General features: G+C 64.6%; 103 protein-coding genes, 13 pseudogenes and 1 riboswitch (1 of these 117 running past the window's edge). Of the genes and pseudogenes, 55 read left to right on the top strand and 61 right to left on the bottom strand.

Annotated elements, in window-relative coordinates; all coding sequences use genetic code 11:
• Positions 1 to 245: 245 nt before the first annotated feature.
• The 6 genes from ACXAD2_RS02515 to ACXAD2_RS02490 are packed head-to-tail and all read left to right on the top strand — an operon-like array spanning position 246 to position 7370.
• Entirely contained in the window at positions 246 to 1157 is a 912-nt protein-coding gene (locus ACXAD2_RS02515; protein WP_475166452.1) for an N-formylglutamate amidohydrolase, read from the top strand.
• 21 nt (positions 1158 to 1178) lie between these two features.
• On the top strand, positions 1179 to 2774 hold the full coding sequence (locus ACXAD2_RS02510) for an ABC transporter substrate-binding protein (protein WP_475166447.1): 1596 nt from the start codon (positions 1179 to 1181) through the stop codon (positions 2772 to 2774).
• Between the two features lie 54 nt (positions 2775 to 2828).
• Positions 2829 to 3794 carry an ABC transporter permease gene (locus ACXAD2_RS02505; protein WP_475166443.1) on the top strand — a complete coding sequence of 322 codons (966 nt, stop codon included), beginning with the start codon at positions 2829 to 2831 and terminating at the stop codon, positions 3792 to 3794.
• A gap of 16 nt (positions 3795 to 3810) precedes the next feature.
• The gene (locus ACXAD2_RS02500; RefSeq protein ID WP_475166440.1) at positions 3811 to 4692 is read left to right on the top strand and encodes an ABC transporter permease; all 882 of its coding nucleotides are present in this window, start codon (positions 3811 to 3813) and stop codon (positions 4690 to 4692) included.
• Between the two features lie 4 nt (positions 4693 to 4696).
• Positions 4697 to 6391, top strand: a complete 1695-nt coding sequence (locus ACXAD2_RS02495) for a dipeptide ABC transporter ATP-binding protein (protein ID WP_475166435.1) — start codon at positions 4697 to 4699, stop codon at positions 6389 to 6391.
• Positions 6392 to 6425: 34 nt separating this feature from the next.
• Positions 6426 to 7370: a LysR family transcriptional regulator gene (locus ACXAD2_RS02490; RefSeq protein WP_475166430.1), complete on the top strand. Its 945-nt coding sequence runs from the start codon at positions 6426 to 6428 to the stop codon at positions 7368 to 7370.
• Between the two features lie 166 nt (positions 7371 to 7536).
• Here ACXAD2_RS02490 and ACXAD2_RS02485 read toward each other — a convergent pair.
• The 8 genes and pseudogenes from ACXAD2_RS02485 to ACXAD2_RS02450 form a co-directional block, all read right to left on the bottom strand.
• Positions 7537 to 7662, bottom strand: a pseudogene (locus ACXAD2_RS02485) (integrase); the annotation flags it as partial.
• A 100-nt stretch (positions 7663 to 7762) separates the two neighbouring features.
• A pseudogene (locus ACXAD2_RS02480) lies at positions 7763 to 8266 on the bottom strand (ParB/RepB/Spo0J family partition protein); the annotation flags it as partial.
• 369 nt (positions 8267 to 8635) lie between these two features.
• Positions 8636 to 9085: a DUF3768 domain-containing protein gene (locus tag ACXAD2_RS02475; protein ID WP_475166426.1), complete on the bottom strand. Its 450-nt coding sequence runs from the start codon at positions 9083 to 9085 to the stop codon at positions 8636 to 8638.
• 2135 nt (positions 9086 to 11220) lie between these two features.
• Complete coding sequence (gene repC, locus ACXAD2_RS02470) at positions 11221 to 12267, bottom strand: plasmid replication protein RepC (protein ID WP_475166422.1); 1047 nt, start codon at positions 12265 to 12267, stop codon at positions 11221 to 11223.
• Positions 12268 to 12512: 245 nt separating this feature from the next.
• Complete coding sequence (gene repB, locus ACXAD2_RS02465; protein WP_475166418.1) at positions 12513 to 13493, bottom strand: plasmid partitioning protein RepB; 981 nt, start codon at positions 13491 to 13493, stop codon at positions 12513 to 12515.
• The gene (gene repA, locus ACXAD2_RS02460) at positions 13493 to 14695 is read right to left on the bottom strand and encodes a plasmid partitioning protein RepA (protein ID WP_475166415.1); all 1203 of its coding nucleotides are present in this window, start codon (positions 14693 to 14695) and stop codon (positions 13493 to 13495) included. Before repA ends, repB begins: the two co-directional genes overlap by 1 nt.
• A 327-nt stretch (positions 14696 to 15022) precedes the next feature.
• Positions 15023 to 15271, bottom strand: coding sequence for an aldehyde dehydrogenase family protein (locus ACXAD2_RS02455; protein WP_475166412.1), 249 nt, complete (start codon positions 15269 to 15271; stop codon positions 15023 to 15025).
• 35 nt (positions 15272 to 15306) lie between these two features.
• The gene (locus tag ACXAD2_RS02450; protein ID WP_475166408.1) at positions 15307 to 15405 is read right to left on the bottom strand and encodes a heme-binding protein; all 99 of its coding nucleotides are present in this window, start codon (positions 15403 to 15405) and stop codon (positions 15307 to 15309) included.
• Positions 15406 to 15528: 123 nt separating this feature from the next.
• Between ACXAD2_RS02450 and ACXAD2_RS02445 the strand changes: the two genes are divergently transcribed.
• Complete coding sequence (locus ACXAD2_RS02445; protein ID WP_475166405.1) at positions 15529 to 15786, top strand: hypothetical protein; 258 nt, start codon at positions 15529 to 15531, stop codon at positions 15784 to 15786.
• Between the two features lie 24 nt (positions 15787 to 15810).
• On the opposite strand, the gene ACXAD2_RS02440 is transcribed toward ACXAD2_RS02445, so the two are convergent.
• On the bottom strand, positions 15811 to 16515 hold the full coding sequence (locus ACXAD2_RS02440) for a GntR family transcriptional regulator (protein WP_475166404.1): 705 nt from the start codon (positions 16513 to 16515) through the stop codon (positions 15811 to 15813).
• Between the two features lie 169 nt (positions 16516 to 16684).
• Here ACXAD2_RS02440 and ACXAD2_RS02435 point away from each other — a divergent pair, with 169 nt between their 5' ends.
• The 14 genes and pseudogenes from ACXAD2_RS02435 to ACXAD2_RS02370 all read left to right on the top strand — a co-directional run bounded on the left by ACXAD2_RS02435 (position 16685) and on the right by ACXAD2_RS02370 (position 29350).
• On the top strand, positions 16685 to 17530 hold the full coding sequence (locus tag ACXAD2_RS02435; protein ID WP_475166402.1) for a fumarylacetoacetate hydrolase family protein: 846 nt from the start codon (positions 16685 to 16687) through the stop codon (positions 17528 to 17530).
• A gap of 21 nt (positions 17531 to 17551) precedes the next feature.
• A pseudogene (locus ACXAD2_RS02430) lies at positions 17552 to 17737 on the top strand (glutathione S-transferase family protein); the annotation flags it as partial.
• A 103-nt stretch (positions 17738 to 17840) separates the two neighbouring features.
• On the top strand, positions 17841 to 18350 hold the full coding sequence (locus ACXAD2_RS02425; protein WP_475166489.1) for a glutathione S-transferase family protein: 510 nt from the start codon (positions 17841 to 17843) through the stop codon (positions 18348 to 18350).
• Positions 18351 to 18403: 53 nt separating this feature from the next.
• Positions 18404 to 19396: a TRAP transporter substrate-binding protein gene (locus ACXAD2_RS02420; RefSeq protein WP_475166487.1), complete on the top strand. Its 993-nt coding sequence runs from the start codon at positions 18404 to 18406 to the stop codon at positions 19394 to 19396.
• Positions 19397 to 19465: 69 nt separating this feature from the next.
• Positions 19466 to 19963, top strand: coding sequence for a TRAP transporter small permease (locus ACXAD2_RS02415; RefSeq protein WP_475166400.1), 498 nt, complete (start codon positions 19466 to 19468; stop codon positions 19961 to 19963).
• The gene (locus tag ACXAD2_RS02410; RefSeq protein WP_475166397.1) at positions 19960 to 21258 is read left to right on the top strand and encodes a TRAP transporter large permease; all 1299 of its coding nucleotides are present in this window, start codon (positions 19960 to 19962) and stop codon (positions 21256 to 21258) included. The genes ACXAD2_RS02415 and ACXAD2_RS02410 overlap by 4 nt, the downstream gene beginning before the upstream one ends.
• 71 nt (positions 21259 to 21329) lie before the next feature.
• Positions 21330 to 22883, top strand: a complete 1554-nt coding sequence (locus tag ACXAD2_RS02405; protein ID WP_475166395.1) for a bifunctional 3-(3-hydroxy-phenyl)propionate/3-hydroxycinnamic acid hydroxylase — start codon at positions 21330 to 21332, stop codon at positions 22881 to 22883.
• A gap of 27 nt (positions 22884 to 22910) precedes the next feature.
• Entirely contained in the window at positions 22911 to 23744 is an 834-nt protein-coding gene (locus ACXAD2_RS02400; RefSeq protein ID WP_475166391.1) for a fumarylacetoacetate hydrolase family protein, read from the top strand.
• Between the two features lies 1 nt (position 23745).
• On the top strand, positions 23746 to 24642 hold the full coding sequence (locus ACXAD2_RS02395) for a VOC family protein (RefSeq protein WP_475166388.1): 897 nt from the start codon (positions 23746 to 23748) through the stop codon (positions 24640 to 24642).
• Positions 24643 to 25219: 577 nt separating this feature from the next.
• Positions 25220 to 25672, top strand: a complete 453-nt coding sequence (locus ACXAD2_RS02390; protein WP_475166385.1) for a hypothetical protein — start codon at positions 25220 to 25222, stop codon at positions 25670 to 25672.
• An 11-nt stretch (positions 25673 to 25683) separates the two neighbouring features.
• Entirely contained in the window at positions 25684 to 26796 is a 1113-nt protein-coding gene (locus ACXAD2_RS02385) for a patatin-like phospholipase family protein (RefSeq protein ID WP_475166383.1), read from the top strand.
• A gap of 529 nt (positions 26797 to 27325) precedes the next feature.
• On the top strand, positions 27326 to 28144 hold the full coding sequence (locus tag ACXAD2_RS02380; RefSeq protein ID WP_475166380.1) for an Ldh family oxidoreductase: 819 nt from the start codon (positions 27326 to 27328) through the stop codon (positions 28142 to 28144).
• Between the two features lie 154 nt (positions 28145 to 28298).
• Positions 28299 to 29087 (top strand): Gfo/Idh/MocA family protein, encoded by a 789-nt coding sequence (locus tag ACXAD2_RS02375; protein WP_475166379.1) that lies wholly within the window; start codon positions 28299 to 28301, stop codon positions 29085 to 29087.
• The gene (locus ACXAD2_RS02370; protein ID WP_475166376.1) at positions 29033 to 29350 is read left to right on the top strand and encodes a hypothetical protein; all 318 of its coding nucleotides are present in this window, start codon (positions 29033 to 29035) and stop codon (positions 29348 to 29350) included. The genes ACXAD2_RS02375 and ACXAD2_RS02370 overlap by 55 nt, the downstream gene beginning before the upstream one ends.
• A 39-nt stretch (positions 29351 to 29389) precedes the next feature.
• On the opposite strand, the gene ACXAD2_RS02365 is transcribed toward ACXAD2_RS02370, so the two are convergent.
• From ACXAD2_RS02365 to ACXAD2_RS02335, 7 genes are read right to left on the bottom strand one after another with little or no spacing between them, the layout of a single operon-like run.
• Positions 29390 to 29875 carry a GlcG/HbpS family heme-binding protein gene (locus tag ACXAD2_RS02365; protein WP_475166374.1) on the bottom strand — a complete coding sequence of 162 codons (486 nt, stop codon included), beginning with the start codon at positions 29873 to 29875 and terminating at the stop codon, positions 29390 to 29392.
• A gap of 11 nt (positions 29876 to 29886) precedes the next feature.
• Positions 29887 to 31215 (bottom strand): TRAP transporter large permease, encoded by a 1329-nt coding sequence (locus ACXAD2_RS02360; RefSeq protein ID WP_475166372.1) that lies wholly within the window; start codon positions 31213 to 31215, stop codon positions 29887 to 29889.
• Position 31216: 1 nt separating this feature from the next.
• Complete coding sequence (locus tag ACXAD2_RS02355) at positions 31217 to 31819, bottom strand: TRAP transporter small permease subunit (protein ID WP_475166369.1); 603 nt, start codon at positions 31817 to 31819, stop codon at positions 31217 to 31219.
• A 42-nt stretch (positions 31820 to 31861) separates the two neighbouring features.
• Entirely contained in the window at positions 31862 to 32893 is a 1032-nt protein-coding gene (locus ACXAD2_RS02350; protein WP_475166367.1) for a type 2 periplasmic-binding domain-containing protein, read from the bottom strand.
• A 51-nt stretch (positions 32894 to 32944) separates the two neighbouring features.
• Positions 32945 to 34453 carry a malonate--CoA ligase gene (locus tag ACXAD2_RS02345; protein WP_475166364.1) on the bottom strand — a complete coding sequence of 503 codons (1509 nt, stop codon included), beginning with the start codon at positions 34451 to 34453 and terminating at the stop codon, positions 32945 to 32947.
• Positions 34454 to 34462: 9 nt separating this feature from the next.
• Positions 34463 to 35755 (bottom strand): malonyl-CoA decarboxylase, encoded by a 1293-nt coding sequence (locus tag ACXAD2_RS02340; RefSeq protein ID WP_475166359.1) that lies wholly within the window; start codon positions 35753 to 35755, stop codon positions 34463 to 34465.
• Positions 35756 to 35810: 55 nt separating this feature from the next.
• Entirely contained in the window at positions 35811 to 36197 is a 387-nt protein-coding gene (locus ACXAD2_RS02335; RefSeq protein ID WP_475166357.1) for a YciI family protein, read from the bottom strand.
• An 83-nt stretch (positions 36198 to 36280) separates the two neighbouring features.
• On the opposite strand from ACXAD2_RS02335, the gene ACXAD2_RS02330 reads away from it, so the two are divergent.
• The 6 genes from ACXAD2_RS02330 (at position 36281) to ACXAD2_RS02305 (ending at position 41701) form a co-directional block, all read left to right on the top strand.
• Positions 36281 to 37153: a fumarylacetoacetate hydrolase family protein gene (locus tag ACXAD2_RS02330; RefSeq protein ID WP_475166353.1), complete on the top strand. Its 873-nt coding sequence runs from the start codon at positions 36281 to 36283 to the stop codon at positions 37151 to 37153.
• Entirely contained in the window at positions 37150 to 37800 is a 651-nt protein-coding gene (locus tag ACXAD2_RS02325) for a malonic semialdehyde reductase (protein WP_475166350.1), read from the top strand. Before ACXAD2_RS02330 ends, ACXAD2_RS02325 begins: the two co-directional genes overlap by 4 nt.
• Positions 37801 to 37899: 99 nt before the next feature.
• A complete protein-coding gene (locus ACXAD2_RS02320; RefSeq protein WP_475166347.1) occupies positions 37900 to 38967 on the top strand; it encodes a C4-dicarboxylate TRAP transporter substrate-binding protein in 1068 nt (355 codons plus the stop codon).
• Positions 38964 to 39524: a TRAP transporter small permease subunit gene (locus ACXAD2_RS02315; protein ID WP_475166342.1), complete on the top strand. Its 561-nt coding sequence runs from the start codon at positions 38964 to 38966 to the stop codon at positions 39522 to 39524. The genes ACXAD2_RS02320 and ACXAD2_RS02315 overlap by 4 nt, the downstream gene beginning before the upstream one ends.
• Complete coding sequence (locus ACXAD2_RS02310; RefSeq protein WP_475166339.1) at positions 39521 to 40825, top strand: TRAP transporter large permease; 1305 nt, start codon at positions 39521 to 39523, stop codon at positions 40823 to 40825. The genes ACXAD2_RS02315 and ACXAD2_RS02310 overlap by 4 nt, the downstream gene beginning before the upstream one ends.
• A 9-nt stretch (positions 40826 to 40834) precedes the next feature.
• Complete coding sequence (locus ACXAD2_RS02305) at positions 40835 to 41701, top strand: dioxygenase family protein (RefSeq protein WP_475166337.1); 867 nt, start codon at positions 40835 to 40837, stop codon at positions 41699 to 41701.
• A gap of 74 nt (positions 41702 to 41775) precedes the next feature.
• Here ACXAD2_RS02305 and ACXAD2_RS02300 read toward each other — a convergent pair whose 3' ends face one another.
• From ACXAD2_RS02300 to ACXAD2_RS02275, 6 genes are all read right to left on the bottom strand, one after another.
• Positions 41776 to 42471, bottom strand: a complete 696-nt coding sequence (locus ACXAD2_RS02300) for a GntR family transcriptional regulator (RefSeq protein WP_475166333.1) — start codon at positions 42469 to 42471, stop codon at positions 41776 to 41778.
• Positions 42472 to 42509: 38 nt separating this feature from the next.
• On the bottom strand, positions 42510 to 43109 hold the full coding sequence (locus ACXAD2_RS02295) for a cupin domain-containing protein (RefSeq protein WP_475166331.1): 600 nt from the start codon (positions 43107 to 43109) through the stop codon (positions 42510 to 42512).
• Positions 43110 to 43121: 12 nt separating this feature from the next.
• On the bottom strand, positions 43122 to 45005 hold the full coding sequence (locus tag ACXAD2_RS02290; protein ID WP_475166329.1) for a TRAP transporter permease: 1884 nt from the start codon (positions 45003 to 45005) through the stop codon (positions 43122 to 43124).
• A 63-nt stretch (positions 45006 to 45068) separates the two neighbouring features.
• On the bottom strand, positions 45069 to 45995 hold the full coding sequence (locus ACXAD2_RS02285) for a TAXI family TRAP transporter solute-binding subunit (RefSeq protein WP_475166323.1): 927 nt from the start codon (positions 45993 to 45995) through the stop codon (positions 45069 to 45071).
• Between the two features lie 703 nt (positions 45996 to 46698).
• Complete coding sequence (locus tag ACXAD2_RS02280; protein ID WP_475166321.1) at positions 46699 to 47445, bottom strand: class II aldolase/adducin family protein; 747 nt, start codon at positions 47443 to 47445, stop codon at positions 46699 to 46701.
• Positions 47442 to 48590: a TauD/TfdA family dioxygenase gene (locus ACXAD2_RS02275; protein WP_475166320.1), complete on the bottom strand. Its 1149-nt coding sequence runs from the start codon at positions 48588 to 48590 to the stop codon at positions 47442 to 47444. The genes ACXAD2_RS02280 and ACXAD2_RS02275 overlap by 4 nt, the downstream gene beginning before the upstream one ends.
• A gap of 119 nt (positions 48591 to 48709) precedes the next feature.
• Between ACXAD2_RS02275 and ACXAD2_RS02270 the strand changes: the two genes are divergently transcribed.
• Positions 48710 to 49609, top strand: coding sequence for a LysR family transcriptional regulator (locus tag ACXAD2_RS02270; RefSeq protein WP_475166316.1), 900 nt, complete (start codon positions 48710 to 48712; stop codon positions 49607 to 49609).
• Between the two features lie 356 nt (positions 49610 to 49965).
• On the opposite strand, the gene ACXAD2_RS02265 is transcribed toward ACXAD2_RS02270, so the two are convergent.
• Positions 49966 to 50847 (bottom strand): LysR substrate-binding domain-containing protein, encoded by an 882-nt coding sequence (locus tag ACXAD2_RS02265; protein ID WP_475166312.1) that lies wholly within the window; start codon positions 50845 to 50847, stop codon positions 49966 to 49968.
• 169 nt (positions 50848 to 51016) lie between these two features.
• Between ACXAD2_RS02265 and ACXAD2_RS02260 the strand changes: the two genes are divergently transcribed.
• Genes ACXAD2_RS02260 through ACXAD2_RS02250 form a run of 3 tightly spaced genes read left to right on the top strand, consistent with a single transcriptional unit; the run spans position 51017 to position 55307 of the window.
• Entirely contained in the window at positions 51017 to 52627 is a 1611-nt protein-coding gene (locus tag ACXAD2_RS02260) for a GMC family oxidoreductase (protein ID WP_475166309.1), read from the top strand.
• Positions 52628 to 52643: 16 nt separating this feature from the next.
• Entirely contained in the window at positions 52644 to 53852 is a 1209-nt protein-coding gene (locus tag ACXAD2_RS02255; RefSeq protein WP_475166307.1) for a mandelate racemase/muconate lactonizing enzyme family protein, read from the top strand.
• A 12-nt stretch (positions 53853 to 53864) separates the two neighbouring features.
• Positions 53865 to 55307 carry an aldehyde dehydrogenase family protein gene (locus ACXAD2_RS02250; protein WP_475166304.1) on the top strand — a complete coding sequence of 481 codons (1443 nt, stop codon included), beginning with the start codon at positions 53865 to 53867 and terminating at the stop codon, positions 55305 to 55307.
• Positions 55308 to 55388: 81 nt separating this feature from the next.
• Here the strand turns inward: ACXAD2_RS02250 and ACXAD2_RS02245 are convergent, their stop codons facing one another.
• The 5 genes from ACXAD2_RS02245 to ACXAD2_RS02225 all read right to left on the bottom strand — a co-directional run bounded on the left by ACXAD2_RS02245 (position 55389) and on the right by ACXAD2_RS02225 (position 61495).
• The gene (locus ACXAD2_RS02245) at positions 55389 to 56384 is read right to left on the bottom strand and encodes an NAD(P)-dependent oxidoreductase (protein ID WP_475166303.1); all 996 of its coding nucleotides are present in this window, start codon (positions 56382 to 56384) and stop codon (positions 55389 to 55391) included.
• Between the two features lie 154 nt (positions 56385 to 56538).
• Positions 56539 to 58176 carry an ABC transporter ATP-binding protein gene (locus ACXAD2_RS02240; RefSeq protein WP_475166301.1) on the bottom strand — a complete coding sequence of 546 codons (1638 nt, stop codon included), beginning with the start codon at positions 58174 to 58176 and terminating at the stop codon, positions 56539 to 56541.
• Positions 58166 to 58987 carry an ABC transporter permease gene (locus ACXAD2_RS02235; RefSeq protein WP_475166298.1) on the bottom strand — a complete coding sequence of 274 codons (822 nt, stop codon included), beginning with the start codon at positions 58985 to 58987 and terminating at the stop codon, positions 58166 to 58168. Before ACXAD2_RS02235 ends, ACXAD2_RS02240 begins: the two co-directional genes overlap by 11 nt.
• A complete protein-coding gene (locus ACXAD2_RS02230) occupies positions 58984 to 59943 on the bottom strand; it encodes an ABC transporter permease (RefSeq protein ID WP_475166297.1) in 960 nt (319 codons plus the stop codon). The genes ACXAD2_RS02235 and ACXAD2_RS02230 overlap by 4 nt, the downstream gene beginning before the upstream one ends.
• 4 nt (positions 59944 to 59947) lie before the next feature.
• Positions 59948 to 61495: an ABC transporter substrate-binding protein gene (locus ACXAD2_RS02225; RefSeq protein WP_475166485.1), complete on the bottom strand. Its 1548-nt coding sequence runs from the start codon at positions 61493 to 61495 to the stop codon at positions 59948 to 59950.
• Positions 61496 to 62307: 812 nt separating this feature from the next.
• Here ACXAD2_RS02225 and ACXAD2_RS02220 point away from each other — a divergent pair.
• Entirely contained in the window at positions 62308 to 62991 is a 684-nt protein-coding gene (locus ACXAD2_RS02220) for a haloacid dehalogenase type II (protein ID WP_475166293.1), read from the top strand.
• A 228-nt stretch (positions 62992 to 63219) separates the two neighbouring features.
• Here ACXAD2_RS02220 and ACXAD2_RS02215 read toward each other — a convergent pair whose 3' ends face one another.
• Positions 63220 to 63774, bottom strand: a complete 555-nt coding sequence (locus tag ACXAD2_RS02215; RefSeq protein WP_475166292.1) for a hypothetical protein — start codon at positions 63772 to 63774, stop codon at positions 63220 to 63222.
• Positions 63771 to 64901, bottom strand: a complete 1131-nt coding sequence (locus tag ACXAD2_RS02210) for a DUF3500 domain-containing protein (RefSeq protein ID WP_475166289.1) — start codon at positions 64899 to 64901, stop codon at positions 63771 to 63773. Before ACXAD2_RS02210 ends, ACXAD2_RS02215 begins: the two co-directional genes overlap by 4 nt.
• 310 nt (positions 64902 to 65211) lie before the next feature.
• Between ACXAD2_RS02210 and ACXAD2_RS02205 the strand changes: the two genes are divergently transcribed.
• From ACXAD2_RS02205 to ACXAD2_RS02195, 3 genes are read left to right on the top strand one after another with little or no spacing between them, the layout of a single operon-like run.
• Complete coding sequence (locus ACXAD2_RS02205; protein WP_475166287.1) at positions 65212 to 65565, top strand: transposase; 354 nt, start codon at positions 65212 to 65214, stop codon at positions 65563 to 65565.
• Positions 65514 to 66128: an IS3 family transposase gene (locus tag ACXAD2_RS02200; protein WP_475166483.1), complete on the top strand. Its 615-nt coding sequence runs from the start codon at positions 65514 to 65516 to the stop codon at positions 66126 to 66128. The genes ACXAD2_RS02205 and ACXAD2_RS02200 overlap by 52 nt, the downstream gene beginning before the upstream one ends.
• Before the next feature lie 44 nt (positions 66129 to 66172).
• Complete coding sequence (locus ACXAD2_RS02195; protein ID WP_475166285.1) at positions 66173 to 66313, top strand: hypothetical protein; 141 nt, start codon at positions 66173 to 66175, stop codon at positions 66311 to 66313.
• A gap of 424 nt (positions 66314 to 66737) precedes the next feature.
• Here the strand turns inward: ACXAD2_RS02195 and ACXAD2_RS02190 are convergent, their stop codons facing one another.
• From ACXAD2_RS02190 to ACXAD2_RS02170, 5 genes and pseudogenes are all read right to left on the bottom strand, one after another.
• The gene (locus ACXAD2_RS02190) at positions 66738 to 67856 is read right to left on the bottom strand and encodes a patatin-like phospholipase family protein (protein WP_475166283.1); all 1119 of its coding nucleotides are present in this window, start codon (positions 67854 to 67856) and stop codon (positions 66738 to 66740) included.
• A gap of 551 nt (positions 67857 to 68407) precedes the next feature.
• Positions 68408 to 69115, bottom strand: coding sequence for a winged helix-turn-helix domain-containing protein (locus ACXAD2_RS02185; RefSeq protein WP_475166280.1), 708 nt, complete (start codon positions 69113 to 69115; stop codon positions 68408 to 68410).
• Complete coding sequence (locus tag ACXAD2_RS02180; protein ID WP_475166279.1) at positions 69112 to 70551, bottom strand: ATP-binding protein; 1440 nt, start codon at positions 70549 to 70551, stop codon at positions 69112 to 69114. The genes ACXAD2_RS02185 and ACXAD2_RS02180 overlap by 4 nt, the downstream gene beginning before the upstream one ends.
• Before the next feature lie 178 nt (positions 70552 to 70729).
• Entirely contained in the window at positions 70730 to 71131 is a 402-nt protein-coding gene (locus tag ACXAD2_RS02175; protein WP_475166277.1) for a cupin domain-containing protein, read from the bottom strand.
• A 63-nt stretch (positions 71132 to 71194) separates the two neighbouring features.
• Positions 71195 to 71371 (bottom strand): annotated as a pseudogene (locus ACXAD2_RS02170) (ATP-binding protein); the annotation flags it as partial.
• Between the two features lie 158 nt (positions 71372 to 71529).
• On the opposite strand from ACXAD2_RS02170, the pseudogene ACXAD2_RS02165 reads away from it, so the two are divergent.
• The 5 genes and pseudogenes from ACXAD2_RS02165 to istB form a co-directional block, all read left to right on the top strand.
• A pseudogene (locus tag ACXAD2_RS02165) lies at positions 71530 to 71673 on the top strand (IS3 family transposase); the annotation flags it as partial.
• Between the two features lie 156 nt (positions 71674 to 71829).
• Positions 71830 to 72210, top strand: coding sequence for an IS21 family transposase (locus tag ACXAD2_RS02160; RefSeq protein WP_475166274.1), 381 nt, complete (start codon positions 71830 to 71832; stop codon positions 72208 to 72210).
• 51 nt (positions 72211 to 72261) lie between these two features.
• On the top strand, positions 72262 to 72519 hold the full coding sequence (locus tag ACXAD2_RS02155; protein ID WP_475166273.1) for a hypothetical protein: 258 nt from the start codon (positions 72262 to 72264) through the stop codon (positions 72517 to 72519).
• 15 nt (positions 72520 to 72534) lie between these two features.
• Positions 72535 to 73311: a Mu transposase domain-containing protein gene (locus tag ACXAD2_RS02150; protein ID WP_475166271.1), complete on the top strand. Its 777-nt coding sequence runs from the start codon at positions 72535 to 72537 to the stop codon at positions 73309 to 73311.
• Positions 73308 to 74072 (top strand): IS21-like element helper ATPase IstB, encoded by a 765-nt coding sequence (gene istB, locus ACXAD2_RS02145; protein WP_475166269.1) that lies wholly within the window; start codon positions 73308 to 73310, stop codon positions 74070 to 74072. The genes ACXAD2_RS02150 and istB overlap by 4 nt, the downstream gene beginning before the upstream one ends.
• Here istB and ACXAD2_RS02140 read toward each other — a convergent pair.
• From ACXAD2_RS02140 to ACXAD2_RS02115, 6 genes are all read right to left on the bottom strand, one after another.
• Positions 74055 to 74465 (bottom strand): transposase, encoded by a 411-nt coding sequence (locus ACXAD2_RS02140; RefSeq protein ID WP_475166268.1) that lies wholly within the window; start codon positions 74463 to 74465, stop codon positions 74055 to 74057. The two genes, istB and ACXAD2_RS02140, sit on opposite strands and share 18 nt — an antisense overlap.
• Before the next feature lie 3 nt (positions 74466 to 74468).
• Positions 74469 to 74849: an IS3 family transposase gene (locus ACXAD2_RS02135; protein WP_475166263.1), complete on the bottom strand. Its 381-nt coding sequence runs from the start codon at positions 74847 to 74849 to the stop codon at positions 74469 to 74471.
• A complete protein-coding gene (locus ACXAD2_RS02130; protein WP_475166261.1) occupies positions 74849 to 75202 on the bottom strand; it encodes a transposase in 354 nt (117 codons plus the stop codon). Before ACXAD2_RS02130 ends, ACXAD2_RS02135 begins: the two co-directional genes overlap by 1 nt.
• A gap of 495 nt (positions 75203 to 75697) precedes the next feature.
• Positions 75698 to 76006 (bottom strand): antibiotic biosynthesis monooxygenase, encoded by a 309-nt coding sequence (locus ACXAD2_RS02125; protein WP_475166256.1) that lies wholly within the window; start codon positions 76004 to 76006, stop codon positions 75698 to 75700.
• A 33-nt stretch (positions 76007 to 76039) separates the two neighbouring features.
• Entirely contained in the window at positions 76040 to 77569 is a 1530-nt protein-coding gene (gene lsrK / locus ACXAD2_RS02120) for an autoinducer-2 kinase (RefSeq protein WP_475166253.1), read from the bottom strand.
• A 2-nt stretch (positions 77570 to 77571) separates the two neighbouring features.
• The gene (locus ACXAD2_RS02115) at positions 77572 to 78510 is read right to left on the bottom strand and encodes a sugar-binding transcriptional regulator (RefSeq protein ID WP_475166250.1); all 939 of its coding nucleotides are present in this window, start codon (positions 78508 to 78510) and stop codon (positions 77572 to 77574) included.
• A 220-nt stretch (positions 78511 to 78730) separates the two neighbouring features.
• Between ACXAD2_RS02115 and lsrA the strand changes: the two genes are divergently transcribed.
• The 7 genes and pseudogenes from lsrA to ACXAD2_RS02080 form a co-directional block, all read left to right on the top strand.
• The gene (lsrA, locus tag ACXAD2_RS02110) at positions 78731 to 80206 is read left to right on the top strand and encodes an autoinducer 2 ABC transporter ATP-binding protein LsrA (protein ID WP_475166246.1); all 1476 of its coding nucleotides are present in this window, start codon (positions 78731 to 78733) and stop codon (positions 80204 to 80206) included.
• Entirely contained in the window at positions 80199 to 81209 is a 1011-nt protein-coding gene (locus tag ACXAD2_RS02105) for an ABC transporter permease subunit (protein WP_475166242.1), read from the top strand. The genes lsrA and ACXAD2_RS02105 overlap by 8 nt, the downstream gene beginning before the upstream one ends.
• Positions 81206 to 82189, top strand: a complete 984-nt coding sequence (locus ACXAD2_RS02100; RefSeq protein ID WP_475166240.1) for an ABC transporter permease subunit — start codon at positions 81206 to 81208, stop codon at positions 82187 to 82189. Before ACXAD2_RS02105 ends, ACXAD2_RS02100 begins: the two co-directional genes overlap by 4 nt.
• A 35-nt stretch (positions 82190 to 82224) precedes the next feature.
• Entirely contained in the window at positions 82225 to 83241 is a 1017-nt protein-coding gene (gene lsrB / locus ACXAD2_RS02095; protein WP_475166236.1) for an autoinducer 2 ABC transporter substrate-binding protein LsrB, read from the top strand.
• Between the two features lie 67 nt (positions 83242 to 83308).
• Complete coding sequence (locus ACXAD2_RS02090) at positions 83309 to 84553, top strand: class II aldolase/adducin family protein (protein ID WP_475166232.1); 1245 nt, start codon at positions 83309 to 83311, stop codon at positions 84551 to 84553.
• 291 nt (positions 84554 to 84844) lie between these two features.
• Positions 84845 to 86332, top strand: a pseudogene (istA, locus tag ACXAD2_RS02085) (IS21 family transposase).
• Positions 86329 to 86825 (top strand): annotated as a pseudogene (locus ACXAD2_RS02080) (ATP-binding protein); the annotation flags it as partial. The pseudogenes istA and ACXAD2_RS02080, both read left to right, overlap by 4 nt.
• Before the next feature lie 32 nt (positions 86826 to 86857).
• On the opposite strand, the pseudogene ACXAD2_RS02075 reads toward ACXAD2_RS02080, so the two are convergent.
• Positions 86858 to 87061 (bottom strand): annotated as a pseudogene (locus ACXAD2_RS02075) (transposase); the annotation flags it as partial.
• A 265-nt stretch (positions 87062 to 87326) separates the two neighbouring features.
• Here ACXAD2_RS02075 and ACXAD2_RS02070 point away from each other — a divergent pair.
• Positions 87327 to 88517: pseudogene (locus tag ACXAD2_RS02070) on the top strand (IS110 family RNA-guided transposase); the annotation flags it as partial.
• Positions 88518 to 88644: 127 nt separating this feature from the next.
• On the opposite strand, the pseudogene ACXAD2_RS02065 reads toward ACXAD2_RS02070, so the two are convergent.
• The 6 genes and pseudogenes from ACXAD2_RS02065 to ACXAD2_RS02040 all read right to left on the bottom strand — a co-directional run.
• Positions 88645 to 89676, bottom strand: a pseudogene (locus ACXAD2_RS02065) (IS256 family transposase); the annotation flags it as partial.
• Positions 89677 to 90048: 372 nt separating this feature from the next.
• Positions 90049 to 91305, bottom strand: coding sequence for an FAD-dependent oxidoreductase (locus tag ACXAD2_RS02060; protein ID WP_475166228.1), 1257 nt, complete (start codon positions 91303 to 91305; stop codon positions 90049 to 90051).
• Complete coding sequence (locus ACXAD2_RS02055) at positions 91302 to 92114, bottom strand: ABC transporter permease (protein WP_475166227.1); 813 nt, start codon at positions 92112 to 92114, stop codon at positions 91302 to 91304. The genes ACXAD2_RS02060 and ACXAD2_RS02055 overlap by 4 nt, the downstream gene beginning before the upstream one ends.
• Positions 92107 to 92874, bottom strand: coding sequence for an ABC transporter ATP-binding protein (locus ACXAD2_RS02050; RefSeq protein ID WP_475166222.1), 768 nt, complete (start codon positions 92872 to 92874; stop codon positions 92107 to 92109). Before ACXAD2_RS02050 ends, ACXAD2_RS02055 begins: the two co-directional genes overlap by 8 nt.
• A 59-nt stretch (positions 92875 to 92933) precedes the next feature.
• Positions 92934 to 93950, bottom strand: coding sequence for an ABC transporter substrate-binding protein (locus tag ACXAD2_RS02045; protein WP_475166219.1), 1017 nt, complete (start codon positions 93948 to 93950; stop codon positions 92934 to 92936).
• Between the two features lie 51 nt (positions 93951 to 94001).
• Entirely contained in the window at positions 94002 to 94691 is a 690-nt protein-coding gene (locus tag ACXAD2_RS02040; RefSeq protein WP_475166218.1) for a GntR family transcriptional regulator, read from the bottom strand.
• Positions 94692 to 94798: 107 nt separating this feature from the next.
• Between ACXAD2_RS02040 and ACXAD2_RS02035 the strand changes: the two genes are divergently transcribed.
• On the top strand, positions 94799 to 95593 hold the full coding sequence (locus tag ACXAD2_RS02035) for a shikimate dehydrogenase family protein (protein ID WP_475166215.1): 795 nt from the start codon (positions 94799 to 94801) through the stop codon (positions 95591 to 95593).
• A gap of 65 nt (positions 95594 to 95658) precedes the next feature.
• On the opposite strand, the pseudogene ACXAD2_RS02030 reads toward ACXAD2_RS02035, so the two are convergent.
• The 11 genes and pseudogenes from ACXAD2_RS02030 to thiD form a co-directional block, all read right to left on the bottom strand.
• Positions 95659 to 96626 (bottom strand): annotated as a pseudogene (locus ACXAD2_RS02030) (transposase).
• Positions 96627 to 96746: 120 nt separating this feature from the next.
• On the bottom strand, positions 96747 to 97484 hold the full coding sequence (locus tag ACXAD2_RS02025; protein ID WP_475166214.1) for an ABC transporter permease: 738 nt from the start codon (positions 97482 to 97484) through the stop codon (positions 96747 to 96749).
• Positions 97484 to 98209 carry an ABC transporter ATP-binding protein gene (locus ACXAD2_RS02020; protein ID WP_475166480.1) on the bottom strand — a complete coding sequence of 242 codons (726 nt, stop codon included), beginning with the start codon at positions 98207 to 98209 and terminating at the stop codon, positions 97484 to 97486. Before ACXAD2_RS02020 ends, ACXAD2_RS02025 begins: the two co-directional genes overlap by 1 nt.
• A gap of 6 nt (positions 98210 to 98215) precedes the next feature.
• Positions 98216 to 98884, bottom strand: a pseudogene (tenA, locus tag ACXAD2_RS02015) (thiaminase II); the annotation flags it as partial.
• Positions 98881 to 99816: an ABC transporter substrate-binding protein gene (locus ACXAD2_RS02010; protein ID WP_475166211.1), complete on the bottom strand. Its 936-nt coding sequence runs from the start codon at positions 99814 to 99816 to the stop codon at positions 98881 to 98883. The pseudogene tenA and the gene ACXAD2_RS02010, both read right to left, overlap by 4 nt.
• A 20-nt stretch (positions 99817 to 99836) precedes the next feature.
• Positions 99837 to 100793, bottom strand: a complete 957-nt coding sequence (locus ACXAD2_RS02005) for a HesA/MoeB/ThiF family protein (protein WP_475166207.1) — start codon at positions 100791 to 100793, stop codon at positions 99837 to 99839.
• Positions 100790 to 101386 carry a thiamine phosphate synthase gene (locus ACXAD2_RS02000; protein WP_475166204.1) on the bottom strand — a complete coding sequence of 199 codons (597 nt, stop codon included), beginning with the start codon at positions 101384 to 101386 and terminating at the stop codon, positions 100790 to 100792. Before ACXAD2_RS02000 ends, ACXAD2_RS02005 begins: the two co-directional genes overlap by 4 nt.
• Positions 101383 to 102153 carry a thiazole synthase gene (locus tag ACXAD2_RS01995; RefSeq protein ID WP_475166203.1) on the bottom strand — a complete coding sequence of 257 codons (771 nt, stop codon included), beginning with the start codon at positions 102151 to 102153 and terminating at the stop codon, positions 101383 to 101385. The genes ACXAD2_RS02000 and ACXAD2_RS01995 overlap by 4 nt, the downstream gene beginning before the upstream one ends.
• A gap of 2 nt (positions 102154 to 102155) precedes the next feature.
• Positions 102156 to 102350 (bottom strand): sulfur carrier protein ThiS, encoded by a 195-nt coding sequence (thiS, locus tag ACXAD2_RS01990; protein WP_475166201.1) that lies wholly within the window; start codon positions 102348 to 102350, stop codon positions 102156 to 102158.
• A 13-nt stretch (positions 102351 to 102363) separates the two neighbouring features.
• Positions 102364 to 103308, bottom strand: a complete 945-nt coding sequence (locus ACXAD2_RS01985) for an FAD-dependent oxidoreductase (RefSeq protein WP_475166478.1) — start codon at positions 103306 to 103308, stop codon at positions 102364 to 102366.
• On the bottom strand, positions 103308 to 104108 hold the full coding sequence (gene thiD, locus ACXAD2_RS01980) for a bifunctional hydroxymethylpyrimidine kinase/phosphomethylpyrimidine kinase (protein WP_475166199.1): 801 nt from the start codon (positions 104106 to 104108) through the stop codon (positions 103308 to 103310). Before thiD ends, ACXAD2_RS01985 begins: the two co-directional genes overlap by 1 nt.
• Positions 104109 to 104152: 44 nt before the next feature.
• A riboswitch (TPP riboswitch) is annotated at positions 104153 to 104256 on the bottom strand.
• Between the two features lie 252 nt (positions 104257 to 104508).
• On the opposite strand from thiD, the gene ACXAD2_RS01975 reads away from it, so the two are divergent.
• The 4 genes and pseudogenes from ACXAD2_RS01975 to ACXAD2_RS01960 all read left to right on the top strand — a co-directional run.
• A complete protein-coding gene (locus ACXAD2_RS01975; protein WP_475166197.1) occupies positions 104509 to 105861 on the top strand; it encodes an ISNCY family transposase in 1353 nt (450 codons plus the stop codon).
• A 61-nt stretch (positions 105862 to 105922) separates the two neighbouring features.
• Positions 105923 to 106195, top strand: a complete 273-nt coding sequence (locus tag ACXAD2_RS01970; RefSeq protein WP_206895879.1) for a hypothetical protein — start codon at positions 105923 to 105925, stop codon at positions 106193 to 106195.
• A gap of 197 nt (positions 106196 to 106392) precedes the next feature.
• The gene (locus ACXAD2_RS01965; protein ID WP_475166475.1) at positions 106393 to 107385 is read left to right on the top strand and encodes an IS30 family transposase; all 993 of its coding nucleotides are present in this window, start codon (positions 106393 to 106395) and stop codon (positions 107383 to 107385) included.
• Between the two features lie 108 nt (positions 107386 to 107493).
• A pseudogene (locus ACXAD2_RS01960) lies at positions 107494 to 108174 on the top strand (ISNCY family transposase); the annotation flags it as partial.
• 16 nt (positions 108175 to 108190) lie between these two features.
• Here the strand turns inward: ACXAD2_RS01960 and ACXAD2_RS01955 are convergent.
• Both ACXAD2_RS01955 and ACXAD2_RS01950 read right to left on the bottom strand, forming a co-directional pair.
• On the bottom strand, positions 108191 to 108655 hold the full coding sequence (locus tag ACXAD2_RS01955) for a nucleoside deaminase (protein WP_475166195.1): 465 nt from the start codon (positions 108653 to 108655) through the stop codon (positions 108191 to 108193).
• 245 nt (positions 108656 to 108900) lie between these two features.
• On the bottom strand, positions 108901 to 109299 hold the full coding sequence (locus tag ACXAD2_RS01950; RefSeq protein ID WP_475166191.1) for a hypothetical protein: 399 nt from the start codon (positions 109297 to 109299) through the stop codon (positions 108901 to 108903).
• A 1236-nt stretch (positions 109300 to 110535) separates the two neighbouring features.
• Here ACXAD2_RS01950 and ACXAD2_RS01945 point away from each other — a divergent pair.
• On the top strand, positions 110536 to 111609 hold the full coding sequence (locus ACXAD2_RS01945) for an acyl-CoA dehydrogenase (protein WP_475166188.1): 1074 nt from the start codon (positions 110536 to 110538) through the stop codon (positions 111607 to 111609).
• Positions 111596 to 111938: the 5' portion of a PIG-L deacetylase family protein gene (locus ACXAD2_RS01940; RefSeq protein ID WP_475166187.1), read on the top strand. 386 nt of this gene lie beyond the right edge of the window; only the first 343 of its 729 coding nucleotides appear in the window; the start codon lies at positions 111596 to 111598; its stop codon lies off the right edge, out of view. The genes ACXAD2_RS01945 and ACXAD2_RS01940 overlap by 14 nt, the downstream gene beginning before the upstream one ends.

The following is a 111938-nucleotide window of genomic DNA, read 5'->3' as shown; positions in this document are numbered from 1 at the left end:
ATGTTCCGCTCGTCAAAACCGGCTCAAACCGGCGGCGACACCCTTACTGACGCTTTCAGCGCAGGCGGAGCGGGTCAGAAATTCTCGAGCGGTGATCTCGCAGGGCGCAGGAGAGAGCAATCATATTGAAGAAACTTATGGATCTAACCGGTTCCTCAATAAGGTTTTCGCCTTCCCTGCCCGCCGCTAGAGCAAGAACACGCCGGCGGCAACGCCCCCGGTCGCAGACGACCAAGGAGAGACCCGTGCGCGCTGACCCCCGTTTCCAAGCTGAGACCACCTGGTCTCCCGTCACGGTGACTTCCCCTGACCCGCCCCGGGTGCCGCTGATCGTCTCCTTCCCGCATAGCGGCGAAACCTACCCGTCCGACTTTGGCTTCCGGGCCGAGCTGACAAGGGACCAGATCGACTACCCCACGGACAAATACGTTGACGAGCTGTTCTCGGCCGCCCGGGACCTCGGCCTGGCAACAGTGAAGGCCAACTTTCCCCGCACCTATGTCGACGTGAACCGGCACCAGCACGACATCAGCGGCGCCATGCTGGAAGATCCCGAGAGCTGGTATGGCCGACTGCAACCCACTGCCGAGGCCTCCGGCTCGACCCTGTTCTGGGCGTTGGCCAACGATGTGCCGATCTACGACCGCAAGCTGACCCAGGCCGAGGCGAAGCGGCGCATCGCGCGCTATTTCGTTCCCTATCACCAGGCCCTGACCCGGCTGATCGAACAGACCCGGCAGACCTTCGGCGCGGTCTACCTGCTGGACTGCCATTCGATGATGCGCCGCGACAGTGCCGCCCGGGGCGGCGCCGAGCGGCCCCAGGTGGACATCGGCACCCGCCATGGCCAGTCCTGCGTCCCGGAGATCGCCGAGGCCCTCGCCAGCAGCTTCCGCGCCCATGGCTACGATGTGGGCGCCAACCGCCGCTTTGCCGGCGGCGAGATCACCCTGCGCTACGGCTGGCCCGAACTGAACCAGCACGCCGTCCAGGTCGAACTGCGCCGCGATCTCTACATGAACGAGACGACGCGAGAGCGGTCCAACCGCTTCGCTAAGATGCAGTTGCACTGCACAGAGGCCCTCAAGAGCCTAATCGACGCCGTGGCAAGCCGAGAAGGCATTGACTTCGACGCTCAAACCCTCCCTTCCCACTGACATCCAACACGGAAGACACAGATGAAGACACGCCACCTTGTCCCCCTGCTGCTGACCACCGCACTAGCCGCAACCCCGGCCATGGCCGAGACACTGCGCCTGGGCTATGCCACCGCTCCGGTCAGTGCCGACCCCTTCCCCTTCAGTGACACCCAGAGCGCCAGCCTGGCCGAACATGTCTTCGAGATGCTCGTCGATCTGGACACGCAGCCGATGCTGGCCACCGAATGGGAGTGGGAAAGCCCCACCACCTTCGTGATGAAGCTGCGCGAGGGCGTGACATTCTCCAACGGCACGCCCTTCGTTGCCCGTGACGTGGTCTTCAGCACCTGCCGGATGATGTACCGCGTCGACGGCCGCCCGAACGTGCTGACCTCTTCGCTGGGCCCGATCACAAATGTCGAGCCGATCGACGACCTGACCGTGCGCTTCACCACCACCGCGCCCTATCCGATCCTGATCCAGAAGCTGAAGTTCCTGAAGATCCTGTCGGCGGAAACCTACGGCATCACCGATCCGATCGCCTACACCCGCGACGGCGATTGCGGCATTGCCGACCAGTACCCGACCCAGGCCGACTTCGAGCAGGGCGAGGCTGCCATCGGCACCGGGCCCTACATCTACGAGAGCTTCCAGCCCAGCGGAGATGCCGATCTAGTCGCAAACCCCAATTACTGGGGCACCGCACCGGAATGGGACCGGGTCGAGGTGCGCTCAGTGCCGAACTCGGGCGCGCGGACCGCGGGTCTGCTGGCCGGCGACTACGACGTGATCGACAAGCCCTCGGCCGAGGATCAGGGCGTCATCGCCGCCGACGAAGGCTATGCCGTCACCTCGACCCCCGGCCTGCAGACGATCTTCCTCGTGCTCGACACCAATGCCGAGGGCGCCGTCGGTGTAACCGCGTCGGACGGGTCCGCGCCGCTGTCGGATGCGCGCGTACGCCGGGCGCTGTCGATGGCCATCGATCGCTCGGCCATCGTGGACCGCCTGTTCCAGGGCAATGCCACCGCCGCCAACCAGTTCGCCCCCAGCTACCTGGAAGGCGCGGCCCCCGACATGCCCGACTTGGCGTTCGACCTCGACGCGGCCAAGGCGCTGCTGGCCGAGGCGGGCTATGCCGACGGCTTCGCGATCGAACTGTCGGCCCCCAATGCGCGCTATGACAACGGCACGACCGTGGCCCAGGCGATCAGTCAATACTGGACGCGGCTTGGCCTCGACGTGACGCTGACGACCGAACCCTGGTCGGTCTTCCGCACCCGCCGTTCGGAAAACCAGCTGGGCGCCTTCATGTACGGCTGGGGACACCCGCAGGGACCGGGTCAGCTGATCTCGGGCGCCTTTGCGCAACGGGACGCGGACCTGGGCCTCGGCTCGGCCAACTTCTCGTCTTATGACGATCCGACCTTCGAGGAGCCGATCCGGGCCTGGGCTGTCGAAACCGACACGGCCGCCGCAGACGCCCTGCTGGCGCAGGCGATGCAGGTCGCCTTGGACCAGATGCCGGGCATTCCGCTCTACTATAACCACGAGACCTGGGCGCATCGCGCCGACCTCAAGGTGACCAACGGCACCACCGGCCGCACCCTGGCCACCATGGTCCGTCCGAAGTAACCAGTTCCGCCCCCGCCCGGCACCGGCGCGGGGGCGGTCACCACGGAGCCCCCCATGTTGAATTACATCGCCAGGCGGATCGGTCAGAGTGCTGTGCTCCTGTTGATCATGTCGGTCCTCGTCTTTGCCGGCATGTATGTCGTGGGCGATCCGGTCGAGGTGCTGGCTTCGGACGATTTCAATCAGACCGACCGCGAGGCCCTAGCCCAGGCGCTTGGTCTCGACCGGCCGCTACCGCTGCAATACCTGGCCTTCCTCGGCAATGTCGCCCAGGGCGATTTCGGCCAGTCCTTCGTCTACAATCGTCCCGTGCTGGACCTGATCCTGGAACGGCTGCCCGCCACGATCGAGGTGGTGGTGCTGGCCATGACCATGGGACTGGTCGTTGGCTTGCCACTGGGCATCTACGCGGGCCTGCGCCACCGTAGCCCCGCCACGAAGGCCATCAGCCTTGGCACCACGGTGGGCTATTCCATTCCGAATTTCTGGCAAGCGTTGCTGTTCATCCTGATCTTCGCGGTCTGGCTGCGCTGGCTCCCGGCCTCGGGGCGCGGCGACACGGTCTCCCTGCTCGGGATCGACTGGTCGCTCTTCACCCGCGACGGCCTCAGCCACCTGTTCCTGCCGGCGCTGAACCTGTCGATCGCCATCATCTGCATGCAGACGCGGCTGACCCGCTCGGGCACGCAGGAGGTGATGCACCAGGACTTCATGATGTATGCCCGCGCCAAGGGCATCCCGCGCCGCCGCCTGATCGGGCGCCACCTGATGCGCAACATCCTGATCCCCATCGTCACCATCACCGGGTTGGAGTTCGGCACTCTCATCGCCTTCTCGACCGTGACCGAGACGATTTTCTCCTGGCCGGGCATCGGCAAGCTGCTGCTCAATTCCATCTACAACGCCGACCGGCCCGTGGTCGTGGCCTACATGATCCTGATCACGCTGATGTTCGTGCTGATCAACCTGGCCGTGGACATCCTCTACGCCGCGCTCGACCCGCGCATCCGACATGCTTGAGGCCCCAATGAACGACATGTTCCGACAGGTCCTGCGGGGCGCCCGCAAGACCTTCCGCCACCGCTACTTGGCCCAGGCCGGTCTGCTCGGCATCCTGATCATCCTGGCGCTGGCGCTGCTGGCCCCGGTCATCGCGCCGCAGGATCCCTACGACCAGATGCAGCTGGACATCATGAACGGGCTGATGCCGCCGGGATCTGAGATGATGGATGGCAGCATCGCCTACCTGGGCACCGACTCGCTCGGGCGCGACATCCTCTCGGCCGTGCTCTACGGCAGCCGCACCTCACTGATGGTGGCGGTGATCGCGGTGGCGATCGGCACCTCGGCGGGCGTCCTGCTGGGCCTGTTGTCGGCGCTGCGCGGAGGCTGGACCGACACGTTTATCATGCGCGCCGTCGACCTGACGGTCAGCTTTCCCGGCGTGCTGCTGGCGATCATGCTGCTGGCAATCTTTGGGGCTGGCGTGGACAAGGTGATCCTGGCGCTGTCCATCGGGATCTGGGCTCAGGCCGCCCGTTTGGTGCGGGCCGTTGGCCAGTCCGAGATGAAGCGCGACTACATCGCAGCCGCCCGCCTGGGCGGGGTGGCCGAGTGGCGGATCCTGCTGCACTTCCTTCTGCCCAACTCCATCGCGCCGGTGCTGGTGCTGCTGCCCATGGCGTTTTCCGGCGCCGTGATCGCGGAATCCACCCTGTCCTTTCTAGGCGTCGGCGTGCCGATCACCCAGCCGTCCCTGGGGCTGCTGATTTCCAACGGCAACGACTACCTGCTGTCGGGTAAGTGGTGGATCTCGATCCTGCCCGGCCTTGCCCTGCTGGCCATGGTGCTCTGCATCAACGTCGTCTCGGACCGCATCCGCGAACAGGCCAACCCCTATCTGCAAGGGAAGGATTGATCCCATGAGCGCCCTTCTGGACATCGAAGGCCTGACGATCCGCTACCAACTCGCCGATGGCGAAAGCTTCACCGCCCTGTCCTCGCTCAACCTGACGCTGGCGCGGGGGGAGATCCTGGGCGTTGTGGGCCAGAGCGGCGCGGGCAAATCCACCGTCGGCAAGGCCATCCTGGGCCTGCTGGAAGACAACGCCCGCATCGCCTCGGGCCGCATCCTGCTGGAAGGGCGCGACCTGCGCTCCCTCTCCCGGCGGGAGAGGGAGGCGCTGCGCGGCGGTCGGATCGGCTATATCTACCAGAACCCGATGACGGCGCTGAACCCGGTGCTGACCATTGGCGAACAGCTTCTGGAATCGATCGAGGCTCATACCGGCAAGCGCGGAGCGGCGGCCCGCGCCCATGCCATCGACCTGCTGACCCAGGCCGAGGTGCCCGCACCCGAAAGCCGGCTGTCGAAATATCCGCACCAGCTTTCAGGCGGGCTTTGCCAGCGGATCGTCTTTGCAATCGCCATCTGTGCCCGCCCTGACCTGCTGATCGCGGACGAGCCGACGACGGCGCTGGACGTGACAGTACAGAAGGCGGTGCTGGGCACTCTGGAGAAGTTGGCACGCAGTGAGGGCATCTCGATCCTGCTGATTACCCATGACATGGGCGTTGTGGGACAGATGTGCGACCGAGTGCAGGTGCTGCGGCACGGAAAGCTGGTCGAGGAAGGTCCAACGCGACAGATCCTGACCTCGCCCACCCAGCCCTACACGCAACAGTTGATCGCCGCGATCCCACCGATGGACCGGCGGATCGAGCGGTTCGACGTGCTTGAAGAGCGCAACGAGACCGAGGGACGAGCCCGTGGCATCGCCTATCTGCGCGCCGGCATCGCCGAGGCGCCCGCGAACGGCGACGACGGCCCGCTGCTCTCGGTCGCGGGCCTGTCCAAGACCTATGCCCCCGACCGCAGCGCCCCGGGCAGCACGCCCTTCCGCGCCCTTGCCGATGTCAGCTTCGAGGTCCGCGCGGGCGAGGTTCTGGGCATCGTCGGGGAAAGCGGTTCGGGAAAGACGACCATCGGGCGCTGCATCCTGCGCCTGCAGCAGACCGACGCCGGTGCCCGCATCGCCTTTGCCGGCCGCGACATCGCCAGCTACCAGGGCCGCGCGGGCCAGCGGGCGCTCACCGGAGCGCTTCAGTGCATCTTCCAAGATCCCTACTCATCGCTGAACCCGCGGATGTCAGCGGGCCGCAACATCACATATGCGCTGACCGCGCGCGGAGATCTGGACCGCACCTCGGCCCGGCAGCTGGCCGACGACCTGATGGAGGTGGTCCGCTTGCCCCGCGCCGCCGCCGAAAAGATGCCGCACGCCTTTTCCGGCGGTGAACGCCAGCGCATCGGCATCGCCCGCGCCCTGGCCATGCGACCCCGGCTGATCTTCTGCGATGAGCCGACCTCGGCGCTGGACGTCACGGTGCAGGCGGAAGTGCTGAACCTTCTGAAGGACCTGCGCGAAACGCTGGGTCTGACCATGGTTTTCGTCAGCCACGATCTGGCGGTGGTGCGGCAGATGTGCGACCGTGTGCTGGTAATGAGGTCCGGTCAGGTGGTCGAGCAGGGACCGGTTGAGGAAGTTCTGGTAGCCCCCGCGCAGGACTATACGCGCGCGCTGCTGGCCTCGATCCCGCGCCTGCGGTCCCCCTGATCGCCCTCGCCCCAAAGCAAACGAACCGCGCCCAGTGCAACCTTTCGTACAGTCCCGCAAGATCCGCCGCCTGAAATACATCGAGGCCTTCACCGCGGTGATGCACAGTGGCTCGATCTCGGCTGCCGCGCGCCAGATGGGCATGTCCCAACCCGCCGTCAGCCAGCTGATCGCCAATTTCGAAGAGGCGATTGGAGCGCCCCTCTTTGTGCGCCGCAACGGGGCGATCTACCCCACCAGCCGGGCCGAGAGCCTGCTGGATGACGCCCTAGACCTGCTCAGCCTGATCGACCGCATGGAAATGCGCATGGCGCTCAAGACCGACCGCCCCCTGTCGCACCTTCGTATTTCGGCAACGCTGTCTTTCATCAGCGAGGTGTTGCCCCTGGTCATCGCCGAGTTGCGCGCCGCCGAACCCGACCTCAGTTGCTCCGTCGCCTCACACGCGGTGGACGAGATGACCCAGGCCGTGGCCGAGGGGCAGATCGACTTTGCCTTCCACACCCGGCCTCTGGACCACCCGGGCATCATCAACATCCGACAAAGCGACCAGCCTCAGGTCTGCATCCTTCGCGCCGATCATCCCCTAGCCGCCAAGCCCAGGCTGCAGGTCGCTGACCTGGGCGGCAATGCCTTCATCATGCCCTCCAGGCGCGATCCCTATTACGGCTACTATCGCGATCTGTTCGCGCGCCACCGGGTCAACTACTCCGTCGCGCTGCAGGCGCCTTTCGCCAGCTTCGCCATCGAGATGGCCGGCGTCCTGAACGCACTGTCCTTCAACAGCGCCCTGATGGCGGCCCTGGCCTGCGACAGGAACCCCGAGCTGACCTGGCGCCCGGTCGATGGCCTAGACGCCCACACCAGCTACTACCTTTCCTTTTCCTCGCTAATGAACGGAACACCGTCCCAAGTCCAGCTTCAGAAGTGCTTTGGAGGTGTCCTGGACCGCGTCGGCCCCGTAGCGACCAATCCCTAGCCCCTCGACATCATTCGAAGGTGGGCTTTTTTCTCCAATTTGCCGAGCACGAAAACGGCGGTCCCCTCACCGGTCAGGAGCTTTCTGCCCTGGTTTTCAGGTACCCCCCGGGGGTGCGGGTCTGGCACCAGTTAATGCCCATAGCTGCCGTTCGCGCCTGTGCGCGCTACTTGAAGCGCGACTCCCATGACCTTCGACGGTAGGGGCGTCGGCCGATTTCCTCCAGCATCTTTTCGCGGAAGACCTCGGCCGGGGTCCGCCATCCAAGGCATTTGCGAGGCGTGTTGTTGAGCTGGTCGCAGAGTGGACCTGTATTTCACCGCATCGGGCTTCAACGTCTTCTTGACCTGGTGGTCGGACCAGTTCTCACCCCGGCACTGCTCCAGCACCTCGAGGCTGCGGGCCGCGTCGGCGCTGATGGTGAAGCAGGCGGCGGCGTTGAGCGTGATCTCGTTCGCGGCCAGCGCGTCGATCACAGCCTCGGGCAGACCGGCCAGCGCAAGACGGCGGCAGACGCTCTTTTCCGTCACGGCGAAGGCGCGGGCGATTTCGGCAGGCGTCGCCCCGCTGCGCTCCATCTTTCCATAGGCGCGGATTTCATCAGCGGGGTGCAGATCGCGGCGCGCAGCGTTCTCGGCCACTGCCCAGGCCTGCGCAGTAGACAGATCGGGCGCGATGCGCACCGGCGGGTTCGCCAGCTCCGGGCGTTCCTGCGCAAGGTCTGGGTGCCGCTCGGCGAGCAAGTGAAGGGCGCGAAGGCGGCGGCCACCCGCAACGATTTCCGCACCCCCTGCCCCGTCGATGATCCCGGCAAGGTTTTGGATCAGCCCGGCAGTCCAGATGCTTTCCGCCAGTTCTTCAACCTCGGCAATGGGCACGTTCTGGCGCGGGTTCATCTCGGACAGCGTCAGCTTGGAGAGCGGGAAGCGGGCGTCATCCGCGGTAATGGAGCTCTGCTTGGTCATTGGGACATTCCTTGTGGTGATTGAGAATTTTGTGGTATGGGTGCCCCAGCCCTGATGGGCTGAGGCGAGAGGGCTAGACGGCCCCGTGCTGGATCAGGAAGCGGCGTCCTATGCCAAAGTGATCGCCCTTCCTGAGAAGCGCCCATGCCTCGGCAATGCGGCGCTTCATGGTTTCATCGCTGATTGATCTCACCTCCTTCCCGCTCTCTGGGGATTGGAGCCGGCATTTGCCTGCCCCCTGCCCCGACCAGTGGGACGGGCTGGCGCAAGCGCGGGGCACGGTGTGCCCCGCTGCCGGTGTCAGTATTCGCTGGGGAACAGCAGGGTCAGGACGCGGCGGGTCCGGGCGTCGTCGAGCGGGTCATCGGTGCCGAACGAATAGCTCTCGTCGTAGAGATCGATTTTGAACCAGACGCTTTTGTCCGCGACGGTGACGGCCCCGAAGGTGTGATCGCCGTAGGGGTCGTTGTCCTCAGTGAACTCCGAAAACGCCGCGACCGCGATCTGTGCTCGAATAATGAAATCCGATCCTTCGGCGGCAACACCTTGGGTACAAACAGCGCGGCCCAGATAGACCGGATGTCCACCGCTGAGGATGGCGGCGCGAAACGCATCGTTCGCCTTGGCGACCTGCGCCGCCTGGGCCTCGAGATTAACAACGCTGGTCGCGCCGCAGGATGCACAGGCTTCGAGCGTATCGAGATCGTGGTCCTCGACCTCTCCGCAACTGGTGCAATGAAACTGAGCCATTGTGGCCTCCTTCGTGGTGAAGACGGTGGGGGCTTGGTGCCCGCCTTCCGCCGATGGGCTGCGCCTCGGCCAATCTGTCTGACCGGAAACGCATGTTTTCGGCGGAACAGAGTGGGAGAGGGCGAAGCCCGACCCACGGGCCGGACACGGACAGTCAAAGGATCGGAGACGGGGGTGGTGCGGCCCGCAGCGCGCAGCGCGAGGACACGGCCCCGGCGGAGACGACGCCAAGGGCGGCGCTTGTCTTTTGACTTTCCGGGGCCGGTCTGTTGGGCGGACAAACAATCAGGATCATGTCAGGGCGGGGGTGAGCGGGCACAGCCCGCCGAGCCCCTGCCCTGCCCTTCGGCCCCATGCGAGACGCGCGCCCCGCGCGGCTCTCTCCCGAGAATTCAACTGCCGGCACCAGAAGCTGCGAGGCCGGTAAACGTAAGGACGCAGCCCAGATATCCACCGCGGGAATATTCGCGAGGCCGGGGCTCGGGGCGATTCCGGCAACACATGGCACCCGCACAAGCCGGAGGCGAAGCCGCAGGGAACGGCCGTCACCCGAAGGGCCGAGACGTCCCTCTCGTTCGACCATGGGGCCGCGGCGTAGGCTGGCTCGAAGGAGACGGCGTGCGCCGCACTTGGGCCGCAGGGAGAGCGAGGGGGTTAGGCTCGGGTCGTAGGCGGGCGCAGCCCGCCGGAGACTAGGACGCGGTCCTGAACGGGCGCGATCTCGAGCTTGGCTCGGGAGCGTGCACGGGCAGGATGGGCCCCCAACTTTCCAAGCTCGATTGCCCACTACGAACATGCATCTGCAGCACGGAGGACGCGCCAGAAGGGCAGGACGAAATGGCTTCTTAAGTGTTACCTTCCGTTCTGGCCGACCCGGGCTGATGATGTGCCACCCGACGCGGGCGCGGTCGTCCTTAGAGTTTCCGCGCTTGTTCATCGCAGGATGGAGTAGACCTTTCGCGCGGCCACACCGCCACGCTCATCTGTGTTCCAACTTTACCCGCAAAGGAACTGACGATGAGCAGACGAGCGCGTTCCGCATTGCTTGAAATTCTACCGCCCTTAAAAACTTGATGGATGCGCCATAGCTCCGTTCCCCTGTTCCAAACAAAAAGCGACGGACACGATCTCCCTCCTTACGCCATGCTTTGTTGTCACTCGCCATTTTGGAAGCAGCACCGGCCCATCTGCCCGTTTCGTTTGGCCTCACCTGCATCCAGTCTCTTTGCCCGATTGAAGCTGCGGCTCGGCCTTCTGTTACCTACGCTCTGGAGCCGGCGCTGCAACGTGGGGAGGCGTTTGATGTGTTTGCGTTCTGGAGCCACCACCAAATGCAACAGACTTGCTCGCCCGACTTGGGTGCAAAGGCAGGTTCGGAGCGGCGTGACATGGCTAGAGCGTCCCTTTCGTCGTCGTGTCCACCGCGGTGGACACGACGACATGAGCAAGACTGCCCGTGACCTAAGTCTCTTACTTCTGATCAGCCGCCGGGGAGTATGTTGCAGGGCAGGGGCAGGCAACACTTGTGTGTGGCGTATCGCATATGCATTTCGAAAACATGGGCGGTTATCTCCGTTTGCTGCTTCAATGTACGAGCACATTGTGTCAAGTCGCAGTCTTCGGTTTGACACAGGTTGCGAGGATGGAGCATGTGGCAGTCAAGGCGGTTGCGAAATTGCGCTGCTTCTTGTGATCGCGAGCCGGATGCCAGCAGGCGAAGCTGAGTTCCTTGACTTATGCGCTCTGAAAATCTGCGGTGACGTTGGACGGGCAATATAGCAGCTGACCTCAAAGAAGTTCGGTAGAGGAGCCTCGTGCGCGAGCTGGTCTGCCTACTCGCCTCATACATGACCTGTGAGTTCTATCGGCGCTGCAGCACATCGTCGGCTAAGATTGCAGTACTACGTGTGGTGAGTGTGAGGTAAGTCCTTTGTCCACCGCGGTGGACACTGCCAGTTTCGCACTAAGACTAGCTGAGTAGATTTGGGGATGTCCGCTTGCGGTGACATCGCAGATGTGAGGCGCATGCCCAATTCAGTGCTCTCGCCGCCCACTGTCTACCGCGGTGGACAGTGGGCGTGATGGATGTTCTGCTCTGGAAACCAATCTCATAAATTTCGTGGTTGCCCATGTTTTCACACTGCGGCCAAGCGTCTGACCGCGCGTGCGACGTCAAAAGATGCCGCACGATTTCCTAAGGTGACTGACTGGAAATATGCGGGGAGATTGCGCACCCGATGTGCGATTTGGATCAGGTAGAGAACCGTTACTGTTGCTGCTTGAATGCCCTTGGTTTTCGCTGCCTGGATGTATGTTTGTTGGTCGATCCCAAGCATTGGTGCAAGATCGTAGGCATGTCTTTGCAGGTCATCCCAGGTTCGGATTGGAGATGTTGCAAAAGCCATTGCTTCTTTGCAGGTCTCAATGACCTCGGGAACCTTGAGATTTTTGGCGTGGTCAGATTCCAGTCTTTCTTTTTCTGACCTCTGATAGTGCCGGTCATTTTGCCCGTCATTGGCGGGCATTTTTGCGGAATTTGCGAGGCTCGTTTCCTCGACACAAGGAGTATCAGAGACTTCGGGGCAGGGGAGTTCCGCGAGAATTTGATGATACTCCGCGGTGGACAGGCTCCGGCGCAATTCGCGACGCAGAGATGTTGTCACCTCTGTTGGGCCTTCGGCAGCAGCCTCGATGTTGGCAAGGGAAACAAGCACCCGTTTGCGTAGGTAACGGATTTCGCGCTTTTCGATCTCAAGGTCTTCGGCAAGCCGATGCAGACGCTCAGATGCGGCAAAGAATGGCTCCAGAGACAAGCCGAAGCTCAAGGACATTCCCTGGCTAGATGTTACGCGGTACCTCTTCCCGTTAGGACTGTCTTGGCGTTCGAGCAGCCCGGTTTCCTGCAGTCGGGTAATGTGCCTGCGCAGAGTGCGCTCGTCGATGTTGCCGGCGCGGCGCGAGAGTTCTGCATTCGAGGCAAAAACAACGTTGCCCTGTCCAGGTCGAAGGAAACTCAGCAAGGCCTGTAGCGTCTGGATGTGGGCCGCTCGCAGGCCAAGGGTGCGCCGAGTGTCTCGGACTGCCCGAAGGATGTCCCAGGTGCCAGCCCTTGGGTCGCGATTTTCCGAAGAACCACCATCGCGGGCCGGTGACGGCCGCGGAGTCATTTGATCGAATGCCATGTGTTACGTCACGCGACGCCGCAGAGCATGAGCCCGATGCCTTTCCTTGCGATAGGATCACAAGGATTAGGCAACAGATTAGATGTCCACCGAGTTGTGGAGTATCTTGACTGTATGTATGGAGGCTGATACATCAAAGGTGCGAAGAATGATGAAGGGCTCTCCAACTTGGTTTGGGGGGCTCTTTGCTTTTTGGGTGTCTGATCGTGCTCCTGTGCTGCTCGGTTTGGTCTCAGGCCGTTTGATTATTGCTTTCGGCCGGTTTCTTCGTGCCAGCGGTCAAGGAGGGAGCGGACAATATCGTCCGCACGCGCCTCGAGCCACATGCCGAATTCGGGGTGCGCCTTGCGATCGAACTGGAGATTCAGGCGGTCATTTGTGCTCTTCATTGTCGCGAGCGTGCTGCCGTCTTCGGCACGGACCTCAAGATGTCCACCGCGGTGGACATCCGCAGGTGGGAGGGGAGGGGCAGAGCGTGCGAGGCAAGCATTGAGGACTACCTGAAACCGCTTGCTTCCATCAGTGCCAGCTGGGAGGTCTACCACTGCAGCTTGCGCAATTTCGACCGAACTCTCACCTAGGGGAGCACAAGCTTTGGCAAGGTCGGACCACTGCCGCCGCCCGATGCCATGGGCGGGCCCGATGACCGGAACGATCTCTGCAGGGAGCGCGTCAAGCACAACCTTGTGGTTGGACACACCCTGCCGAGATAGGCCTAGCGCATCCTGAATAACCTGCGCGGGATAGCCTGCGACCTGTAATTCCCTGATAAATATTGCCTTCTCTATGAAAGACGGATCCAGCCTCAGGTTGTTTTCCTGGCCTTGGGCAATCACCGACGCTTCGTCGTCCAGAGTTCGAACGATTGCTTTCGCCGGAATTCCGAGCTTCCGGATCGCAGCCAGACGCCGCCGTCCGTATACAATCTTGTACCGATCAGGAGTGGATGATTGCCGCACCAAGATCGGCACCTGCTGACCATGTGCGCGGATGCTCTCAGCAAGCTCGTCGATCTCGGGGCCATCGATGTTAAGACGATCCCGAAGACCGTCTTGTTCAATCAGCGCGGGGTCGATGTCTCGGATCGAATTGGCCGTTATCTCGCGGAGGCTTTCACGCAGACCGCCAACTGATCCGCCAAAGGAGCGCTTCGACGGGGCAGGGGAGGGGTCCTGCTGCAATGCTGAGGGCTGTTCGACCGCATCGCCAAAAATCTTTCGTCCCATTAGCGCCCCCATGCCCTCTGGATCACCGTTTCGAGTTCATCAGCCACGCTGTTCGCAGAGCTTACGGCCCGGTCCAATGTCTTTCTTACAAACTGGCTCGGATCGACCTCGTAGACCGTTTGCTGGGTCATCCCGGCATCGCTGACGGCGGTGGACTTCAGGAAAGGTTCCGTAAGAACTTCGTGAAGGAGGATAGATCGTAGGTAGCTTGCCATCTGAGTTTGCGGACCATCACTCGGCTCGTATCGGGTGATCAGGAATTTGACGAAATCCCAAGTCACCTTGCGGCCGATGGCATCTTCGACAGCTTCGACGGTCTCCGACGCAAGCTTGAGAAATTGGCTCATTGATGCGATGTCGAGCATGCTCGGCACCACGGTGACAAGCATGCCTGTCGACGCCGCCAACGCAGTGAGCGTCAGGAATCCGAGCTGTGGCGGGCAGTCGATCAGGACGAGGTCGTAGTCCGCCTCGACTTCCTCCAGTGCAAGGGTGAGTCTTTCCGCGAAGATCGGCTGGATACGGTTTGACAGTGCGTTGGCGGTCTCGGTCTCATACTCGGAAAGCATGAGGCCCGCCGGGACCATGTCGAGATTGTGGAAATAGGTCTTTCGGATCACAGAGGAGAGCGGCATCTGCTCCTCATAGCGAAGCGCGTCGTAGAGCGTCCCGCTTTCAGAAAATTCCAACTCAGGGCGGAAACCGAAGAATGTCGTCAGCGAAGCCTGGGGATCCATGTCGAGCACGAGCACGCGATAGCCCCTCAGGGCGTATCTCTGGGCCAGATGAATGCAGCTGCTCGTCTTGGCCGAGCCGCCCTTGAAATTGACGACCGAGATGACCTGCAAGTGGTCATCCTGCCGTCTACCTGGCTTGTAGAGAGAGGCATTCTTGCCGGTTGCGGAAAGGATTTCCCGCAACGCAGCTACATCTTCTGCGGTGTAGTAGCGATGGCCTCGCGCATCCGTGTATACTTCCGGAAAACTGCCGTCCTTGTGCCGGTTTCGAAGATTGGAAGTGCTTACGCGGATCATCTCGGCAACTTCAGTCGAGGAGAAACGACGCAGCGACTTTCGGTCCTCTGGCTTGTAAGCAAGGCGCATCTGTCTATCGAGTGAGCCTGCGAGCGCAGCCGCATAGTCTCCGATTGCGCTGGAGCCGATTCCCTGCACGGGACTTGGCTGCTCGGCACGGTTGGACATGCTCGTCATCTCTGCTCTGCCTCACTTCGGGCCCGTTGTTGGGCTCTTCTGCGTCCTGACGCTAGATCGGTGATATAGCGTCGCACGCCGTCAGGACATGGATGACACTAAAGTCCGATTCCGACAAGACATTTCTAAATCTAGGGTTCAGAGCGTAGATCAACCACAATGACGGTGACCCAGATTGGCCACGGCAGACCTCGATACATATTTCGACCTTATCGGGGAACAGCCACCCTCCCAGCGTGACAAACATAAGGGCGACTCGCTCGCGCGATTACTCCATGTGCGTTCATGTTTCAGGCCTGTTCACATCACCGGTCTCGGCTATGCCCAGCTCGACGAAGCGCGGTGTCCATTGGTCCAGAATTTCGACCTCCCTGACAAGATATTGCGCCGCTCTCCGGGCCCGATGGCGGGCCAACCGGCGAAGGCAGCCTGCGCAGAGCGTACGGCGCGATCCACGTCCGCGGCCCTGCCAGCGGCGGGGGTGCTTGCAACCTCACCACCAATCGGGCTTACCCGCTTGAACCGCGCCCCGTCGCAGGCCGGGATATCATCATTGTCGATCAGCAATCTGATGTCCTTCTGTCTCTCTCTTCCCCGAAGGGTCAGTCCGCGGCCGCAAGCCCGGCCCCGGCGATGCCCTGCCGCGCGCAAAGTTCGTCATTGTCGCCAGTGTCACCACTGATGCCGACGGCGCCGATCACGCTCCCCCCCCGCGTCCAGGATCAGGACACCGCCCGCATTCGGCGCCATTCGCCCGTCCGACGCGGCAACCACGGCGCTCAGGAAGGCAGGATTGCGCTCCAGTCGTTCGCCGATGGTACGGGGTGGGTGCGGTCGCTGGGCGCGAGATCCCGGTGATGATCGCCTATGCCCAGAACGAGCCCGCCGTGATCATCGACCAGACCCGGCGGATGATCGAGGCGCTCGTCGAGCGCGACGGCCGCCTGCCGCTGATCGCCTCGGCGCCGGGGCACAACCATATCTCGATCGTCAGCCATTTCGGCACCGCCGACGACACTTGCGGCCGCGACCTTCTGGGCTTTGTCACCCTGCAGGCGCTGCTGGCCGGGCAGGAGCACTGACGCGTGGCGGGCGCGGGAAGGGGCTCAGCCGTCTTCCCGCGGCGCCGGCGTGCCGAGGTCCTTCAGCACCGCGTCGGCGGTGCGCTCGTAATGGCGGGTCAGCGCCTCTGTGGCCTTCTCGGTGTCACGGTCAAGCACGAGCTGCAGGATGTCAGCGTGCTCGTCCTTGACATGGCGGGTGGTGAAGACCTTGCGGATCGACAGCATGCGGTAGCGGTAGAGCCGGTCGGCGAGCTGCTCGCAGAATTCCAGCAGCGGCGTCGAGCCGCAGCGCGAGATCAACACCTTGTGGAAGTCGCGGTGCAGGCGCTCCCACTCGGGGTTGTCCTCGAAACGCTCGGGGTCGAGCGAGCGCGGCGTGCGGGTCAGCCGGTGGTGGGCGATGATCAGCTCCTCGTCCCACTCGGGCGTGGCATGGGCGATCGACTCGCGCAGCGCCAGCGCCTCGAGCCAGCAACGGGTCTTGGTCAGTTCGCGCAGCTCGTCGAGATGCACCGGCTTCACGTAGAAACCCCGCTGCACCCGGCTTTCGACCAGCCCCTCGGAGGAGAGCCGGTTCAGCGCCTCGCGCAGGGGGGTCTGCCCGGCGTCGTAGCGTTCGGTCAGCAGCTTCATCTGCAGCTTCAGCCCCGGCTCGAGTTGCCCGGTCAGGATGTCCGTGCGTAGCCGGTCGTGGATTGATCCGGTAAGGCTGGTGGTCTTGGTGCTGTCTGGCGTGCTGTGGTCCATCCGGTCCCCGTCTCTCTTCCTTGGTGTCTCTATACATTAGAAACCTCAGGAGAAAAAAATATAAATTCTGTTGCTGAATCGGAATTTGTATATTACTTAGGGATCAGCGGCGACCTCCGGGATGCGCCGGCGGAGGGACCGCGATGCGCGGCATGACGGGAGACACGGTGTGAAACTTGCGACGGTGAAGGTTGCCGGACGGCAGAGCTGGGGGATCGTGACGGAGGAGGCCTTCGTCGATGCCGGCGCGGCGCTGACGGCGCGCTATGCGGGCCTCCGGGAGGCGATCGCGGGCGGGCTCGCCGGCGTGGCCGAGGCTGAAGCCGGGGCGCAGGCCTATCCGCTGGCCGAGGTCGAGTGGCTGCCGGTGCTGCCGAACCCGCCGAAGATCCTCTGCGTCGGGCTCAACTACGAGACCCACCGCAAGGAGACCGGGCGCAGTGAGGTCGCGCATCCGACGATCTTTGCCCGCTACGCCAACAGCCAGACCGGCCATCTTGCCACGATCCCGGTGCCGAAAGTGTCGGACAACCTCGACTTCGAGGGCGAGCTGGCCATCGTCATCGGCAAGCCCGGCCGCTACATCCCCCGCGCTGAGGCGCTGAGCCACATCGCTGGTTACGCCTGCTACAACGACGGCAGCATCCGCGACTACCAGCGCCACACCCACCAGTTCACCCCGGGCAAGAACTTCCCCGGCACAGGCGCATTCGGTCCTTGGATGATGACCCCGGACGAGATGGGCGAGATCGGACCGCAGGCGATCCGCACCCGGCTCAACGGCGAGATCGTCCAGGAGGCGCGTTTCTCGGACATGATTTTCGATCTCGCGCGGATCGTCGAATACTGCTCGGAGTTCACCGAACTCGAGGTCGGCGACGTCATCGCCACCGGCACGCCCGGCGGGGTCGGGGCCAAGCGCACGCCGCCGCTCTGGATGCGCGCGGGGGACGTTGTCGAGGTCGAGATCGAGGGTCTTGGCACGCTGCGCAACCCGGTCGCCGCCGAGGCCTGACCGGAGGCGGGGAGGAGGACCATGCTCACGCTCTACCACGGCCCGACCAGCGTCTGCTCGCAAAAGGTCCGCGTGTGTCTCGGCGAGCTCGACCTGCCCTATAAGGGCGTGCTGCTCGACCTGCAGAAGGGCGACCAGTTCGCGCCCGCCTACCTCCAGCTCAACCCTGCCGCCGTGGTTCCGACGCTGGTCGACGGCGGGCTGGTGGTGGTCGAGTTCGAGCCTGATCGTCGACTACCTCGACCGCGAGAAGGGCGGCGGACGGCTCACACCGAAGGGTCGCGCCGCCGAGGTGGCATCGGCGCACTGGTTGCTGCGGACGCTGGATATTCACGCGGCGATCAACACCCTCTCCTTCTCGACCGCGATGCGCGGCACGATCCGCGCCAGCCGCACGCCCAAGGAGATCGCACAGATGCTGGCGCGGATGCCCGACCCGGTGGCCCGGATGAAGCGCCGGATGCTGCTGGACGAGGGGCTGGATGCCGTCTTCGTCGAGCAGGCGCTGCGCCAGCTGCGCCGCGCCTTCGGCGACATGCAGGCGGCGCTGGGGCAGGGTCCCTGGATGATGGGCGAGGCCTTCTCGAAGGTGGACGTCGCGCTGGTCGCCTATGTCGACCGGATCGAGCGGCTCGGCTTTGCCGGGCTCTGGCTGGAGGAATTTCCGGCCATCGGGAAATGGCTGGCCGCGATGCAGGCGCGGCCCAGCTATGTCGCGGGGGTCGCCGCCTTTGCCGATGCGGCAGGCAGCGAGAAGATGCGGCAGGGCGGCTCGGCGCATTGGCCCGGGCTCGCGCGCAAGTGGGAGGACCTGCGCTGACCGGACCGGGAGGGGATCGGCAGGACACGAGATCAAGACAGGGAGTGAGGACAATGGAATTCAAAGGATCGCTTTGCGCCGCGGCGCTGGCACTGGGGCTCGCCCCCGCCGCATTTGCGGAAACGCTGAAGGTCTCGACCTTCTTGCCGCCCAACCACGCGTTCAACCGGATGCTCACGCAATGGGGCGAGGAACTGGCGGCGAAGAGCAACGGCGAGCTGACCGTCGAGCTCTTCCCCTCGGGCCAGCTCGGCCCGGCGCCGCGGCAGTTCGACCTCGCACGGACCGGCGCCGCGGACGTGGCGGTGGTGCTGAGCGGCGCGACCCCGGGGCGTTTCCCGATGGCCGAGCTTGCCGGCCTGCCGCTGACCTACCCGGCCGCGGGCAACGACAGCGCGATCACCTCGCGCCGCCTGACCGAGCTGGCGCCGGAATACCTCGCCGAGGAGCACGCCGGCACGCATATCCTGTGGATGGCGGTCACACCGCCGCTGAAGCTGCACCTCAAGTCCGCCGACCCGTCGGACCTGTCGGTCTTCAAGGGCCTGCGCATCCGCTATGCCGGGGCGATCTGGCAGCAACTGATCGAGGCACTCGGCGCCTCGCCGGTGCCGGTGCAACCCGCCGAGACCGGTGACGCGCTGGCCAAGGGCGTGGTGGACGGCACCGCATTCCCCTTCGAGGCGACCAAGTCCTTCGACCTTGCCCCGGTGCTCGGCTACTCGATCGAGCCCGGCTTTGCCTCGGCCGCCTTCGCCGTGGTCATGGGGGACAAGGCCTATGACCGGCTCAGCCCCGAGCTGCGCAAATTGGTGGACGAGACGACCGGCCCTGATCGCGCCGAGGCCTTTGGCAAGATGCTCGACGAGGGCGAGGCCGAGGGCCGCGCCTACATGGCGGACGGCGGCGTGCAAATCGTCTCGCTGTCGGACGACCAGCTCACCGAACTGAAGGATGACGTCGCCCCGATCGTCGCGACCATGGTCAAAACGGTAGACGACGCGGGCAAGCCGGGCTCGGAGTTTCTCACAGCCTACACGCAATGATCCGTCGCGTCCGGTCCCCGCGCGGGACCGGGCGCAGCGCCCCCTCACTTTACTGGAACTGGACCGAGCATGATGCCCCCGGACCGCCTGACGCGCTTTTTCCATGTCATCGCCTCGCTGGCCGTCGTCGTAATGATGCTCACCGTGGTGGCCGACGTGGTGCTGCGCTTCGTCTTCAACATCCCCGTGCGGGGCGCCTATGACGTGGTCGGCTTCGGGCTGCTGGTCATGGTGTTCTTCGGCATGGCGCCGGTGGTGGCGCGGCAGGGAGAGATCCTCATCGACATTGTCGACGGCATGCTGCCCGCCGCCGCGCTGGGGCTGCTGAAGCTGCTCGCTTCGCTCGGGACGCTGGTCTTCTTCGTCTTCCTCGGCTGGTCGATGTTCGGCCCGGCGCGCGACGCCTTCACATACGGCGACCGCTCGCTGGAACTGGGCGTGCCGCTCTGGACGCTCTGGGCGGTGGCCTTCGTCGGACTCGCCGGCACCTGCTGGGCGGCGCTGCGCCGGGTGCTCGGGCTCGGGCAGGCGGCGGACGCGGCCCATGCCGTGGAGGTGAAGTCATGAGCGCCTTTGCCCTCGGCCTCACCGGCATCGGCTCGATGTTCCTGCTGCTCTTCCTGCGGCAACCTGTTTGGCTGGCGCTGGCGCTGGTCGGCATCGTCGGGAATATTCTGCTTAACGATCTTTCCGTCGCCGCGCTGCTCGCCGGGACCGGCACCTTCGACACCGCCTCGAGCTACGGGCTGTCGGTCATCCCGCTTTTCGTGCTGATGGGCGAGGTCGCCTCAGGCTCGCGCATGTCGGCCGAGCTCTTCGGCGCGGCGCGCGTCTTCACCTCCGGTGTGCGCGGCGGGCTTTCCATCGCCTCGATCGCCGCCTCGGGCGCCTTCGGGGCGATCTGCGGCTCGTCGGTGGCCACCGCCGCCAGCATGACCCGCATCGCCCTGCCCGAAATGCAGAAGGCGGGCTACGAGGATGGCTATGCCGCCGCTTCGGTCGCCGCCGGCGGCTCGCTCGGAATCCTCATCCCGCCCTCGATCATTCTGGTGATCTACGGCTCGATCGCCGAGGCCTCGGTGGCCCGGCTCTTCGCCGCCTCGCTGATCCCCGGCATCGTGCTGATGCTGCTCTACGTCGTGGTCTCGGTGCTGCTTGCGGGCCGCTCGGGCCCCGCGGCGGGGGCCGAGACGGTGACCATGGCCGAGCGCTTCCGCGCGCTGCTGCGTCCCTGGCAGTTCATGCTGCTCTTCCTCGTCTCGATCGGCGGCATCTACGCGGGGATCTTCAGCCCCAACGAGGCCGCCTCGGTCGGCGCCTTCGGCGCGGTGGTGATCGGCTTCCTGCGCCGCACGCTGAGCCTCGAGGGCTTCACCCGCGCCGTGCAGGCGACGGTGATCATCTCCTGCGCGCTCTTCATGATCATCATCGGCGCCACCATGTTCGCCAACTTCGTAGTCCAGACGCGCCTGCCCGAGAAGCTGCTGGCGCTGGCGCAGGCGGCCGAGCTGTCGCCGGCGTTGGTGATGGCGCTGATCATCGCCCTCTACATCGTCATGGGCTGTTTCCTCGAGGGCATCGGCATGGTGCTGATCACCGTCCCGGTCTTCCTGCCTGTGGTCACCGGCTTCGGCTTCGACCCGATCTGGTTCGGCGTGCTGGTAGCGGTGCTGGTCGAGCTGGGGCTGATCACTCCGCCGGTGGGAATGAACCTCTTCATCATCAAGGCGCAGAGCGCGTCGCTGTCGATGGGCACGCTCTACCGGGGCATCCTGCCTTTCCTGATCGCGCCCGTGGTGCTGGTGGTGCTGCTCTTCGTCGTGCCGCAGCTCGCGCTCTGGCTGCCCGCGGTGCTCTACTGATGGCGGCCCGCCCCTGCCGATCCCCGAACGACCATCTCGAAAGACCTGCCGAACTTCCTGGAGGAAAAGACATGACACCCGAGTGGGATGTGACCATCGTCGGCTGCGGCCCCGTCGGTGCCTTTGCCGCGAACCTGCTGGGCCGGGCCGGGCTGCGCGTGCTGGTGCTCGACCGCGACGCCGCGCCCTACGCGCTGCCGCGCGCGGTGCATGTCGATCACGAGATGCTGCGCCTGCTGGCGGATGCGGACCTTTTGGAACCGCTTGGGGACCTGCTGCTACCCGCCGACGGGCACCTGCACATCGGTGCCGACCACGGCGTCATCCGCTACCTGAGCGCGGCGGGCAAGCCTCGGCCCTTCGGCCATGCCAACGACTACTTCTTCTACCAGCCCGAACTGGAAGAGGTGCTGCGCGCCGGGCTCGCGCGCTATCCGAACGTGACGCTGCGCCTCGGCTGCGAGGTGACCGGGCTCGAGGTGCTGGGCGATCAGGCCCGGCTGGCGCTGGCCGGGGGCGAGAGCATCGACACGCGCTGGGTGCTCGGAACCGACGGCGCGCGAAGCACGGTGCGCAAGGCGCTTGGCGTGACGCTCGACGACCTCGATTTCGAAGAGCCCTGGCTGGTGGTCGATGCCGAGGTCGAGGGGCCGATCTCCTTCCCCGCGCTCTCGGGTGTCGCCGAGGGGGCAAACCTGCAGCGCCTGTCGGTGATGATGTGCGACCCAGCGCGCCCGGCGACCATCGTGCCGGGGCGGGGTAACCACCGCCGCTGGGAATTCATGCTGCTGCCAGGCGAGGACGACGCGCAAATGTCGCAGCCCGAGACCGTCGCCGCACTGGTCGCGCCCTGGGTGAAGGGGGCAGAGAACCGGATCATCCGCGCCGCCACCTACCGTTTCCATGGGCTCGTTGCGACAGACTGGCGCGTCGGGCCGGTGCTGCTGGCCGGGGATGCCGCGCACCAGACGCCGCCCTTCTTCGGCCAGGGCATGTGCCACGGGCTGCGCGACGTCGCCAACCTCGCCTGGAAGCTCGAGCTGGTGCTGGCCGGGAAGGCGGGCGCCGCGCTGCTCGACAGCTACCAGACCGAGCGCGACGCGCAGGTGCGCCACGTGATCGGAAAGGCGATCGAGGCGGGCAAGTACATCTGCGTGCTCGACCCCGAGGCGGCGCAAGAGCGTGACGCGCGGGTCCGCGCGCAACAGGACATCCGCACCGCCGCCGAGCTCATCGCGCCGATCGCGTCCGATCTTGTCGGCGCCGGGGCGGGCGAGCGCTTCATCAACCCCGTGGTGCGTGCGGACGGCGGGCTCTTCGACGCGGTGACTGGCGGCGGCTGGGTTCTGCTGTCGCGCGAGGAAGAGCCCCTGTCACCCGAGGCCCGGGCGGTGCTGGCGCGGCTCGGCGCAAGGCAGGTCGTATTGGGCCGCGACGTGGCCGACCCCGAGGGGCATCTCGCGGCGTGGTTGGGTGCGCGGGACGCGGCCCACGTCCTGCTGCGCCCAGATTTCTACACCGCGGCGCTGGCGCCAAGCGCGCCGCGGATGAGCTCCGAGATCACCCGCCTCGGGCGGACCATGGGGCTGGCGCAGCCGGCGGCGGCGCAGGCCGCATCGTCGTGACGGCAGGGACAGGGAAGGACATCCATCATGCGTTTCATCAGCTTTGAATACGAGGGCCGCGCCTCCTGGGGTCGCGTCCAGGGGTCCGAGGTCGTCGACCTAGGTGCGCTGCCCGGCGCGCCGGGCGACCTGCGCGCGGCGATCGCCGCGGGGGCGCTGGCGCTCGACGGCCCGGCACCGCGGCTGCCGCGCGCCGCGGTCAAGCTGTTGCCGGTGATCCCGAACCCGGGAAAGATTCTCTGCGTCGGGCACAATTACGAAAGCCACCGCAAGGAGACCGGCCGCGCCGAGGTGGCGCACCCGTCGATCTTCACCCGCTTCGCCGACACGCTGGTCGCCGCGGACGATCCGGTGGTCCGGCCCGCCGTCTCGGGCGATCTCGACTACGAGGCGGAACTGGCGATCGTCATCGGCCGCGGCGGGCGCAACATCCCCAAGGCCGAGGCCATGGAGCATGTCGCGGGCTTTGCCTGCTTCAACGACGCCTCGGTGCGTGACTGGCAGTGGCACACCCGGCAGTTCATCCCTGGCAAGAACTTCCCCGGTACCGCGCCCTTCGGCCCCGAGCTGGTGACCCCGGACGAGATCGCCGACCTGCGCGCCGTGGTGGTCCGCTCGGTGCTCAACGGCGAGGTGATGCAGGAGGCGCCGGTCTCGCACATGATCTTCCCGATCCCGGTGATCATCGCCTACGTCTCGCAGTTCACCCCGCTGGCGCCGGGTGACGTGATCGCCACCGGTACGCCCGGCGGCGTCGGCTCGAAGCGCACCCCGCCGGTGTGGATGAAGCCCGGCGACGAGATCGAGGTGCGCATTGACGGCGTCGGCTCGCTGGTCAGTAAGATCGTGGCGGAGGGCTGAAATGGGCGCGGAATTTCCCCTCATCGGCCTGCGCAGCGTCGAGATCTCGACGCCCGACCTTGCCGCAGCCACCGAGTTCTACACCCGGGTCTGGGGGCTCGAAGAGGCCGCGCGCGACGCCGGGCACGTCTGGCTGCGGGCCAGCGGCACCGACCCTTACGTGCTGCGCCTGACGCAGGGCGCGGCGACCGGCGTGATCTCGGTCACATTCCGCGCCGCGGAGGAAACCGACCTGCCCGCCCTGCGCGACCGGCTGGTCGCGGCGGGGGGCACGGCGGAGGGCGGCATCGGCTCGCTCGCGGACCACGGCGGCGGCACGGGCTTTGCCGTGCGCGATCCCTCGGGGCGGCTCTACTGCGTCGTTCAGGGGGATGCGCGATCCGCGCCGCTCGAGGCCGCGGGGCGCCACATGCCCGACCGGCTTGCGCATGTGAACATCAACACCCGCGATCTGGGTGCCGACATCCGCTTCTTCGAGGAGGGGCTCGGCTTCTCCCTGACCGACCGCTCGAAGATGATGGGCTTCCTGCGCACCAACTCGGACCACCACGCGGTGGTGCTGGCCATCGCCGAGGTGGACACGCTGAACCACGTCGCCTTCAACCACCCGGACTGGGAAGCGGTGATGAAGGCCTCGGGCCGGATGTGCGACGCGGGCTTCGGCATCGGCTGGGGGCCGGGGCGGCACGGGCCGGGGGACAACGTGTTCCTCTATTTCGTCGATCCCTTCGGCATGGTGATCGAGCACACCGCCGAGGTGCTGCAGGTGGACGACACCTACTGCGTCGGCGGGCCAGTGGACTGGACCTGGGCGCCCGGGCGCAGCGATCAGTGGGGCATCGCCCCGCCGAAGACCGAGGCGTGCAAAACGGCGCAATTGGCGGTGCCATTTCTTTGATCCTTCGGTGAGGTGCCGCGACATAAGGGACTGTCAACTGCAGATACGCCTGGAGCGGTGACCAAGAGCAAACTCGCACTCGGCCCAGATCGACAAGGAGGAGCTTGACCCCCTTCTCAGCGTCACAACGAAAGTTGCCTGATCATGCCCTCATGCCATCCGGGAAATTACACCATTTAGCGTAATCGCGATGTCGACCTACCTTATCTCGCATAGAGAGATGGATTGGATGCTTCGGTCTTCACTGAAGCCAATGAAAGGAGGAACTGACATGGGTGTTTTTGCTGCGTTGGATGTGTCTCATGAAGAGACGGCTACAGGCGCCGGCGGCGCGTTTGTTCGAGATCCTCTCCGCTCAGTACGACGCTGACGTGATCCATGGCGTAGGGATGGCGATGGCGAACACGGAGCCGAACCTGCCTGATCGGCGCCGGGTCGAAGACCTTCTGCGCGCCAGGCCGCCTATCGGCACGACTGTTGCACAGATCGGTCGGCATCGTGCCGCATGGTCCGTTGGAAGCTCTCCGGCAGAGCCTGTCGAACCACAATTCCGCCGGCGCCGCGCCAGGTGAGACTTTTGCAAAGCCTGATTAACGTTCTGTTTTTAATTATTAAATTAATAAACTTACGCTACGTTATGAAAGAGAATGGGTCGGGCAGCGACGGAACCCTGATCGTCCACCGTGTGATCCTTTGTCCGCACCCAAGACGTCGGATATTCATCGAGGTAAACATGACCACACAGATCCTGAAATCGCTCCCGATGCTTTGCATTGCGACGGCACTGGCAGTTCCCCTGGCTGCGGCAGCGCAGAATGGCCCTCCCCCGGGGGTGCCAATGTCCGAAATGGCGGCGAAAATGGGTGTAACCGAGGCTGCCCTGGAAAACTGCATGCCACGTCCCGAACCCGGCGCACGTCCGGAACGGCCTGATCCTGCGGCGATTGCCAGCTGCCTTAAGGTCGATGCGGAAACCGTCGCTGCCGTTCTCAAAGCGGGCGCACCCGATACTGCCCGGCGTTCCAACTAAGAGACAGCCTCATGCGTTCTGAACTTCCGCATCTGAGCAGGCGGCGCTTCGTCGTTGGCACCTGTGCCTTGACCACGCTTGCAGCGTGCAGCGCGCCGCAAGGGGCACAAACAACCGGCAAGCCTTCGCACACAGTCGAGGGCGATCCATTGGCAGCCCTGCGATTTCAGGCGGATGAGGATCAACAAACCTGGGCGCGCCATCTGGATTTGGCGCGCCTCAGCAACCGCCCCCAGATGCTCGCGTTGTCTGCGGGGGGCGAGGACGGTGCCTTGTGTGGCCTGTCGCACGTTGGCACGCGCCCTGATTTCGATGTCGTGACGGGGGTGTCGTCCGGCGCCCTGATTGCGCCGATGGCCTTTCTGGGATCGTCTGGCGATGACGCCTTGCAGCATATGTTTCTCGATCACGATGCCAGCGACATCATGAGATTTCGCGGGCTTTCCGTCGTCGCCAGCGATGGTCTTTACGACACAGCGCCGCTTGCTGAGCTGATCGCCACCTACACGTCCGAGCCGATACTAGACGCGATCGCGCAAAGGCATGACGAAGGGGCACGCCTTTTTGTCGTCACGACAAATCTGGCGACATCAAAGGCAATCGTCTGGGACATGGGCGCGATCGCCCAGGCCCGGCAATATGCTCTGTTCCGGGCTGTTATCCGTGCGTCGAGTGCTCTTCCGGGGTTGTTCTCACCCGTAAGGATCGGCATCGGGCACAACGGAGAGATGATAACCGAAACGCATCTGGACGGCGGTGTCGAGATGCAGGTGCTCGCCACCCCGCCCGCCACGTTTGAGGTGGATGCGCGGCGCGCCAGAGGCGGCAGCGTCTATCTGCTGATGAACAACACACTGGATCCCGCGCCGCAGCAGAGCGCCTCCAGCGCCCTTGGGATTTCCCAACAGGCGATGACCGCAATGGTCCGGTCCAGCGCGGCGGCCTCTGTCAACACGGCGCGCATGTTGTGCGAACGGAACGATCTTGGGTTCAATGTCGCATCCGTCAGCCGCGACAGCGGAATCGTCTACGACGCCAGCGACCGGTTCGCAGCCGATTACATGGCCGCAATGTTCGAGCATGGGTACAGCCGCGCTACGTCGGGAACCTTATGGGAAGCCTGACTGCGTACGGCGGCTGGCCGGAAGTTCGGCCCTCAAGGAACTGATCTACAGCGAGAGTTCTGCCACAGATCGTGCGGAAGCACAGCGAGAGGCACAGGCCGCGATCGTCGCGACGATACAGTGCAGCGGACCTTCGCTGACGGCATTGCCCTGCACGCCGAAAACATTGCCGGTTCCGCCCGCCGGTCCGCCGCTCCGAAGGTCTTACAGGGGTGCCTGATGAAGCGCAGACATCTGGACAGGGCGTTCGTGTGCATGTCCCGCGTCAGCGGCCGCCGGGCTGGGTGATGCCTCATTTACAAGCCGATCTTGACGCTCTGTCGGGGTTTTGTGACGCAGTGCGGCGGGCCGCGGGTGCGGATGACCCAAGCGCCGCTGCCGGAACCCGCGCCATGCTGCACGCAAGTCGCCTTGGCGTGGACAGTCACGGTGTCCGCCTTCTGGCGCATTAGACATAGTCCTGCGAAGCGGGCGCGTGAACGGCACTCCCCGCATGAGCTTCGTGCGCAATCGCGCCGGGTAAGGCCTTTTGGATGCTGACGACGGACACGGCACGCTGGCCAATTATGCCGCGACCGACTACGCTTGCACCCTTGCCCGAGAGGCCGGGATCGGAGCAGTCGGTATTCGTCGGACCTCCCAATTCGGGGCCGCAGGTGCCTACGCACAAGCCGCAGCCGACGCGGGCATGATCAGGATCGTCATGTGCAATTCCGACAGCTTCGTGCGCCTCCACGACGGCGCCGAACGGTTTCACGGCACCAATCCGATCGCCGTCTCTGCGCCTGTCGCAGGCGGCGCGTGCTGGCTACTCGACATGGCGACCAGCGCGGTACCCTACAATCGGGTGCAGCTCTACCGATCGCTCGGTCGCGATCTGCCCGAACATACGGCCTCCGGCGCGCTCGGGAGGAACACCACAGACCCGAACCTGGCCGAGATGCTTGCACCGATTGGCGGAGAATTCGGCTTCAAGGGGGCGGATCTTGCCGGGATGATCGAGATCTTCTCCGCGCTCCTGACCGGAATGAAGACGTCCCCCGAGATCCTGCCGATGCCCGGGCCCGACATCACGACGCCGCGCGGAATGGGGGCGTTCGTGATCTGCGTCGATCCCGATGGTTTCATCGGCCGCGAGTTTCTGCGCGCCGGGATGACGCGCTATCTCGGGGCGCTGCGTGCAAGCGGCAGGCGGAGCGGCGCGACGATCATTGCTCCCGGCGACAGGGAATGGGCGGAGGCTGCCCGCCGTCGCGAACACGGGGTTCCGCTCGACCCGGAAACCGCCAGAGCGTTCGAGCGTCTTGCCGAGGCGGCGGGCATCCCGCGGTGCCATTCTGAAACCTGACACAAGGCCCGCCGGGTCGGAGCGAGGCGACGGCGACGGAAAAGACCCCCCGCAGACATCGCCTCGGCCGCCAGAGCCAACCGAAGAGGACGCCCAGTATCTGGGTGGGCCTGCACGCAAATCGCATCAGGAAAGCCGGACAGGATAGGAAGAGATGGTAAAAAAGCTACATGAAGGACGAGTCGGTGTCGCACTCATCGGGGCGGGCATGATCGCAAAAACCCATGTCGCCGCGCTTTCTGCTGCGCGAAACCATGCCCGGCTGCGCACCATCGTCTCGCGCCGACCGGACCGCGCCCGTTATCTTGCGGCGCTCTATGACGGAGAGGCGCCAGAATTCTCTTCGGATCTGGTCGCTGTTGCTGCGGATCCCGACATTCCCGTGGCTATCATTGCCACACCTCCGAGCGTGCGCAAGAAGGTGATCGAGGTCCTCGCGCAGGCTGGAACGCACATTCTTCTCGAGAAGCCGCTTGCGCGCACACCTGAAGAAGCGCGGGAAGTCGTCGAGATCTGCAAATCCGCGGGCGTGACGCTCGGCGTTCTCTTCCAGCATCGGATGCGCGCGCCCTTGATGGCAGCGGCCCGTCACGTAGCGGGCGGGGGGCTTGGCAAGCTCGGGCTGGTCGAGATCGAGGTGCCGCCTTGGCGGGATCAGGCCTACTACGACGAGCTGGGGCGCGGCACCAATGCCCGCGACGGCGGCGGGGTGATGATCACCAACGCCATTCATTCCATCGATCTTGCGCTCAGCCTTGCTGGGCCGGTAGCGAGCGTGCAGGCGATGACCGCAACCACGCCCCTGCACCGGATGGAGGCCGAGGATTTCGCAATCCTAGGCCTGCGTTTACGAACGGTGCCGCCGGCTCGTTTGTCGCAAGCACGGCGATGTATCCGCACCGGACGGAAATCATCCGGCTGCATTTCGAGGAGGCGAGCCTGAAGCTCGACAAGGACGCGCTTGAGATCAGCTGGCGCGACGGTCGCCGCGAGATCAGGGCAAAAGACGAGGCTCCGCGCGCGGTGAACCCGCTGCACGGCGGCAAGCATGAATGGCATCAGGCGGTCTTGGAAGATTTCATCGATGCGGTCCGGGCCGCGCGCAAGCCGATGGTATCGGGGCGCGAGGCGCTTGTGTCGCATGATCTCATCGCCGCGATCGCGGCGTCGTCCCGCACCGGGCGCCCGGTCGCTCTTCGCGGCTGAACCGGCCGGGGCGGGCGCATTGCCGCCCCGACCCTACAATCAGTGTTTGTCCGACAACGACGCCGCGCGCCAGTCGGGTGCTTCCTCGGCGGGATTCGGCGCGTGGCCCGCATCGCGAATGGCATGGATGGCGCAGTATTCATCGCGCTCGGATGCGTCTCCGCTCACACCGACTGCGCCGATGGTCATGCCGTCGGCGTCTTCGATGAGCACGCCGCCGGGCACCGGGATGAACCGCCCCTCCGAGGCCGCCGCGATGGCGTTCTGGAACGCAGGACGCGCCGACAGGTAATCGCGGATCGTGCGGCTCGAGAACCCCATGCCAAGCGAGCCATAGGCCTTGCCGAGCGCGATGTTGAACCGCAACAGCCCGCAACCGTCCGACATCTTCATGCAGACCATACGTCCGCCACTGTCGAGCACCACGACGGTGAGGGGCTTCATCTCCTCGCGTTTGCCGATGGCCAGCACGTTGTCGACGATGGTTTCCGCCAGGGCGAGCGAAAGCGAAGACGCAAGTTTCATGGAATTTCCTTTCAGCGCATGAGATCGGGCAGCCAGGTGACGATTCCCGGAAACGCCAGCAGCACGATGATGGTGATGACGTCGGCGACGAAGAACCAGGTGATGCCCTTGAACACGTCTGGCAGGGAGATGTCCGGCCTGACCGCGGCGACGACGAAACAGTTGAGCCCGATAGGGGGAGTGACGAGGCAGATCTCGGCCATCTTCACCACGATGATGCCGAACCAGATGGAATCGAACCCCAGCGCCATGACCGCCGGATAGACCACCGGCAGGGTCAACAGCAGCATGCCGATCGCGTCCATGAACATGCCCAGCACCGCATAGGCCAGTAGGATGCACACCATGATGACCATGGGCGGCGCATCGATTCCGACCACGAGGCCGGTGAACGCCTCGGCCAGCCCCGAGAACCCGAGAAAGCGCACGAACACCGTGACCCCCCAGATCAGGGAAAAGATCATCACCGTCAGCTTGGCGGTTTCCATCAGGCTTTCGGTGATGGGCTTCAGGCCCGTTCCCCGTACCAGCGCCACGAGAAAGATGATGCCTGCGCCAAGCGCGCCGGCCTCCGTCGGGGTGGCCCAGCCCTGGTAGATCGCCGAGATAATGATGAACACCACCGCCATGATCGGCAGAAGCGGCGGCAACGAGATCATTCGCTCGGTCCATGAGGCGCGTTCCGATTGCGGGATGCGCGGCGCCTGCTCCGGCTTGACGAGCGCCCAGATCACGATGATCGCCGCATAGACGAGCGCCGACACTAGCCCTGGAAGAAACCCCGCCAGCAGCAGCCGGCCCACGGATTCCTCGACGATGATGGCATAGATCACCAGGATCGCCGACGGCGGGATCAGCGTGGCCAGCGTACCGCCCGCCGCGACAACTCCCGCCGACAGGCGCCTGTCATAGCCGTGGCGAAGCATTTCGGGGATCGCAACGCGCGCAAATACCGCCGACGTCGCGGTCGAGGCGCCCGACACGGCCGCAAAGCCCGCGGTCGCAAAAACCGTCGCCACCGCAAGGCCGCCGGGCATCCAACCCAACCATTTGCGCGCGGCATCGAACAGCTGCGAAGTCATGCCCGCATGAAAGGCGACGAAGCCGATGAAGATGAACATTGGCAGGACTGACAGCGCATAGGTGGTGGATTTTGCATGCGGCACGATTCCCACAATGCCTGCCGCCGGGCCCCAGCCTATCAATTCGATCAGCCCCAGCAGGCCGATGATGGCGGCGGCAAACACCACCCGCACCCCCAGCAGCACCAGAACGATCAATAGCCCGACGCCGATCAGCCCGACGGCAAGCGGATTTTCAAAACCCAGCCCGATCAGCATGTCAGTTTTCCTCCGTGGCCGCGTCCGCCTCTTCTCGGGCGGTCTGGGCGACATCTTTGATCAGCGCGACGCCCTGAGGCGTGCGGTTCGGGTCGATGAACATGCGGATGGCGCCGAAAAGCTGCACCGCCAAACGCGCGAACCAGATCGTGAACGCCACCGGCACCAGAAGCTTGGACGGCCAGACCGGGAATTCCGCGTCGATCGTCGTGTCTCCCAGAGTGAAAGAGCGCCAGAAATGCGCGCCGGTGTACCAGATCAGCACCGCGATGATCGCCATGCCGACAAGCGCGCCGATGATTTCGGCAGCCCAGAACCTGCGTCCGGAAAGCGCGCCCAGCAGCAGCTCCATGCGGATATGCGCGCCCATGCGCTGGGTGTAGGCGGCCCCCAGAAAGGCCATGCCTGCCATCGAAAGCTCGACCAGATCGACATAGCCGGTGAGCGGCATGTCGAAAAGGGTCCGCATCGCGATCTGCGCGATGCCAAGGCACATGAGCCCAAAGACGAACAACGCCGCGATCAGGTTCGTGGCATCTTCGACCGGGCATAGCAGGCGGTCGGCGCGGGCCACGAGGCCGCGCGTGTCGGGGGAATGAGACATGAGGTGGTCCGTATGAAAAGGGGGCGGCGGCGCCGAGGCGCCTCAGTTCTCGAGCGCCTCTGCCGCGTAGCCAAGATAGGCGTCAAGCACACCCTGCGCGTCGAAACCGCGGTTGTCGGCAACCCATTTGTCCCAGATCGGCCTGCCGGCGCGGGCGCGGAATTCCTCCAGCGCAGCCTCGTCGTATTCGATCCTGGTCAGTGTCTGCTCGAACAGGGGAATGTTCTTTTCGTCCTGCGCGGCATAGGCCGCAAGCTCGGTCTCGAGCACCATATCGCGGTTGTCCCAGATCAGCGCCTGATATTGTTCGGGCAGCGCCTCGAAGGCGGTCTTGTTCAGCACCCAGCCGCACTCGGACGACCCCGGCGACAGGTTGGCGGTGTACCAGTCGGCCTCTTCGTTGATCTTGAAGGCGACATGCGCGTAGGTGTACGGGAACGCCGCCACATCGACGGTGCCGTTCTGAAAGGCGGTCAGCGTCTCGCCTGCGGACAGCGTCTGTTTGGTTGCGCCAAGCAGTTCCATCGCATCGCCAAGCCCGCCGCCCGCGCGAACCTGCAGCCCGGCCCAATCGTCCAGCGTTCTTGGCGGCTCGCCCCGGCCCATCATTTCGTACTGCGGCAGCAGGCCCGAGGCATAGGGCAGAGCGTTCCACCTTTCCATATCCGCAACGATGGCGGGATGTTCGAACATCCGCTTGCGCACGTACAGGTCGACCGCCGGGGTGGGAATTGGCAGGAACGGCAACGAGAACACCATCCAAGCCGGATTCTTGCCGGGATGATAGAAATTGCAGATGCCCGCGCCCTCGATCGCATTCAGCTTGATCGCGTCGAGTGCTTCGCGCGCCGGGCCAAGCTGCTCGGCGTAAAAGATGCGGATCTGGAACTTGCCGTCCGTCTCGGCGGCAACCTTTTCGGCAAGCGCCTCCATGCCCGATGTCAGCGCGCGCGGATTGCCGTACATTGAGATCTTCCACAACACCGACGGGCCGTCGACGTTGGCCGCCGGAGCGGCAGTGCTCAGCGTCAGCGCCGCAAGCACCGACAGGGTGATGGTTCTGGTGATGGTCATGGTTTCTCCTCCCTTTGATTTCCCGTTGGCCGGCGTATCCCGGCCGCGATGTCAGACTGTCGCCGCCGTGAAGGCGTCGCGCAGCAGGTTCTTCTGCACCTTTCCCATGGTGTTGCGCGGCAGCTCGGGCAGCACGCGAATCGCGCGGGGATGCTTGAACCGCGCAAGCTGCGGACGCAGCAGTGCCATCAGCGTTTCAGGGTCGGGCTCGGCCCCCGGTTCGAGCACCACGGCGGCAATCACCGCCTCGCCGAAATCGGGATCGGCAATGCCGACCACGGCGGATTCAAGCACGCCGGGCAATTCATCCAGCACCGTTTCGATTTCCTTGGGGTAGATGTTGTAGCCGCCCGAGATGATCAGGTCCTTCTGGCGGCCCACGATGGACAGGTAGCCGTCGGCGTCGATGCGTCCCAGATCGCCGGTAATGAAGAAACCGTCGCCACGCAGCTCCTCTGCGGTCTTCTCGGGCATCCGCCAGTAGCCCTTGAACACGTTGGGGCCGCGCACCTCGATCATGCCGATCGTGCCATCGGGCAGGGTCGCGCCGGTGGTGGTGTCTGTGATTCGCAGCTCGATGCCCGTCAGCGGAAAGCCGACCGTGCCAGCGCGGCGCTCGCCCTCGTAGGGGTTGGACACGTTCATGTTGGTTTCGGTCATGCCGTAGCGTTCCAGGATGCGGTGCCCGGTGCGCTTCTCGAACCGCTCGTGGGTTTCCGCCAGCAGCGGCGCTGAGCCCGACACGAACAGCCGCATGTGTTGCGACAGCTTTGGGGTAAAGCGCGGATCGTCCAGCAGGCGGGTGTAGAAGGTCGGCACTCCCATCAGCGTCGTGGCATTGGGTAGGTCCGCGATGATGTCATCGAGGCTGAATCCCGGATGAAACAGCATCGACGCCCCGGACAGCGCGCAGACGTTCACCGCAACGAATAGCCCGTGGGTGTGAAAGATCGGCAGCGCGTGCAGCAGCACATCACCGGGCCCGAAGCGCCACAGGTCGGTCAGTGCGCGGGCATTGGACAACAGGTTGTCGTGGCTCAGCATCGCACCTTTCGACCGTCCCGTGGTCCCCGAGGTATACAGGATCGCCGCAAGGTCGTCGGGCCCGCAACCAAGCGGTGTGTGATCGGCATCGGCCTGCGCCACGGCGTCCATCAGGCTTCCCGTCCCGGCGGCGCCCAGCGTCATCAGCCCTGCGCCTTCGGGCAGGATGGGGGTCAGCCCCTCGGCGCTTGCAGGATCGCAGATCACCAGCCGCGGTTCGGCATCGCCAAGAAAATATGCCAGTTCCGGGACCGTATAGGCAGTGTTGAGCGGCAGCAGCACCAGCCCCGCCCGCAGGCAGGCGGCATAGATCACCAGCGCGGGCACCGACTTGGCCACCTGCACCGCCACCCGGTCGCCCTTTTGTAAGCCTTGCGCATCGAACACGTTCGCCATGCGCGCCGAAAGAGTCAGGAACGCGTCATGGCTCAGTGCCGTGCCACCCAGAGGTGTGACGAAAGGTGCGTCGCTGCCGGCGTGATATCCGAAAAGCGAATCGAAAAGATGGTTGGTCATGGCTCTCTTTCAGGTCTTGGCCGGGACGGCATTGGCTTTCAGAAGCGCGCTCAGGGCACGGGTATGGGCGATCGTTCCCTTGGTGGAATGACCCTCGATGTTGGCGTCGATCTGATTGAGATCGTAGAGATAGTTCACCATTGCCCCGCCGGACTGGCGCAGCCCGTTGTCGGATTCGTCCGCACCCGCGTGGATCTCGTAGACCAGCGCGCCGTTGCCCAGGTGAAACCGTGCCACCGGGTCGAGAGGGCCGCCGCGCGGGTTGCGTTCACGGATGAGGTATTGCGCCACGTAGGGGCGCAGCGCCGCGCCGCCGCCCTGCAATGCGGCGGCCAGCGGCGCCGCCTCGGGCTCGGGCAGGGTGGCAAGGCGCTGTTCTGCCCAGCGGCGAAAGCCCGGAATGGGCGACAGGGTCACGAAGGTCGTCAGTTCGGGCATCGCCGCTTTGAGATCCTCGACCACCTGCTTGATCAGAGAATTGCCGAAGGAAATGCCGCGCAGCCCCTTCTGGCAGTTCGAGATCGAATAGAACACGGCTGTGTTCACGCGTTTCGCCGGCAGCGCCGGGCGATCTTCGGCCAGTACCGCCTGGATGTTGTCCGCGACACCATCGGTCAGCGCCACCTCGACGAAGATCAGGGGCTCTTCGGGCATGGCGGGGTGGAAATAGGCATAGCAGCGCCGGTCCTCCGGCAGCAGGCGGCGGCGCAGGTCGTCCCAGCTGTGGATGGCGTGGACCGCTTCGTATTCGATGATCTTCTCGAGAATACTTGCGGGGCTGTCCCAGTTGATGTGGCGCAGCACCAGAAAGCCCTGATTGAACCATGACCGGAACAGATGCAGGAAATCGTTGTCGATCACCGCAAGGCGCGGCGTGTCGCGGGCCATTCGCAACAGATCGCAGCGCATCGCGACAAGCTCTGCGGTGGCGCCCGGCACGCGGTTGAGGCGGCGAAAGATCTCTTGCCGGCGCGGCTCTGCGGCCTCGGTCAGCCGGGCGAGCGTGCCGGGCTGAGGGTCTTCGCCATAGGCGCGGGCCAGATCGGCCAGCGCGTGACCGTCGATGTCGAAATCGCAGGCAAGCATGTCGAAAAACGAGTGTTTGCTCTCATCGGTCATGTCTCGGTATTGCGCCAGCAGCGCGCGCGAGACTTTCGACGAGGACGCATCCCCCAGATCGGTGAGCAGCAGTTCGGCCAGGTCACGGGGGCTGCGGGTGTCGCTGCCGCGCGGCGCGGCGCGATTGCGCAGGGTAATCGTGGAAAGCAGGTCGATCAGGTAGGTCGATTGAATCAGTTGCATGGCTCTGTTTCCGTCACATCACACGGGGCACGCTCACGGCGCTTGCTGCGGCGTCTCAGGTCAGGGCGATGGCCGCCGTCGACAGCCCCACCGAAAGCGAAAGGCTGCCTTCGTTCACCAGCCAGCGGCGCAGGGTGTAGCTGCGCGCGCCGCTGGCATGCATAGGGTCGGCATCGGCAAGCTGGCGGGCATGGTCCAGCGTCGAAGCACGCAGGATTACCAGACCGGCACCGGTGATCTGGCGCCCGGTGTCATCCGACAGCGGGCCGGCCAGAAACAGGCTGCCCTGCAATTCGAGTTTGCTCTGATAGGCCAGATGATCGGGCAGCACATCAGGCACCGCCGGGCCGCCCGGTACAGGCACAGAGTGCACCATGAACAGTTCGAGCGCGAGCGCACCGCGCGCCCTGGCGGAGTCTGCGTAGGTGGTCCAGTCCGGCATCTTTTCCCCTCCCAGAAAATCGATATTTATTGACTTAATCCATTTTTGTCGCCAAAAGAAAGTGAAATCTGAGAGGAGAGGCTATGAAACTTCTGGTTGGGACCACGGCCGGCGCACGTTCGGTTTTCCGCGTCGAAGGCGATACCGCTTTCAATCTGACGGCAGCCCTGCCGCAAATCGGCAGCGATCTTCGGGCGCTGATCGAATCGGACGATCTTCTGACAAAGGCCGCGAATGTGACGGGCGATGCGGTGCCGCTGGCGCAGATCACGCCCGAATTGCCGGTCGATGCCCCGGGCAAGATCCTGTGTCTTGGCCTGAACTATATCGAACACATCAAGGAAGGCGGCTACGACATTCCCGATTATCCGGCGATGTTCCTGCGCACACGCCAGTCGATCATGGCCGCCGGCGCGCCGCTTGTCCGCCCGACCTGTTCGGACCAGCTTGATTACGAGGCCGAGCTGATGCTGATCGTCGGCAAGGGCGGGCGACACATCTCCGAGGCGGACGCGCTGGACCATGTGTTCGGCTATACCGTGTTCAACGACGGATCCGTGCGCAACTACCAGCGCAAGACGCACCAGTGGACCCCAGGCAAGAACTTCGACCAGACCGGCGCAATCGGCCCTTATGTCGTCACGCCCGAAGACCTGCCCGAAGGCGCCAAGGGGCTGAAGATTGAAAGCCGCGTGGGCGACGAGATCCTGCAAAGCTCGAACACCGGCAACATGATCTGGAGCGTGGCGCAGACCATCGCCATTATGTCCGAATTCACCACGCTGGAGCCGGGCGATCTGATTGCGCTCGGCACGCCGCCCGGCGTTGGACATGCGAAAAAGCCGGGGCCGCGCTGGCTGAGGCCCGGCGAGGTGGTCGAGATCGAGATCGAAGGCATCGGCATCTGCGCCAACCCGATCTGCGACGAGGCCGATCTGGGACAGGCGGCGGAATGACGGCGCTGGCCGATCCTCGGCAGCAGGCGCAGGCGGCCGTGCGGGCGCTGCGCGGGCGCGTCGACGCGCTTGACGCGGCATCGATCGATCTGATCCTGCGCGATGCGCGTTCGCATTACGCCTGGACGGACCGCGACGTGCCCGATGCCCTGCTGCGCGAGCTGCACGACATCACCATCAGCGGGCCGACCAGCATGAACACCCAGCCCGCCCGTTTCGTTCATGTGCGCAGCGCGGCGGCCAAGGACAGGCTGGCGCGCGCGCTCAAGGACAAGAACATCGCTAAGATGCGGCAGGCCCCGGTGACGACGATCATCGCCTATGATCCAAATTTCTGGACCCGCCTGCCGCAGACCTTTCCGCATGAGGACCGCCGCCCCCTGTTCGAGGGCAAGCGTGAGCATTGCGAGACGACGGCGCTGCGGAACTCGTCGCTACAGGGTGCGTATTTCATGATCGCGGCTCGGGCGCTGGGGCTGGACGTTGGCGCGATGTCGGGCTTTTCCAATGCGATCGTCGACGAGGAATTCTTTGCCGAAAGCGGGTGGAAATCGAATTTCCTGTGCAACATCGGATACGCGGATGAAACCGCGCTGTTCGGCAAGCTACCGCGCCTCGGCTTTGACGAGGTGTGCCGCGTGATCTGACATACCATCGCTGCGGGCGCGGAAGAGGAGCCGCGCCCGCAGCGCACCGACCGGCGGACATGCGTCGGCATTTAGAACCACACGGGAGGAGACCCCAAAATGCGTTTCATGACTGCAACAGCCCTGCTGTTCGCGGGGGCGGCCGTGCCCGCGCTCGCGCAGGAATTGATCACCATCAACGTGATCGACGGCTACCCGGCCCGTGCCATGTGGGTGCAGGAACTGACCGATTATTTCATCCCCGAAGTCGACCGGCGCCTTGCCGAGACCGGGAATTACACCATCGACTGGCGCGAAAGCTATGGCGGCACGGTGGTCAAGCCGGGCGGCGTGCTCGAAGGATTGCAGCTCGGCCTTGGCGACATCGGCATCGTGACCACGATCTTCCACAGCTCGAAGCTGCCCAGCCAGGCGATTGCCGCCGTAACGCCCTTCGTGTCGTCGGATGCACGGGTGGTGGCAAAGGCGGTCGACGAGATCGCACAAAAGTTCCCGACCATGCAGGCGGAATTCGACGCGCAGAACCAAGTCTACCTGACCACCGGCGTTGTGCTGGACACCTACCAGCTGTTTTCGGCGAAGAAGGTGGAAACGCTGTCCGATCTGCACGGCGCCAAAATCGCGGGCGCGGGCATGAACCTGCGCTATGTCGAGGGCATCCCCGATGCGGCCGGCGTGCGCGGGGGGCTGACCGATTTCTACAACATGCTTCAGACGGGGCTGGTCGAACACGCGATGCTGTGGCCCGAAGCGGCGGCCACGTTCAAGATTTCGGAGGTGGGGCCGTTCATGCTGGCGGTCGATCTGGGCGCGGTGAACACCAAGACTATGTCCGCCAACAAGGATTTCTGGAACGCGCTGCCCGATGAGGTACGCACCGCAATCCGGGAAAGCGCCACCGCCTATCGCGACCACGTGGCCGAGATCGCGATGGACCGGGCCGCCGAAGCCCGCGAGGCCTATGTGGCAAGCGGCGGCGAGATCGTTCAGATGAGCGCCGACGAACGCGCTGCATGGGCCACGTCGCTGCCCGACATCGCCTCGGAATGGGCTTCGGATCTGGATGCAAAGGGCCAGCCGGGCTCGGAGATGCTGGCGGCCTATCTTGCCACGATCAATGGCGAAGCCGCGCCGCTGCGCGACTGGACTGCAGGCATTGGTCAGTGACAGGCGCCAATGATCGAAGCGGCGCGCCGATGGCGGAGGGCTGTCGGCGGCTGCACCGCGCGCTGTCCGGGTCGGTGCGGGTCGCTGCGCTGGGGGCGAATGCGACGGGCACGCTCATGGTGCTCGCGCTGGTGGTGGTGGTGAATTACGACATGCTGGCGCGCACGCTGGCCAACCGCCCGCTGCATGGCACCATCGAACTGGTGCAGTTCGCCATGGTGCTGATCGTGTTCCTGCAACTGCCCGATGTGATCCGGGCAGGGCAACTCACGCGGTCTGACGGGTTCCTGGGGCTACTGGCCATCCGCGCGCCGCGCGCGGCAAGCCTGCTGCAACGGCTGATTGACCTGCTGTCCCTTGCCATCATGGCGCTGCTTGCGGTGGCATCGTTTCCCCTGTTCATCGAGATGTGGCACTCGCAGGATTATTTCGGAATACCGGGCGTGTTCACCGCTCCGTGGTGGCCGATCAAGCTGACCGTCCTGACCAGCACGACCATGTGCACGATCCTCTTCGCCCTGAAAGTGCTCGGGCCCAGGCAGGAGCAAAACCTTTGACCCCAATCGAAGTCGGCGCCATCTCGGTCGGGGCCATCGTGCTGCTGATATATCTTGGCGTTTATATTCCCATTGCGCTCACCGCCGTGTCCTTCGTGTCGATCTGGCTGATGCGCGACAACCTCACTCTGGCGATGAACCTGCTGAAGATCACCATCGGCGAAAGCGCGATGGAATACCCCTTTGCCACCATTCCGCTGTTCAGCTTCATGGGGCTGGTGGTGTCGAAGGCGGGGCTGGGCACGGATATCTATGCCGTCATGTCATCGGGCTTTCGCCGGGTGAAGGGCGGCATCGGCATGGCGACGGTGGGGGCCAACGCGGGCTTTGCCGCGGTCACTGGCAGCTCCATCGCCTCGGCGTCGGTGTTTTCAAAGGTCGCCGTGCCGGAGATGCAGAAATACGATTACAACCCGCGCTTTGCGGTGGGTGTCGTGGCGGGATCGTCGGTGCTGGGCATGATCATCCCGCCATCGGCGATGCTCATCATCTATGCCTTCGTCGCCGAGCAATCGGTGGGCGAGATGTTCATCGCCGGTGTCATACCGGGCCTGATGCTGACCGCTGCCTATATCGGGGCGATCTGGCTGATGGGGCGCTTCGTGCCCAGGTTTGTAGGCGGGCGTCCGGCGGATGACTACGCGCCGATGCCATGGCGCGAGGTCGCAAGCCGCACCCTGCCGATGCTGTTGCTGATCGTCACTGTGATCGGCGGCATCTACCTGGGCTGGATGACCCCGGTCGAGGCGGGCGCGGCGGGCGCGGCGCTTGGGCTTGTCATCGCGGCGGTGCGCCGGACGATGTCCTGGCGCAACCTGTGGGACACGCTGCTCGAAACGGGCCACATCACGGCGGCGATCCTGTTCCTGATAACCGCCGCGTCGATCTACAGCCGGATGCTCGGTCTTGCCGGGCTGCCGCGCGAGCTCGAAGCACTCCTTGCCGCCAGCGATCTGAGCTTCGTGATGATCATGCTATGCTACGTGCTCCTCATGCTGTTCCTCGGCACCATCCTCGACACATCGTCAATCATCCTGATCGTGGTGCCGCTGTTTCTGCCGCTGATCGAACCGATGGGGCTGAGCCTCGTGTGGTTCGGCATCATCACGGTCATCGGGGCCGAGATCGAACTCCTGACGCCACCGCTGGGCATCTCCTGCTTCGTCATCAAGGCGACGCTGGATGACCCGCGCATCACGCTCAAGGACGTGTTCCTCGGGGCGCTGCCCTTCGCGGGCGTCATGCTGGTGGTGCTGGTCCTGCTGATCGCCTTTCCCTCTCTTTCCCTAGCCCTTGTATAAGGAGCCGACATGCGCAACGTAACGCCGCAGAACATCACCGACGTCTTTACCGGCTATTTCGGCCCCGAGACCGAACCGCGTTTTGCCCAGATCATGGGTGCGCTGGCCCGCCATCTGCACGCATTTACCAAAGAGGTTGGCCTGACCCATGACGAATGGCGCGCCGGGCTTGCGGCGATGGAATGGGCCGGCCGAATTACCACGCCCGAGCGAAACGAATTCGTGCTGATGTCGGATGTGCTGGGCCTGTCGTCGCTGGTCGACATGATCAATTCGCACCCCGGCGCCACCAGCTCCAGCGTGCTGGGGCCGTTCCACGTGTCCAATGCGCCGCCCATGGCGGTGGGTGACGATCTGCGCGCCGATTTCCCCGGCGAGGTGGTTCTGGTGCAGGGCCATGTGTGCGACCTGAACGGCAATCCCATCGCCCATGCCGAGCTGGACATCTGGCAGACCGCGCCAAACGGGCTGTATTCCAGCCAGGACCCGGATCAGGACATCATGTCATTTCACGGGCTGATGACCACCGATGAAGATGGCTATTACGCCTTCACCACCGTGCGCCCGGTGGAATACACCGTGCCGACCGATGGCCCGGTGGGACAGATCCTAGATGCGGCGGGGCGGCATCCGTGGCGGCCGTCGCACCTGCATTTCATCATCAAGGCGCCGGGCTATCGCGACCTCGTGACCGAGGTCTTCCCTGCCGACGATCCCTATCTTGATCAGGACACGGTGTTTGGCGTGCGCGAAGATTTGGTGATGCACTACGCACCCCAGCCGGAGGGCACGTTCCCCGAAGGCTTAGCGCTGTCGGGCAAGGTCGATGGGCCGTGGTCGCGGGTGGATTTCGATTTCCGGCTCGTGGCGCTCTGATGCGCCTTTTCCGGGGCGGCCTTGCGCCGCCGCCCCGGCTACGCGGCGACGGCGTAAGGCGTCGCGCTCGCGGCTCAGCCCTTGTCGGTCCGCGCCAGATCGGGCGCTTCGCGCAGGAAGGTGCCGGTCTGCTGATAGTGGCTCAACAGCCTCGACGACGCCAGCTGCACGTCCCGCGCCACCGCCGCTGCTAGAATATCGCGGTGTTCGGCGGGCACATCGCGCGAGCCGTAGTGGCGCGAGCGGCCTGCAAGGTAACGATACCGCACGTTCAGATCGTACAACTGGCTGCAATAGCCCAGCAGGATCGGCGAGGCACAGCGCGACAGCAACGTCATGTGAAAGGTCTTGTGCGCATCCTCGAAGATCGCGACATCGGCGCTGCCGACCCGCGCCATGCGGTGATGGGCGAGCACCAGTGCCTCTTCCCACGCCTCGTCGCCGGCGGCGATGGATCTGCGCAGGGCCATGTCCTCGAGCGCGCAGCGCAGGCGCAAGATCTCGGCGAAATTTTCCCGGCTGACGGGGGATGCACGAAAGCCGCGCTGGTCGATGCGTTCGACCAGCTTATCGGCCACCAGCAGCGTCAGAGCCTCGCGGATGGGCGAGGCTCCGACCTGGATGCGATCCTTCAGCGTTTCGATCTTAAGCTTTTCACCCGGCGGAAGAACGCCAGTGATGATCATGCGCCGGATAGCCTGATAGGTCGTCTGGGTCGTCGACATCGAGGGCGCCGGATCTGTCCCCGCCTCGAACTGCTGCGTACTCATCGTGCGTTCATACCCTTTCCCGACGGCAGTCCCGCCCGCTACTGTCGCTGCGTTGCGCGGACTGGGATTCCCTTGCGTACTTCACTAGTCGCATCGCGTGTCGTTACCCCGTCGTTCAGCACGAACATGATGATACAGGTTTCCGTCCCCCTGTTCGACCAGGCATGGTTGGTGCCGCGCTGGACGCAGATATCGCCCGCCCTGAGCAGCACGTCATCGGCGGGATCATCCATCAGCATCCAGATTTCCCCGGTGATGACCATGGCGTAATCGACGCTGTCGGTCCGGTGCATGAACGGATGCCGCGCATTGCGCACGATATTCGCCGCCGCCCCCATTTCGGCAAAGGCCGAGGGGCCGTCAAGGGTGGCCATGATCTCGGGGTCCTCGGGCTGAAACTCGACGCAGCGAAACACGCTGCCATTTTTCGGAGGATGCAAGGTGAACGGCCCGGTGCAGGTTTCGGTGGCGGCGTCATATTCCGCCGGGGTGCCGTCCGAGATCCAGAAGTTGGTCAGCCGCACGCCCGGCCTGTTGGGCCTTTCAAGGAATTGGCTGGCGGTCTGGTCGCTTTCGATGATCGCCTTGCCGGTGGAATCGTGGCCTGTCACCACGCGTCGGAATTCGGTCATTTTCATGGGGGTGTCCTTTCAGATCGGTTGGCCCTTGCGGGCGCGCAATTCGGTCACGGCAAAAAGCCCGCCAAGCAGAACGAGGCCCAGCACGGCGCTGCGCAGGTCCTGGAACAGCAGCAGCAGCCCGGCAATCGCGGCAACGCCGCGGCCCACCGCATCCAGCCGGTGGCGCAGCACTCCGATCACCGCGGCGGCGATGGCAAAGACGCCAAGCATCCCCGTGACGACGGCCTCGATGTTCTCGAGCCAGCCGCCCTGCAGGATCAGGCCCGGACCGAAGCAGATCGCAAACGGCAGAAGGAAGCTCGGCGCGGCATAGACGGCGGCGGTCCAGCCGCATTTGCTGATGTCGGCCCCGGCGATGCCCCCGGCGACATAGGCGGCCAGCGCGACGGGCGGCGTGATGGTGGATATGCAGCCGAAGTAGAAGACGAAGAAATGCGCCGTCAGCATCGGCACGCCCATCTTGACCAGCGCCGGGGCAACCACGGTGGCAAGGATCAGGTAGGCTGCCGTGGTTGGCAGGCCCATGCCAAGGATGATCGACACTAGCATCGTGAGCACCAGCGCGACGACCAGGCTGCCGCCCGAGCTCATGTCGATGAGCACCGCGATCTTGGACCCGAGGCCCGACAGCCCCAGCACGCCCGCGATGATGCCGGCGGCCGCGCAGGCGGCAGAGATCGTCACCACACCCTGGGCGCCTTCGACCACGGCGCCGGCGATCCGGCGCAGCAGTTCCACCTCGATCCGGCGCGCCCAGATCACGGTGGCGACGATCATCGCCCCCATCGCCCAGAGCGAAGCCTTGAACGGCGAATAGCCCATCAGCATCATGCCCAGCAGCAGCGCGAAGGCGAGGATGAAAGGCATCCCGTCCCACAACACCCGCGCCGTGCTGCGCGGATCCTTTGTGGGAGTCATGACCGGCACGATGCCACTGCGCAGCGCACGCAGATGCACGACCGCAAAGGCGGTACCGAAGAACAGCAGCGCCGGCAGCAGGCCGGTCTTCATGATCTCGGTGTAGCTTACACCGGCCACCTCGGCCATGATGAAGGCGGCGGCGCCCATGACGGGGGGCATGATCTGCCCGCCGGTCGATGCCACCGCTTCGACCGCGGCGGCCTGGTGGGGTGCGTAGCCTTCGCGCTTCATCAGCGGGATGGTCAGCGTGCCGGTCACTGCGACATTGCCCGCCGCCGATCCCGAAACCATGCCGATCAGCGCCGAGAACAGCACCGCCGACTTGGCCGATGCGGCGCGCATCCCGTGCGTGAGCCGGAACGAGATCTCGAAAAAGAACTCGCCCGCACCAAGCCGCGAAAGGAGCGCGCCGAAGATGGTGAAGGTGATGATATAGGTCGCCGCCACGCCGATCGGGATGCCATAGATCCCCTGCGTGTCGGTGGTCAGAAAGGTCACTACCCGTTCCAGCCCGTAACCGCGCCCGTTGAGCACGCCCGGCAGATAGGGGCTTAGGAACGGATAGATCAGAAAGACCCCGGTGATCCCCGCAAGGATGCTGCCGATGCCACGCCGCGCCGCCTCGATGACAAGCGCGACGATGATCAACCCGGCCCAGTAGTCCTGGACGTTCGTCATGCCGCCGCTCATGGCGATCTGCTTCCAGCGCGACAGCAGCCAGACGCTTGCGACGATGCCCGACGCGATCAGCACGCCGTCGATCGCCAGCGCGACACGGCCCCGCGTCGCGACCGGGATGGCCGGCGTGCGCGCAAACAGCAGCGTGAGCGCCAGCATCAGGTGGGTCAGCCGCATTTCCATCGTCGACATGGATACGACGCCCGACACGATCAGCAGATGGTAGGCGCCAAAGGCAAAGGCCACGATGGCCAGAACCCGGGCATGGGTCGTGATCTCGCGCAGCGTTTGCATGGCGCGTCCTTTCATGGCAAGACGGGAAAGGGCAGGGCACGAGCCGCTGCCCCGTTGGCCTTCTCAGCGGGCGAAATAGGCCGCCGCGCCGGGATGCAGGGGGATGGCCAGCGCGCCGGCGCGGGCCTTGTCGATCTGGCGCGCATTGGCATTTTCGGCGGCGAATTCGTCGAGGTGATCGTAGATCGCCGCGGCCAGCCTCTCGACAATGTCCGGGGCCATGTCCGTCGGAACCACCAGCATGTTGGTAACACCCAGAACCCGGGCGTCCGAGTCCATGTCATAGACATCGGCGGGAATGTCGAAGGTGCTGTAGGCAGGGTGGTCTGACAGGATCTGCTCCAGCTTGTCGTCTTCGATGTCGATCATCCGCAGCTTGCCCGATGCCGCCGCCTGCATCACTGCGGCCGCGGGATAGCCCGACAGCGCCAGCGCCGCGTCCACATTGCCGTCCGAGAGCTGACTGAAGCCGTCGCCATAGCTCAGGAAGCTGGGCGTGATGTCATCGAGGTCAAGCCCGTAGATCGGCAGCATGTTGTTGAGAAAGCCCATCGTGCCGCCCCCCGCCGGGCCGACAGCGACGCGCTTGCCCTTGAGATCGGCGAAGCTTCGGATATCGGACCCGCCTGGCACCACCATGTGCAGGACACTGGGGTGCAACGGGCCAAGCGCGCTCAGCGCCATCGGGCTGCCGTCATAGGCGCCGGTGCCCGCCGCCGCGTCGGCGGCAAGGTTGGCGCTGGTGATGCCAAGCTCGACCTCGCCCTGCGCCACGAGACGAGGGTTCTGCACCGATCCCTGCGTGACGATGGGCACCATGTCGATGTCGTCGCCGGCGTAGGTGTTCACGAGGTTTGAAATGCCCTGGCCCATCGGGAAGAACGCCCCGCCGAGGCTGGCGGTCCCGATGCGGTATTCCTCTGCCTGAACGGACGGAGCGAGCATTGAAAAGGATGCGGCAACAAGCACCGCGCGAGCGATCTGTTTCATGGTAGTCCTCCCTCCCTTTGGCCATAATGCCTATTTTATTTTGAATCAATACAAATTATCGATGTTTTTGGAAGGGTCTTTTGCGGATCCGACGCCGCGATCCGAAGGCCGCGGTATTCCGGGCATGCAAGTGACTGTCCCGGCACGAAAGAAGGTCACTGACCGACATCGCCCATGAAGGCGGCAAAGGCGCTCTTCCACGACCAGGCGCCTGTCTTGAAGCATATGAAATCATTGGCCACGTTGCGGCCGCATTAAAACCCGTCGAACGTGGGGGCGGCCCCCTCGGCGCCGTCGTCGCGGGTGATCCTGACATCGGGCATCGGGAGCAAGGCACCGACGATCGGCTCCCCGGAAACTCGGATCTTGCAGCTGAGGATCGCGTCAGGTGCGATGCCGGTCGGCGGGGTCCGCGGCGGCGTCAGACCGGCCTGAGATCGGCGGATGCCGCCGGCTGTCACGCTCGGTCGGCGCGTGGGCATCATTGATGGAGTGAAACCTGTTGCCCTTCATCGATACCACCCTCCACCGCCCGCACTTCGGCGTGCCGTGAAGAGCCCGCCCTCCTGTCGCTGGGCGGAATCATCGATTGCAGGTCATGCGGCAAGCTCCGGGCCGCGCCGGACGCATCGCGCAGCCCGCCCGTGGGCATCGTGCCAAGCGCGACGCAGCCCGCGGCCCGTTCGGGGCCGCGGGCCAGACTTCATGCCTTCGCGCCGCGACGCAGCGGAAGGACGCTCCGCAGATAGGCGAAGTGGCGTTGCGCCATGCCTTGATAGGGCCGCCAGCCATCGGAGGTGTTCTGCGCCACCGCGTCGGAAAGGACCGCGAGCGGCTGGCCGGATGATCGCGCGAGGATCAGCGTCTTGGCCGCCTTCTCGAAGAAATAGAGATCCTCGAACGCATCGGCCACCGTCTCGCCGACGATACAAACGCCGTGGTTGCCCATCACCAGCACGCTCTTGTCGCCGAGCGCGTCGGCAAGCCGCTCACCCTCTTCCGCTGCATCAGCGATGCCGCCAAAGGAGAGGTCATAGGCCGTGCGCCCGTAGAAGCGCGCAGTGTTGTTGTCGATCGGAACCACGGTCGGATCGGCCAGGCAAGCCAGCGCGGTGGCGTAGGTCGTATGCGCGTGCAGCACGACGCGGGCGTCGGGCATACTGCGGTGCAGCGTGCCGTGCACGCACCATGCCGAGGCGTCTGGGGCCCCGGGGCCGTCGAGCGCGGCTTCGTTGCGCCCGTCGAGCAGCAGCAGGTCCTCTGGCTCGATGGTGTCGAAATGCTGCCATTTCGGGTTCAGCAGGAACTCCTGCCCATCCGCCGAGACGGCGGCGCTGAAATGGTTGCCGACGCTCTCGGACCAGCCGAGCATGTGGCAGATGCGGAATGCATCTGCCAGCTCGGCCCGGAGCTGAGCCTCGGTATCGGTGGGGTGAACGGTCGCGTTCATGCCTTGAAGCGCCCTTCGCTGACCAGCGCGCGGTAGGTCGAGCGCATTTCCGAGCGATCCACGTAGCAGCCGCGCAGGTAGCGGTCGCCGCTGCTTGCGGTGTAGGCAGCGCGGCCGTGCACGATGCGGTGGTTGTCGAAGACCATGCACTCGCCGCCCTTCATCAGAAAGCGCATCATGTACTTGTCTTCCTGCAGCATCCGCCCGAAGCGGCAGAAGGCGGGATAGTAGTCGTCGAGCAGCTTCTGGTCGAGGTCGAAGATGTCCGCCATGTGCTGGCTGATGGTCAGGCCAGAGACCTCGCCGTACTGGTCGAGCTCGATCACGTACTGGCGCGAGCGCGCGTCGTAGGTGTCGTGCTCGCAGAAGAAGGGAATGGCGACCTCGGAAAGCAGCTTGAAGCCCTCGGGGTCGCGCTTGCGAAAATCATTCGCGACGGCGACGCCGTCCGAGTAGAGGCTCTCGCCGCCGTCGACGGTGTTGACCCGGCAGTGCAGGAACTGGATGCCGGGGGCGAATTCCTCGGCGGGCGTGTCGGTGTGCAGCTCCAGCGCGCCGGCGGTGTAGGCGGTGTTGGTCGGGTTGATGTGGGTCCGGACGTCGAAATAGGTGCCGAAGAAGGTCGGGCGCACGCCGCCCATCAGCTCGGCGGTCTGGGTCAGGCCCTCGTCGCTGTCGGGCATATCGGTGACGATGGTGAAGCCGTGCACCAGCATCGCCTCGATCCACTTGGCGCGGGTCGCCTTGTCGGCCACGAGTTCGGGCTGCGAGAAGCGCGGAACCGTCGGGTAGTGGTCGCTGAACCAGGGTTCACGCGCCAGGTCGGCGGGATCGCTGCGGACCTTTTCGCCGGCATAAGTTTCGAGCCAGGAGATCGGCGTCTGGGTGACGTGCTCTTCGCCGGCCCAGGCGATCACCAGAGCGTCCCCCTGAACCTCGGCGGAGACGGCGCGCGGCGCGGTGTCGAGGTGGAAGATGTCGAAGGTGCGTTCACGGGTGACCGGGCTGAACGAGCTCGGGCAGTTGTCGCGGAGCCAGTAGTAGTTGAAATAATGGCTGACGCCATCGGACAGGACGATGTCGAGACCCTTGTCGCCGAGCGTGGCAACGGCGGGGACGGTGATCGGCGAGCTGAGATCGTTCATGTCATATCTTTCGCGCATTGGAAGGAGGAAGGGAGCTGTCGTCTGTCCCGGAGCATTCCACCAAAAGCAGTTTCAACACAGATCGTTTCGTGTGATCTTATCTTAACCCCTGACTTAACATGATCCCGATGTCCCATCTGCCGCCCCTGCGCCTTCTCGTCACCTTTGAAGCCGTCTCGCGCCACGGCTCGATGCGCAATGCCGCGGCGCGGCTCAACGTGACCCAGCCCGCCGTCAGCCAGGCTTTGCGCAGTCTAGAGGACCATGTCGGCGCGCCGCTCTTCGACCGCTCCGTGCGCCCGGCCCGGCTGACCGAGGCCGGAGAGCTGCTTTCCCGCGCCGTGCGGGAGGGACTGGGGCGGATCTTGGCCGCGCTCGAGGACATCCGGGCGCTCCATTCCATCGGCGAGCGACAGGTGACTGTGGCCTGCACGCTGGGCATGGCCACCTACTGGCTGATGCCGCGCCTGCCGGGCTTTTACGCCGAGAGCCCGCAGATCACCGTCAACGTCCAGGCGCCCGCTACCGACCTGCCGGTGCTGTCGCCGGGCATCGACGTGGCGTTCCGCTACGGGGTCGGCGGCTGGCGCGAGGGGCGGACGGAAAAGCTCTTCGCCGAGAAGGTGTGCCCGGTCGGGGCGTCGGGGCTGGTGGCGCAGCTTTTGGAAGAGGGGCGCGGGCTCGACACTGCGCCGCTGATCCACGTACGCAGCCCGCACAACCAGCACTGGGCGGGCTGGGAGGATTATCTGCAGGCGCGCGGCATCTCTCGTCCGCGCGGCGGCGGTCAGGTTTTCGACAACTACGTGCAGGCGGCGCAGGCGGTCTACAACGGTCGCGGGCTCATGCTGGGCTGGCGCTCGATCACCGAGGGCGCGGTGCAGGAGGGTGCGCTGCGGCACTGGCCCGACGGGATGCTGGACCTCGGGACCGCCTATTTCATGACCACCGCCTCGGCGCTCTCGCGCGACGCCGAGATTTTCGTCGACTGGGTGCGCGCGCGCGGCGCCGCGGTCTAGGCGGGACGGGGCCGTCCTGTCTCCTGTCGACAGGAACGCCTGGCGCGCGGGCGCGGAGAAGGTTTCAGGGCCCGGTACGCGTCCGGTCGGCGGTTGAGACGAGGCGGCGCGCAGACAGGCCCCGCCGCCCGATCCTCGTCTTCGTCGTCAACAGGACGCTGCTCGATCTCGACCAGAAGCCCCGGCCGATCCTTTCTGCGACGCAGCCATGCCTGTTGGGTGGCTCGCGGACAATACGGGCAGACGCTGAGCCTGTCCCCGACCGGCATCGTCAGGCCCGCGACGCAGCCCGACGGGGTGGCACCGGGCCTCATGCCTCTGGCGCGCGCGATCTGCGCCCGTGACACCGAGCCGCGTCAGATCTTCTGGATCAGCAGCCAGTCGACCAGCGTTTGCACGTCCTTGCGCCCGCGCAGGTCGTCGCGCTCGACCAGCACGAAGTTGGCTGCCATGGGCAGCGACAGGCCGAAGAGATCGACAAGCCGCCCCTCGGCAAGCTCGCGGCGCGCGAAGCTGCGCGACAGGATCGCGCAACCGTGCCCGGCAGAGAGGATCTGCATGGCGATGAGTGAGCTGTCGGCCTTGATCCAGTAGTCCGGGCGGGGGCCCTCGAAGCCGCATTGATCGAACAGCCGGTCCCAGTCGGTTTCCGAGCCCACGATCTGCACAATGTCGGCCTGCGCCAGCGCCTCGGCCGTCGGCTCGGCCCCGAAATTCCCGACGTATTCGGGATGGCACATGAGCGTGGCGTCGGCGACGGGAATCGGGTGGCTGGCCTGCTCGGGCCAGTCGCCCTCGCCGTAGCGGATGTCGAGATCGAAGCTCGTGCCGTCGATGCGGTCGGACCAGACTGCGGTCGAGAGTTCGACGTCGATCTCGGGATGCAGCCGCGAAAACTCCCGTAGCAGCGGGGCAAGGATCAGCGCCGCAAAGCTGATCGAGCAGCGCAGCTTCACCACGGACTTGCTCTGCACCCGGAAGAGACCGTCGGTCGCCGCCTGCATCTCGAGGAAGGACTTGCGCACGGGGATGGCATAGGCCAGCCCGAGGTCGGTCAGCTGCACCCCCTTCGGAAGCCGCGTGAAGAGCTGGATCCCGAGGTGATGCTCGAGCAGGCGGATCTGCTGGCTCACCGCTGCGGGAGTCAGGTTCAGCTCGTCCGCTGCGGCACTGAAGGAACTGTATCGCGCCGCGGCCTCGAAGGATCGCAGCCAGGTGACGTGGGGCAGCCTGCGCATATGAAGATCAATCCGATGTTTTTTGCCCACCATGAGTCCGCGGCGCGGCAGCTTCAAGTGGCTTTGCTCCAAGTCCCGTGAGGGCAAAGCAGTCACAGCCGTTGTTTGAAGATGGGTGCGAAAGCCGCACATGTGGAAGGCGACCCTATAAGCCCATGTGAGCGACAGAATGCAGAGCTTGGAATTCGATTACATCGTCGTCGGCGCCGGATCAGCGGGCTGTGTTCTTGCCGAGCGGCTTTCGGCGAACGGGCGTCACAGCGTGCTTGTGCTCGAGGCTGGCGGTAGCGACCGCAAATTCTGGATCAAGGTGCCCTTGGGCTACGCGGTCAACTACGCCAATCCGTCGCTCAACTGGGGCTATTACACCGACGCGGACCCGGCGCTCAACGGACGTGTCAGCTACTGGCCGCGCGGCAAGGTGATCGGCGGCTCGAGCTCGATCAACGCGATGACCTATGCACGCGGCCAGGCGCGGGATTTCAACGACTGGCAGGCAGCGGGCGCCGAGGGTTGGGACTGGCCGGCGGTCCGCGCCATCTACGAGCGGATGGAGACCCGCTCGGACGGGCCGAAGGCGGGCCCGGTCTGGGTGCAGGATCTCTCCGACCAGATGAACCCCTTCTCGCGGCGCTTCATCGAGGCCGCGCGCGAGGCGGGCTACGACACGCCCGAGGACATGAACGCCGAGGGCGCCGAGGGCGTGAGCTACTACCGCAGCAACGTGCGCGGCGGGCTGCGCTGGTCGGCGGCCGACTGCTTCCTGCGCCCGGCCCTGGGCCGGGCCAACGTGTCGCTGGTCTCGGGCGCGCATGTCACGGGCCTCAGCTTCGACGGGCCGCGCATCAGCGGCGTGTCCTTCGAGCAGGGCGGCGAGGCATTGACGGCACGGGCGAGGGCCGAGGTCATCCTGAGCGCCGGCGCGATCAACTCGCCGCAACTGCTGCAGGTGTCGGGGATCGGGCCGGCCGCGCTGCTGCGCGAGCACGGTATCGAGGTGCGCCGCGACATGCCACAGGTCGGGGCAGGGCTGCAGGATCACCTCGCGATCTCCTATCAGTTCCACGCCAACGTGAAGACGCTGAACGCCATTCTCGGGACTCACGCGGGGCACATGGCCGCGGGGCTGCGCTTTGCATTGTCGCGACGCGGACCGCTCGCCGTTCCGGTGAACCAGGTGGGCGGATTCGTGCGCTCGCACGAGGACGCACAGGCCCCCGACATCCAGCTCTTCTGCAACCCGGCGTCTTACGAGATCAGGTCGGACGGGCCGGCAGTCATCGACCGGGCGCAGGGCTACCTGCTCTCGGCCCAGCCCTGCCGCCCAACCAGCCGCGGGACGGTGCAGATCCGCTCCGCCGATCCGCGCATCGCTCCCCGGATCAACGCCAATTCCCTGGCGACGCAGGAAGACCGCGACGCCGCGGTCCGGGGCGGCCGGCTCCTCCAGAGGCTGGCAGAGACCCCGGCCCTGCGCGCGGTGACGACGGGCTGCAAGAGCGAGCAATTCGCGGGAATGAGCAATGCGGAACTCCTGGACGATTTCCGCGACCGCGCCTCGACCGTATATCACCCGACCTGCACCTGCCGCATGGGGCATGATGCGACGGATTCGGTCATCGACGCCCGTCTGCGGGTGCACGGCGTGCCCGGCCTGCGCGTGGTCGATGCGTCGAGCTTCCCCAACATCACCTCCGGCAACACCAATGCGCCGACGATGATGCTGGCGATGCGGGCGGCCGATCTCATTCTCGAGGACCTGCGCCAAGAGCGCGGCTGAAACAAGGGAGAGCGCGATGCGCCTCGAAAAACTCGAAACCTTCGTGGTGGGCAACCCGCCGCCGCGCCACGGCGGGCGCTACTTCATCTTCGTGCGCCTGACCACGAGTTGCGGCATCACCGGGGTGGGCGAGATCTACAACGCCACCTTCGGCCCCGAGGTGTGCTGCGCCATGGCGCGCGACATGTTCGAGCGGCAATTCGAGGGCGCCGATCCGCAGCGCATCGAGTTGCTGTTCCGCCGGGCCTATGGTGCGGGGTTCACCCATCGCCCGGACGTAAGCGTGATGGGCGTGTTCTCGGGGCTCGAGATGGCCTGCTGGGACATCCTCGGCAAGGCGGCGGACAAGCCGGTGGCGGATCTGCTCGGCGGGTGGGTGCACGACCGGCTGCGCAGTTATTCCTACATCTATCCCGAGGCCGGGGATGTCTATCCTGACCCGGACAAACCCAATGCCTACAACGACCCGCAGATCGCCGCCGGCATCGCCGCGAAGATGGTCGAGCAGGGCTTCACCGCGGTGAAGTTCGACCCCGCTGGACCCTATACGATCTGGGACGGGCACCAGCCCCGGCTCGGGGACATCAGCCTGTCGATCGCCTTTTGCCGCGAGATCCGCGCCGCGGTCGGCGACCGGGCCGACCTGCTCTTCGGCACGCACGGGCAGTTCACCGTGTCGGGCGCTCGACGCATGGCGCGGGCGCTCGAGCCCTTCGATCCGCTCTGGTTCGAAGAACCGGTGCCGCCCGAAAGCCCCGAGGCGATGGCGCAGGTCGCATCCTTTACCTCGATTCCGGTCGCGGCGGGCGAACGGCTCTGCACGAAATACGAGTTCGGCCGCTTGCTCGACTGCGGCGCCGCGTCGATCCTGCAGATGAACCTCGGCCGCGTCGGCGGGCTTTTCGAGGCCAAGAAGATCGCCGCCATGGCCGAGGTGAAACAGGCACAGATCGCGCCGCATCTTTACTGCGGGCCGATCGTCGCCGCCGCCAACATCCAGATCGCCGCCGCCTCGCCGAACTTCCTGATCCTGGAAAGCATCGGCACGTTCGAGGGCCCCTACATGAGCGCCGTCAAGGGCGGGATCGACTGGGAGGACGGCTATGTCATCCCGTCCCGGAAGCCCGGCCTCGGGCTCGAGCTCGACGACGCGGCCATCGCCGCAATGCCCTATGAGGGCAGCGAACTTCATCTGACGCTGGACTTGTCCCACGTCACGCCCTGAGGAAGAAAGCCCATGATCACAATCGATAAATTCTACATCGGCGGCGCCTGGGTCGCCCCCGAGGCCGGCACCACCATGCCGATCCTCACCCCTTCGACCGGCGCCCAGGTGGGCACGCTCACTCTCGGGACCGCAGCCGACGTCGACCGCGCCGTGGCCGCGGCCAGCACCGCCTTTGAAACCTGGTCGATGACCAGCAAGGCCGAACGCCTTGCCCCGCTGCGCCAACTTGCCGAGCTCACCCGCGCGCGAATGGACGAGCTCGCCCAGGCGATCACCACCGAGATGGGTGCGCCGATCACCATGTCGCGCAAGGTGCAGGCCTATTCCGGCCTTGGCCATCTCGAGAGCTTCATCGAGGCGCTCGAGGCCCACGAAGACGAGGAGACGCTGCCGAACGGCGACATCGTCAGCCGCGAGCCGATCGGCGTCTGCGGGCTGATCACGCCCTGGAACTGGCCAATCAACCAGATCTCGCTCAAAGTGGTTCCGGCGCTCGCGACCGGCTGCACCTGCGTGCTCAAGCCCTCCGAGCACACGCCGCTCTCCGCCCGGCTTTACGCCGAACTGATCCACGAGGCAGGCTTCCCCGCCGGGGTCTTCAACCTTGTCTACGGCGACGGGCCGAGCGTGGGCGCGGCGCTCTCGCGGCATCCGAACGTTGCGATGATGTCCTTTACCGGCTCGACCCGCGCGGGCAGCGCCGTGACCCGCGACGCGGCGGCGAGCATCAAGCGCGTCACGCTCGAGCTGGGTGGCAAGTCGCCCAACGTGATATTCGCCGATGCCGATGTCGACGCCCGCGTCGCAGAGGGCGTCTCGGCCTGCTTCGACAACACGGGACAGTCGTGCAACGCTCCGACCCGGATGCTGATCGAGCGGTCCGCCTACGAGCGCGCGCTCGAGGTGGCACGGGCCACCGCCGAAGCGCAGGCCGTCGGCGATCCGGCGCAGGAGGGCGACCACATCGGCCCGCTCTTCGACCAGATTCAGTTCGATCGGGTGCAGTCCATGATCCAGGTCGGGCTCGACGAGGGCACGCGCCTGCTGGCCGGCGGGCTGGGCCAGCCCGAGGGTCTGCCGCAGGGTTGCGAGACCGGCTGGTTCGTGCGTCCCACCATCTTCTGCGACGTGACCCCCGACATGACGCTCTGGCGCGAGGAGATCTTCGGCCCGGTATTGGTGATGGCGCCGTTCGACACCGAGGCCGAGGCCATCGCGCTTGCCAATGACACCGACTACGGGCTCGACGCCTATGTGTCGACCGGCGACGAGGCGCGGGCGCTGCGGATGGCGCGGGCGATGCGCGCCGGCGGAATCCACATCAACGGGCGCGGCTCGGACTACGGCTCGCCCTTCGGCGGGTTCAAGCAATCCGGCAACGGCCGCGAGGGCGGGCGCTTCGGGCTCGAGGATTATCTGGAGATCAAGGTCCGCCCGGCCTTCGTGGCATGACCCGGCTTCGCATATGAAAAGAAGAAGGGCGCGATACACGATCGCGCCCTTTCCGTTTCTGCCCGGACTATAAGCCCGAAGTTACTCTGCAGCGGCCTGCTGCTGTGCCCGAAGGACCGCCAAGGGCGCGGAGAGCCCGGTCGGGATCACCTCGTAGCCCTGTTCCTCGGGCTCGTCGTCGGTCATCTCGGCGGGGAATCCGGGTGCGAGGATCGACATGCCCGTGGCCTCTTCGAGGCGGCGGATGATGTTCGGCGACAGTTCACGCTCGCCGAAGCGGGCGATGCCCTCGTTGAAGATCTCGACCATCAGTGGGCTGATCTCGAGCGGCACGCCGTTCTGCTCGGCGATCTTCTGGAAAAGCCCGATGTCCTTCTTCACGAGGTCCATGGTGAAGGAGATGTCGCGCGAACCGTTGAGGATCACCTGGCTCTCGGTCTCGTGCACGAAGGACGTGCCTGACGAGATCTTCATCGCCTCGTAGGTGGTGTTCATGTCCATGCCGGCGGCCTTCATCGTCACCAGCGCCTCGCAGCAGGTGAGCAGGTTCGCGGTGGCAAGGTAGTTGGTCATCACCTTCAGGATCGACGCGCTGCCGATCTCGCCGGTGTGCAGCACACGGCGCCCGAGCGTCGTCAGGATCGGCAGCATCCGCTCGAAAGTCGCGCGGTCGCAGCCTGTGAAGATCGAGATGTTGCCGGTGTCGGCTCGGTGACAGCCCCCCGAGACCGGGCATTCCATTGCCGAACCGCCGCGCGCGATGACGAGTTCCGACAGGCGCTTGATCTCGTCGGCGTCGGTGGTCGACATTTCCATCCAGATCTTGCTGGAATCGATTTCGGGAAGCATTTCCTCGACGACCGCGGCCGATGCGGCGGGCGAGGGCAGGCAGGTCACGACCGCATCGCATTCCTGCATCAACGCGGCGGGGCCGGAGGTGGATTTCGCACCGCGCTCCACGAACGCCGCCACGAGCGCCGGGTTGAGGTCGTGCACGGTAAGATCGAAGCCGTTGCGCAGAAGGCTGCCGGCAAGTTTGCCGCCAACATTGCCGAGGCCGACGAAGCCGATTTTCATCAGGGGCTGGTCCTTTCAGGGGAAGCGTGTCGCAAGTCGTGACACCAGCGTGGGAGAAATCCCCTGAAGAGTAAAACAACGGCATTTGCCCCATTGGGGCCGGTTCCGTTGGTTGCGGCCCGCACCCCCGAACACGGGCGCGGGCCGCGCTTGATCACTGGGCGCGGTGCTGCACCTGGCGGTCGGTCATGACCTCTTCGAGCCAGCCCAGACGCATCTCGGGGACCGAGGCCAGCAGCGTCTCGGTGTAGTCGTCGTAGGGCGGCGCGAGCACCTCCTCACGCGGGCCGTAGCGCACCACCTTGCCGCGGTACATGACCGCGATGTCGTCGGCGATCGCCTTCACCGTGGCAAGATCGTGGGTGATGAACATGTAGGCCACGTCCTCCTGCGCCTGCAGGTCGAGCAGCAGCCGCAGGATGCCATCCGCCACCAGCGGGTCGAGCGCCGATGTCACCTCGTCGCAGATGATGAGATCGGGTTTCGCCGCCAGCGCCCGCGCGATGCAGACCCGCTGTTTCTGCCCGCCGGACAGTTCCGCCGGGTAGCGGTCGGCGAAATTCCGGCCCATCTCGATCTGGTCGAGCAGCTCCTGCACGCGACGGCGCTTGGCCTCGCCCTTGATCCCGAAGTAGAAGTCGAGCGGCCGGCCGATGATGGTCTCCACCGTCTGTCGCGGGTTCATCGCCACATCCGCCATCTGGTAGATCATCTGCAACTCGCGCAGATCCTCGCGGCTGCGGTCCTTGAGCGCGGCCGGCAGCGTCCGCCCGGCGAACTCGACCCGCCCGGAGTGGGGCGTCATGAACCCGGTAATGGCGCGCGCCAGCGTCGACTTGCCCGAGCCGCTTTCACCGACCACCGCCAGCGTCCGGCCCTTGGCGATCTCGATGCCGATGTTCGACAGCACGTCGGTCTTCATCCCGCGATAGCACGCCGAAAGCTCGTGAACCTTCAGGAACGCCTTGGCGGGCGGCTTCGCCGGGTGCGGGATCGAGCGCACGGAGACGAGCGCATTTGTGTAGTCCTCGCGCGGGGCCTCGATGATCTGGCGGGTCTCGCCGTGCTCCACCATGCAGCCGCCGCGCAGCACCATGATCTCGTCCGAGACCTGTGCCACCACGGCAAGGTCGTGGGTGATGTAGAGCGCCGCGACGCCGGTCTCGCGGATCGCCGACTTGATCGCCGCGAGCACGTCGATCTGGGTCGTAACATCGAGCGCGGTGGTAGGCTCGTCGAAGATCACCAGCGAGGGGCGCGGGCAGAGCGCCATGGCGGTCATCACCCGCTGAAGCTGCCCTCCGGAGACCTGGTGCGGGTAGCGATTGCCGATGGTCTCGGGGTTGGGCAGGCCCAGCTGGCGGAAGAGATCGACCGCGCGCGCCGCGGCCTCGGCGCGGGTGGCAAGGCGGCGCCGCACCGTGGTCTCGATCACCTGGTCCATCAGCTTCAGCGCCGGGTTGAAGGCCGCCGCCGCCGACTGGGCGACATAGGTCACTTCCTGGCCGCGAAGCCTGCGCAGCCCGGAGGATCGCTCTTCGAGGATGTTTCGCCCGTTGAGGGTGACGGAGCCGCTGGTGATCCGCACGCCGCCGCGCCCGAACGCCATGGCGGAGAGCCCGATCGTCGACTTTCCCGCACCGGATTTGCCGATCAGGCCGAGCACCTTGCCCTTCTCCAGCGAGAAGGAGACGCCCTTGACGATCTCGATGTCCTTGGGCGGCGCCCCCTCGGGGTAGACCGTGGCGCCGATCCTCAGATCGCGCACTTCGAGAAGGATGTCACGCGCCATCGCGGCCCCCTTTCAGGCTGGTGGTTCGGTTCAGCACCCAGTCGGCAACGAGGTTGACCGAGATCGCGAGCGTGGCGATCGCCGCCGCCGGGATCAGCGCGGCGGGGATGCCGTAGACGATGCCATCCTTGTTCTCCTTCACGATGCCGCCCCAGTCCGCGATGGGCGGCTGTACGCCCAGCCCGAGGAAGGAGAGCGTCGAGATGAAGAGAACCATGAAGATGAAACGCAGCCCCATCTCCGCCACCAGCGGCGAGAGGGCGTTGGGCAGGATCTCGTGGAAGATGACCCATCTGCGCCCTTCGCCGCGAAGCCGCGCGACCTCGACATAGTCCATGACGTTGATGTCCACGGCGACCGCGCGGGAGAGGCGGAAGACGCGGGTGGAATCGAGCAACCCCATCACGAGGATCAGCACGAGGACCGTGACCGGCATCACCGAAAGCACGACCAGCGCAAAGATCAGCGCGGGGATCGACATGATGAGGTCGACGAAGCGCGACAGCATCTGATCGACCCAGCCGCCCATGACCGCCGCTGTCAGCCCCAGCACCGAGCCGATGGTGAAGCTGAGCAGCGTCGCCGCGGTGGCGATGAGGATCGTGGTCTGGCCGCCGAAGATCATCCGGCTGAGCAGGTCGCGGCCGATGTTGTCGGTGCCCAGAAGATGAGTGGCGGAGACCGGCTCCCAGACGTCGCCCACGACCTCGGCCATGCCGAAGGGGGCGATCACCGGCGCGAAGATCGCCGCGAGGAAGTAGAGGATGGTCAGGATGAGCCCGATCAGGGCGGAAAGTGGAATGCCCTTCATCGGCGGTGCCTCAGTCTCGGGTTTGCAAGGATGGAGATCACGTCGGCGATCATGTTGAGCCCAATGTAGACGGCGGCGAACACGAGCCCACAGGCCTGCACCACCGGCACGTCGCGCTTGGAGACGTGATCGACGAGGTACTGCCCCATGCCGGGGAACACGAAGACCACCTCAACCACCACCACGCCGACCACGAGATAGGCGAGGTTTACCATCACCACGTTGACCACGGGCCCGATCGAGTTGGGGAAGGCATGGCGCGCGATCACCGTGATCGGACGCAGGCCCTTGAGCTCGGCGGTCTCGACATAGGCCGACTGCATGACGTTGAGGATTGCGGCGCGCGTCATCCTCATCATGTGACCGAGCACCACCAGAACGAGCACGAGCGCCGGGATTGCGATCACCGAGAGCTTCTCGCCGAAGCCCATGCCCGGATAGATGGTCGAGACCGAGGGGAAGACCCGGAACTTGACCGTCAGCACGAACATCAGGATGTAGCCGAGCATGAACTCGGGGATCGACACCGTGGTGAGCGTCACCGCCGAGATCAGCCGGTCGGGCCACTTGCCGCGGTAGCGCACCGCGATCACGCCGAGCGCGATGGCCAGCGGCACGGCGATGACGGCGGCGATCCCGGCAAGAAAGAGCGTGTTGGACAGGCGCTGCCCCAGTGCGGTGGCGATGTCCTGGCCGTTGCTGAGCGCGGTGCCGAGATCGCCGTGCAGCACGCCGCTGAGCCAGGCGAAGTAGCGGGTAAGCGCGGGCTGGTCGATGCCGAGCTCGGCGCGGAGGTTGGCGAGCGCCTGGGGAGTGGCGCTCTGCCCGAGTATGGATTGCGCCACGTCCCCGGGCAGGATCGCCGTACCGAGGAAGATGAGCGCGGAGGCCGCGAGGAGGAGAAGGAGACCCAGCGAAATTCGCTGGGTCAGAAGGATCGTAACGGGATGTTTCAACACGTCAGCTTGCCAGCCAGGTCTTGTGCGGCGCGAGGCCGTTCATCGCGTCTTGGTTGCCGTCGACCACCCAACCCTGGATGTCCGTGCTCACCGCTTCGACGAAGTCGTTAAACATCGGGCAGATCACGCCGCCCTCCTCGTGCAGGATGGAGGCCATCTCGGCGTATATCTCGGTCCGCTTGCCGGCCTCGACCTCGGCCCGGGCCTCGAGCAGGAGCGCATCGAACCTGTCGTTCTTGAACCGGGTGTCGTTCCAGTCGGCGCTCGAGAAATAGCCGGTGGAATACATCTGGTCCTGGACCGGCCGGCCGCCCCAGTAGGTCGCGCAGAACGGCACGACATTCCAGATGTCGGACCAGTAGCCGTCGTTCGGCACGCGCTTGACCTCGAGCGGGATGCCCGCCGCCTGCGCCGATTGCTGGAACAGCGCCGCCGCGTCCACGGCACCGGGGAAGGCGGCATCGGCCACCTGAAGCACGATGGGGCTGCCGTCATGGCCCGAGGCCTTGTAGTGCTCGGCGGCCTTCTCGAGATTGAACTCGCGCTGCGGCACGCTGTCCGAGAACAGCGGGTAGGCGGCGTTGATCGGAATGTCGTTGCCGACCGAGCCGTAGCCCTGAAGGATCTTGTCGACCATTTCATCGCGGTTGATCGCGTATTTCAGCGCAAGCCGCAGGTCCTTGTTGTCGAACGGAGCCGTGTCGCAATGCATCGCAAAGACGTAGTGACCGCGGCCCGAGACGCTCTTGACCTCGATGTTCGGCGCGCGCGAGATCAGGCCCGCGACCTTGGGCTCGACGCGGTTGGCGATGTGCACCTGGCCCGACTGCAGCGCCGCCATGCGGGCGGTCGCGTCGTTGATGACGAGGAATTCGACCGCGTCGTAATGGCCCCGGGTGTCGTCCCAGTAATCGGCGAACTTCTCGAAGGTATAGCGCACCCCCGCCTCGTGCGTGACGATCATGTAGGCGCCGGCGCCAATCGTGGTGGCTGGATCGTCGCGCCCCCCCTTCGGCTGGATCTGTAGGTGGTAGTCCGACAGCAGGTAGGGCAAGTCGGCGTTGCCGGTGTCGAGGGTCAGCACGACCCAGTCGCCGTCGATGGAGATCCCGGTGATGCCCTTCATGATGGCCAGCGCGCCGGACTGCGAGTTCTCGTCCGAGTGACGCTCCAGCGTCGCGACGACGTCTTCCGGCGTCAGCTCGGAGCCGTCGTGGAACTTAACGCCCTTGCGGATCTGGAAGCGCCAGATCGCGGCATCCTCCGAGCTCTCGACCGCCTCGGCGATACGCATATCGAGCGATCCGTCGGGCGCGACGTCGACCAGCGGCTCGCCGAAGGTGCGCAGCACGTTGAAAGTGACCGAGTTGGCGGCCAGCGCCGGATCGAGGCTGTCGGTGCTCTGCCCGCTGGCAAGCGCCATCTTCAGGGTTCCGCCCTTACGGGGTTCCTGGGCGTGCAGCGCACCGGGCAGCATCATGCCCGCGGCGCCCGAGGTCACCGCCAGCGCGGACATCCGCTCGAGAAAGGCGCGGCGGCTCAGCGCCATGGAGTTCGCGAGGGTCTTTGACTTGTTCTTCACGTTTTTGAATCCCTGTTTTTCTCTTATTTTCATCGTCTTGTCCTGCGCCCGCTCGGCGTAGCGGAGCCTGCGAAGGCTTCGACACAGGCCCGGTTCGAGAAAGCGTTCCGCTGCCGTCAGCCGGATGGACCGACGCGTGGTCTTCCGGCGGCCGCGAAGCGCTGAAAATGGCTGCCAGGCTTCCCAGCCCGCGAGAGAGATCTCGGCGTAGCGGAATGCTGACGTTGGGCCCGCCCTTCCATTATCCCTCCACGTCGAAGTCTAGCCAGAGGGTCCGGTAGTTGGCTGGGGCTGTAAAGCAACGGCATTTGGGTCTTTGGGGTGCGCAAGGGGGGGTCAAGCCCTGCCGCCTTGTCACATTCGCACACAATGCTGCGGCAGCGCGCGAAACGGGCGTGCCGATGCGGCAGTCGCGTTTCCGCACATCGGCGGCTCTGGTGCTGATCTTCGATGATTTTGATCGTTTCATGATGGCATTTGTGAAATATTTCCCCCGGAGCGCCGTCCCGGGCGGGACGTCGACCTTCGCAGGGCATCCGATTCCCTTGGCTCCGCAGAGCCCCTTGCCGCGCCACGAGTTGCGCGGAGGGGGGCATTGCCGCCGCCAGGCCAGCGCCGGCGCGGCACAGGGCATCGCGACCGGGCGCCCGACGCCGTCCTCCTGCGGCAGCCGCGCAAGCCCTGAACGCCCTGCCGGTCATGGGACTTCTGGCCGCGCGGAACGATCCTGCGCCCGAAACGCAACCAGTAGAAAGTTTGAACGAATGAAGGACGCTGACATGCCCCGCCGCCCGATTCTGGTCTTTGATGTGAACGAGACCCTGCTCGATCTCGACCACCTCCGTCCTGTCTTCGCGGATCTCTTCGGGGATGCCGCCATGATGCGGGAGTGGTTTGCGCAGCTCGTGCTTTATTCGCAGACCATGTCGTTGATCGGGGTGTCCTCGGATTTCGGCACGCTGGGTGCGGCGGTGCTGCGGATGCTCGGCGAGATCCGCGCGGCGCCCATAGACGAGGCGGCTGTAGCGGAGTTGCGCGAGGCGGTCGGTTCGATGCCGGCGCATCCCGACGCGGTCGAGGCGCTCGAGCTCCTGCGCGACAAGGGGTTCCGGATGGTGACGTTGACCAATTCTTCGAAGGGGAACGGGGAAAGCGCGCTCGACCGGTCGGGACTCTCGGGGTATTTCGAGCAGATGCTGAGCGTGTCCCCGACCGGCGTCTTCAAACCCGCGCCGCAGACCTACGCGCTCGTGACCGAGACGCTCGGGGTGAAGGTCGAGGAACTATGCCTCGTCGCCTGCCATGTCTGGGACACGATGGGGCTACAGGCGCTTGGCGGCAAGGGCGCGCTCGTCACACATGGAGTCAACGCGCCGCTGCCTGTGCCCGACGCGCCGCAGCCCGACGTGGTCGCTCCGGACCTCATGGCGCTGGCGCGCGCGATCTGTGCCGAGTGGCCCTGACCCGCATCAGACCTTCTGAACAGGCCGCCGGTCTGTCGGTGTCTGCGCGTCCATGCGGCGCGCAGGCTCTTTCGCTCATGCAGCACCAGTTTCGCTGTCATCGCAACGATCGGCGCTCCAACCTTTCGATGGCCTGCGCCGCGTCGGACGAGAACGGTGGACGACGGCCAATCCGATACGGTCCCGCTCCTGGACTGGCTGTCGTAATGTAAAGCTCTGCTGTGGTCGCTACTGCGCAGCCTCGTGTGGGAAGATCGCTACGCCATCTTCTGCGCTGAAGAATCCGAACTCTGCAACCTGGTGCGATGCTCCATTCTGCCCGGTCCAATGCACCGTGGCACGGTGATTGCGAACCTCGTGCATCACCGCGTCGTATGTCAGCACCAGGGAAGCTGGAAGACCCCCGGCGGTCGCCATCTGCCACTGACTGATTATCAGGGCAAAATGACCGAGATGGTCATGATATGCGAACTGAACACGCGCCCCGGTCATCGTCAGGTCCAGCCGAGCGTCATCCGCTGTCACCGCAAGATGGCCTCCGAGATAGCGCGACAGGCCCGCAGCAAGCTCCGGGGGAACCGGCTCGCCAGGTGGCACCTCCGCCAAGGCGGCAAGTTCGGGCGCCGCAACGAGAAGGTCTTCGACCGGAAACTGGATCGTCAGCTCCAGCGTGGCGTTCTGCTCCCGAAGCATCAGAACGCTGCCGGGCAGGGCATGAGAAAATGCCGCCCCGACACCGGCGACACTCACCGCGAGCGCGAGCAGGCCGGATCGCCAGATCACTCTGTCTGCCCGCCATAATCGCGGGTCAGGTCGCGCCAGACCGAATGGGGGTGGATCCCGACCTTCTCCGTGGACTTGTTCGACTGGAGGGAGAACTCGATCCAGAGCGATGGACCATGCACGCGCACGTAATCGTCTTCGGCGCTCAGTTGCGGAGTGCCGGAATACCCCAGATAGGTTTCGGGAAGCTCGGCGGTGTAGCGGTCCATGAAGGCCGCCGCTCCGGTTTCGGAGACATCGCCGACATAGGTCTCGATCGCGGCCAGAAGCAGGGCTTTCTGGTCCTCGTCCAGCTCGGAGACTGGCAGCCCTTCAAAGCTGTCGGGAATGGCGTCGTCGGCCTGTGGTCCGGCGAGGATGTCGCGGTAGGTTCCGTCCAGCTCGGTCGCGGCGCGTTGCTCCTCCGACAATGCGCTGAGCAGCGTGGCAAAAGCGTCGCGTTCCTGCGTGAGGGGCTGATTGACCCGCCCGTTCATCTCGAAATAGGGGAAGGGCTCCACGCCCCGGAACGATGGCGTGGCCCCCGCCAGCTCGCCATCGACATAGGTATTGGCAAAGGCCATGTGGTGGCCACCGTAGTAAAGCTCCCAGACACCGCTCGGACCGGGGGTGCCCAGAAAGGCGAACTTGGTGTTGAAGGAGGAATAGCCGGCCTTGTAGTCGGTGCTGACGGTGTTGATATAGTCGTCGGCATTCAGCGTCTGAACCATCTCCTCCCAGCCTTCGTCGGGATCGCCGCCCGTGGCTTCCATCATGATCGCCTTGACCAGCCCGCGCTGCTCGATGTTCAGCTCGCCAAGGAGCACGCCCGGCCGCTTTGGAAAGGCTCCGGCGGGCAGGTTGCTCCAGTATTCCGCCTCGGTGCGGGAATAGTCCAGTTGCAGTTTCTCGAGGATCTCTTCGGAGACGTCGGACTTCAGCAGATCAATCAGGCAAAGCATCCGGTCATAGCCCGGAGCCTCGCCGCAATCGTCGGCAGTGTCGGGGATCGGCACGCTTTCCATCAGTGTGCTGGTGTCGCCCATGCGCGCCTGAAGGGCTGCGCTCAGCGCCTGATCCTCATCAGACATCGGCGGCGGGCCGTCATGTTCCTGCGCAAAGGTCGGTGAGGCCAGAAGAGTTGCCAACGCAACCGCTTTTGTTAGTTCGAGCTGACGACGCATGGCGATCCCTTCCGTAGCAACTGAAGCCCGGGCACAGCATCGACAAAACCGCGAGGAATGGCAACCGGAAGCGAGGCGATCGAAAACCGCATCGCGCGCTTCGCGGCACGTCGCGCGGGCTCGCACCGGTCCTCCGGTTTCGTGTGCAGGTTTTGCAGCCCCCCGCCGCTCGGATCGCGACGCGTGTCGCGGCTCCTGTGGAGTGCGCCCCTGCGGATGGACCAGGTTGGCCGGTTGAATTGACCTCCTGCGGGCTTTCAGAGGAAGAAAGCCTATGCCCAGACGCCACCGAAGCCATAGTACCGAATTCAAGCGCCAGGTCGTCGCCGAGTTTCAGGGCGGCGAGACGCTTCAAGCGCTCGGCCGCCGCCACGACCTGTCGCGCAACCTGATCCGGGTCTGGATCGAAAAAGCGGAAGCAGGCGCGCTCGACGAAGACGTGGCGGCGGCCGAACTGATGGCCGAATACGAAGCCCGGATCGTTGCGCTGGAGCGGCTTGCCGGGCGCCAGGCGCTCGAGATCGAGTTTCTAAAGGGGGCTCGACGCTCCGGACGCTTGCCGAGAAACGAGCCTACATCCGGGACTGCCGACCCCGGGGGCTCTCGATCCGGCGGGGATGCGAGCTGATGGACGTCGCGAGGTCCAGCTTCTATGCCGATCCCGGCCCCAGGCCCGGAGACACCGTCATCATTGAGGAAATCCGGGCGATTACCGACGAGTTCGAGGGCTATGGCTACCGCCGGGTCGATGCCGAACTCCGGCATCGGGGCATGGTCGTGAATTCGAAAAAGGTCCGGCGGCTGATGAGAGAGAACGGCCTGAACCCGCGGCGGAGGCGGCGCACCACCCGCACAACAGACAGCGACCATGGCGGCCCGATCTTTCCTTTCATTGCCAAGGAATTCGAGGTTTACGGTCCGGACCAGCTCTGGGTAGCTGACCTGACTTACATCACCATCGCCGGAGGCTTCGTTTATGCCGCGCTGATCCTGGACGCGTGGTCGCGCCGTGTTCTCGGCTGTGCCATCGGCCGCAGCATCGACGCCCGCCTGGCGGCGAGGGCGCTCCGCAGCGCGATCGCGGAGCGGCGTCCCTTGCCCGGCTGCGTTTTCCACACGGACCGCGGATCCCAGTACGCGTCGGAGCTGCATCGAGGCATTCTTGCCGAACAGGCTTCTTCGGATCTATGAGCCGCCGCGGCAACCCGTACGACAACGCAAAGGCCGAGAGCTTCATGAAGACACTGAAGGTGGAGGACGCTTACCTTATGGAGTATGAGGCGTTCGACGACGTCGCCACACGCCTGCCCCGGTTCATCGAGGCCTACAACAACCGCCGCCTGAGAATGTCCATCCGCAGGGGCGCACTCCAATAGGGGGTCAAAGTTCGCTGCCGATTGACAATCTCGACGGCGACGAACTCGCTTCATTCCAGAGTCCGCGCTGGTGCAGGAAGTCGGCCACTTGGCGGGCGCGTGCGCCTCCGCGAAGGGAGGCGCTGCCAGCTTGGCCTGCATTGGCGCCGCAGCGGTCCTTGGTAGTTCGGGTCCTTGGCCGGCGTGCCGTCGCCGGTGCCGTAGTATTTTGCCAGACACGCGGCGCCAGGAATTTGGTGGCTGCCCGAGCAGGTGATGATCGACATAGGCTCACTGCCCGGACGTCCCGGGTGAAGTGCGGTTCCCATCAATTCAGATGATGTCGGGATCGCTAGCGAAGTCCTTTTGGGATCCGCGCAATTCCTCGACCGACACCCTGGCTGATATGGATCGTGCCGAGATGCACTTGGAAGCCTTCCCAAGGTCATGCACTCGAGGTCCAAGCGGTGCCCCTAGCTGCCCGATCAAATCCGTGGCGATAGAGAGCCTGCATGTAGCTGGGCGCGAACCGGTCAGTCGGATCCCAAACGATGCCTGCGGCGGGATCGATGGACGCACTCAGGACATTGAGCCCGATTTGCCGGCCTGCGAGCCGTGTTGCCGCAAGCTCGGAACGGGCGGAGGCTCTGATCATCGTGGTGAGTGCCTGCTGCGAGACGCCAATTGCACTCTTGTTCACCTTCTGCGGTGCCGGATCGAGTGTATTGTTAACCACCACAAAGAGATTGCCCCCATTCAGCTTGGGCATCTGGGGGCCGTAGGCCGCAGAGGGAATTGCGAGAAACGGCATGTAAACCCCGCCATCGACATGAGTTTCCAGATGCTTGGCACCATTCGCCAGATAGCTGATCCCGACCGGCGGAAACATCCCGGGAATTGCCGCCGAAGCGCGGAGGATCGCGCGGAAGAGCTTTGCTTTTCCGTCCCTCGCGATGGCTCCCATATCCCAGACCACCGCCCGTGAAATATCGAGACTGGTCGTCACGACAAATAGCCGTGCCCCGGTGGCATGTCTCGCTGCGACACCGCGCAACACAGAGGGTGGCGTGAACTCTTCGATGAGTTTCTCCAAGGGCGCGGTATCGTAGAGCGAGCCGTTGGTCACGAAGCCCAAAGCACTCAGCTCCATGAGATCGCGCGCTCCGTGCTTTAAGAACATGTCGCGCAACCTGTCGTCATAGTCCGCGCCGAGAAAGGCGAACGGCGCGATCAAGGCTCCGGTGGACACGCCCGTCACGATGTCGAAATCCGGTCGCGTTCCCGACTTGCTCCAGCCGTTGAGAAGACCCGCGCCGAAGGCGCCATCCTCTCCGCCTCCCGAGAGAGCGAGGATCTGCGGAGCACTCCCGAGTTGATCAAGGGGCACATGATCGCTCCAGCTTGCAAGGTCTGCGTTCGCGAGTAGCCGGTAGGCCGCGAGCGGATCGCTATCGTCACCCAGCGGAGGGTGCGTCTCGGGCGTTCCGCCGGACGTACAGGCTGAGAGCAGAGCGGCGCAGGATCCGATGAGGAAGTCGCGCCGAGGGAGGTTGATACTTGTCATGAGGATGTTCCCCGAAATATTCGGCGGCGTGTCAGACGGCAGGTTACCGTGCCCGCCGCGTCTTGAGCCAAAGACACTCGCGCGGACGCTGGCTCAGCCAAGAGGGGCGGCGCCTGATGGAATGCAGCTCAGGCCCGTCTCTCCATCCAGGGAGCGGCAGACACCGGATAGCGTGTTGCCATCAGGCATGCTCATAGAGCATTTCTCGCCCGAGGTCTTGCTGATACAAGCTGCGGCAGCCTCGGGCGGTGGATGACCGCCAGGACCAGCGGGGAGGCCGGATTGGGGTCGAACCGTGTTGTTATTCGCTTCCAACTCGCGCTCCACGGAGGGTGCGAAGGCGATGCTCAGCGAGAAGAAGCTGCACACCACGAGGACGACGAGAAGTGTCACGCGGGTTCCGATTGAAGGTCTCATCGGGGTCTCCTACTTTTTTCTGGCGCTTTGGATGCGCCCGGAGACCTCTTCGCACCGCTTCAAGGAGGCGTTTTGCAGAGATTATGAAGCGAGCATGCAGACGCAGAATTTTCTTGTCCTGTTGCGTGCGGGTGTCAGACGTCGGATGCTTCAAACGCATAGCCTACGCCGTAGACGGAGCGGATGAGGTCTTGCTCTGACACCGCGGCAATCTTGCGGCGGATATTGCGGATGTGGCTATCTACCGTTCGGTCGAAGACGGAGCTGTCATCCGGAAAGGCAAGATCAAGCAACTGGTCGCGGGAAAAGACCCGCCCAGGTCTGCGCGCTAGGATCTCTAGAAGGGTGAATTCGCGGCGTGTGAGCTCCAGGCGATGTCCGTCCAGCGTCGCGCGCCATGCGCTGCAATCCAGTATAAGGCGAGGCGGGGGCTTTTCCGAGACCTCGAAGGCGCTAACAGGTGTGGGACCGGATCGTCGCCGCAGGACTGCCTTGATCCGGGCAACGAGTTCGCGCGGCGAGTAGGGTTTGCATACATAGTCATCAGCCCCAAGTTCGAGCCCTAGGAGGCAGTCGATCTCTTCGACCTTTGCTGTCGTCATGATGATCGGGACATCGCTGGCGGCGCGCAGCTCTCGGCATATGGTCAGCCCGTCGACACCCGGAAGCATAAGATCGAGTACTATCAGGTCGTGGCTTTCCGCGAGCGCACGCGCTGCGGCGCCCCTACCGTCCAATTGTATGTCGGCTGCCATACCCGCAGCCAGGATGTAATCGTGGACGACCTCAGCAAGAGCTTCTTCGTCCTCGATGATGAGGATGTGTGCAGGAGATGGGGTCATAGGTGATCCAAGGCCAGAGGCAGGCGCACGTGAAAGGTTAGCCCGCCCAAATCCGAAGGGTGGGCTTCGATGGTGCCGCGATGAGCTGTGACGAGCGTACGGCAGATGGACAGCCCCAATCCGGAGCCGCCGTGGTTCCGGGACCGGGAGTTCTCGTCACGTGTGAAGCGGTTGAACAGTGTCGGCAACACGTCCGGGGAGGGGCAGGGACCGCTATCGGAGACGGTCAGAACGGCCACCTCGGTCTCGCAGCGGCAGCTTACCCTTATGCTTCCTGGCTTGTCGGTGTAGCGCGCGGAGTTGTCGAGCAAGTTGTCGATGACCTGACGCAGCCTCTGAGCGTCACCGATGACCGGCACGGGGTCGTCTGCGTCGAGCATCAGCGCGAGTCCGGGCTGTGCGTCAAGCAGGCGGCTGTCCTCGCAGGCGCTCCGCGCGAGTTCTCCCAAGTCGCAGTGCCGGAACGCCAACGCTAGCCGCGCCTCGTCTGCGCTGGCGAGCAGTCTTAGATCGTCGGTAAGCCTGGAAAGCCGCATCACCGCACCGTGCATGGTGCCGAGGGTTTGTCCATTCAATGGCCGAATGCCGTCCTGCATGGCTTCGATGTCCGCCCGAAGGATAGCCAGCGGGGTTTTCAGCTCATGTGAGGTGTCCGACACCCATTGCCGCTCCCGCCTGCGGCTGGCCTCAAGACTGGCCGCAAGGGCATTTTGGTCGCGCATCATGCGGCCCAGCTCGTCGCGCCGGCGTGCGTCGAGCCGGCTCGAGAGGTCGCCCGAAGCCAGTCGCGCCACGTGCTCGCCGATGCGGTGGATCGGCGAGAGCAGCTGGCGTGCTGTTAAAAGAGCAACCAGTGATGCACAGGCAAGGGCAATCAGCGCTGCGACCACGATAGCCTTGAATTGCCGCTCGAGGTAGAGCGCGCTCAGAGCGGCCTGTGGGTTGTCCAAGCCGTAGAGCCGCAGGGTCCCCAGAGCTGCGCCCTGCGCGTCTTCCAAAGGCAGGTCGACCCAAGTGCTGGACGCGTATGGGCGGCCTGCCAGAACTGAGCCGCCTGCAGACAAGAGCACAAGCCGGTCGGGCAGTGGAATGGGATGGATTTCGGGTTCTGCGCGATTCCGACCAGAGGGACCCGAGGGAGGTCTGTTAGGTAGAAGCGAGGGAGGTTCCGGCGGTCCGGGAACAGAGCGGTGGATCAATCCAATCCAGTCCTGGTAGCTGGTGATGTCTGGCCAACCTTGCGCGGCGCGCGGATCGGTCTTGAGCGCCTCGGAGAGGCCCTCAAGACCTGTCAGCTCGGACTCGAGCAGGTAGCGGGTGAAGCCCTGGCGCGTGCTGTAGTCAAGGGCCACGGCCATGAGGCCCACGGCCAGCAAGACCGGGACCACAACAGCGACGAAAAGCTTGCCGGTCAGAGAAAGCCGCGGCCAGATCATAGAGCGCGCCTACGTCGCCAAAGTGCAGAAATGGTGAAGTGATCCCAAAGCACTACCCGCATAAGTCGACCGCCTCCAACCCGTCGAGCCTTTCGAACAGCCGTCGTGGCTACAAGCAGAGTGACCCGGGTACTTTTGTCTCACTGGCGGAAATGAGAGAGTTCTAATCCCGGTGGCTTCAAAGGTGCCGGTCAAACTGTACCGCCCCAATTACCCATTGGACCGAATCGTGAGTATCGCCGATATTTCTCAACGAGTGAGGTCGCGCACGGTCAAAGACAAAGCTGATACCTTCGTAGAAGGTGACTTCGTCATCGTCAACGCGCAAAAGAACTTCGCCGGAGAAGACCATGCCGCCGTTTTGGGCGGGATAGCTCAACACATTCTTGCCAATGTCGCCGCCGGGCTCGAGATGCAGTATCATGATCTGCAGGTTGTGACGGTCGGTCGAGGTCGGCAGCCCTTTCCGCATCATTCCTAGTTCGATCAGGCCGCGGTTCTGCTTGCGTCGCACAAATGCAGGATCGTCACCCGGCGGCGCTTCTCGCTCGAGGCCCTGTTCGCCAAAAAGCTCTTGCATGGGAACATTGAGCGCGCGGCGCCACGCTCATCACCAGCAACCGGCGTGGCCGCGGGGTCAGCAACTGGCGCCCTCGATCTGCACGATGACCGCATGGTGCAGCAGCCGGTCCAGCAGCGCGGCGGTTGCGACGATGGGGTCACAGAAGACCTCGCCCCACTCGGCCAAGCCGCGGTTCGAGGTGAGGATCATTGTTGCCCCTTTCGCGTAACGCGCATTGACGAGTTGGAAGAACAGGTTTGTCACGTGAGCGCAACGGTCATTGGACTTGGCGCGATTTCGGCTTAGCCGATGCGGATAACCCAGCCGCCGATTGTCCGGCGTCAGCGCCCATGGGACATCTGAATTGATTTCGGAAAGGAGGGTTTCTGGCTCATCGTAACCACCAAGGAGTGGAGATGAGACAGAAACCCGGAACACCGAAGCCTTCCGCTGAGAAGGTTGTGAAGGACATCCGCCGACGCACCCGCAAACAGCATTCGGCGGAGGAAAAGATCCGCATCGTGCTTGAGGGCCTTCGCGGCGAGGAGAGCATAGCTGAGAACGGCGGTGAGAAAGTCGACCACGGTAGCGGCGGGATGAGCCCGCTGCGGGCGGCGTAAAAGTCGTCCACCTTTACCCTTTCTGGCGACAGGGAGGGCGGGAGGATTTTCACCGTGGATTTGTATCGGAAGGTTCGCCTGGCTTGTTCAGAAGGCATGAGCCAGCGCGAGGCTGCGCGTCAGTTTGGGGTTTCCCGCGACAGTGTTCGGAAGATGTTGGCGTTCTCGGTTCCGCCTGGATACCGGCGGACGGCGCCGGTGAAGCGGCCGAAGCTGGATGGGTTCACCGAGATCATCGATGGCTGGCTGGAAGGGGATCGCGAGGTCCATCGAAAGCAACGGCACACGGCGAAGCGGGTATTCGAGCGGCTTCGCGATGAGCATGGCTTCACCGGCGGCTATACGATCATCAAGGACTACATGCGGGAGCGCGAGCGGCGCGGCCGAGAGATGTTCGTGCCGCTGGCCCATCCGCCAGGACATGCCCAGGCCGACTTCGGCGAGGCTGTGGTTGTCATCGCTCGCCATTGCGCTTGAACCAATGGCGCACAATGGCTCGCCGTCGAGCAGAAGGCGCACTTCTTCGTTATGGACTTGCCGCACAGTGATGCCTGCTTCGTGCGCGCCTATCCCGCGGCGACAGCGGAAGCCTGGGGAGACGGCCACGTCCACGCCTTCGCCTTCTTCGGCAGGGTGCCGGTATCGGTCCTCTACGACAACGATCGCTGTCTTGTTGCGAAGATCCTGGCGGACGGCACACGTCAGCGGGCCACGCTCTTCAGCGGGTTCCTGTCCCACTACCTGTTCCGAGACCGCTATGGCCGCTCCGGCAAGGGGAACGACTAGGGCAACGCGGAAGGATTGGTCGGCGGTTCCCGCCGCAACTTCATGGTCCCGGTCCCGCGGTTTGTGAGTTGGGCTTCGTTCAACGCCTATCTGGAGGAGCAGTGTCGCAAACGTCAGGCGGATGTTCTGCGCGGCCAGTCCGAGACCATCGGCGCACGGCTGCAACGCGATCTGGCGGAGCTGAGAGCCCTGCCAGGAACGCCTTTCGACGCCTGCGAGCAGGTCAGCGCCCGGGTCAGCTCTCAATCTCTCGTTCGGTACGGCACCAACGATTACTCGGTGCCGGTTGCTTATGGGCATCGGGATGTTTGGGTGCGCGGCTATGTTGATCAGGTCGTGATCGGCTGTCGCGGCGAGGTCATCGCCCGGCACCCGCGGTGCTATGCGCGCGATGACATGATCTTCGACTCGATCCATTACCTTCTGCTGCTCGAGAAGAAGATCAATACCCTTGATCAGGCCGCCCCCTTGGCGGGCTGGGGCCTGCCAGTTGAGTTCGAGACCCTGCGCCGCCTGATGGAGGCGCGGATGATCAAGGCGGGACGCCGGGAATATGTGCAGGTTTTGCGCCTGCTGGAAACCTTCGACATCGATGATCTCCACGCGGCCGTGAAGAAGGCCCTGCAATTGGGCGCGGTCGGCTTCGATGCCGTGAAGCACCTTGCTCTCTGCCATGTTGAGAAACGGCCGCCGAAGCTGGACCTCGATGTCTATCCCTACCTGCCGCGCGCGAATGTCGGGACCACCTCGGCGGCCAGCTACATGTCTCTTCTGTCGGGAGACGCGGCATGACCGGTGCTCCGCAGATCCTGCTTGCTCATCACCTCAAGACGCTGAAGCTCCCGACCTTCTTGCGGGAGCACGAGAAGCTGGCGCGCCAATGTGCAGCCGAGGGCCTGGACCACGTCCAGTTCCTCGCCCGACTTGTCGAACTGGAACTGATTGATCGCGAGGGACGGATGATCGAACGTCGGATCAAGGCTGCAAAGTTCCCCGCCAGGAAGAGCCTGGACAGCTTCGACTTCAAGGCGATCCCGAAGCTCAACAAGATGCAGGTGCTGGAACTTGCCCGTTGCGAATGGATCGAGCGGCGCGAAAACGTCATTGCGCTCGGACCGAGTGGCACGGGCAAAACCCATGTTGCTCTGGGGCTGGGATTAGCCGCCTGTCAGAAAGGAATGTCGGTCAACTTCACTACGGCCGCGGCACTGGTCAATGAGTTGATGGAAGCCCGCGACGAGCGCCGCCTCCTGCGGCTCCAGAAGCAGCTGGCCTCCGTCAAACTGCTCATCATCGATGAGCTGGGCTTCGTGCCTCTGTCAAAGACCGGCGCCGAGCTACTCTTCGAGATGATCTCGCAACGCTACGAGCGTGGCGCCACGCTCATCACCAGCAACCTGCCGTTCGACGAATGGACCGAGACCTTCGGAACAGAGCGGCTGACCGGCGCTCTGCTCGACCGCCTGACCCACCACGTCAACATCCTCGAGATGAATGGCGACAGCTACTGGAGTGCGCCGCTCGGGCTGGACCAGTCAGGCGGCTCGCTTTGACCGGGGCGCGGCGTTTCTTTCTTCGAACTGGTTGGGGCTCAAGTAGCCGAGCGCAGAATGCAGCCTGGTGGAGTTGTAGACGTTGTCGATGAAGTTTGGCAAATCCGCTGCGACGTCTTCGAAGGTCTCGTATTCGGTCACATAGACCGCCTCGACCTTCAGCGTCTTCATGAAGCTTTCGGCTTGCGCGTTATCGTAGGGATTCCCTCGACGGCTCATAGACCCGAAGAAGCCGTGGCGCTCGAGGATGCGGCGATGCCGGGATGCGGCATATTGCGCTCCCCTGTCGGTATGAAAAACCCATCCCGGTAGCGGGCGTCGGGATGCGGTTGCAGCCTTCAGCGCAGCCGCTGTGAGGCGCACGTCGATGTTGCGGCCTAGCCCGTAGCCCACGACCTAGCGCGACCAGGCGTCCAGAATGACGGCAAGATATACGAAGCCGGTCCCGATGGCGACATAGGTGATGTCCCCGACCCAGAGCTGATCCGGTCCATGGACTTCAAACCCTTTGGCAACATTCGGATAGATCGGGCTATCGTGGCTGCTGTCGGTGGTTGCGACATAGCGGCGTTTCCGCTTTGGATTCAGATCATTCTCACGCATGATCCGCCGCACTTTCTTCGAGTTCACGACAAGACCACGGTGGCGTAATTCAGCAGTGACACGGCGATACCCATAGTTGCGGCAGGTCTCCGTGATCAACAGAATCTCGCTGACGGCCGGATCTTCTGCGGTCGGGCCGGAAGCGTCGTAAAAACTGGAACGGGGAAGATCCATCAACTCGCACCCCCGTCTGACCGAGAGGCCGACGGGCCGGTGATCACGGATGTAGATCCGTTTCTCTGCGACCGTGTGTGCGCCCGCGCCGTTTTTAAAAACTCGATCTCGAGCGCCTGACGGCCGACAAGCCGTTCGAGCGCCGCGATCCGCGTTTCGTATTCGGGGAGCAGTTCCTCTTCGATGGCGTCATCGTCAAATTCGCCGCGCTCATACTTGTCGATCCAGATCGGGATCAGCGTGCGGCAAATATCGTGCCTCTGGCTGAGCGCGCGCATCGACTCGCCGTTGAAATAGGCTTCGACGACTTCGCGTTTCTTGGACGTGCTGTGACGACGGTGCTTCTTGGCCATGCGGTTCTCCTTATCAGAACCACGACCCGGTCAAAATCTTCAGCTCAAGCTGTCCAGCCCGAGGGGCGCACTCCACCCGTGGCTGGTTTTTGCTCCGCCATTGACATGCAGCAACCCGAGGTCGCAAACGCCACTATGCGCCACCACATCACAGCTGCGAAGGACCGGATGTTCGTGGGCACGCAGGAAAGCTAATGCCCGCACACATCACCTGATCACGACGGAAGCGGTGTCTTTCGCAAGTCGGGGCAAACGGAATTGTGAGCGCTTCCCGTGTATCAAGCCAAGTTTGTCGGGCGGCGAGCGGCCGAGTTGCTCCGCACTACCGACCTCGAACCTCTCAACATGCTGTATCTTGCATCAATGACCGGTTCGGGTGAGCTTCACTGCAAACGGGGAGGCACGTTGCTTATGCCCGGAAACACCGCACAGCGGGAAAGCGTGCGCCGTTCGGGAACGGCGGCACGGCTTGGTGATCGGAACCCCGCCAAGGGCTCAGGCGGGTGCTTGGTCTTGGATCAGCACCGGCGCGAAATAGGTCTTGCTGCGGCCGCCGAGGGTGATCGGGTCGATCATCGAAACGCAAGTCTGGTAGTGCGGGGTCTTGCGGTGTTCGTCGAGCGCCGCCTCGCTCTCGAAGATCTCGTAGACGTAGAAATTGTTCTCGTCCGCGGGGTCGTGCAGCAGGTCGAAGCGCAGGTTGCCCGGCTCCTTTCGCGTTCCTTCGCAGTTCAGCGTGAAGGCCTTGAGGAAGGTGTCGCGCGTGCCCTCCTGGACCTTGATGTTGACGAGTTGGATCAGCATGATCTTGTCCTTTTTTGCGTGGAATGGGAAGCCTCAGATGCCGGGTGCCTGCCACATGGAAGTGGTGGTGCCGTCGAGCACGAGCTGGCGCTGCGCGGCATAGGCGTGGGCCCATCGCTCGCCAGCCTCGTTGTAGAGCGGGCGCAGCGCGGCGTTGGGGGTGAAGGTGCGCTCGGTCCGTGTCCAGGCGCCGCCCGCCTCGGCGAGCGAGGTGAAATAGCCTGCACCGGTCGCGGCCGCCGAGGCGCAGCCCTGCGCGGTGGCCTCTGTCACCTGGGGCGTGACCACGGTCAGCCCGGTGACATCGGCAAGGATCTGCGACCAATGCGCGGATTTCGCGGCGCCGCCGGCGAAGACCAGCCGCTCGGGCCGGTGGCCGGTGAGCGCGAAGACCGCCTCGAGGTTGCGGTGCGCGACGATGGCGGCGTTCTCCTGCAGCGCGCGGAAGATCGCGGCGGGGCCCGCTGCAGCGGCATCGAGCGAGAGGTTGAGCAGCGAGGGCGCGGCGTGGAACCAGTCGCCATAGCGCATGACGTCGGAAAAAATCGGGATAATCCCGTGCGCGCCGGGCGGAACGGCCATCGAGTCGGCCTCGAGCGCGGCGTAGCCCCTGCCGTTGCCGAAGGCGTCGCGGAACCAGCGCATGACCGCGCCGGTGAAGAAGCTGATCGCCTCGGCCTGGTTGAGCCCGGCGACCATGTGCGGGTTGATGCGCAGCTTCATGCATGGATCGGTGAGCGAGAGGGGCACGTTGACCACCTGCTGCCAGAAGGTGCCGCCGAGCACCGCGCAGTCCCCCTCGTGCACGATGCCGAGCCCGAGCGCGCCGGTCTGGCAGTCGCCGCCGCCGGCGACGACCAGCGTGCCGGGGGCCAGCCCGGTCTCGGCCGCGGCGGCAGCATGGACCGTGCCGATGACCTCACCGGTAGCGACGCCGCGGGGGAAAAGATCGGTGGGCAGGCCGACGGACTCCAGCGCCTCGGTGAGCGGTGCACGGGTGCGCAGGTCGAGCAGGCCGGTGGTGCCGCCGTTAGAGGGCTCTAGCGTCAGTTCGCCCGAGAGCCGGTGGACGATCCAGTCCGAGAGCATGGTGAGGCTGCGGGCGCGCTCCAGTGTCTCGGGAGCGTGACGGCGCAGCCAGGCGAGGCGGGGCAGGGCGCCGAGCGCGTAGGTCTGGCCGGAGCGGGCGTAGATCTCGGCCTCGAGCCCGGGGTGGGCCTCCTTCAGCTCGCGCACCTCGTCCCCGGCGCGGGCATCGACGTTGGCGCAAGCCCAGATCTCGGCGCCGCTGGCGTCATGCAGCACGAAGGCTTCGCGCATGGCGGTGGCGCTGACAGCGTGGATCTCGGCGGGATCGACACCGCTCAAGGCGATCACCTCGCGGCAGCAGCGCGCGAGCGCGGCCCAGTTGCCGGCGGTGTCGAAATCCATCGAGCCAGGGTAGCGCGGGTCGGTGGCGTGCCACCATTCCTGTCCCGAGGCGGCGATCTCGGCCCCGGTCTCGTCGAAGAGCACGGCGCGGCCACTGCCGGTGCCGGCATCGAAAGCAAGAAAATAGGGCATGGTCAGGCCTCCGCGGCGTCGAGCAGGGCGAGCGCGGTCGGCTCGTCGGTGATCAGGATGTCGAGAATCTCGCCGCGCAGTGCCGAGAGGATCGGGCCGGTCTTGTTTGCCCCGCCCGCCGCGCCGATCACCCGGTCCGAGGCGCGGAGCTGCTCGAGGTCCACGCCGACCACCCGGTCGTGCAGCGGCACGCCGATGTCCTGCCCGCGGCGGTCGTAGAAGCGGCAGAGGATGTCACCGCGCGCGCCGCCCCGGCGCAGCGGGTCGATCTCGCCCGCCGGGATATAGCCCTGGGTCACCACCGTCGCGCTCTCGGTGAGCCCGCCTATGCCGACCAGTTTGTAGTCTGCCTCCAGCGCCTGCGCCATGAGCGCGGCGATCGCCGGCTCCTGCATGAGCGCGCGTGCCAGCTCGGGGGTCGAGACGACCAGCGGCGCGGGGATGATGTTGATGTTGCGGTGCCAGTTCGCCTCGCGCATCCCCTCGACGTAGGTCTGCACCCCGCCGGTGAGGGAATAGAGGCCGATTCCGCGCTCCTGCGCCGTGTGGCCGAGCATGCAAATCGAATGGGTGACGGTCTCGCCCCAGCCGACCGAGAGCGTCTCGCCGGGGGCGAGTTTCTGCATCAGGTACTGGGCGGCAGCCTGTCCGACCCGCAAATTCACATCCTCGACCGAGCTTTCGGGAATCACCCGGCAGTCGCTCAGGCCGAACTGCTGACGCATCCGGGTCTCGAGCTCGAGGCAGCCCTGCTGGCGCGAGTTGATCCGCACCTGGATGAGCCCGGAGGTGCGCCCGGCATCGAGCAGGCGCGAAACCTTGATGCGCGAGATGTTGAGGATGTCACCGACGTCGCTCTGGGTCAGCCCATCGTTGTAATAGAGCCATGCCACGCGCGCCATGAGGGCATCGTCTGTGTCACTCTGGGGCTGTTCCATCATCGAACGGGTCCTTCTTCCTGCGGGATGCAAGCGAGATCATGATAGTTCTTAATTAAACATTTGAACAAGTCAATTGCACATTTTCGCGGTAGTGCAGCATAAGAATTACGCTAATGTGGATTGACATAGCGGAAACATGCTGCACAAATGATTCAATCGATAGCAAATGAACATCTTTTAGATGGTTGCCCTGCAACCCCGGTATCGGTGAGGAGGCGTTATGAAAACTGTGCTCGCGGAGCTGAAATCCGTGTCGAAAAGCTACGCGGGTGTCCCCGTGCTGAAGGGGATCGATTTCTCGATCCGCGCCGGTGAGATCCATGCGCTGCTGGGTGGCAACGGCGCGGGCAAGTCGACGCTGATGAAGATTCTCGCGGGCCTTGTGTCCGCCACGGGCGGCGAGGTGCGGCTCGGCGGTGCCCCGCTTTCTCCCGCGACACCCGCGCAGGCGCAGGCCATGGGACTCTACCTCGTCCCGCAGGAGGCGCACATCTTTCCGAACCAGACAGTGCTCCACAACATCTGCGTCGGCATGCCGAAACCCGCCGCTGCCTATCGCACCCGGGTCGAGGAGCTGATCGCCCAGCTTGGCGTCTCGCTGTCGCCCGATGCCAAGGCCGCGACGCTCGAGATCGCCGACCGACAGATTGTCGAGATCCTGCGCGGGCTGCTGCGCGAGGCAAAGGTGCTGATCCTCGACGAGCCGACCTCGGCGCTGACGCCGCACGAGGTCGAGACGCTGTTCGGCCACATGCGCGCACTGCGCGCCGAGGGACACGGGCTTGTGTTCATTTCCCACAAGCTGCACGAGCTGCGCGCGGTCTCCGACCGGATCACCGTGCTGCGCGACGGCTACGTGGTGCTGAGCGAGCGGATGCGCGCGAGCCCCGATGCCGAAATCCTCGCCGCCATGAGCCCCGGCGTCACCGCGCTCGACGCGCGCGAAAGGCAGCGCGAGATCTCAGGTCCTCCGGTGCTCACCCTAGAAGGACTGAGCGGCGAGGGCTTCGTGGACATCTCGCTGGCGCTGCGGGCGGGAGAGATCCTTGGACTGACCGGTGTCGTCGGCGCCGGGCGCACGGAACTGGCCGAGACGCTGGTCGGGCTGCGGTCGCGCAGCGCTGGACGCGTCACGCTCGAGGGTCGCGACTTCCGCGCCAAGGGGCCGGGCGCCGCGGTGGAGGCGGGGGTCGTGCATCTTTCCGAGGACCGCCAACAATACGGGCTCTTCCTCGAGGCGCCGCTCTACTGGAACACCTCGTCGCTGGTGCACGACCGGCTGCCTTTCCTGCTGCGGCCCGGGCAGGAGCGCCGCCGCTTCGAGACATACCGCGAGACCCTGGGCATCCGCTGCGCCGGCCCCGACCAACCGGTCGGCAGCCTTTCGGGCGGCAACCAGCAGAAGGTGCTGCTGTCCAAGTGCCTCGCCACAGCGCCCCGGGTGCTGATCCTCGACGAGCCGACGCGGGGCGTCGATGTCGGTGCGCGCAACGACATCTACCGCATCATCGAGGACCTCGCCGAGACCGGCACCGCGGTGCTGCTGATCTCGTCCGATTTCGACGAGGTGCTGCGCCTTTCGGACCGGATCGCCGTGATGGCGGGCGGCCATTTCGCGGGGGACCTGCCCGGCGGATCCAGCACCGACGACATCGCACAGCTTGCCTTTGAGGCCGGGGAGGCCGCCCATGCTTGAACGCATCGCCCGCGACCGTGTCGCGACGCTCTTCTTCGTCACGCTGGCCGTGCTGCTGGCGGTCGGCGCCGCCGCGCCGGGCTTCCTGTCGCCGCGCACCGCGAGCATCATCTGGTCGAACGGGCTGGTGCTGATGCTGGTGGCGCTTGGGATTTTCCCCATCATCCTGACGCGCAACATCGACGTCTCGGGCGGCTCGGTTCTAGGGCTCTCGGCGGTGACGCTGGGGCTGACGCTCAATGCCGGCGTCGCGCTGCCGCTCGCTTGCGCCACGGCGCTCGGCATGGGTTTGCTGGCCGGGGCGCTCAGCGGCGCGCTGGTGGCGCTGCTCGGCGTGCCCTCCATCGTGGCGACGCTCGGCACGCTCGGGCTCTTCCGCGGGGTGATGCTGATCGCCACCGGCGGCGAGTGGATCGAGGAGCTTCCCGAGGCGCTGAAGGCGCTCGGCGCCAAGTCGGTCGCGGGCCTGTCGGTCATGGGGCTGGTCGCCGCGGGCGTCATCCTGCTGGTCTGGCTGCTCCTGCGCTCGCGCCGAGGCGGCTGGGTCAAGGTTGTCGGCGACAACCGCGCCGCGGCCCGTCATCTCGGCCTGCCGGTGAAGCGCATCGAGTTCCTCTGCTTCGTCTGGGGCGGCGCGATGTACGCGCTGGCCGGGATCACCTATGCCGCACAGATCGGCTTCGTGCCGAACCAGGCGGGCAGCGGCATCGAGTTGCGCGCCATTGCCGCGCTGGTGCTCGGTGGGATCAGCCTGCTGGGCGGGGTGGGGACCGTGGCGGGCGTGGTCGTCGGGGTGATCTTCTTCACCTCGATCGACACCTCGCTCGTGTTCCTCAAGATCCCCGCCTACTGGAACGACCTCATCGGCGGCGCCATGCTGCTGACCGTCCTGCTGATCGACGGCCGGCTGCGCATCTCGCTCGAGGCCCGTGACCGCGCTGCGCGCTACCACCGATCGAGCCACAAGATTGCCCCGCGCAGCGACCTGGAGGATGCCGCATGAAACGTCACCTGATGCGCTGGGAAGTGCTGCTCTTCGTGGTGCTTCTGGCCGAGCTCGCCATCTTCGGGATGATCAACCCGCGCTTCCTGCGGCCCTCGTCGCTGCTGTTCGGGACCTCGGATTTCGTGCAGGTCGGCATCGTCGCTGTGCCGCTGACGCTGGTGATCATCGCCGGCGGGATCGACGTGAGCTTCGCCTCGACCGTGGGGCTGGCCGCGATCACCTTCGGCATCGCCAACTTCTTCGGACTGCCGCTACCGCTCTCGCTGCTGGTCGGCTTTGCCACCGGCGCTGCGGCGGGTCTGCTGAACGCGGTGGTGATCCGGCTCACGCGGCTGCAGCCGCTGGTGGTTACGCTGGGCTCGCTCTACATGTTCTCGGGCGCGGCGACCGTGCTCTCGGGATTGGTCGGCGCCAGCGGCTACGAGGGCATCGGCGGCTTTCCCGCCGGGTTCACCGCGCTCGGCTACACCCAGGTGCTGGGCCTGCCGATGCCGCTCTTCGTCTTCCTGTGCTTTGCCGCGATCCTGCTGGTCTTGCTGCACCTGACGCGCTTCGGGCGGCTGGTGTTCCAGGTCGGCCAGAACGAGGATGCCGCGCGCCATTCGGGCATGCCGGTTTTCCGCGTGCAGGCGACGACCTACGTGCTCACCGGCCTCGCCGCCGCGCTGGCGGGGCTCATGCTCTCGGCCTATTTCGGCTCGGCCCGGGTCGATCTCGGCAGCGCCACGCTGCTGCCGGCGATCACCGCCGCGGTGCTCGGCGGGGCCTCGATCTACGGCGGCCAGGGTTCGGTCCTGGGCACGATCATCGCCACGTTCATCATCGGCTACCTGCAGCAGGGCCTGCAGATGAGCGGTGTCCCGAGCCAGATTTCCAGCGCGCTGTCCGGGGCGCTGCTGGTCCTCGTAGTTGCCCTGCGCCACGGCGCAGCACTGCTGCGGGACGTCTTACCGGTCCGCTCGCGGCAGGCTCACTGACCCCGGGCACTTGTTTCAATGGAGGAGGAAACACCATGCGTAAATCCCTGACGCTGCTTGGCACGGTTGCGGCCGGCCTAATGGCGGCCAACGTCGCGAACGCCCAGGACATCGCCTTTATCCCGAAACTGGTCGGGGTGGGCTTCTTCACCTCGGGCGGCAACGGCGCGATGGCCATGGGCGACGAGCTTGGCGTCAACGTGACCTATGACGGCCCGACCGAGCCCAGCGTATCGGGCCAGGTGCAGTTCGTGAACAACTTCGTCAACCAGGGCTACGGCGCGCTCGTTCTGTCGTCGGTCTCGCCCGACGGGCTGTGCCCGGCGCTGAAGCAGGCGATGGCCCGCGACGTGCTGGTGATGACCTGGGACAGCGACGTGAACCCCGAGTGCCGCTCCTACTACATCAACCAGGGCACGCCGGACCAACTCGGCGGGCTGCTGGTCGACATGGCCAATGACGGCCTTGCCGGCAAGGAAAAGGCCAAGGTCGCCTTCTTCTATTCCTCGCCGACCGTGACCGACCAGAACGCCTGGGCCGAGGCCGCCAAGGCAAAGATCGCCGCCGAGCACCCGGGCTGGGAGATCGTGACGACCCAGTACGGTTACAACGACGCGCAGAAGTCGCTGCAGACCGCCGAGAGCATCCTCGGCGCTTATCCCGACCTCGACGCGATCATCGCCCCCGACGCCAACGCCCTTCCGGCATCGGCGCAGGCGGCCGAGAACCTCGACCGCGCCGGCAAGGTGACCATCGTCGGCTTTTCGACGCCGAACGTGATGCGCCCCTACGTGAAGCGCGGCACGGTCGAGCGCTTCGGCCTCTGGGACGTGACGCAGCAGGGGGCGATCTCGGTCGCCGTGGCGGCGCATGTGCTGAAGGACGGCCCGCTCAACGTCGGCGACAGCATCGACGTGCCGGGCATCGGCTCGGTCGAGGTCTCGCCGAACTCGGTGCAGGGCTACGAATACGAGGCCGAGGCCAACGGCATCATCCTGCTGCCCGAGCGCACCGTCTTCAACGCCGAGAACATCGACAACTACGACTTCTGAGGCCGCTCCGGCCACAGACCACCGGGGGCGCTTGCGGCGCTCCCGGTCCATGAAAGGGAGAACCGAGATGCAGAGCCGCTGGAACGACAAGGAAGCAGAGGCCTTCGCGGCCGAGGCCGAGGCGCGGGGGGAGCCCGCCGCGCTGGGGTTGCGGGTCTATACCTCGCGGCTGATCGGGCAGGACCCGGATCTCGTGCTGCACGGTGGCGGCAACACCTCGGTCAAGATCGCCGCGGCGGACGGCGGCACGGTGATCCACGTCAAGGGCTCGGGCTGGGATCTCGGCGACATCGAGGCCCCGGGCCTGCCGGCCATGCACCTTGCGCCGCTGCTCGCCACGCGCGACGTGCCGCGCATGTCGGACGAGGACATGGTTGCCTTCCTGCGCAGCCACCTTCTCGATCCCTCCGCGCCCAATCCCTCGGTCGAAGCGCTGCTGCATGCCTACATGCCGCATGCCTTCGTCGATCACACCCACGCGACGGCGATCCTCGTGCTGGCCGACCAGGCCGACATGGAGCCGGTCGTGCAGGAGATCTTCGGCGGGCGGGTCGGCTGGGTGCCCTACGTGATGCCGGGCTACGACCTGAGCCACGCCTGCAAGGATGCGCTGGCGCGCGATCCCTCGGTCGAGGGGCTCTGGCTGTCGCAGCACGGGCTCTTCACCTTCGCCGAGACCGCGCGCGAAAGCTACGAGCTGATGATCGATTTCGTGACCATGGCCGAGGACTATCTCGCGGCGCGCGGCATTACCGTTCCGGCCCCGGAAGACACCGACCGCGCGGCGTCCGACGCCCTCGCGCGCGACCTCGCCGAAGCGCTCGCGGCGCGCGGCGCGCTTGGTGATGACCCGGCGCTCGATTTCCGCTCGACCCCGTCGATCCGCGTCTACCTCGGGCGCGCTGACTTGCCCGAGCTTGCGCGGCGCGGCACGGTGACACCCGACCACGTGATCCGGCTGAAGCCCTTCGGTATGCAGCTCGATGGTGGCGCCGGGCGCGAGGGCATCGACGCTGCACTCGACCAGTTCGCCGCCGAATACGGCGCCTACTTCGAGCGCAATGCGCCCCACGCGGCTGAGGAAAAGGTCATGCTCGATGCCATGCCGCGTGTCATCCTCGTGCCGGGCGCGGGCATCTTCGGAGTTGGCGCGAACATGAAGGCCGCCCGTATCGCGGGCGACCTCTTCGAGCAGACCTGCCGCGTGGTGAACGCCGCCGAGGCTTACCGCCGCTTCACCCCCATTTCCGAGCGCGATCTGTTCGACATGGAGTACTGGTCGCTGGAGCAGGCCAAGCTCAAGAAGCAATAAGAGATGTGTTCCTCGGGTCGGACCTCGGCCCGCGGAGAAATCCATGGTCTTGCGTGAACGGCTGGCCTTATTGAATTCTTGAAGTCTCCGAAGACGACGCGGAGGCGCGGAGTGGACGAGCGGGCGAAATTCGCTCGAGCCGCGTGATTGTATCGTCGGGCGGTTCCACCGAGATAGAACGGCGGTGAGAAAGTCGACCACGGTAGCGGCGGGATGAGCCCGCTGCGGGTGGCGGAAAAGTCGTCCACCTTTACCCTTTCTGGCGACAGGGAGGGCGGGAGGACTTTCACCGTGGATTTGTATCGGAAGGTTCGCCTGGCTTGTTCAGAAGGCATGAGCCAGCGCGAGGCTGCGCGTCAGTTTGGGGTTTCCCGCGACAGCGTTCGGAAGATGTTGGCGTTCTCGGTTCCGCCTGGATACCGGCGGACGGCGCCGGTGAAGCGGCCGAAGCTGGATGGGTTCACCGAGATCATCGATGGCTGGCTGGAAGGGGATCGCGAGGTCCATCGAAAGCAACGGCACACGGCGAAGCGGGTATTCGAGCGGCTTCGCGATGAGCATGGCTTCACCGGCGGCTATACGATCATCAAGGACTACATGCGGGAGCGCGAGCGGCGCGGCCGAGAGATGTTCGTGCCGCTGGCCCATCCGCCAGGACATGCCCAGGCCGACTTCGGCGAGGCTGTGGTTGTCATCGGCGGTGTCGAGCAGAAGGCGCACTTCTTCGTTATGGACTTGCCGCACAGTGATGCCTGCTTCGTGCGCGCCTATCCCGCGGCGACAGCGGAAGCCTGGGGAGACGGCCACGTCCACGCCTTCGCCTTCTTCGGCAGGGTGCCGGTATCGGTCCTCTACGACAACGATCGCTGTCTTGTTGCGAAGATCCTGGCGGACGGCACACGTCAGCGGGCCACGCTCTTCAGCGGGTTCCTGTCCCACTACCTGTTCCGAGACCGCTATGGCCGCTCCGGCAAGGGGAACGACTAGGGCAACGCGGAAGGATTGGTCGGCGGTTCCCGCCGCAACTTCATGGTCCCGGTCCCGCGGTTTGTGAGTTGGGCTTCGTTCAACGCCTATCTGGAGGAGCAGTGTCGCAAACGTCAGGCGGATGTTCTGCGCGGCCAGTCCGAGACCATCGGCGCACGGCTGCAACGCGATCTGGCGGAGCTGAGAGCCCTGCCAGGAACGCCTTTCGACGCCTGCGAGCAGGTCAGCGCCCGGGTCAGCTCTCAATCTCTCGTTCGGTACGGCACCAACGATTACTCGGTGCCGGTTGCTTATGGGCATCGGGATGTTTGGGTGCGCGGCTATGTTGATCAGGTCGTGATCGGCTGTCGCGGCGAGGTCATCGCCCGGCACCCGCGGTGCTATGCGCGCGATGACATGATCTTCGACTCGATCCATTACCTTCTGCTGCTCGAGAAGAAGATCAATACCCTTGATCAGGCCGCCCCCTTGGCGGGCTGGGGCCTGCCAGTTGAGTTCGAGACCCTGCGCCGCCTGATGGAGGCGCGGATGATCAAGGCGGGACGCCGGGAATATGTGCAGGTTTTGCGCCTGCTGGAAACCTTCGACATCGATGACCTCCACGCGGCCGTGAAAAAGGCCCTGCAATTGGGCGCGGTCGGCTTCGATGCCGTGAAGCACCTCGCTCTCTGCCATGTTGAGAAACGGCCGCCGAAGCTGGACCTCGATGTCTATCCCTACCTGCCGCGCGCGAATGTCGGGACCACCTCGGCGGCCAGCTACATGTCTCTTCTGTCGGGAGACGCGGCATGACCGGTGCTCCGCAGATCCTGCTTGCTCATCACCTCAAGACGCTGAAGCTCCCGACCTTCTTGCGGGAGCACGAGAAGCTGGCGCGCCAATGTGCAGCCGAGGGCCTGGACCACGTCCAGTTCCTCGCCCGACTTGTCGAACTGGAACTGTTCGACCGCGAGTGACGGATGATCGAACGTCGGATCAAGGCTGCAAAGTTCCCCGCCAAGAAGAGCCTGGACAGCTTCGACTTCAAGGCGATCCCGAAGCTCAACAAGATGCAGGTGCTGGGACTTGCCCGTTGCGAATGGCCTATCGGCAGATTGCCTTCCGCAATCGCCTGTCGGTAATAATCGAGCGGCGCGAAAACGTCATTGCGCTCGGACCGAGTGGCACGGGCAAAACCCATGTTGCTCTGGGACTGGAATTGGCCGCTTGTCAGAAAGGAATGTCGGTCAGCTTCACTACGGCCGCGGCACTGGTCAATGAGTTGATGGAAGCCCGCGACGAGGAGACTGTCCGGAATTCTGTGCCCCGGCGCGTTGATTACGCCATTGGGAAGCGGTCCTCGAACATGATGGCGAGCTGGCTTTTCACTGCGTGCCACTCGCGCACCGAGCGCTTCCACTCCTGAGAAGTAGCATTCAGGGCCAGATATATCAATTTCGCCGCCGCTTCGTCGCTGGGGAAATGCCCCCGTGTGCGGACGGCCCGGCGGATCTTCGAATTCAGCGCCTCTACGGCATTCGTAACCGGTATGAAGATCCCGGTGCCGATGTTCGGCCCCGATTTTCGGATCAGGGTGTATGCTGCGAGCATCCGGGACAGAGGCACCGGGAGCACGAAGGTGCGGGCAGGCCGATCCACACGATGAGCTGCGAGCTCGTGTTAGTAGCTGGCCGCCTCTGCGACTCGCCCGGTTGCGCCGAGAGCGCGAATCCGTAGTTGTCGTGTCGCCCGCCGCTCCCGCCTGTTTCCATTGGCAAGGGAGGCGCGCATGCGACGCGTGATTGGCATCGACATCCACCGGACCTTCGGAGAGGTGGTGATATGGGAGAACGGCCTGACCCGGCACGAGGGTCGGGTCGATATGACACGAACGGCGCTCGAGGGTTTTGGGCGGCAGCTCTTCAAGACAGACGAGGTCGTGATCGAAGCGACAGGGAATTGCATGGCGGTTTCGCGGGTGCTTTCACCTCACGTCTCGCGAGTGGTGATCGCCAACCCGCTTCAGGTGAAGGCGATCGCTCATGCCCACGTGAAGACCGACAAAGTGGATGCGGCGACTCTGGCGAGTCTGTACGCCGCGGGCTATCTGCCGGAAATTTAGACACCGGATGCGGCGACGGAGCGGTTGCGCAGGCTTGTCGCTCGCCGCTACCAAATCGTGCGCCACCGGACCCGGATCAAGAATGAAGTGCATGCCATCCTGCACGCGCATCTGATCCCGAAATGCCCGCATGCAGATCTCTTCAACAAGCGCGGCCGCGACTGGCTGACACGCCAACCGGTTCCGGAGGATGAACGCGCCGCGATTGCGCGCCATATCCGCGAACTCGACCGGCTCGGGGACGATCTTGCCCAACTCGACCGCGACATCGCGCAAGATGCCTTGAAGGACGAAGAGATTCAGCGCCTCCTGACAATCACTGGGGTTAATCTGGCGGTTGCCGCGGGCCTGATGGCGGCGATCGGCAGCATCGAGCGGTTCAAATCGCCGCAAAAACTGGTGAGCTACTTTGGTTTGAACCCGCGTGTGCGCCAATCCGGTCTAGGGCCTGCCCACCATGGCCGGATCAGCAAGGATGGCCGCAGCCATGCCCGCGCAATGCTCGTCGAGGCGGCCTGGGCCGCCGCGAAGGCACCGGGACCGCTGCGGGCTTTCTTTATCCGCATCAGGGCGCGGCGCGGACATCAGATCGCTGCCGTGGCTGTGGCCCGCAAGCTTGCGACCCTTTGCTGGCACATGCTGACGAAAGGCGAGGATTACCGCTGGGCCCGGCCCAGCCTGGTCGCCCACAAACGCCGCGCCATGGAACTGGCGGCCGGGTTGCCGCAGAAGAAAGGCAACAGGCGTGGCTCAAGCTATGCGTACAACGTAAAGGAGTTGCGCCATCAGGAAGCCAAGATCGCCCAGCATGCGGAAAAGAGCTATGAGCACTTCGTTGCGGCGTGGCGGACGCATCCTCCCGGAAAGGGCAGAGGGTGTGCGGCCGCCTCAAACCGGCAGGAACTGAATAGGCTGCCCGGTGACGCTTCCAGCCGACACGCCACGCTTCGCCCCGAGGTCGACCGCACCGTCAAAGAAAAGAGAATTCCGGCGGAAAAGTCTTGTCGATCTCATCCGTCGTATAGATCAGCCTGCGGACCTCGGGTGGATAGTCGAGGAACGGGATCACCTCCTGCCATGCCCGGCGCCAGGCCGGGGCGATGGAGGCGTATTTCCCGGCCCATTTCTCCTCGAAGGCATCGAGCTCGGCCTTGGCCATATCGGCGGTCGGGGCGCTGTAAATCCGGCGCAGGTCGGCCGCCACCACCTTCCGGTCCTTCCAGGAGCAGAAGTTCAGGCTGTGGCGCACCAGATGCACGATGCATGTCTGGACCATGGCCTCCGGGAAGGCGGCGGTGATGGCCTCGGGGAAGCCCTTCAGGCCGTCCACGACCGCGATCAGGATGTCCTGGGTGCCGCGGTTCTTCAGCTCGTTCATCACCGCCAGCCAGAATTTGGCGCCTTTGTTTTCGGCGATCCAGAGGCCAAGAACCTCGCGCTGGCCATCGCGGGTAACGCCCAAGGCGACATACACAGCCTTGTTCTTCACCGTCCGGCTGTCGGCATCGCGGATCTTCACCCGTAGCGCGTCGAAGATCACAATCGGATACATCCGTTCCAGCGCCCGGCTCTGCCATTCCCGGACCTCGTCCAGAACGGCGTCGGTCACGCGGCTGATCAGGTCGGGCGAGACCTTCAGGCCGTAGACCTCGAGCAGATGAGCTTGGATATCCCGCACCGTCAGCCCGGCGGCATAAAGCCCGATGATCTTGTTATCCATCCCGTCGATCCGGGTCTGGCCCTTCTTCACCAGTTCGGGCTCGAAGCTGCTGTCGCGGTCGCGGGGCACCGCCACCGGCATCTCTCCGTCCTGCCCTTTCAGCACCTTGGTCGAGGTGCCGTTCCGGCGGTTGCCTTGCCCCGGGGGAACCTCCTTGCCCTCTTCATAGCCCAGATGCGCGGTCAGCTCGGCGCCCAGCAACCGCTCCATGAGCTTGATCTTCAGCTCTTTCATCAGCCCGGCCTCGCCGAGCAGATCCTCAGGACGCTCCACGCCCTTCAGCAGTTCATCCAGTAGTTCCTTGGAGATCGTCATGCATGCTTCCTTTCGAAGAAGCATGGACCGGATCACTCATACACAGAAGATCTGACACTCTCCGCGTATGACCAGATAGCGAGTAGTTCCGCCCGAAACGCCTCCGTCTGTTAGCGACTTTCTACCACCATGCGAGATCCGATACCCTCCCGCTTTGGGCGGGCTATATTGCAGGCCTGACCAACTGATTGTCGAATGTTGCCCAAAGGTCGGGCCGGACCACAACAACCCGACAAAGCCGCTGAAACCTCAAGGAACGACCCGGCTCTGGTTCTCGGATTCAGCGCACGGTGAGTGACTTTGCCTACGGCTACCGCCGGTACACCCGGGAGCACCCGGACTGCATCGGCGCGCGCGGAGGCCCGCGGTCGATTAGGTCAGCCCGCCAAGGCGGCGGACTTCGGCGCCGACGGTCTCGCCGTCTTCCGCGCCGATGGCTGCGGCGATGCCCGCGGCCTCGCCCGTGGCAAAGGCGGTGCCCATCACCCGCACCGATCCGTAGGCGACGGGATCCGCCCCGATGACCCGCCCGGCGACGAAGAGGTTCTCCAGCCCGCGCACCCGCAGGCTGTCGAGCGGCACCGAGGCGTAGCCCGGCCCGCCCACCGAGTGATAGACCGGCTTGCCGGCCTCGCCGTGCAGCTCCGCCGGCCAGGCGGCGCGCGCCACGCTGTCGGGGCGTTGCCGCCCGCTGGCGAGGTCCTGTCCGGTCATCTCGTAGCGGGTCGCGGGATGGCGGCTCTCGCGGATGCCGATCTGCGGACCCGACTGGGCGAGGAAGCAGCGCTCGAAGCCCGGCACATGCGCGCGCAGCATCGCCACGTAGTCATGCGCCATCTCCCGCGCGCGCTGCTCGGCCCAGGTGAAGCTGCTGGAACTGAGATCGCGCAGCGCAAGGTCGATGATCATCCACCACATGTCGCCGGTGCCGGGAATGCGCGTGTAGATTCCGCCGTCGTCGCGGGTGATCGGATAGGCCCCGCTTGCATTGTAGTGCCGGACCGCCTCCTTGATGGCCTCGCGGTCGAAGGGCACTTCCGGGTCGAGACCGGAAATCCGGATGGGGGCCGAGACCGCCTGCAGCCGGCCCTGGTCATCGCCCTCGCGCATGGCGATGCCGGCGACGAGCGAGAGGTTGGCATCCCCCGTCGCATCGACAAAACCCTCGGCGGCGATGCGGCGGCGGCCCTCCATCCCGGCGACGGTGACGGATTCGATCCGGTTGGCGGTCCGGGTCGCAGCGGCGACACGCGAATGCAGCAGCACGTCGACGCCGTGGTCGGCCAGCACCCGGTCAAAGGCCAGCTTGGTGCCCTCGGGGTTCAGCAGGATGATCCAGTTGCCGGTGGTCTCGGAGTTGTAGGCCTCGCCGGTCATGCCGCAACTGCGCATGGCCTCCAGCACGAGGTCCCCGGCGCCGCCGACGGCCTTGATCGGGGTGCGCCCCTGCTGGAAGAAGCCGCAGTAGGCCAGCACCTGCGAGGTCGTCGCCGCCCCCCCAAGGAAGCCGTATTTCTCGACAAGGCAGACCTTGGCCCCGGCGCGGGCGGCTCCGAGCGCCGCGCCGACCCCGGCGGCCCCGCCGCCGGCGACGATGACGTCATATTCGCTTTCGATCTTGCGGCTCATGTGCGCCACCCCAACACATGCTTTTCGACCGCGCCCACGGCGGCCGACAGAAGCACGCCCAGCAACGACAGGATCGTCACCCCGGCAAACAGGCGCTCGAGATCGTAGAGCGAGCCCGCCTGCAGGATGTAAGCACCGATGCCATGCTCCGCGCCGAGCATTTCGGCGGCCACGAGCAGGATGATCGCAATCGCGAGGCTGACCCGCAGACCCGACAGGATGCCGGGCATGGCACCGGGCAGCACGATGCGGAAGACCACGGTCGACCAGCGCAGGCCGAAGCTCTGTCCCATCCGGATCAGCGAGCGGTCGACGTTGTCGACGGCGCCATAGGTCGAGACCACCGTGGGGGTGAAGGTCCCGAAGGCGATGAGCGCGTATTTCGAGGCCTCGTCGATGCCGAACCAGATCACGAAGAGCGGCAGCAGCGCGATCTTGGGGATCGGGAAGATCGCGGCCACCAGCGGCACGAGACCGGCCCTGGCAAAGGAAAAGAGGCCGATCATCACGCCGACGGCGATCCCGACGGTGGCGCCGATGGTGCCGCCGACGAGCAGCCGCATCAGCGAGGGCGCAAGGTTGGTCCAAAGCGCGCCGGAGGCGGCGAGATCCCAGAGCGTCAGGAAGACGTCCGAGGGGCGCGGCACGGTGAGCGACGAGATGAACCCGGCGCGCGTGCCCCATTCGAGGAAGGCGATCAGGAGCACGAAGACCAGAACGCCGACCCAACGCGGCGAAGACGGGCGGAAACCGCCGCCGCGGAACTCGACCGGGCGGACGTCTGGGGTCTGGGTTGCGATGTCAGTCATCGATCAATTCCATATCGGCGGCCTCGGCCTCTGCGCGCATGAGGGCCCAGAGATGCTGCTGGGTGCGTTCGAGCTCGGGGTCGGTGGCGCTGCGGTCCGCAAGCGGGGTGTCGATCTCGACAATCTCGTTGACGGCGCCGGGCCGGCGCGAGAGCACGACGATCCGATGACCCAGGCGCACCGCTTCGGCCAGGTTGTGGGTGACGTAGACGGCGGTGAAGGGCGACCGGGTCCAGAGGTCCACGAGGTCATCCATCAGCAGCTCGCGCGTCTGGCTGTCGAGCGCCGAAAGCGGCTCGTCCATCAGCAGCACCGCCGGGTTGACCGCCAGCGCCCGGGCGATGGCGACCCGCTGCTTCATCCCGCCCGACAGCTGCTTGGGCAGCGCCTTGCGGAAATCGCTCAGCTTGGTGCGGGCCAGCACGTCGGTGATGATCTCATCGGCCCGCTTCTTCGGCACGCCGTGATCCGCCAGGATCAGCGAAATGTTCCCCTCCACGGTGCGCCACGGCAGCAGCGCGAAATCCTGGAACACGTAGGTCAGCGGGTTGATGCTGTCGGCCGGCGGCTCGCCGACCTGGCTCACCGTCCCGGAGGTCGGACGCTCGAGGCCGCCGAGAAAGCGCAGCAGGGTGGATTTGCCGCAGCCCGAGGGGCCCACGATGCAGACGATGCGCCCCTTGGGTATGGAGAGGTCTATATTGCGGATGACCTCGACATCGCCATAGCGATGCGAGACCCCTTCGAGTTTGAGTTCCATGGAATCTTCCGATGATGGGGTGGCCGGCCGTTCAGGGTCGAACGGCCGGCACGGTCAGGTCAGGAGCGCGCTTCGACGTAGCTCTCGTCCACGAGCGTCTCGTAGGCGATGTCGGCCTTCACGAGGTTCTCGGACTTGAACCAGTCGAGCTGATCCATGATCGACGCGCGGTTGAGCGACATGCCCGCGTTGATCCGCATCGCGCCGTTGACAATCGGCGCGCGGGCGTCTTCCAGCGCGCGGTCCGGGTAGATGTGCGCCGCAAGCAGCGCGACGATGGCTTCCTGCTCTTCCTCGCTGGCGCTCTTGTCGACCAGCGCGGCGTTGAAGTCCTCGGCCCCGCGCGACAGCGCCGAAAGGAAGGCCCGGGTCTGCTCGCCCTCGTCCGCCGCGGTCTTGGCCGAGGTGAAGACCGTCGTCACCTGGTAGTCAGGAATGTAGTCCGCGACCTCACCGATGATCTTGACGGCACCGGCATCGGCCAGCGGCTTGGCGATATGCGGCACGATGGACCAGGCGTCGATCTGCCCGGACTTGATCGCGCCGATCACCGCGCCGGTCTTCTGCAGCGGCTTGAACTTGAGCTCGGCGTTCTCGGCGGCGGCGATGCGCGCGCCCATGTAATGGAAGGACGATCCGGCCTGGGTCATGCCGAAGGTCTTGCCGTCGAGCTCGGCAGGGCTGGTGAGGCCCGCCTCATAGGCCGCGTTCGAGGCGAGGATCTTCTGCCCCGGGATGCCCTTCTCCTCGGTCAGCGCGCCGCCGATCACCTTTGCCACGCCCTTGTCGGCCAGCGAGATGAGCCCGCCCGAGATCGCCGTCATCGCGTAGTCGGTGTCGCCCGAGGCGATCGCCACCGCCATGGGCTGCGCGGCCTCGAAGAAGTCGAAGTTGACGTCAAGCCCGGCCTCCTGGAAGTAGCCGCGCTCGAAGGCGATGAAGCTGGGCGCATGGCTCACGAAGCGCAGCGCGCCGAGGTTAACGGCGGTTCCGGCACGCGCCGAACGCACGAGGTACGGGGTGGCCAGGGCGCCGCCGAGGGCGGCCAGCGTGGCGCGCCGTGTCAGGGTTTTCATGTGGGGGTCTCCTCCTTCAGGTATGTGCCTCGCACCGAGGCATAGGTATTCCTAGCGATCGCCCTCCCGCGAGCGCGATGTATCGAGCTCGTGCGCGATGTCGCGGACGAGCTTGTGAATGGCGGCATCGAAGTCATTGCCGAGAATCGCCTCGACCATCTCGGCGCGGACCCTGCGCAGCGCGCGCGGGTCGCAGCGCCCTTCGCGCAGCGCCGCCAGCCGGAAGCGCCGCGACTGGTCATAGAGCTGGCCGAGCACCCGGATCATCCGCGGCGAGCCGCAGCCCGCGATCAGTTCCTGGTGCAGCGCCCGTCCGGCTTCGTCCCACATCATGACCGCGCCGTCCGGATCCGCCAGCAGCCTGTCCGTCGCCCGGTCGGCGGCGTGCAACGCCGCGACGAGCTTTCCCTCCCAGGCAATGTCGGCACTCTGCATCGCCCATTTCAGGGCGAGCGGCTCCAGCTCCGCGCGCAGCTTGATGATGTCCTGCAGGTCGGCCTCGGTGGCCGAGGCGACGCGGAACCCTCTCTGCGCGGTGGCCTCCACCAGCCCCTCGGAGGCCAGCAGCGTCAGGGCCTCGCGCACCGAATGGTTCGAGCCCCCGTAGCGGGCACGCAGGTCTTCGATCTTCAGCTTGGAATCCGGGGGCAGTTCCCCAAAGGCAATGTCCCTCCGCAGCGAGGCAGCCACGACCGACACCACGGTCTCCGCTGTCGTCTTATGAGGCTTGCGGCCGAACATCGCGCCGGACCCTTTCGTTACTTGATCTCAAAAATGTGTAACTTTATTAAAAGTGTTCGAGATGCGGCGTCAAGGGGGCGCCACGCTCTATGCCGAGGAGGACGCGCATGGAAACGACCCGGACAGCGACGCAGGTGATCCCGATCCTGGGGGATCCGGTGGCGCAGGTGGCCACCCCCGCGCTCTGGAACGAAGTGTTTCGCGCAAGGGGGCAGGACGCGGTCTGCGTGCCCCTCGACCTGCCCGCCGCCGGGCTGGCACCGTTCCTGGAGTGGGTGCGCCGGGCGCGCAACGTGCCCGGCTTTCTGAGCACCGTACCGCACAAGGCTTCGCTGGCGTCGGCCTGCGATGCGCTGTCGGACACCGCGAGGCTGCTCGGCGTCGTCAACACCGTCCGGCTGGCGGAGGGCGGCCAAATGGTCGGCGAGATGTTCGACGGCCACGGCATGCTGGATGCGATCGAGTTCACGGGCATGGCGCTGGCCGGCGCACGGCTGGTGATCTGCGGCGCCGGCGCCGCCGGAGGGGCGATCGCCATCGAGGCCGGCAAGCGCGGCGCGCGCGAGATCGCCCTGATCGACACCGACGCTGCGCGCACCGCCGCGCTCGCGGAAAAACTCGCCGCGCAGGCCGCCTTGCGGATCCGCACGGATTTGCCGGACCGCGCGGACATCCTCGTGAACGCCTCGCCCGCCGGGAGCCCGGGCGCCGCGCCGCCCCCCTTCGGCACGGCGCTGATCGCGGGCGCGCGGTGCGTGGCCGACGCGCTCACGGACCCGGAAGAGACCACATTGCTGAAGAGCGCCCGCCTGGCCGGCATCCCCACCGTTCCCGGCCGGGAGATGGCCAGCTGTCAGGCGATCCGCATGCGGGATTTCCTCGGTCTCGAAACCGTCGGGTAACCGGCACCACCACTTGCAGCCGAGATCATCGGCGGCAGCGTGCGCAATCTGAAGCGCGACTCCCATTACCTGCGACGGTAGGGGCGTGGACCGATTTCCTCCATCATCTTTTCTCGGAAGACCTCGGCCGGGGTCTTCCATCCGCGGCACTTGAGAGGCGTGTTGTTGAGTTGGTCGCAGAGTTGCTTCAGCTCGAGCTCTGTCATGGCAGCGACGTCAAGCTGCCTTGGAAGCCAGCGGTTGGTGTTCTCGATTGTGCCTTTCTGCCAGGGCGAGGGGACGCAAAACATGGGGTAATCGCCCTGTCTCGACCGTGGCCAGTCATGGCATTGGAATGTCTTTCCTTCGGTATGATCCAAAGCGTGACCCGATAAGGGGTCTTTTTTGAAATTACTGATGGAGACCGATGGTGTGGATACCTCACCCCGCAACGGCATCGCGATGTGCCAAGATGGTGATGTTGAAACGCACCAACATGGAGGAGGTATCCACTCCATCAATGACCGAATTCCCTACCGTGTGCGACGTCGTCCGGGCAGAACAGGATGCTGACATCACAATCGAATTTTGGCGCACGGCGCCTGCGGGCTCAGCGCGGACGGCGAGCACTGCGGTGCTCGGGCAGGTACCACCAGAGCTCCTGCGCTATGCCTTCCTTCGAGGAAATACGGTAGATCGTCTCCTGGCAGACCCGGAGCGTCGCACCTTCGTGGATCAATCGGTCGCCGATCCGCTCGGGGGTCCAGCCGTTCTTGACGCGCTCAACGACCTGATTTCGACGCTGCGGATGCCGGATCAGCTTCCGCTGGCCGGCGCGCCGATCGATGGCCTGCCGATGCGCAGCGGCGCCGTAGTAACCATCGTAGCCCGGCAGGCACTCATCGCTGAACCAGTTCCGCTTGATCTCGCGGTAAATGGTGGCTTTCGAGCGCTGCAGCACGCGCGCCATCTTCCGAACAAGGAACTTTGCCAGCTTCCAGCGTTCGATCTGGACGCGTTCCTTGACGCTCAGTTGCGCGTAAACCGCTCCCATGGTAGACGCTCTCCATTAGAAAACCATTTGTTTTCTAATGGAAGTCGCACCTGAGGGTAGCGCGCACCTCGTGTCCGGCTCAATTGAGGCGCGTTCTGGTCCAGACCTCGAGGCCAAGGGTCAATTTCGCTCGCTGAGCGCCAGGCGTCTGGTCGCTACGTGCACCGCAAGGTGCAGCAGCACCGCGAAGATCCCGAGCGTCAGCATCGCGGCGAACATCAGGTCGGTCTTGGCCCGGCCATTGGCCAGCAGCATCAGGTAGCCGAGCCCGCGCGAGGCGCCGACCCATTCGCCGATCACCGCGCCGATCGGCGCGTAGACCGCGGCCAGGCGAATGCCGGAGGCCAGCGAGGGCAGCGCTGCGGGAATGCGGATCAGCCTAAGCGTCCGCCAGCGGCCTGCCTGCATGGTCTGTGCGAGGTCGAGCAGCCCCTGCGGCGTCCGCAGGAGGCCGTCGCAAAATGACGCAGTGACCGGGAAGTAGATGATCAGCACGGCCATGGCGATCTTCGAGCCAAGGCCGAAGCCGAGCCACAGCGTCAGGATCGGCGCGAGGGCGAAGACCGGCAGCGCCTGGGTGAAGACCAGGATGGGTTGGATCACCAGCCGCGCGATCCGCGAGCTGGCAAGGTAGATGGCGCTCGCGATGCCGAGCGCGGTACCGATCCCGAGGCCGATCAGCACTTCCATCGCGGTGACCAGCGTGTGCTCGGCGATGAGCGCGCGGTTGATCCACCAGGTCTCGGCCACAAGCAGAGGGCCGGGCAGGATGAATTTCGGTAGGCCGGTCAGGGTGACGATGCCCTGCCAGAGCAGCAGGGCAAAGCCGATTGCCAGAAGGGCGGCGCCATGTTTCATCACGCGGCGTCCCGAAGGTGCCGCAGCAGCGCCGCCTGGCATTGCAGGGTCTCGAGATCATCGACCGGGCGGGGCACCTGCGCGTCAGGGGGCGGGCAGGTGGTCACGCCTGCAGGGGTCAGCACGAGGATCGCATGGCCGAGCCGCGCGGCCTCGGCGGGATCGTGGGTGACGACCAGAACCGTCTTGTCCTCAAGCAGATCGACTGCCAGATCCTGCATGGCGGCGCGTGTCTGCGCATCGAGGGCGGAGAAGGGCTCGTCGAGCAGGATGATCGGCTTGTCCTCCATCAGGGTCCGTGCCAGGGCGACGCGCTGGCGCTGCCCACCGGAGAGGGTGCCGGGTTTCTTGTGAGCGTGGCCGGAGAGCCCGACCCGGTCGAGGATATACGAGAGGCCTTCGGTATCCGCCGGATGGCCCCGGAGACGCGCCCCAAGCCGGATGTTGTCCGAGACACTCGCCCAAGGCAGCAGCAGGTCGTCCTGCGCCATGTAGGCCACCCGGCCGGGGATCGGCGCGGCGTCGGTGGCGGTGATCGTTCCTTCGAACCGCGCGCCGGTTGGCAAGCCGCAGATCAGCCGCAGCATCGTGGACTTCCCGACGCCCGAGCCGCCGAGCAGACAGGTCCAGCGCCCGGCGGACAACGTCAGGGTCAGCGGCGCGAAGAGGTGGGCGCCGTCGATGCTCGCCCGTCCCGCAAGCGTGATCCCCGGGGCTGGGCTCACGGAGTTCAGGCCCATTTGCCAGAACTGGACCTCGAGCTCGGTGGCGGTGCGGAAGGTCCGGCACAGCCGCTCCCATCGCGGCGATGCGTCGAATTCCGGCCCCAACCTGCAAACGAGCGCGCTGTCGAGCAACGCGCCGACGGCAACGCAGCTTTGCTGGTAATCCGCGCCCGCGTAGGTGCCGATCCAGTCGGCGTAGAGCTGTGAGGTGGCCTCGGCATGCAGCCTTGCGCCGATCTCGCCGTAGCCCATTACGCAGGGCGCGAGCGCGGCCAGAAGGTCGAGCAGATCGCCGCTGTAGCCCGCTTCCAGTACGAAGCGCGTGTAGGCGAGGTTCTCCGGACGTTCGGCGGTGGCGAAGAGCTGCTCGGCGGGGATGCCGGCCTGCGCGCAGAGCTCGACGTGCAATTGCATCTCCTCGGCCACCAGCGCGTTCACCGTGCCCACGGCAGCGAGCATTTCCGCGTGGGTTTCCGATTTCACCACGGCAAGCGCCCAGGCCCGCGAGAAGTGGACGAGGAAGACGTAATCCTGCCGCAGGTAATGAAGAAAGGCCTCACGCGGCAGGCTGCCGTCGCTGAGCCCCGCGACGAAGGCGTGGCGGGTATACGCCCGCCATGCGTCGCCCGCCTGGGCGCGCATCCCGGCGAAGGCACGACCATAATCCAGGCTCATTGCGCGGTCACATCGATGGCGATGTCGCCGACGTGGTTCAGCGCGTCGATCATGCCACTGTCGAGCAAGAAGGTCTCGAAGCGGGCGTAGCGCCCCGCGTCAAAGGCCGCCGGGCGCAGCGCGAAGCGGGGCAGCGTGTCCTGCCAGGCTCGGGCGTTCAGCTCGTCCTGCAGCTCGGGAGAGGTGGCGGAGAAAATCTCCCAGCTCTCTTCGGGGTTGTTGATGATGAACTGCGTCGCCTTCTCGGTGGCGGCGAGGAAGCGGGCGATCTTGCCCGCGTCCATGCGCTCGGGGTTGGCGACGTAGATCAGCTCGTCATAGGGCGGCACGCCCTCTTCCTCGATGTAGAAACAGCGGCCCTCGACGCCTTCGATCTCCATCTGGTTCAGCTCGAAGTTGCGGAAGGCGCCGATCACCGCATCAACCTGCCCCGACATCAGCGCGGGCGAGAGCGAGAAGTTGACGTTGATCATCTCGATCTCCTCGGGGGTGACGCCGTGGCGGCCGAGCATCGCGCCCAGCACCGCCTCTTCGACCCCGGCGACCGAGAAGCCGACCTTGCGGCCCCTGAGATCGGCGAGCTCCTGCACCGGGCCGTCCTTCAGCACCAGCAGGCAGTTCAGCGGCGTCGCGACCAGTGTGCCGACGCGCCTCAGCGGCAGCCCCTCGTGGATTTGCAGGTGCAGCTGCGGCTGGTACGACACCGCCAGATCGGCCTGCCCGGCGGCGACAAGCCGCGGCGGTGCCGAGGGGTCGGCGGGGGCGACGATCTCGACCTCGAGATCCTCTTCGGCGAAATAACCCTTCTCCTGGGCGATGACGATCGGGCCGTGGTCGGGGTTGACGAACCAGTCGAGGAGCAGGGTCATCTTGTCTGCCGCCAGCGCGGGGCTGGCGGTCAGAAGGGCGAGGGCGGTCAACAGGGGTTTCACTGGGGGTCTCCTCCGGGGGTTCATGAGGCGGAGGCCGCGACGAGAACGATCTCGCCGGGCCAGGTTTCGGAAATCCGTTCCGCCGCGCGCCAGGCGCGCAGGCCGGTGGCGCAGCAGAGCGCAAGCCGGGTGCCGGGGGCGGGCGGTTGCGCGGCGAGGTCGGCGGCCCCGGCGCGCACCGCCTGCGGGTGCAGCAGGGCGCCCTCGGTGCGCAGGTCGACGATATGGTCCACGGCCCGCAGCTGCGATGCCGCGACGAAGCGGAAGCCGCGCGCGGGTTCCGGCGCGCCGTCGAAGCGGAAACTCGAGGAACGCAGGCCCAGCCCGTCGTAGTTCACCATCAGCCCGAGCGGCGGCGGCGACAGACCCAGCAGGGCGTTGAGCGCCATCTGTGCCTGCATGGCGCCGAGCGTGCCGACCACGGGGCCAAGCACCCCCGCGCTTGCGCAACTCGCGCCGCTGTCGGGCGCGTCGGGAAACAGCGCGCGCAGCGAGGGCGCGCCGCCGCAAAAGCCGCCGACATAGCCCGCCAGTCCCAGCGCCGAGGCGCTGATCAGCGGCACGCCTTCGGCAAGGCACTGGTCGCTCAGCTTGTAGCTGACCGCGTAGCTGTCGGCGCAGTCGAGGACGAGATCGGCATCGGCGACCAGCTCCGGCGCGTTGGCGGGGGGCAGGCGGTGGGGCAGGGCCTCGATGGCAATCTCGGGGTTGATCGCGCGGCAGCGCTCGGCGGCCACCTGCGCCTTGGGCCGCTCGCAGTCGGCCTCGGTGAACAGGGTCTGGCGGTGCAGGTTCGACAGGCTCACCACGTCGCCATCGACGATGGTGATCCGGCCCACGCCCGCCCCGGCCAGCAGCGGCAGCACCGGCGCACCGAGCCCGCCCGCGCCGACCACCAGCACGCGCGCCCCGGCCAGCCGGCGCTGGCCGCTCTCGCCAACCTCGGGCAGGATCGTCTGGCGGGCGTAGCGGCTCATCGCGTCGCCTCGAGCCACTGGCGGACGCGGGCCTCGGGATCGGCGTTCAGCGTGATGTCGGTCACCGCCGAGACGATGTCGGCCCCGGCCACGAACACCCCGTCGGCGCGCTCGACCGACATGCCACCGATAGCCACCAGCGGCGTCGTGCCGACGCGCGCCTTCCATTCGGTGACGCGTGGCAGCCCCTGCCGGTGCCATTTCATCTTCTTCAGGATCGTCGGGTAGACCGGGCCGAGCGCCACGTAATCCGGCTCCATCGCCAGCACGCGCTCGAGCTCGTCGTCGTCATGGGTCGAGACGCCGAGTTTGATCCCGGCGCGGCGGATGGCTGCGAGATCGGCGCTGTCGAGATCCTCCTGCCCGAGGTGCAGCCAGTCGCAGCCGAGCTCGATGGCCTCCTGCCAATAATCGTTGACCACCAGCACCGCGCCATGCGCCCGGCACAGATCGCGGGAGAGGGCGATCTGGGTCCGCACGACGTCCCCGGGCTGGTCCTTGATGCGCAACTGCACCAGCCGTATGCCGAGCGGGAGCATCCGCCGTAGCCAGTCCGAATGGTCGAAAATCGGGTAGAACCGGTCGAGGCTCATGACAGGAACGCCTTTCCGATGACGGGGGTTGAGGCCTCGGCCATGTCGCGCGCCTCGATCGGATCGGCCCTATGGGCCAGCCGGCCCGCCTCGATTGCGCGCATCATGGCGGTTGCCATGGCGACGGGATCACCGGCGCGGGCGACGGCGGTGGTCAGCAGCACCGCGTCATAGCCAAGCTCCATCGCCTGTGCGGCGTGGCTCGGAAGGCCGATGCCGGCATCGACCACCAGCGGCACCTCGGGGAATTCGGCGCGCATCGCGCGCAGCGCATAGGGGTTGTTCAGCCCGCGCCCCGAGCCGATCGGCGCACCCCAGGGCATCAGCACCTCGCAGCCGGCGGCAAGCAGGCGCTCGGCGACGATCAGATCCTCGGTGGTGTAGGGAAACACCTGAAAGCCGTCGCCGGCGAGGATCCGCGCCGCCTCGACCAGCTGGAAGACATCGGGCTGAAGGCTGTCGGTGTGACCGATCAGCTCGAGCTTGATCCAGCGCGTGCCAAAGACCTCGCGCGCCATATGGGCGGTGGTGACCGCCTCCTTGACCGCGTGGCAGCCGGCGGTGTTGGGCAGCACGAGCACGCCCAGATCCTCGATCATGTTCCAGAAGGCGGTGCCCGCCCCCTCGGCACCCTCGCGGCGCAGCGAGACCGTCGCCACCCCGGCGCCGCTGGCGCGGAAGGCCTGTTCGAGGATGGCGGGGCTGGGGTATTGCGCGGTGCCCAACATCAGCGGGTTGGGCAGCTCGGTGCCATAGAAGCGTTTCATGCTCATCCTCCCTGCACGGGGGCGAGGACCTCTACCCGGTCGCCGTCGCGCAGCCTGTGCGTGGCGCGCAGCGCGGCGGGCACGAATTCCTCGTTCACCGCCGTGGCGACGCGCCCGGCAAGGCCGCGCTCTTCGAGCAGCGCGGCGAGCGTCGTGGCGGTCACCTCCTGCGGCGCGCCGTTAATCACGATCTTCATCGACCATCTCCGTTCAGGTGTTGCTGAGGGCAAGGTCGGCCACGCCGCGCGCCAGCGCCGGGGCCAGCAGGTAGCCGTGGCGATAGAGGCCGTTGGCGTAGATCCGGCCGCCGATCCGCCGGATGCGCGGCAGGTTGTCGGGGAAGGCCGGGCGCAGGTCGACGCCGATCTCCAGCACCTCGGCCTCGCCGAAGGCGGGGTTCAGCGCATAGGCGGCGCTGAGCAGTTCCAGCATCGAGCGCGCGGTGATCCGGCGCCGGTCCTCGCTTTCGATCATCGTCGCGCCGAGCATGTAGACGCCATCTCCGCGCGGCACGACATAGAGCGGGATGCGCGGGTGCAGCAGCCGCACCGGGCGCGACCGCGTCACGTCGGGGCAACGGATCACCAGCATCTCGCCCTTGACCCCGCGCAGGTCGGGCAGGGCATCGCGCGCGGCGAGGCCGCGGCAGTCGATGGCATTGGGCAGATCCGCCGGTGCTGCCTCGCGGTGGAAGCGGACGCCGCGCGCCCGCAGCCCCTCGTGCAGGTCGCTCAGCGCCTGCCGCGGGCTGGGATGCGCCTCGTCCTCGAAGAACAGGCCCTGCGCGAAGCCGGGCAGGTCGGGTTCGAGCTCGGCCAGCTCGGGGCCGACCTCGCGGAAGCCCGTAGTGCGGCGGGCAAAGCGGCGCAGGTCGGGCAGGTCGCGCCGCCCGACGACGACCAGCGTGCCGCGGCAGGTGACCGTGGTGCGCGCCTGCCACCAGTCGAGCGCCTGCTGGCCGAGGCGCAGCACCGGCTCTTCGGCGTTTTCATATTCGCACCAAGGCGCCAGCATGCCGCCCGCCCACCACGAGCAGCCATGCGGGCCGGGCGGGCCGGCGGAATCGAAGACCTGCACCTCGGCGCCGCGCGCCGAAAGCTCGCTGGCGACGGCAAGTCCGGCCACGCCCGAACCGATGACCGAGTACATCACCATCACTGCCAGACCCGGTGGAAATGGTGCAGGGGCCCGTGGCCGTGCCCGACGTTCAGCCCGTCCGCCGCAGCGATCGCCTGCTGCACGTAGCCATGCGCCTCGGCGGTGGCCTCGGCCAGTGGCAGCCCGCGCGCCAGCCCGGCGGCGATGGCCGACGACAGCGTGCAGCCGGTGCCATGGGTGTTGCGGGTGTGCTGGCGTGGCGCGGCGAAGCGGGCGAGCACCTCGCCGCCGGCGATCAGCAGATCCTCGCAGATCTCGCCGCTGGCATGGCCGCCCTTCATCAGCACCGCCTGCGCGCCCATGGCGCAGAGCGCCTTGCCCTGTTGGGCCATCTCGGGCACCGAGGACGCCACCGGGCCCTGCAGCAGCGCCGCCGCCTCGGGCAGGTTGGGGGTGAGCACGCTGGCACGCAGCATCAGCGCCCGGCGCAGCGCACCCACCGCGTCGGGCGCCAGCAGCGCGTCACCGGACTTGGCGATCATCACCGGATCAAGCACCACCGCGCCGCCGAAGCCGGCGATGGCGCGGCTCACGCAGTCGATGATCCCCGGCGACGCCAGCATGCCGATCTTGATCGCGCGCACGTCGAGATCGTTCAGCACCGCGTCGATCTGCGCCGTGATGATCGCTTCGGGGATGGTATGCACCGCGGTGACGGCGCGGGTGCTCTGGGCGGTGACCGCGGTCAGGACGCTGGCGCCGTAGACGCCGAGTGCGGACATGGTCTTGAGGTCGGCCTGAATGCCCGCCCCTCCGCCACTGTCGGATCCGGCGATGCTCAATGCGATATGCGCCAACGGCTGCTCCTTCAGACACAAGGGCACCGCGCATGGAAAACGTCTGTTCGCTATAGACCGTTCCCTACGCCGGAATTGCCCGGATCAGGTTCGATGGGTTAGCGCGATCACGCCTCTCAGCCTTTCAAAGGCACCCCAACGGTAAGGTCGCGAATAACAACTCCGCCAAAATTAGTCAAATCTATTGGCAGTCTTCGCAATCGTCCAGCATGTTGTGAAGGAATGAACAAAGCGCCGTGCCCGATCGATCCCGGCCCGGCACGCGCCGCGCCTGGGTCACCTGCATTTGTACATAATTATCCTTATACGCAGCATAACTGTAAGCGCCAAGTTAGAATGTCTCACATGAGCAAAGCTGAAGTGTCACACTCCCCTGATTGGGCAGGATTGGAGTGCGGCCGTGGGATTGGTGGTCATGAGCGAGCGCGAGCTGAACCGGATCGAAGTCCTGAGTGATGTGGTGCAAGGCCGGATGTCTGCGGTGGCGGCGGCCTCGGTCCTGGGCTTGAGTCGAAGGCAGGTTCACCGGCTTCTGAAGACGTTCCAGGCCGATGGTCCGGCGGCGATCCGGCACAAGGCCCGCGGACGTCCGTCCAACAACCGGATCGATCCCGCGGTGCGTGAGTTTGCGCTGACGCTGATCCGTGAGCGCTACGCCGACTTTGGGCCCACGTTCGCAGCCGAGAAGTTGGCGGAAGACCATGGCCTGAAGGTGTCGCGGGAGACCTTGCGCAAATGGATGCAGGATGCCGGCATCTGGCTGTCGCGCAATCAGCGCAGAACGTTTCACCAGCCGCGCCGGCGCCGAGACTGCTATGGCGAGCTCGTGCAGATAGACGGCTCTGATCACGCCTGGTTCGAGGAACGCGGTCCGGCCTGCACGTTGCTGGCCTTTGTCGACGACGCCACCAGCACGCTGATGCACCTGGAGTTTGTAGCCTCTGAGAGCACCTTCAGCTATTTCGGCGCGCTCGAGCGGTATCTCGCGGCGCACGGCCGGCCCGTGGCCTTCTATTCCGACAAGCACTCGGTGTTCCGTGTCGCCAAGCAAGGAGCGAAGTCGGGCCATGGCATGACCCAGTTCGGTCGGGCGCTGAACGATCTGAACATCGAGATCCTCTGTGCAAACAGCAGCCAGGCAAAGGGCCGCGTCGAGCGCGCGAACCGTACCCTACAGGATCGGCTGGTGAAGGAACTACGGCTGGCGGGCGTCTGCGACATGGCAGCCGGCAACGCGATCCTGCCAAGGTTCTTGGCGCGCCATAATGCGAAGTTCGCCAAGGTGCCGCTACGGGCCGACAACCTGCACCGGTCCCTGAACATGGAACCGGAACGTCTGCGAGAGATCCTGTGCTTCCGCGATGAGCGCTATGTCACCAGGCAACTGGCCTTTTCCTATGAGCGGCAGCGCATCATCCTTGCGGAGAACGACATCACGCGCGCACTGCCTGGCAAGTATGTCGACACCTACGAGTTCCCCGATGGCCGGTTCGAGGTCCGCTGGAAAGGCGTGTCGCTGCCCTACTCCGTGTTCGACAAAGACCAGCGTGTCAGCCATGCCGCGATCACCGAGAACAAGCATCTGAGCGCGGTGCTGGAATACATCAAGGCCGAGCAGGACAAGGCGCCTCCGAAGAAGCGGCGGGCCGGTAAGCAGCGGACCCGCTACGAGCCGACAGGTCGCCGCAACGACGGCTGGAACTCGCTGGCAGCGCGCCAGGCAAAGGCGCGGGCCGCAGCACCCCCGGAATGACGCTGTCGCCGCGTCGCCGCGATGCTAACCTCCGCCGCGAGCGAATGAGCGAGGCAGGCACATGGCAGGCAATACAGAGCCGGAGATCATCTTCTCGAACCTGACGCAGGACGTGGTGATCGACGGCCACCGCTTCACCGTGGAGATTTACCGAACCTCAGATGATCCTTCTTGGATCCTGTCAGTGGAGAACGCCTTCGGGACGCTGACGATCTTGGACAACCCTCCATATTTTGCCGACGGCCTTGCCTGGCGGGCCTTCGAGAAGCTCCTCGATGAGCAAGGTTTCCGTGCCTTCTACAGCGCAAAGGAGCGCCGCAAGCTCCGGCTCTGAACGCATGGCCGATCAGGGCTGCGATATGTGGGGTCTTCGCCCTGCCCGGCCATGCTTCTCCACCCTCGGTGAGACATTTCTGCTTTGCGCAGCCGAAGACATTTCAACTTGGTTGCAACAATAACTGTAAGCGCGGCACATTCTAAACTCCGTTGCGACAATTCCCCTATCTTTCTGGAAAGTAAGGAGAACGGATGATGGCGCACACAGAGTTAGACCTTCGTGAACGGCGCAGTATCGAAGACATGCTGAACGCAAAGCTGCCAGTCAGTAGGATTGCCGGTGAACTCGGCCGTCACAGGTCCAGCGTCTACCGAGAGATCAAGCGCAATGGTTTTGTCGCTGACGAGCTGCCGGAGCTGAACGGCTACTATGGTGTCGTGGCGCAAAAATCAGCGACCGCGCGTCGCGCAAGGCGACGCAAGCTCATCAGGCTTCCTGCCTTGCGTGAGGCCGTGATCGACCGGTTGAAGGAAGGTTGGTCTCCGGAGCAAGTTGCGGGGCGTCTTGCCTTTGAGGGTCACGAGACCCGCATCAGCCATGAAACCATCTATGCCTGGGTCTACGGCCCCGAGGGTCGTGACGAAGAGTTGGCGCGACATTTGCCGAGGCGGCGCCAGAAACGCAGGCCCCGGTATGCACGGCGATCCCGCAACCAGGTCTTTCCTCCCGAACGCTCGATCCATCAGCGACCAGAATACGTTAACGCACGGGAAACATTTGGTGAATGGGAACGTGATCTGATGATCTTCGAGCGCGCACAAGGCTCGATGAACGTCGCAACGCTGGTCGAGAGAAAGACCCGCTCCGCGGTCTTGTTCCGCAACAACGATCGCAGTTCCAAGCATTTCATGAACAGCTTGATGAACGTGATGACCCCGCTGCCCCAGGCTGCGCGCAAGTCGATCACCTTCGACCGCGGCTTCGAGTTTCGCGACTGGAGAAAGCTCGAGGCCGGCATCGGGACAACCGCTTGGTTTTGCGATCCGCAGGCGCCTTGGCAAAAAGGCTCGGTGGAGAACCTAAACGGACGCGCCCGCCGGGTGCTACCCCGCGACACCCCAATCGCTTCGCTTTCGAGACCCCAGATGAAGCAGATCAGTGAGAGATTGAATGCGACACCGCGGAAATGCCTCGGCTGGAGAACCCCGGCAGAAGCCTTCAGAGAGGAAATGGCGAAACTGAGATAGCGGATCCTGTCGCAACGATCCTTGAGCTCTCACGCCAAGTTAGAATGTCTTACATGAGCAAAGCTGAAGTGTCACACTCCCCTGATTGGGCAGGATTGGAGTGCGGCCGTGGGATTGGTGGTCATGAGCGAGCGCGAGCTGAACCGGATCGAAGTCCTGAGTGATGTGGTGCAAGGCCGGATGTCTACGGTGGCGGCGGCCTCGGTCCTGGGCTTGAGTCGAAGGCAGGTTCACCGGCTTCTGAAGACGTTCCAGGCCGATGGTCTGGCGGCGCTCCGGCACAAGGCCCGCGGACGTCCGTCCAACAACCGGATCGATCCCGCGGTGCGTGAGTTTGCGCTGACGCTGATCCGTGAGCGCTACGCCGACTTTGGGCCCAGGTTCGCAGCCGAGAAGCTGGCGGAACACCATGGCCTGAAGGTGTCGCGGGAGACCTTGCGCAAATGCATGCAGGAAGACGGCATCTGGTTGTCGCGCAAGCAGCGCAGAACGTTTCACTAGCCGCGCCGGCGCCGGGACTGCTATGGCGAACTCGTGCAGATAGACGGCTCTGATCACGCCTGGTTCGAGGAACGTGGTCCGGCCTGCACGTTGCTGGCCTTTGTCGACGACGCCACCAGCACGCTGATGCACCTGGAGTTTGTAGCCTCTGAGAGCACCTTCAGCTATTTCGGCACGCTCGAGCGGTATCTCGCGGCGCACGGCCGGCCCGTGGCCTTCTATTCCGACGAGCACTCGGTGTTCCGTGTCGCCAAGCAAGGGGCGAAGTCGGGCCATTGCAGGACCCAGTAAAAACCGTGCGCCCTCACTCCTGCCCGTCCTCGTAGAGCCCCAGTACGTCCTGCTCCAGGACGCCAGCCACGAAGCAAAAAGATGGAGGATCGCCCAAGAAGTCCTCTATACCTAAATGGTTAAAGGCGAAATACTTGCCCGCTACATTTTTCTTCTGTGCACCAAATATGATGCGCTCAATGCCCGCGAAACGCGCGGCTGCAAGACACATTTCACAAGGTTGCAGAGTGCTAACTAAAGTGCATCCGGCCAAATCCGGCCGTCCTAAAGTCCTTGCAGCACGGCCGAGCGCTACGATTTCCGCGTGCTCGGTGGGGTCATCTTGTAAATGGACACAATTTACTCCGCGGGAGACTATTTCCCCACCACGCAAAACGACCGCTCCTATACCAGATTTGCCTTGTTCTCTGCTCGCCTTAATTGCATCGTCTATCGCGATACGCATTGCCATCAGTTCGCTGTTCGTTACTTCTTGCATCTTACGCATCACCAATAGTTAATTTAACGCGGCTCATCTCGCACGAAGATAAGTATCTTGCGCATTTCAGTTCGGACATCCATTCCGGAATGCCAAGTGCTCACAGCCTTTAAGCTCTAAAAAATCCGCCAAACAGCATCTCTCCAGCGGTCTGCCATCAGCGCACCTGTTGCAGCAGGTATGTCCCCGGGGCAAATATTCAAGCATTTTTTTATTCACTCCACACCGGGCGCGCGCAAAGGCATCTACCCCAAGTCTCCAGAAACCGCCCGCTCCACACTATCCCTAGTCTGTAGTTCTCCCAATATTCGCTTTAAGCTTTTCCGCTTCCTTCTCGACCTGATCTGCTTAGCTTCAACTTCAGTCGGTTGAACCTTCATCATACCGTTTTCCTCCGGACCGACAAGTTTGAATGTTCTACTCGCAGCAATGAGATCACGAGCTTGATTTGTCGCGGCGATCGCGATTAAATTGACTTGCTCCGAGCCATCTATCGACGAGCATCCTCCAAGCTTTTTTTCTGCCCTCTTAAATATTTCAGCGAAACTACCTATATCTACGTATTCGCCGCTAGCAATAGGACCTTCAGCTGAAATATTATTTATGGGAGACTTTTCTTGCTCCCATAGCTCAAGTCTATCCACCACACTGATCGTTCTGCAGCCATCTTCGTCCTTGAATTCGGCCAGCACATCTGTGAGAAAAGCGGGCTCAGACCCCATGTTTGAGATTAGGCAACGACCTTCGTACGTCTGCGCCCCTGCCCGACTAATCAGAATACTTGACCGTGTCTGCCTGCGGTAACTCGTAAGAAATAAGTTTAGGTACGCGATCCAAACCCCAGTGGATACGATACTTACGAGAACCTGCAATGTCGTTACATTCGCCTCAAGCCATGCCCACATTTATTATATCCTCTCGAATTGTGAGGTTCCTAGTTTTATTTTGTCAACATTGCACTCAAGCACCAGCTCTAGACGTAAGTCCTACCTTACAGTTCCACTGCTCTTTCTATTCTCGCACTGGCAGGCAATTTTACGATACCCCCGCCACGCGCTAGCTTACATGTCTACCACTGTCTTATCGACCTCGCTGTATATAAAACCGAACTTTTTAATCTTACATCAGTAGCCCTATTCTCCACCTTTCCCCAATCTTTTCTGCGGCCGTCTCACGCAATACACTTCCCAACGATACGTTTTTCTTGCGGAAATATGCGGAATACAACTTATTACCATGTACTTTCTAAGCATTAGCTCGCATTTTTGACCAGGTATTGAATTTTTCGCACAGAACGCATCTACACACTCCATATCCACGCGAATTGAAACTCGAATACAGTTCGATTTCTAAGTAAGTATGAACATCCGATCTAAAATATAAGCACCTGACCGTTATTCCGAATTGGCTTTTCACACTCACTAGGGAGTCCTACGCATCAAAATTTGGTGCGCTTTTCACTATTGGGAGCTTGGAATCACCTATTCACACTTGTTGCCACTTACACATTCCATGAGGCTGATATCGAACATGACTATTCTCACGTAGAAGAGCCAGTTGGCTGGACGTTTTGACACCCGGCAAACGAAACCTCCTGTGACTGGGGTGATGCCTCCAAAGGTGGCGAAGATGTTATTGTACCGTCGACCCTGAAACGCAGGGCCGACTTTAAGGTTCCCTGAAATTCTGTATCAACACAACATTCCCGAGAAAACATTCCAATAACCTGATATTTATCATGGCGGGGCTGAGCAACTATGAAACTGGTTGTCAATGTTCCACGACATTCAAAATGCGTAATCGCGGAAGCGTATTTCTGGTGGGAACCGCAGTTGCTAATCGGCGTTCCGCTATGAGAGCTGAGGTGGAGGACCGGATCAATGAAACGTGCAGCGCCGCATACTGTGTCACGGGGTTCACCCATCGGGGCTGGGAGTGCCACAGTTATCGGAATGCGCGCGTTGCGGGCGGGAGCACCTAAAGAGGATGTGCTGAGGCAACTTACCGCAGCAGTGTCGAGCGACAACGTTCCCCTAATCACTTTGGCGCAGGTTCTTCGTGATACTGCAAGCGAGGATCTGTCAATAGCCCGTCTTCTTGAGGGGCATATCAATGCATTAAAATTAGTTAGACTCTATGCCGACCGTAAGCTTAGGTTCCAGATCGAGGCGGAAGCTGCGAACGGTTCAGTTTTTGGGGTATGGGGCGCGGATGTTCCAACGGATGCTGTGTCTGCGACAGCCGATGGCATACTTTCCGGCACCAAGCGCTTTGCTTCGGGCCTCGGAATTGTGGACAAAGCGCTTGTGACCGTGGCGGCGAATGGTGGACAGCAACTCTACCTCGTAGAAACATCGCATGGAGAGCGACAAAACCAACATTCCTGGCATATGGTCGGTATGCAGGCATCGCGATCCGGAAACTTTGTCTGCACCGGCCTGCCTGGCGCGCCAATCGGCGATATCGGTGACTACGGCAAGGAACCGCACTTCGTAGGTGGGACTTGGCGCATTGCAGCTGTCTGCATGGGTGGGATCGTAGGGCTGCTAGACCGCTGCAGTGCAGTCTTGCGAGAGCGGGGTCAAATTGATGCTGAGGGGCATCTTTTCCGGCTTACCCCGGTGACACTCAGAGCGGTAGCGGCGTGGCCTGCTGTGCTACGAGCGGCACGCATCGCCGAAGGGCCCTTAGGAGTCAGGTCGCCCAACCGGGCAGCGAAAATCTCCATTGGTGCGCGGTTGCTCACCGAGGAGTTGGGTCAGGATACCATCGTCGCTGCCGAGCAATCCGTAGGACTTGCGATGTTTGCCGACGACAATATCGCTGGATGCCACGCTCGTGACCTCGCCTGCTACCTGCGGCAAGCGGCGCGAGACGAATTTATGCTTGGCGCCGGAAAGGCCATGCTCGGGCAACCGGCGGGGCTTGCGGGGTGGATCGATGATCCTTGCTGAACCTCGCCCAAAATGCCGCCGGATCACCGCAGCGCAGCTTTCCGGAAAACGTCCGATTGTCGTTCTGGCACCGCACCCTGACGACGAAGCGCTCGGCTGCGGCGGCCTTCTTGCCCATACGTTTGGCACTACAGGCGCGCATGTAGTTCTCATGACCGATGGCGCGGCTTCCCACCCCCGTTCAAACCAATGGACCGCAGAGCGGCGCGCCGGGCTGCGCTTGCGTGAACTTCTGGCTTCAGTGCGCCAGCTTGGGGGTACCGCGAAGGATATTACCAGCCTTGGTCTCCCCGATGCGGGAATGGACTCGCAAGGTCTACCCATTCTTT

The sequence above is a fragment of the Salipiger sp. ABN3_019 genome (assembly GCF_056158605.1).
The sequence above is the reverse complement of the archived record's forward strand: the minus strand, read 5'-3'. Positions and strand labels throughout refer to the sequence as shown.

What these genes read in the sequence shown, in the direction of transcription:
- ACXAD2_RS02510 (WP_475166447.1), top strand. Translation starts at nt 1,179, where the DNA reads ATGAAGACACGCCACCTTGTCCCCCTGCTGCTGACCACCGCACTAGCC.
- ACXAD2_RS02505 (WP_475166443.1), top strand. Translation starts at nt 2,829, where the DNA reads ATGTTGAATTACATCGCCAGGCGGATCGGTCAGAGTGCTGTGCTCCTG.
- ACXAD2_RS02500 (WP_475166440.1), top strand. Translation starts at nt 3,811, where the DNA reads ATGTTCCGACAGGTCCTGCGGGGCGCCCGCAAGACCTTCCGCCACCGC.
- ACXAD2_RS02495 (WP_475166435.1), top strand. Translation starts at nt 4,697, where the DNA reads ATGAGCGCCCTTCTGGACATCGAAGGCCTGACGATCCGCTACCAACTC.
- ACXAD2_RS02475 (WP_475166426.1), bottom strand. Translation starts at nt 9,085, where the DNA reads ATGGCTCAGTTTCATTGCACCAGTTGCGGAGAGGTCGAGGACCACGAT.
- repC (WP_475166422.1), bottom strand. Translation starts at nt 12,267, where the DNA reads ATGGCATTCGATCAAATGACTCCGCGGCCGTCACCGGCCCGCGATGGT.
- repB (WP_475166418.1), bottom strand. Translation starts at nt 13,493, where the DNA reads ATGGGACGAAAGATTTTTGGCGATGCGGTCGAACAGCCCTCAGCATTG.
- repA (WP_475166415.1), bottom strand. Translation starts at nt 14,695, where the DNA reads ATGTCCAACCGTGCCGAGCAGCCAAGTCCCGTGCAGGGAATCGGCTCC.
- ACXAD2_RS02440 (WP_475166404.1), bottom strand. Translation starts at nt 16,515, where the DNA reads ATGGACCACAGCACGCCAGACAGCACCAAGACCACCAGCCTTACCGGA.
- ACXAD2_RS02420 (WP_475166487.1), top strand. Translation starts at nt 18,404, where the DNA reads ATGGAATTCAAAGGATCGCTTTGCGCCGCGGCGCTGGCACTGGGGCTC.
- ACXAD2_RS02415 (WP_475166400.1), top strand. Translation starts at nt 19,466, where the DNA reads ATGATGCCCCCGGACCGCCTGACGCGCTTTTTCCATGTCATCGCCTCG.
- ACXAD2_RS02410 (WP_475166397.1), top strand. Translation starts at nt 19,960, where the DNA reads ATGAGCGCCTTTGCCCTCGGCCTCACCGGCATCGGCTCGATGTTCCTG.
- ACXAD2_RS02405 (WP_475166395.1), top strand. Translation starts at nt 21,330, where the DNA reads ATGACACCCGAGTGGGATGTGACCATCGTCGGCTGCGGCCCCGTCGGT.
- ACXAD2_RS02400 (WP_475166391.1), top strand. Translation starts at nt 22,911, where the DNA reads ATGCGTTTCATCAGCTTTGAATACGAGGGCCGCGCCTCCTGGGGTCGC.
- ACXAD2_RS02395 (WP_475166388.1), top strand. Translation starts at nt 23,746, where the DNA reads ATGGGCGCGGAATTTCCCCTCATCGGCCTGCGCAGCGTCGAGATCTCG.
- ACXAD2_RS02385 (WP_475166383.1), top strand. Translation starts at nt 25,684, where the DNA reads ATGCGTTCTGAACTTCCGCATCTGAGCAGGCGGCGCTTCGTCGTTGGC.
- ACXAD2_RS02375 (WP_475166379.1), top strand. Translation starts at nt 28,299, where the DNA reads ATGGTAAAAAAGCTACATGAAGGACGAGTCGGTGTCGCACTCATCGGG.
- ACXAD2_RS02370 (WP_475166376.1), top strand. Translation starts at nt 29,033, where the DNA reads ATGTATCCGCACCGGACGGAAATCATCCGGCTGCATTTCGAGGAGGCG.
- ACXAD2_RS02365 (WP_475166374.1), bottom strand. Translation starts at nt 29,875, where the DNA reads ATGAAACTTGCGTCTTCGCTTTCGCTCGCCCTGGCGGAAACCATCGTC.
- ACXAD2_RS02360 (WP_475166372.1), bottom strand. Translation starts at nt 31,215, where the DNA reads ATGCTGATCGGGCTGGGTTTTGAAAATCCGCTTGCCGTCGGGCTGATC.
- ACXAD2_RS02355 (WP_475166369.1), bottom strand. Translation starts at nt 31,819, where the DNA reads ATGTCTCATTCCCCCGACACGCGCGGCCTCGTGGCCCGCGCCGACCGC.
- ACXAD2_RS02350 (WP_475166367.1), bottom strand. Translation starts at nt 32,893, where the DNA reads ATGACCATCACCAGAACCATCACCCTGTCGGTGCTTGCGGCGCTGACG.
- ACXAD2_RS02345 (WP_475166364.1), bottom strand. Translation starts at nt 34,453, where the DNA reads ATGACCAACCATCTTTTCGATTCGCTTTTCGGATATCACGCCGGCAGC.
- ACXAD2_RS02340 (WP_475166359.1), bottom strand. Translation starts at nt 35,755, where the DNA reads ATGCAACTGATTCAATCGACCTACCTGATCGACCTGCTTTCCACGATT.
- ACXAD2_RS02335 (WP_475166357.1), bottom strand. Translation starts at nt 36,197, where the DNA reads ATGCCGGACTGGACCACCTACGCAGACTCCGCCAGGGCGCGCGGTGCG.
- ACXAD2_RS02330 (WP_475166353.1), top strand. Translation starts at nt 36,281, where the DNA reads ATGAAACTTCTGGTTGGGACCACGGCCGGCGCACGTTCGGTTTTCCGC.
- ACXAD2_RS02325 (WP_475166350.1), top strand. Translation starts at nt 37,150, where the DNA reads ATGACGGCGCTGGCCGATCCTCGGCAGCAGGCGCAGGCGGCCGTGCGG.
- ACXAD2_RS02320 (WP_475166347.1), top strand. Translation starts at nt 37,900, where the DNA reads ATGCGTTTCATGACTGCAACAGCCCTGCTGTTCGCGGGGGCGGCCGTG.
- ACXAD2_RS02305 (WP_475166337.1), top strand. Translation starts at nt 40,835, where the DNA reads ATGCGCAACGTAACGCCGCAGAACATCACCGACGTCTTTACCGGCTAT.
- ACXAD2_RS02300 (WP_475166333.1), bottom strand. Translation starts at nt 42,471, where the DNA reads ATGAGTACGCAGCAGTTCGAGGCGGGGACAGATCCGGCGCCCTCGATG.
- ACXAD2_RS02295 (WP_475166331.1), bottom strand. Translation starts at nt 43,109, where the DNA reads ATGAAAATGACCGAATTCCGACGCGTGGTGACAGGCCACGATTCCACC.
- ACXAD2_RS02290 (WP_475166329.1), bottom strand. Translation starts at nt 45,005, where the DNA reads ATGCAAACGCTGCGCGAGATCACGACCCATGCCCGGGTTCTGGCCATC.
- ACXAD2_RS02285 (WP_475166323.1), bottom strand. Translation starts at nt 45,995, where the DNA reads ATGAAACAGATCGCTCGCGCGGTGCTTGTTGCCGCATCCTTTTCAATG.
- ACXAD2_RS02280 (WP_475166321.1), bottom strand. Translation starts at nt 47,445, where the DNA reads ATGAACGCGACCGTTCACCCCACCGATACCGAGGCTCAGCTCCGGGCC.
- ACXAD2_RS02275 (WP_475166320.1), bottom strand. Translation starts at nt 48,590, where the DNA reads ATGAACGATCTCAGCTCGCCGATCACCGTCCCCGCCGTTGCCACGCTC.
- ACXAD2_RS02270 (WP_475166316.1), top strand. Translation starts at nt 48,710, where the DNA reads ATGATCCCGATGTCCCATCTGCCGCCCCTGCGCCTTCTCGTCACCTTT.
- ACXAD2_RS02265 (WP_475166312.1), bottom strand. Translation starts at nt 50,847, where the DNA reads ATGCGCAGGCTGCCCCACGTCACCTGGCTGCGATCCTTCGAGGCCGCG.
- ACXAD2_RS02260 (WP_475166309.1), top strand. Translation starts at nt 51,017, where the DNA reads ATGCAGAGCTTGGAATTCGATTACATCGTCGTCGGCGCCGGATCAGCG.
- ACXAD2_RS02255 (WP_475166307.1), top strand. Translation starts at nt 52,644, where the DNA reads ATGCGCCTCGAAAAACTCGAAACCTTCGTGGTGGGCAACCCGCCGCCG.
- ACXAD2_RS02250 (WP_475166304.1), top strand. Translation starts at nt 53,865, where the DNA reads ATGATCACAATCGATAAATTCTACATCGGCGGCGCCTGGGTCGCCCCC.
- ACXAD2_RS02245 (WP_475166303.1), bottom strand. Translation starts at nt 56,384, where the DNA reads ATGAAAATCGGCTTCGTCGGCCTCGGCAATGTTGGCGGCAAACTTGCC.
- ACXAD2_RS02240 (WP_475166301.1), bottom strand. Translation starts at nt 58,176, where the DNA reads ATGGCGCGTGACATCCTTCTCGAAGTGCGCGATCTGAGGATCGGCGCC.
- ACXAD2_RS02235 (WP_475166298.1), bottom strand. Translation starts at nt 58,987, where the DNA reads ATGAAGGGCATTCCACTTTCCGCCCTGATCGGGCTCATCCTGACCATC.
- ACXAD2_RS02225 (WP_475166485.1), bottom strand. Translation starts at nt 61,495, where the DNA reads ATGGCGCTGAGCCGCCGCGCCTTTCTCGAGCGGATGTCCGCGCTGGCG.
- ACXAD2_RS02220 (WP_475166293.1), top strand. Translation starts at nt 62,308, where the DNA reads ATGCCCCGCCGCCCGATTCTGGTCTTTGATGTGAACGAGACCCTGCTC.
- ACXAD2_RS02205 (WP_475166287.1), top strand. Translation starts at nt 65,212, where the DNA reads ATGCCCAGACGCCACCGAAGCCATAGTACCGAATTCAAGCGCCAGGTC.
- ACXAD2_RS02195 (WP_475166285.1), top strand. Translation starts at nt 66,173, where the DNA reads ATGAAGACACTGAAGGTGGAGGACGCTTACCTTATGGAGTATGAGGCG.
- ACXAD2_RS02190 (WP_475166283.1), bottom strand. Translation starts at nt 67,856, where the DNA reads ATGACAAGTATCAACCTCCCTCGGCGCGACTTCCTCATCGGATCCTGC.
- ACXAD2_RS02185 (WP_475166280.1), bottom strand. Translation starts at nt 69,115, where the DNA reads ATGACCCCATCTCCTGCACACATCCTCATCATCGAGGACGAAGAAGCT.
- ACXAD2_RS02180 (WP_475166279.1), bottom strand. Translation starts at nt 70,551, where the DNA reads ATGATCTGGCCGCGGCTTTCTCTGACCGGCAAGCTTTTCGTCGCTGTT.
- ACXAD2_RS02175 (WP_475166277.1), bottom strand. Translation starts at nt 71,131, where the DNA reads ATGCAAGAGCTTTTTGGCGAACAGGGCCTCGAGCGAGAAGCGCCGCCG.
- ACXAD2_RS02160 (WP_475166274.1), top strand. Translation starts at nt 71,830, where the DNA reads ATGAGCCAGCGCGAGGCTGCGCGTCAGTTTGGGGTTTCCCGCGACAGT.
- ACXAD2_RS02155 (WP_475166273.1), top strand. Translation starts at nt 72,262, where the DNA reads ATGGACTTGCCGCACAGTGATGCCTGCTTCGTGCGCGCCTATCCCGCG.
- istB (WP_475166269.1), top strand. Translation starts at nt 73,308, where the DNA reads ATGACCGGTGCTCCGCAGATCCTGCTTGCTCATCACCTCAAGACGCTG.
- ACXAD2_RS02135 (WP_475166263.1), bottom strand. Translation starts at nt 74,849, where the DNA reads ATGGATCTTCCCCGTTCCAGTTTTTACGACGCTTCCGGCCCGACCGCA.
- ACXAD2_RS02130 (WP_475166261.1), bottom strand. Translation starts at nt 75,202, where the DNA reads ATGGCCAAGAAGCACCGTCGTCACAGCACGTCCAAGAAACGCGAAGTC.
- ACXAD2_RS02125 (WP_475166256.1), bottom strand. Translation starts at nt 76,006, where the DNA reads ATGCTGATCCAACTCGTCAACATCAAGGTCCAGGAGGGCACGCGCGAC.
- lsrK (WP_475166253.1), bottom strand. Translation starts at nt 77,569, where the DNA reads ATGCCCTATTTTCTTGCTTTCGATGCCGGCACCGGCAGTGGCCGCGCC.
- ACXAD2_RS02115 (WP_475166250.1), bottom strand. Translation starts at nt 78,510, where the DNA reads ATGATGGAACAGCCCCAGAGTGACACAGACGATGCCCTCATGGCGCGC.
- lsrA (WP_475166246.1), top strand. Translation starts at nt 78,731, where the DNA reads ATGAAAACTGTGCTCGCGGAGCTGAAATCCGTGTCGAAAAGCTACGCG.
- ACXAD2_RS02105 (WP_475166242.1), top strand. Translation starts at nt 80,199, where the DNA reads ATGCTTGAACGCATCGCCCGCGACCGTGTCGCGACGCTCTTCTTCGTC.
- ACXAD2_RS02100 (WP_475166240.1), top strand. Translation starts at nt 81,206, where the DNA reads ATGAAACGTCACCTGATGCGCTGGGAAGTGCTGCTCTTCGTGGTGCTT.
- lsrB (WP_475166236.1), top strand. Translation starts at nt 82,225, where the DNA reads ATGCGTAAATCCCTGACGCTGCTTGGCACGGTTGCGGCCGGCCTAATG.
- ACXAD2_RS02090 (WP_475166232.1), top strand. Translation starts at nt 83,309, where the DNA reads ATGCAGAGCCGCTGGAACGACAAGGAAGCAGAGGCCTTCGCGGCCGAG.
- ACXAD2_RS02060 (WP_475166228.1), bottom strand. Translation starts at nt 91,305, where the DNA reads ATGAGCCGCAAGATCGAAAGCGAATATGACGTCATCGTCGCCGGCGGC.
- ACXAD2_RS02055 (WP_475166227.1), bottom strand. Translation starts at nt 92,114, where the DNA reads ATGACTGACATCGCAACCCAGACCCCAGACGTCCGCCCGGTCGAGTTC.
- ACXAD2_RS02050 (WP_475166222.1), bottom strand. Translation starts at nt 92,874, where the DNA reads ATGGAACTCAAACTCGAAGGGGTCTCGCATCGCTATGGCGATGTCGAG.
- ACXAD2_RS02045 (WP_475166219.1), bottom strand. Translation starts at nt 93,950, where the DNA reads ATGAAAACCCTGACACGGCGCGCCACGCTGGCCGCCCTCGGCGGCGCC.
- ACXAD2_RS02040 (WP_475166218.1), bottom strand. Translation starts at nt 94,691, where the DNA reads ATGTTCGGCCGCAAGCCTCATAAGACGACAGCGGAGACCGTGGTGTCG.
- ACXAD2_RS02035 (WP_475166215.1), top strand. Translation starts at nt 94,799, where the DNA reads ATGGAAACGACCCGGACAGCGACGCAGGTGATCCCGATCCTGGGGGAT.
- ACXAD2_RS02025 (WP_475166214.1), bottom strand. Translation starts at nt 97,484, where the DNA reads ATGAAACATGGCGCCGCCCTTCTGGCAATCGGCTTTGCCCTGCTGCTC.
- ACXAD2_RS02005 (WP_475166207.1), bottom strand. Translation starts at nt 100,793, where the DNA reads ATGAGCCGCTACGCCCGCCAGACGATCCTGCCCGAGGTTGGCGAGAGC.
- ACXAD2_RS02000 (WP_475166204.1), bottom strand. Translation starts at nt 101,386, where the DNA reads ATGAGCCTCGACCGGTTCTACCCGATTTTCGACCATTCGGACTGGCTA.
- ACXAD2_RS01995 (WP_475166203.1), bottom strand. Translation starts at nt 102,153, where the DNA reads ATGAAACGCTTCTATGGCACCGAGCTGCCCAACCCGCTGATGTTGGGC.
- thiS (WP_475166201.1), bottom strand. Translation starts at nt 102,350, where the DNA reads ATGAAGATCGTGATTAACGGCGCGCCGCAGGAGGTGACCGCCACGACG.
- ACXAD2_RS01985 (WP_475166478.1), bottom strand. Translation starts at nt 103,308, where the DNA reads ATGGTGATGTACTCGGTCATCGGTTCGGGCGTGGCCGGACTTGCCGTC.
- ACXAD2_RS01970 (WP_206895879.1), top strand. Translation starts at nt 105,923, where the DNA reads ATGGCAGGCAATACAGAGCCGGAGATCATCTTCTCGAACCTGACGCAG.
- ACXAD2_RS01965 (WP_475166475.1), top strand. Translation starts at nt 106,393, where the DNA reads ATGGCGCACACAGAGTTAGACCTTCGTGAACGGCGCAGTATCGAAGAC.
- ACXAD2_RS01955 (WP_475166195.1), bottom strand. Translation starts at nt 108,655, where the DNA reads ATGCAAGAAGTAACGAACAGCGAACTGATGGCAATGCGTATCGCGATA.
- ACXAD2_RS01945 (WP_475166188.1), top strand. Translation starts at nt 110,536, where the DNA reads ATGAAACGTGCAGCGCCGCATACTGTGTCACGGGGTTCACCCATCGGG.